The organism is Paenarthrobacter sp. PH39-S1 (genome assembly GCF_030063245.1).
In the GTDB taxonomy this organism is placed as follows: Bacteria; Actinomycetota; Actinomycetes; order Actinomycetales; family Micrococcaceae; genus Arthrobacter_M.
This window is the reverse complement of sequence record NZ_JASISR010000022.1, coordinates 1-85,898: the sequence shown is the minus strand read 5'-3', so window position 1 is coordinate 85,898 and position 85,898 is coordinate 1. Positions and strand designations below refer to the sequence as shown.

Below are 85,898 nucleotides of genomic sequence, written 5' to 3'. Positions count from 1 at the left end.
CTATTACAACACGCGGCGCCGTCATTCAGCTAACGGCTATTTGACACCGCTCGAATATGAGTTAGGCTATAAATCAATTCACGAACTCGCGGCTTAATCTCGAGTCCACAAAAGCGGGAACACTCCACACCATGATGACCCTCGCCCGGGAAATCCGAACCAACACCAGCTACGCCCGCGCCAGCCAAGAAGCACACACCCTCATCAGGTCAGCACTGAACACCAGCGGCGACATCGACACCACAACTCCCGGCTTCCTCACCATCCGGCTAAACCCGCTCCCCACCGCACGGGCAACCAAAGCCATCGGAGAGCTGCGCGACCACCTCACCACCACCGAAACCCGCTATCCGGGCACCGACCTGATCCTGCGCTACACCATCAAAAACACCAAACAGGCAAACAAAAACTAAATCACCGTCAGGAGCCCTGGGCCTTAGGGCAAGCAGTGGCAAGCGTCTGGGCCGGGGGCCCTTCGGCTTGGGGATCTGGACCAGGAAGTTGCACGACACGATGGCCCTGGGGATGCCGGCGGCGAGTCTTTTCTGCGATCGCTTTTGCAACTACCCAGCCGAAGGAGAGCTCTGACGCGGTGATGGGGCGTCGCGGCGCTTCGGTTTCCTGCAAAGATATGGACCGCCTATGGTCGAGTGGGATCTTTTCCCACACGGCCGTCATATCTGTCTAAAGGTTGAGGACGATCTTCGGGCTGTGCGCCCGTGAAACGCAGATCATCATGGTCTCATTGGCGGCACGTTCTTCCGCCGTCAACACGGAGTCGCGGTGATCAGGTTCTCCTTCCAAGACTTCCGTCTCGCAGGTGCCACATACTCCCTCGCTGCAGGACCAATCAACGTTTACGCCAGACTCTCTAAGAACCTTCAGGCACGAGACCCCTGCGGGAATCTGGTGATTCGTCCCAGATTTGGCGAGAAGCACTTCGAAAGGCAATTCGGTTCTTCCCGGAGCGACGGTCGCCGCGGCGAATCGTTCGCAGTGGAACGTCCACCGTCCCGATTCCTGAGACATCGTGTCCAAGACGTCCAGCAAGGGTCCCGGACCGCATGCGTAAACATGCTCGCTTGTCCCGAGAGTGGAGGTGATACCAGCCAAATCGATCATGCCCTGTTCGTCATCGCAATGCAGGATCACGTGTTGTGCCGGCAGCTTAGAAATCTCTTCCAACAGGGCCAGACGTTCACGGTTTCGGGCCAGATAATAGAGCTTCCAGGGAACCCCTTGACGCTCGGCCTGCTTCACCATGGGCAGTATCGGTGTTATGCCGATTCCTCCGGCAATAAATATGTAGGACTCGGCCGGTTCCATCTGGAAATGGTTGCGTGCCCCGCGCACTTGCAGGACGACGCCCTCGAGAAGCTGGTCGTGCACTCGCTGGGATCCTCCACGTGACTTCGGATCCTTCAGCACTCCGATCCGCCAGGCAGTGCGGTCTTCAACTGGCCCCCACAAGGAGTACTGCCGCGAAAGCGGGTCGCCGTTGACATCCTTTCCAAGGAAGACATCGATGTGGGAACCCGGTTCCCATGCGGGAAACAATTCCCCGTCGTCGCGGCGCAGTGTCAGGGCTACGATGTCTTCCCCCACGAAGCGCCGATCAGATATCCGCACGTCGAAGATTTCCTCGTGGTCAACTGCTGGCAGTTGCGGAATTTCGGCCAGCCTAGTCATAGCGCCAGTCCTTCCGAGCGTGCCCCAGCAGTAGCCAGTTGAGACGCACCGGCGGACAAGACATCCAAGAAAGCCTCCATCCAGGTGTCAAGATCCTGCGGCAAGCGCGAGGTAACCATATTACCGTCAACAACAACGGGCTGGTCGATCCACGTCGCCCCGGCGCCCTCGACTTCCGGTCGAATAGACGGCGCACTTGTGAGAGTACGGCCGCCGAGAAGCCCCGCCGTCAGGGCCACCCACGCTCCATGGCAAATCATCCCGACCGGTTTCCCTACCTGATCCATCCGGGTCAGGAAAGCCAACGCGTCATTGCTGCGCCGAACTATGTCCGGGGCGAAACCTCCTGGAACGATCACGGCGTCGAAGTCGTCCGCGGAAAGCTCGCTAAAGGAGGCCTGCGCAGCAAACTGACTTAACCCGCCCTTGCCCTTGGCTGGACGGCGGTCCGGCGTTGCCACAACTACTCGTTGTACCTGTCCGAGCAAGCGGTAGTAAGGAAAAATTAGTTCCGACTCTTCGAAGAAGTCGGCAGTCAATATAGCGACCTTGGCGGTTTTGGGTTCCATGGGTGCGTCCCTTCGATGATCACATATACATATGGTTCATTGTTCTGTGTAAGAGAACAGTTTGTCAATGAAAATATTTTGGTCGGCTGCCTCCTGCCACCGTTTGGTCGGCGCTGGCGGCAATAATCCGATACTTTTTGGTCCCTCCTCGTACGCATGGCTGGGTAAAAAGTGTTCGATTGGGAGGAACAACTGCACACTAAGCTGATGACATGGACATCACCCTGACGCAACTGAGGTATTTCACTGAGACGGCCGCTCGGCTATCCATGACCGGTGCGGCCGAGAACCTGCACACTACCCAGTCCGCCGTGTCCACGGCCATCGCCAAACTTGAACGCCGTATCGGACAGTCACTCTTTATTCGCCATCATGCCAAGGGGCTGCAGCTCACGCCCACTGGTGAACTATTCCTGATGAAAGCGCGAGGGATTCTAGAACAGCTCGAAGAAGCGGTTGAAACCGCTCAGCGGGAACAACGCACAATCCGTGGTCGGGTCCGTTTTGCCTGCTATCGAACCTTGACCCCATTTCTGCTTCCCGGCATCTTGGCCCGGCTTCGCAACGACTATCCTGCACTGGACGTTGATGTCATCGAGACCGACGCGAAGGGGTGCATCGAGGCCCTGCTCCAGGGGCGGGCCGATCTGGCACTCATGTATGACATGGGAGGCATACCCGAATCGGTCACCACCTTGGCCGTGAGCAGCATTCGCCCCTATGTCGCGCTGCCGCTCACTCACCCTCTGGCAGGGCGGGCTGCGGTGTCGCTGAGGGAGATGAACGGATTCCCCTTCATCCTTCTTGACCTGCCCAACACCCCTGAACTGATGAACTCCATCTGGAAGACCGCGAACTTACAACCGGAGGTCACATTCCGTTCCGCAGACTTCGAAACCGTACGCACCTTCGTTGCTAACGGCCACGGTTATGCCATTCTGCACCAACGCCCGCGGCACACGCTTACCTACGATGGCGCGGAGGTGGCCACCGTGGAAATAATCGATGACGTGCCGCTACTTCCCGTTGTGCTGGCAGCACTGTCCACGACACGCCAAACGGCGCGCGCCCAAGCCATTATCGCGGCGGTTCAACAACAGATCGCCACCATACCCGGCATGAGCTAAATCGTTTTAACGACGGCCAGCAGGGTCGCTACCGTCGCTACATCGTGAAATACGATGCAGTGGAACTCGAGATTCAATTAGACAGATAGTGACGGACGGCACAAAGTTTATCTAGCAACCTCCCCAACACTCCGGATCCGTTTCCCGTGGATAATCAGGTAGATTCTGGCCCTGTGGACCAAATTTACCGTCTCCCTCGTAGACGAAGTCACCACCGGATGTCCAAGGAAACCAGATATCTTCGTCCAGGAGGCACCGTGAATACAACGCCGTCAGAAGTAGAAGTTTCTCAAAAAAGCTTACGCAAAAGCGTCGCCGCCGGCTCCATCGGTGTTCTAGTCCATTGGTTCGATTGGGCGATCTACGCCTACCTCGCCGGAACCATAGCTTTCGTCTTCTTCCCGCAGCAAGACAAGACGGCCGCCCTACTGGCCGTCTTCGCGGTTTTTGCGATCTCGTTTGGCGTTCGCCCCATAGGCGCCCTTATCTTCGGCGCTCTCGGAGACCGGCTGGGCCGCAAGAGGACTCTCTCCGTGGTCATCCTGGCCATGGCAGCATCGACGCTGATGCTCGGTCTATTGCCCAGCTACAACACCATCGGCATCTGGGCCCCAGTCCTCCTGATTTTGGCCCGCATGGTCCAAGGCCTCGCTGCTGGCGGCGAGTTTGGTAGCGCTGCGGCCTTCTTGGCCGAATATTCTCCTACAAAACGGCGCGGTTTCGGTGTGAGCTGGATTGAAGTAGGCAGCCTCCTCGGCTTTTTGCTTGCTTCGCTTACGGTGGTGCTGCTCAATACCCTCTTGACGACGGATTCGCTGCACGCTTGGGGATGGCGCATTCCCTTTATCTTGACCGCACCCCTAGGCGTCATCGGCTTCTATATCCGCAATAAGATCGAAGACACTCCCGAATTCCGCTCCCTCGCCGAGTTGGAGAGCATCTCGAAAAGTCCCATCAAAGAGGTGTTTACGCGGAACTGGAAACAGCTCTTGCAGACCAGCGGTATCGAGATCATGATGCAGGTGGCGTTCTACATCGTCCTCGTCTATCTGCTCACGTACCAAGAGGAAGTTCTCGGATGGACAGCCTCAAGTGCAGCGCTGCTCTCGACGGTAGCCTCTATCACCGCAATAATACTCGTTCCGATATTCGGTTCCATGTCCGACCGCTACGGGCGCAAGCCGCTGCTAATCGGTTCGGCTGCCCTGCTGGTGATCTTCTCGTACCCGTTGTTCGCCATCATGCAGTCCGGCACACCGTGGGCAGGCATGGTGAGCACCGTGGGCCTCGGCATCATCCTGGCTATCATCCTCGGTGTGCACGCGGTGACCGCCGCGGAACTATTTCCCACCCGGACCAGGCAGTCAGGCCTGTCCATTGCCTACAGCGTTGTTGCCGCGATCTTTGCCGGCACTGTGCCTTACGTCCTCACCTGGGGCATCGCCGCCACAGGCAACACCATGCTTCCCGCCATCTACCTCATCCTCATAGGTGTCGTTGGTCTGGGAACCATGATGACGATCAAGGAGACCAAAGGCATCGACTTGCTCCGCGACGATATCGCGGCTGCAGAGGCCATGAAAGCATCATCAATCAATGTCAAGAAACCCCTTCTCCCCGTCGACAACGGCTAGATTCTGTTCCACCGTCCGGCTGCCAGCACCACCTTGCCTGAGCAAGCGGGTTGTTGGCAGCTGAGGCAGTGGCAAAATGGTGCCTCAGCGACCAGAGCAACATGACAGTGCCACGGATAATCTCGTCTTCTCCACTCGCGCGCTCTGAAGGTAAATCCCGACAACGGCAACGGGAACCGAAGGCGCATCAACACAGTGGTCGCCACAGTGGTGGCGGCTTTTTGAAAGCCTGCAATGCACAAGGCAGCAGACGACCCCGGCATTGTCAGATAGAAATCGAGAGGAACACGCAATGTCAATAGATTACCGTGTAAACAACAAAGCCTTCGTCCATCGGCCCTCTCTAGAACGGGTAGCCGATGTCCCGGACCGCATTTGGGAATCGGGCTCGATGGGTTGCGGACACTTTGGGAGAATCACTAGTTCTCCATGGGAGGGCCTTTACCTCGAAGACGACCAATGCACAGAATCTTGCTGCTGGGAAGAACTAGGGGTGGTATGCGGCGAGCTTGACCGCTTCCTGGCCAACCTCACACCTGACGAACTAACGAAAAAGGACCTCAAGCCGTGTAAGTCCATTTCGCAACGACGTGCACTCGTCGATACGACGAGCTTCCATGCAAGTGACGGGAGAAATTGATAGCCGTTCTCGGCGTCGACTGCATATTAAACGCGGAGGGTGTCCCGCCCACGTGCCATCAGCTCAGAAAAGAATGCCGCGGCCGGCCCTATCGTCTCTCCGACATCAATCAGTAAATACGGTTTGAAGGGATTCTCAGTCTCCTTGAGCGCACCGGACGGGGCACCACCAGTTCGGACAGGACCTGCGGATCGTTCTCGTCGTTGCCAATGAGCACAGAACCAATCCGATGCAAACCGGCGCCGCCCACGGTTCCCCTGGGTGGGCACGGCTAGTTCGGTTAACACGTCCGTCTTTGACTCGCCGGTGTGCAAGGTCATCTTTGACTCGCCGGTGTGCAAGGTCATCGCTCCTGCGCATGGCCAAGCCCAGCAGATATCCGTCCATGATGCTAGTGGTGTGTCTCCAAAATAGCTTATGACTTGTGGATTAAGCTGGGAACATGTAGAACCCAGCTCCCGCATTGACCCTCACCGACGCCCAGCACCAGGTCTTGGAGGCCCTGTCCAAGTCTCGGCTTGCTTCACATCGCGAGGTGCAGCGGGCGCAGGTTCTCCTGATGGCTGCCGAGGGCCTGGCACACTAACGAGTGGATCTCCCGGGTGGTGGGTGTAAGCCCGGCGACGGTGCGGGCTTGGCGTGCTCGGTTCGTAACGCGATAGTTTTCTGCATGGATGAGAAGACCTCGATCCAGGCTCTTGACCGTTCCCAACCGTCCCTGCCGATGGTCAGGGGTCGGGCCGAGACCGTAACGCATGACTACAAGCGCAACGGAACCACCACGCTCTTCGCGGCCTTGGAGGTCGCCACGGGAAAGGTCCTGGGATCCTACGTGCCCAAGCACCGGCACGATGAATTCCTGGGGTTTCTAAAAACCATCGAGAAGGAGGTCCCCAAGGGCCTTCAAATCCACCTCATAGTGGACAACTATGCGACCCATAAGCATTCGAACGTGAGAGCATGGCTGGAGAAGAACCCGCGGTTTCACCTGCATTTCACCCCAACCTCCTCCTCTTGGCTGAACCTGGTGGAGCGCTGGTTCAGGGACCTCACGGAGAGGGCACTGCGCCGCGGGGTCTTCCACTCGGTGCCGGATTTAATCGAGAAAATCGAAGCCTACATCCGCGTCAACAACGAGAACCCCACGCCGCTGATTTGGACAGCGACCGCCGACTCCATCATCGAAAAAGTCCGCCGCGGACGCGTAGCCCTCCAAGCCACAAAACAAAACTGAGTCACTACACTAGCAGTGGTCCCGGTCGTGGCGGCGGAATTATGCGGGCGGCGGAAGCGGACGCCTGCAGATTCCGTTTCGGCCACCGGCACACTAACGTGACGGACTATGGGCTCGGATCATTACTTCAGCGCGCAGCCGGCAGGACCGGAAAAACGGCGGTCACTTCAGGTGATTCTGGCCGGTGAACAACGCCATCTGAGCACGACGGCGGGCATCTTCAGCCCGGACGGCGTGGACAAGGGGACGACGATTCTCCTGCAAAATGCACCAGCGCCCGCAGAGAGCGGAAATCTTCTCGACATCGGCTCCGGCTGGGGACCGATGGCCCTGACCCTGGCCCTGCGCTCGCCGGCAGCCCGGGTCTATGCCGTGGACGTCAATGAACGCTGCATCGCCCTGACCAACGAAAACGCTACATCGCTGGGGCTGAACAATGTCACCGCGAGCCTGCCGGAGGAGGTGGATCCGGCGGTCACGTTCCAGACCATCTGGTCCAATCCCCCCATCAGGGTGGGCAAGGACGAGCTGCATTCGCTGCTGCGCATGTGGCTGCCGCGGCTTGCTCCCGGAGGTGCCGCGTATCTGGTGGTGCAGAAAAATCTTGGTGCGGACTCGCTGCAGCGCTGGATTAGCACCGATCTCTGCGCCAAGTTTCCCGCACTTGGCCTGGGCGTCAGCCGCTTCAGCACCTCTAAAACCTTTCGGATCCTGCAGGTTGTCCGCGCCGAAACCCCATCCTGAGCGCCGAGAAGCACCAGCCCACGGGAAACAGGCGACGGGCGCTAGGCCAGCACACCTGTTGCGACAATAACGGCCGGTCCGCTCAACTCCACATGTTCGCTGCCGTCGGCCGCAGGAAGGAACCGCACGCCAAGGTCACCGCCGGGCACACTGACGCGCCAGACGTCGGGCGCGGTCTTTCCAGCCCAAAACCGGGTTGCTGCCGCCGCGGCGCAGGCACCCGTTCCGCAGGACAGGGTCTCCCCCACACCCCGCTCGTGCACCCGCATGGTGATCATGCCCAGGCCATCGACGACCAGCGGGTCCGCCGGCACGGCAAATTCCACATTCGTTCCGTCCGCCGGTGCTGGATCAACCTCCGGTGCCCGGGACAGATCCGTGGCCGCCAGGTCCCCCACGTGGGCCAGAGCGACGACAGTGTGCGGATTGCCCATGCTCACCGAGAGCGCGGGTCGTGCCACGTCCAAGCCCCCGGCGGTCACCAGCGAATCCATGCCGCGCTCCTCCGCGGATCCACGGTGGATGAATTCCCACGGCCCCATATCAACGGCATAACCGCCATCCGTGCGCAGCACCTTCCTGCTGCCGGCCCGGGTGCCGATCGTCAGCGTCGCGCCAATGGGCAGGCAAATCAGCTCCCTGGAGAGCAGGAACTGCACGAAAACACGGACGCCGTTGCCGCACATTTCGGAGATTGAGCCGTCCGCGTTGCGATAGTCCATAAACCATTCGGCATCAGGGGCGTCCGCCAGCACGGCCCGCCCCTCCGGAAGCTCCCGGGAGCGCAGCGCCCGGATTAAACCGTCGGCCCCAACCCCGCGGTGCCGGTCGCAAAGCGCGACGACGTCGGCGTCGGCAATGTCGCGGGCGCCCTCGGGATCCGCGAGAAGAATAAAGTCGTTGCCGGTGCCATGACCCTTGGCGAAAGTGAGGCCGGCGAGGCCGGCCGATGCGCCGGTGGCCATCGGTTCAGTCGTCATTTCTTAACCCTACGTCAGGAGCTCGGGAACGGTCGCAAGGCAACCCAGTGCTGCGTTCAGCAGATCCGGGCGGTCCCAGTCGAACCAGTGGATCCGCGGATCAGCGCGGAACCAGGTAAACTGCCGGCGGGCAAACTGCCGGGTAGCCACCACTGTCTGCCCGCTGGCCTGCGCCACCGTTGATTCGCCGTCGAGCACCTGCAGGAACTGCTGGTAACCCAAAGCGTGGGAAGCGGTCTTCCCCTGGCGGAGCCCCTCGCGGTCCAGCGCCGCTACCTCTGCGGCCAAACCCGCAGCCACCATGCCGGCCACGCGCTCCTCAAGCCTGCGGTGCAGGGCGGGACGATCCACGGCCAGACCGATCTGAACGGCCGGTTGGAAATACTCCCGCTGAGGCATGAAGGAACTGAAGGGCCGCCCGGTGAGCTCATGGACCTCCAGCGCCCGGACCACCCGCCGGCCATCGCCGATCCGCTCGGCCGAGACCGGATCCACCGCCCGCAGCCGCTCCAGCAGCGCACCAAATCCCTGTTCGGACAGCTCGGCCTCGAGCCTGCGCCTGATATAGGCGTCGATACCGGGGAACTCCAGCACGTCAAGTGCGGCGCGGACATACAGCCCGGAGCCACCCACCAGGACAGGGACCCTGTCGCGTCGGCGGATATCCGCGATGGCGTCACGGGCCAGGCGCTGAAAATCCGCCACGTTGGCCTCGTCCCGGACCTGCAGAATATCCAGCAGATGATGCGGCACCCCCCGCCGCTCGGCGGCCGGCATTTTGGCCGTGCCAATGTCCATGCCGCGGTATAACTGCATCGCGTCCGCATTGATAATCTCGCCGTCCAGCGCCAGCGCGAGTGCCACTGCCAGCTCCGATTTACCCGACCCGGTAGGGCCGACGACGGCGACGACCGGGGCGGGAGCCGGGGGCTCCTCGGCCCGCCGGGGAAGGGCCCGGGAAGAATCCGCCGCGGTTCCTCGCTTCGTCACTGCCGTCACCGCGGATGCCGATGGCCGGCAATGCGGGCGGCTGGTCTCCACTCAACGCCGGGCGGCATTGGTCGACCTCCTCGAGCAAGCAGCGCTGGCGGAGCACCGGGCATTGGCAGCGCCGGCGGAGCAACGCAAGCAAGCAGCGCTGACGGAGCACCGGGCGCTGGCATTGTCAGCGGACCGGCAGTGCGGGCATGCCGAGGGAAACGGCCTTCCGCGCACCGCCGACGGTTTTCGGGGCATCAGAGGGCGCACCGCACGAGTCGGCCTGTGAGCGGTCCCAGGCGTCACCGGCGCTGGAGCGGCGCACGCTGTAGCCGTGTGCCCTGTCGGTGGGATCCGCCACAAGGTGAAAGGCCGCCGCCGACGTGATGGTCACCGTGACCAGATCGCCGGGGCGTGGCGTACCGGCACCTTCCGGGACGCTGAAGTGGACCAGCCGCTGATCCTGGGCCCGACCGGAGAGCCGTCGGGTCTCCGCGGCTTTGCGCCCCGATTGGGCGGTCACCATGACTTCCACGGTACGTCCGATTTGACGCGCATTTTCCTCCGCGGCGATCCTGTCCTGCAGCGCGGTGAGGCGCTCAAAACGTTCCTGAACCACAGCCTTGGGCAGCTGGCCTGGCAGGTCCGCGGCCGGGGTGCCGGGACGTTTGGAGTATTGGAAGGTGAAGGCCGTGGCGAATCGGGACTTCTCCACCACATCGAGTGTGGCCTGGAAATCCTCCTCTGTCTCGCCTGGGAAACCGACAATGATATCGGTGGAAATCGCCGCGTCCGGCATCCGCTCACGGACCCTGTCGAGTATGCCCAGGAATTTCGTGGACCGATAGGAGCGGCGCATGTCCTTGAGGACCTTATCTGAACCCGACTGCAGCGGCATGTGCAGTTGCGGCATGACATTGGGGGTCTCCGCCATCGCGTCGATGACGTCGTCGGTGAACGCAGCAGGGTGCGGACTGGTGAAACGGACCCGCTCCAGGCCATTGATACTGCCGCACGCCCGCAGCAGTTTACTGAAGGCCTGCCGGTCACCGAATTCGACGCCATAGGAGTTCACGTTCTGGCCCAGCAAGGTGACCTCAATGGCGCCGTCGTCCACCAATGCCTGAATTTCCGCCAGAATCTCCCCTGGACGGCGGTCCCGTTCCTTGCCGCGCAGGGCCGGGACTATGCAGAACGTGCAGGTGTTGTTGCAGCCGACTGAGATGGAGACCCAGCCGGAATAGACCGAATCACGCTTCGCGGGCAAGGTGGAGGGGAATACTTCCAAGGATTCCAGGATTTCCAGTTGGGCGTCCTGATTGTGCCGCGCCCGCTGTAACAGCGCGGGCAGCGAACCGACATTGTGCGTGCCGAAGACGACGTCTACCCACGGGGCGCGCCGGAGTATCGTCTCCCGATCCTTTTGCGCCAGGCAGCCCCCCACGGCGATCTGCATTCCCGGGTGCGCCTTCTTGACCGGCGCCAGCATGCCCAGGCTTCCGTAGAGCTTGTTGTCCGCATTCTCACGCACAGCGCAGGTGTTAAAGACGACGACGTCGGCGTAGTTTTCGAAATGGCCGTCGGCGGGTCCGCCCTCGGCCTGGACCAGACCAGTGGCTTCCAGCAGGCCCGCCATCCGCTCGGAGTCGTGGACGTTCATCTGGCAGCCGAAGGTCCGCACCTGGTAAGTGCGCTGAGGCTCCCCGTGTCCGCCATCCGAACGAGGGGCTGATGCTGGTGCTGTGGCGGAGGGTTCAACGCCGGAAATGGTCAGGCTCACCCCTCCAGCTTAAGACCTGCATCCCGCGGGACGTTAACCGGCCCACGGCACAGCGGACCGATCAGTACCAGTTCTGGGCCACCTCATGGGCCCATGCTCCACAAGGCGAACCGTACCTGTCCCGGATGTACCCGAGCCCCCAATTGATCTGGGTCCGGTAATTGGTCAACCAGTCGCTGCCGGACTCGGCGTATTTGCTGGGCAGCAGCGCCTGCGCAATCCCATAGGCTCCGCTGGACCTGTTCGTGGCGTTGGTCTGCCAACTGGACTCGCGGATCCACAACTGCACCAGGCAGGTGAGCTGGTCCTGGCCCCAGCCGTATGCTCCCAGCCGGCTGGAGGCATAGGCCTGGGCTCCTGCCGGGTCGTTAACGCCATTCCCGGGAACATTCGGCAGCAGCACGCTGACGGGGATGTAGCCGCTGCCGTAATCGGTGCTGACGGGCGCAGGGATCGCAGGAGCGGCGGCGGAGACCGCTGCCCCGGAGTTCGCCCCAGCCTGCTGGGCCGCGGCCTGCTGGGCCGCGGCGTGCTGCCGCGCCTGCTCCACGGCGGCCAGCCGCTTGGCCTCCTGGGCAGCCGCGTAAGCGGCCAGGGCAGTCTGGCCCTGACGGTACTGGTCTTCCGTGGCAACGGTGGAATCCTTCAACGAGGCCAGCTGTGCAACCAATACGCCGCTTTGCTGTTTCTGCCGGGCCACCTGGGTCTCCACCGCTGTCTGGGCGCCAGCGGCTGCGTTCAATTTTTGTTCGGCGTCCCCGGCGAGGCGCGCCCGCTCGGCCCGGGCGACCTGCTCTTGATCTGCCAGCGCCTTGGCCGTACCCTGTGCGGCGGTGGACTTGTTGTACATGGTCGTGGCCCGATCGGTCACGATTCCCAGCACGTCCAGGCGCTGCAGACCGTCCTTGGATCCGAGCGCGTCCAACGAGGCGAACAAACCAATGCTCGAACCGCCTGACTTGTAGCTCTGCGCGGCCAGTGCTCCGGCCTCTTTCTTGTACTGGGTCACCAGTGCATCGGCCTTCTGCGCCTGCGCGGCGAACAGATCCACCTTGGCGCTGGCCGAGTCCAGGTCTGATTTAGCTACTGCATAGTGCCCTCCGGCCTCGACCGCCGCATTGCCCAGCTGATCTGCCTGCGTCTGTAGTCCGTCAAGCAGGGAGTTGATCCTGCCGACCTCGGCACTCTTGGAGGCTTCGTCCTGTTTCGCCGTCTGGACGTCCTGCCAGCTCGGGAAACCGCTCGGAGGTGCCGAATCGTCGGCGCTTACCGGGGCCGCCAGCGCGGCGGGCAGCACCAAGGTACAGGCCAACACCGCGGCGGCACCCAAGACTTTAAATCTAGTTCCGAAGGTGTCCATAGGTCGCCAGCATATCCGGTGTCGCGGCGTTCTGGGGTCGCGCCCCCTACGGGGAGCCCGGGTCAGTCCATTAACTGCCGCACAAAAGCGCTCATCTCGGCATCGACTATTCGGAAGGCCACGGACGGCGGATAACCCTTACGCGCCAACATACTGACGAGGCGGCGGGTATATTTATCCCGCTCGGTGCGGTCCGAAACCGCCAGACCGGCGCGAAGTTTCCGGCGCACGAGCGCCACGGCCGCCTGGCTCTCATCGTCATCGGTGATTTGTTCCAAAGCCTCGGCGGCCCGCTTGTCGGAAATGCCCTTTTCCGAGAGCTCACGCTTAAGAGCGCCACGCGCCAGCGATCGGGTCTGCGCCCGGCTGCGGACCCACATCCGCGCAAATTCGGCATCATCCACCAGCCGGACCTCTTCAAATCGGTCCAGCACGGCATCGGCGACATCTTCCGGTATGTTGCGTTCCGCGAGTTTTTTGGCCAGCTGTAATCTGCTTTTGGCCGAACCCGTCAGCTGCCGCAGCACGACGGCGCGTGCCACGGCGGCAGGGTCCGCGTACGGATCCAGTTCCGGTGCCGGTCGTTCACCGCTCATTCGGCCAACCTGCCTAGAATCCGTCCACGGCCTTGAGTTTGGGTTCCGTCTCCTCGGCGGCCGCGGGCTTGACCCCCACCCCGAGCTTCTCCTTGATCAGACGCTCAAGTTCCTCGGTCAACTCCGGGTTGTCCCGCAGGAACCGGCGCGAGTTTTCCATGCCCTGACCTAACTGATCGCCATCATAGGTGAACCACGACCCGGACTTCTTGATGATGCCGTGTTCCACGCCCATGTCGATGATGCCTCCCTCGCGGGAAATGCCTTGGCCGTAGATAATGTCGAATTCCGCAATCTTGAATGGCGGAGCCATCTTGTTCTTGACGATCTTGGCCTTCGTGCGGTTGCCGACCGCGTCGGATCCTTCCTTCAACGTCTGGATCCGGCGGACGTCGATGCGGATCGAGGCGTAGAATTTCAGCGCCTTGCCACCGGTGGTCGTCTCCGGGCTGCCAAAGAACACGCCGATTTTTTCACGCAACTGGTTGATGAAGATGGCCGTGGTCTTGGTCTGGCTGAGCCGGCCCGTGATCTTGCGCAGGGCCTGGCTCATCAGGCGCGCCTGCAGTCCCACGTGGCTATCGCCCATGTCACCTTCTATTTCGGCCCGCGGAACCAGCGCAGCCACGGAGTCGATAACCACAATGTCCAGCGACCCGGAGCCGATCAGCATGTCCATGATTTCAAGGGCCTGCTCGCCGGTGTCCGGCTGCGACACGAGCAGCGCATCGACGTCGACACCCAGCTTCGCTGCATAGTCCGGGTCCAAAGCATGTTCGGCGTCAATGAACGCGGCGATCCCGCCGAGCTTCTGTGCATTCGCCACAGCATGAAGGGCCACCGTCGTCTTCCCCGAAGATTCAGGACCGTAGATCTCCACCACGCGGCCACGGGGAAGGCCGCCGATGCCGAGGGCTACATCCAAGGCGATGGAACCGGTCGGGATGGTCTCGATCGGAACGCGGACTTCGTCTCCCAGGCGCATGATCGAGCCTTTGCCAAACTGCTTATCGATCTGGGCAAGGGCTGCTTGCAGTGCTTTTTCACGGTCTGCGGGAGCTGCCATGATTCACCTCGGTCTTTCATCTGTGCCATTTCTGGTCTTGCCATATCCGGTCTGCGGGCCACGCCCGCTACGAGCGGGCGACAACGGGTTTCCGGTATTAAGTTAGGGCTGGAACAAAACAATGTGCCGGTGCAGTCGTGCTGGTCCAGCCCACCGACATCTACGACGCTAGTCCAGCCCACCGACATTTTCAGGATGAAGCCCCGGGGTGTGGACAAGGTCGCGAAAATCAGCCATCAGGACGGTTGACAGCCTTTACTATCTCTTCACATACCATCGTATCGGCACCCGAACGGATATTCGAAGAGGCACGCCGGGGTCATTTCACGGGAACGTCCCTGCCCAGGCGTCGCTCAATGGGAACGTCCTGCATATCGCAGACGGCAAGCCAGACCGCGCGCGGCTCGATTCCGGCCTGCAGGGCCTGCTGGGCGCTGCGGCCGCCAGCCGCGGCCAGCATGAGGTCGCGGGCCAGGACCCGGGAGTAGCCTGCACCGAATTCATCGTCCATCAACCGCCAAAAATCACTTATCCGCACCTCTAGAGTCTCTCACGGCCAGGGGGCCCTAGAATGAAGAAATGACTGCCCAAGCCCCAGACGGCCGCATCGGTTCCAGCGGTAGCGGTTCTACCCGCGCCGACCCTCCCGGAAGCACGCAGAATGAATACGCCCCGGGACTTCCCGCGTCGGATTCAGCAGGAGAAGACGCCGTTGACGCCGTCGAGCTTCAACTCAGCCTGCTATGGCGGCGCGCCCGGGCGATGTCGCTCAATCTTTCCCGCAGCGTCCATCCGGAACTGGAACCTGCAGCCTACGGTCTGCTCACCATTCTGAGCCGTGACGGTGCCATGCGTCTGACAGAGCTCGCCTCATGCATCGGGGTCGGCAAGCCGTCGGTCAGCCGCCAGGTCGCCTTTTTGGAATCGGTCGGCCTCGTCCGCAAGGAAGCGGACCCACTGGACGGACGGGCCCAATTGATTCTGCTGACCGACAAGGGTGCCGAACAAATGCGCACGGTGCACGCGGCCCGAAAGGAAGCCTTTCGCAGGCGCCTGCAGCACTGGTCACGACCGGAACTGCTCGATTTGGCCACCCTGATGGCTAAGCTCAATGAGGACTATGCACGGGACCTTCACCTGCGCGGGCCCAAGGAATCGGAGACCCCCCGCTAACGGTCACCCCCGCACCAATGATCGGGCCGCTCGTGTGCCGAACCGGAATTTAGGGCACCCATTAGCCTGCCCTGCCAGCCTGCCTGCGCGGCCCGGGTCGGACGGGACAGGCGCGCAACTGGTCTCCGAGGCCATCCGATTGCGGACGCAGATGAGGCCCGCCACCAGCGGTGACAGGCCCCGACCGCGAAAGATCCCGGCGTAGAGACCTAGAAAGCGTTAGACAAGAGGTCCTTGCTCAGTTCGTCGGAGATTTCCTCGCCCAGATCCCGGCCATAGCGTGCCGAGAACTCCTGCGGGACGGTATCCGGCACCGAGACGCCCTCTGCGACGGCCAGCCTGTCGCTGACCTCCCGGAGCATCAGGGAAAGCGGAACGTCGAGAGCCGAACAGATCGAGGACAGCAGCTCCGAGGAGGCTTCCTTCTGACCCCGTTCAACTTCGCTGAGATAGCCCAGCGAGACACGGGCGTTATGTGAGACTTCGCGGAGGGTACGGCCCTGGCGCTGACGAACGTCGCGCAAAACGTCACCAATTTCATGGCGTAAAACCACCATTTTGCGCTCCTTCTGCTCGTGCTTAGCCGCTGCCAAACCCACATCACGCCAGCGCACTACGCCGTTTACGGATACGGGTTGCTTCACCATCTGTATCGCCTTACTCCCTCTTTGTTCGGTACCGGCTCTTGGGGTTCCCGGGCCGCTGTCGACGGGCTGATCATCCTATCCTAGGATAGGACCACCCCGCCCGCCTTCAATATCACTAACTATCCGGTCACGGATTTTGTTCCCGGACCTGCGACACCACTTGCTGCAACAAGGAGAGGGCCTCGTCGCACGCCTGCTGGCGGACGGCCGATCGTATGCCAGCGAAATGATACTCGTAGGCCTGGGCCACACCGTCGAGTGCTATGCCAATATAAACACTGCCCACTGACTTTCCGCCGTGCGGCTCCGGCCCAGCCACCCCGGTCGTGGAAACCCCGACCCTGGACCCGGCGACCCTGCAGGCGCCCAGTGCCATCTCGCGTGCGACTTCCGGATCCACCGCCCCGGTGCTCTCCAGCAGTTCCGCGTTGACGCCGAGAATGGAGCTCTTCAGCACATTCTGGTAAGCGATGATGCCGCCCTGCAGCATCGCGGAAGCGCCCGGAACCTCGACAAGCGCGGCGGCGACCATACCCCCGGTCAGCGATTCTGCCGTCGCAACCGTCAATCCGGTTGCCGTGGCGTCGGCCACGATCCGGGGAAGATCCAAAATAATCACGGGTGTCCTGCCTTCGCTGCCGTCCGTAACCGAACGGCCTGAACAATATAATCGGCGCCGGTGACGAGAGTGACCGCCAGCGCAAGGAGCATGAAAATGAGAGCGGCCGTGCCCAACCACGGCGCGATGCCACCCAGCGGCAGCAGATACAGGAAAATGGCCGCGGTCTGCAGCACCGTCTTGAGCTTGCCGCCGCGGGAAGCCGGAATGACGCCATAGCGGATCACCACGAACCGCAGCGCGGTGATACCGACTTCACGCACCAGCATCAGGATGGTGATCCACCAGGGGAGTTCGTTGAGGGCGGACAAAATGATCAGCGCCGAGCCGATCAGCAGCTTGTCCGCAATTGGATCGGCGATCTTGCCGAAATTCGTGACCTGACCCCGCTTGCGGGCGATGTCGCCGTCCAGCTTGTCCGTGTAAATCGCGACGGCGAACGCCAGCACGGCAGCCCAGCGCCAGATATCCTCCGTGCTGTGGTCGGCAATCATGAACCAGATAAAAAACGGCACCAGAACAATGCGTAACATCGTCAGGACGTTGGGTAAGTTCCAAAGCTGCGCAGCAGGCACGGTCGATTCGTTCACAGACCAAGGCTACCCGCCGGGGGCCACGAGAAGTCACTGACCAGCTCAGCGGCCTGTCAGTGACCAGGCGTCCGTGCCGCCGTCGTCGTCTTCTCCGGGAACGTCCGCACCGTCGTAATACTCCACGGCCTGCGTGCGGGCGGCCAGATCATCGGCCACCAGGTCAGCGCCGTAGCCGTGGTTCGCATTCGCGTTGTCCGCCAGCGCCGCGGTGCCTGCGCTGACCGGAGCCTGCACTGGCCCGTCATCCCCGCGCAGGGCCGCGAGGGTGGCCGCCAGATCATCCGGCTTCACGAGCACGTCGCGGGCCTTGGAACCCTCGGACGGCCCCACCACTCCCCTGGATTCCAGCAGGTCCATCAGCCGGCCGGCCTTGGCGAAGCCGACGCGGAGCTTGCGCTGGAGCATCGAGGTCGAGCCGAACTGCGTGGTCACCACCAGCTCGGTGGCCTGCAGCAGCACGTCAAGATCGTCGCCGATGTCGTCATCGATCTGCTTCTTCGGTGCCTCCATGGCAACATCCTCGCGGTAGACCGCGGTCAGCTGGCCCTTCACGTGCTCCACCACCTGGTGGATCTCGGATTCGGTCACCCAGGCACCCTGCACGCGGATTGCCTTGGAGGCGCCCATCGGCAGGAATAGCGCGTCTCCTTGGCCGATCAGCTTCTCCGCGCCCGGCTGGTCGAGCACAACCCGGGAGTCCGTCACCGAGGACGTGGCAAACGCCATCCTGGACGGCACGTTGGCCTTGATCAGGCCGGTGACCACATCCACTGACGGGCGCTGGGTGGCCAGCACGAGGTGGATGCCGGCGGCGCGGGCCAGTTGGGTGATGCGCACAATCGAGTCTTCAACATCGCGCGGCGCCACCATCATCAGATCCGCGAGCTCATCCACAATCACCAGCAGGTATGGATACGGCTTGACCACGCGCTTGGAATCGACCGGCGGGTGCACCTTTCCGGCCCGGACGGCCTTGTTGAAGTCGTCGATGTGCTTGAAGCCGTAGTTGGAGAGGTCGTCGTAGCGGGTGTCCATTTCGCGGACCACCCACTGCAGCGCCTCGGCCGCCTTCTTCGGGTTGGTGATGATCGGCGTGATCAGGTGCGGAACGCCCTCGTACGCGGTCAGTTCCACCCGCTTGGGGTCCACCATCACCATCCGCACCTCATCCGGAGTGGCGCGCATCAGGATGGACGTGATCATCGAGTTCACAAACGAGGACTTACCGGCTCCGGTCGCCCCAGCCACCAGCAGGTGCGGCATTTTGGCCAGGTTGGCCACCACGAATCCGCCCTCCACATCCTTACCCACTCCCATCACCATCGGGTGGTCGTTGCGGCGCGCATTCTGGCTGCGCAGCACGTCCCCCAGCGACACCGTCTCACGGTCCGTATTGGGAATCTCGATGCCAATGGCGGACTTCCCGGGGATGGGCGAGAGGATGCGCACGTCGGCGCTGGCAACGGCGTAGGAAATGTTCTTGGAGAGCTGGGTGACCCGCTCCACCTTGGTGCCGGAGCCGAGCTCGATTTCATAGCGCGTCACGGTCGGTCCACGGGAGAACCCGGTCACCTGTGCGTCGACGTTGAACTGGGTCAGGGTATCCGTCAAAGCGGCGACGACGGCGTCATTGGCTTCGGAGCGTTCCTTCGGCGGGGTGCCGGGAGCCAGTAGTTCAGCGGCGGGCAGCGTGTAGGTCACGTCACCGGCCAACGAGAGCTGTTCCGTCCGCTGCGGAATCGGCGGTTGCTGCTGCGGAACACGGGAGAGGACCGGAACCGTCGGAACAGCGGACGCGGCTACCGGTACGACGGAAATTGCCTCCGTGGCAGGGGCGGTGTCGGTGTTCGTGGGAAGTCCCTGCCGGGCCTTGATTTTGTCGGCTGCGATTTCGGCCTGAGTGGGCCGCCGGACGCCGGGCGCCACCGCAGGAACGGATTGTGCCGAAGGCATGGGCCGGGCAGCGGCCGCGGCACCGTCCGCGGATTCCACATCGGCATCCACGAGTGCGCGTTCGAAGGCCTCATCGCCGACGTAGCCATCCAGGAGGGCATCGTGCTCATGGTCCCGCTTGCGGCCGAACAGCCCCTTGCCCTTCTTCCGACGGGCCGGGGCCTCGGCCTTCACGCCGGACTCGGGGGCGTCCCGTTCGTAGAGATAGCTCTGGTCATGACCATCGCCCTCGCCTGACTCGTCCGGGTACTGTCCCATCAGGGCCTCGTACAGCGACCGCAGCCGCGACGGGACGGACCGGAACGGCGTGGCGGTAAGGATCAGCACGCTGATAAACGCCATGACGGACCAGAAGGCCACAGCCAGCCAGATGTTCAGGCCCGCTATCAAACCGCCGGCCAGAAATCCCAGCATGCCGCCGGCCTCCTGCAACGGCTCGAACCCACCATTGAGCTGTGGCATGCCCGCGGCCACATGCGCCAGGGAGGTGCCGGCCAGGGTCAGCAGGCTGAAGCCGATGGCCACCCGGTTGTTGCCGCGCACATCGGCGGGCGTACGGAAGACGCGGACCGCAAAGATCAGCAGCATCGGCGGCAGGACGACGGCGAACCAGCCGAAGGTGCCGCCCAGAACGCCATGCACCCCGTCCACGAAGCCCCCGGTGAGTCCCCACCACTCAAAGGTGGCGATGAAAACCGCCAGCAGCACGAAAAACAGTCCACTGCCGTCGCGGCGTTCCTCCGCCGGGAGCGAACTCAGGTCGTGCCCCATCCGCCGCATTATGCCGCCGAGCAGATGCCCCACTCCCTGCCAGCACGCGGCGATCATCCGTACCGGCCAGACCGGCCGTGCTATCGATTCGGGCTCCGGCTGTTTGGCGCGCGACGAAGCGGGCCGTGCTGCCGTCTTCGGGGATCGCCCGGCGGTACCGCCCGTGCGACTGGCGGATGGGCGGGCGGGAGTAGTACGTGTCGCCATATCGGCCATATTACCTGTGAAAAACCTGAATTCCGGGGATTTCGCGGGGCCCGGGACCGGTGCCTTCCATGCCGCGAAGGGGCCGGAATGCACAAACGCCAGCGATCCCCGCTCGCGAGGCCGAGATTCCCGCCCCATAAGTGGGGATCACTGGCATTTGTGGACTTGGGCTCCTACGCCTCGAGAACCACCGGGATGATCATCGGCTTGCGGCGGAGCCGGCGGTTGACCCAGGAACCGACGATCCGGCGCATCACCTGCTGGAGCTGATAGGTAGTGTGGTCCTTGCTGGCCGTCACAGCCTCTTCCAGGCCCTGCTCGATCCGCGGCTTAATCTCATCGAAGACGGAATCGTCCTCCGCTACACCGCGGGCATGGATCTCCGGCCCCGAGACAATCTTGCCGGTGCTGCGGTTGACCACCACAACGATCGAGATGAAGCCCTCCTCGCCCAGAATCCGGCGGTCCTTCAGATCGGCGTCGGTGACCTCGCCGACGCTGGACCCGTCAACGTAGACGAAGCCGCACTCCACCTGCCCGACGATCTTGGCCTCGCCGCCGCGCAGATCCACCACGGTGCCGTCGTCGGCCAGCAGGATATTCCCGGCCGGGACACCCGTTGCCTCGGCCAGCTTGCCGTTGGCGATGAGATGCCGGGTTTCCCCGTGCACCGGCATGACGTTCCGCGGCCGCAGGATGTTGTAGCAGTAGAGCAGCTCGCCGGCGGCGGCGTGGCCGGATACGTGGACCTTAGCGGTGCCCTTATGGATTACCTCGGCACCGAGCTTGAGCAGACCGTTGATCACGCGGAAGACGGCGTTCTCGTTTCCAGGGATCAGCGAGGAGGCCAGGATCACCGTGTCGCCCTTCCCGACAACGATCTTATGGTCGCCGCTGGCCATCCGGGACAGGGCCGCCATCGGCTCACCCTGGGACCCGGTGGACATCAGCACCACCTTATTGTCCGGCAGGTTGCCGATGTTCTTCAGATCGACGACGACGTTCTCGGGAACGTGGAGATAGTCCAGTTTCGCGGCGATCGCCATGTTGCGGACCATCGAGCGGCCTACGAAGGCTACCTTGCGCCCGTGCAACACGGCAGCATCGAGGACCTGCTGGACGCGGTGCACATGGGAGGAGAAGCTGGCCACGATGATGCGCTTTTGGGCCTGGCCGAACAACCGGTCCAGGGTGGGACCGATCTCCAGCTCCCCGGTTGTGAAATCGGGAACGTCAGCGTTGGTGGAGTCGGACATCAGCAGGTCGACGCCCTCTTCGCCGAGTCGGGCAAAGTGGCGCAGATCGGTGATTCGGCCATCCAGCGGCAGTTGGTCCATCTTGAAATCTCCGGTATGCAGCACATTCCCACCCGCGGTGCGGATAAAAACGGCCAGTGCATCCGGAATGGAGTGGTTCACAGCAACGAATTCACACTCGAAGGGACCGAAACGCTCAACGCCGCCCTCGGCGACTGTCAGTGTGTACGGCTTGATCCGGTGTTCCTGCAGTTTTGCCTCGATCAGCGCCAGCGTGAGCTGGGACCCAACGACGGGAATGTCCTCGCGCAGCCGCAGCAGGTACGGGACCGCACCGATGTGATCCTCGTGCCCGTGCGTCAGGACAATGGCGACGACGTCTTCGAGCCTGTTCTCGATGTAGGAGAAGTCCGGCAGAATCAGATCCACGCCCGGCTGGGTCTCCTCCGGGAACAGCACGCCGCAGTCGACGACGAGCAGTTTTCCGGCGATTTCGAAGACGGCCATATTGCGGCCGATCTCCCCCAACCCGCCCAGCGGCACAATCCGCAGCGTAGCGGCAGGAAGGTCCGGCGGCGTCCTTAGCCCAGGAAATGCTGTTTGAGCCGATGCCGCAGAACTCGATGCCGTTGGAGTCAATGTCAGAAGTCCATTCCAGCTTCCGCGAGGTCGGCCTTGATGGCGTCGATCTCTGCCTGGCCGGGCTCCACCAGGGGAAGTCGGACCACCGAACTGGACAGGACACCCTGCCACTTAAGAATCTGCTTGGTCGAGACGGCACCCTGGACATGGGTCATCACGGCACGGATCACCGGATCCAGCTCAAAATGCACGGCGCGGGCCGTGGCGAAATCGCCGGCAAGCGCGGCGTCGACCAGGGCACGGAACTTTTTCGTGGCAACGTGTGCGGAGACGCTGACCAGTCCGACGGCGCCGGCGGCCATCCACGGCAGGGTCAGTCCGTCGTCGCCCGAGTAAACGTGAAGATCCGTGTTGGCCAGGACCCGGGTGGTGGCGGAAAAATCGGCCTTGGCGTCCTTGAGCGCGAGGATCCGCGGGTGGTCCGCCAGCCGGATCAGGGTTTCCGTGGCAATGGGGACGCCGCTGCGGCCGGGAATGTCGTACAGCATCACGGGAAGGTCCGTCGAGTCCGCCACGGCCTCGAAATGCGCCTGAATTCCGGCCTGGCTGGGCTTGTTGTAATAGGGCGTGACCAGCAGCAGCCCGTCCACCCCCAACGCGGCGGCACGCTGGGAAAGGCTGATCGAGTGGCGCGTGTCGTTAGTGCCGGTCCCGGCGATCACCTTGGCACGGCCGCCGACGGCGCCCACGACGACCTCGAACATGCCGAGGTTTTCCTCATCCGTCAACGTAGACGTCTCGCCGGTTGTCCCGGTCACCACCAGTCCGTCACACCCGTCGTCGACCAGCCTATTGGCCAGTTTTGCGGTTTGATCGAAGTCCACGTCGCCGTCCGCGGTAAAGGGGGTAACCATCGCGGTTACCAGCGTGCCGAAGGGATATTTGTGCATGTCAGACTCAGCCATGGCTAAAACGTTACCCGCTTGCGCACGGTTTGGAGCAACGGTCCCTCCACAGGGGTCCGCGGCGGGCTATTGTGACGACGACGGCGCAAACCGGTCTGTAAGCCTACACTGAGACCGTGGACCAGACTCCGGGACTCGTTGCACGGCATCGATCGCTGCAGGCAAAGGCAGCGAACGTCCTGACGAACAGCCTGCTCCGGGACGCTGGACGGGCGGCCGAGCAGTTCCGGCGGTTTGCCACGGTCACCGTGCTGGGCGCCGCGGGGGCGGCGGCTTCGGTGGCTGCCGTCGCCTTCCTGTTCCGGGTAGAGGGCCTGATCGTCTGCCGCACCATGGGAAGCCCGCTGGGCGATGTCGCCCCGATGGCGGATAAGACCTACCGCAAAAAACTCGGCAACCCGTTTAAGGACACGGCACACCGGCTGCGCGCGATGGGGGCGGAGGTCGTCGTCGGAACCTGCCCCGATTTGGGCGCGCTCCCGGCGATACCGCAGCGCTGCGCAGTTTCGGCGGACGCGCCTCGCGCCGGTTGGCGGCGGCCCAGGCCAAGGGAGAATCGGCCGCAGGCGGATGTCCAATATTGCTCGGACGAGTGGTCCGGCCCATGTTCTTGGGCCGGCCGCAGGAGATGTTTGCCGAAGACCGTTTCCATCCCTCCAACCTGGGCTACCGGCGCTCGGCGAAGGCGCTGCTGCCGGCCCTGCTGGAGGCTCTCGACCGCCCGGGCGTGGCCGGTGACCGCGTTGGCGCTGACCGCGGGGTCGACAGCCCGGAGGGCGCTGGCGGTGGCCCGGATTAACTCGGCCGAACTGTGCGCAGTTTCGCCGTTGCGGCATCTTCCCGCACACAAAAGATGCAGCCCGCACGTTTTCCATCCACTTCAGCGATGGCAGCGACGACCTCCCTGCGTTGGCCCGGCGCCACTGTTGAGGAGGTCCGAGATCTGACGGGTGGAACGCCCGTCCAACCCCCGGAAATGTTACCTGCTTTAGTCAGATAAATAGACGTACCGCAGTCACCGCTTTTCGGCCGGAGGTGAGACGATCAGAGGATGCCAGCACTTGCCCAGCGGCTTCCCGGGATCGACGCCGCCAGAGGAATCGCCCTGCTGGGTATGGTGGCCACGCATATCCTCCCGCTGATGGGTGCCGGCGCTGAGCCAACCCCGGTGGGGCTGCTCGTTTCCGGGCGGGCGGCCGCGCTCTTTGCCGTGCTGGCGGGGATCGGACTGGCGCTTTCCACCGGAAAGCAGACACCGCGTCAGGGCAGGACTCTTCGTGCCGGTCAGCGCTCCGTGGGCGCCCGGGCGCTGGTGTTGCTCGCCGCCGGCCTGACGCTCGGGATGGTGCACGTCAACGTTGCCGTCATTCTGGTGCAGTATGCCGCGCTGTTCCTGTGCATCCTGCCGTTTTTGGGCCTGCGGCTGCCCGCGTTGGCCGCGTGGGCAGGTGGCTGGATTCTCCTCTCCCCCGTTGCCGGTTATCTGCTGCGCCCGCTGCTGGCAGAGCATCTGGCGCCGCACGGGCTCGGCCGGCTGGCTGGCGGCAGCGCCAGCTGGGATTCGCTGCAGCAGCCCGGGCTCCTGCTCGCCGATATTTTCGTCACCGGGTACTACCCGGTGCTTCAATGGATCAGCTATCTTCTGGTGGGGCTGGTCCTGGGCCGGCTGGCGCTGCACCGCGCAGGCGTCCAACTGGCCCTCCTAGCTGCCGGCGCCCTGGTCGCCTTCGCCGCCCGGAACATTGGTTCTTTTTTCCTTGACTATCTGGGCGGTCTGGACGCCCTGCTGCAGACCCCCGCGGCTGCGCGCGGGCCGTTGCGCAGCCTGTTGCAGGTGGATCTTGCCTGGGTGGACCAGAGCGGTTCCTGGTGGTGGCTGGCCACGGCAGCCCCGCACTCCGGCACCACACTGGATCTGATCCAGACCAGCGCCGTGGCGGCCGCCGTCGTCGGGCTCTGCCTGCTGCTGACGCGACTTCACCCGCGCATCCTGCTGCCACTGTCCGGCGCCGGGGTCATGACCTTGACGTTGTATTGTGCCCATGTCTTGACGCTCAGCCGGCTGCTGGAGCTGTGGCCCACCACTGGCCGGCCGCCCGGATGGACCACGGAGCAGCTGTTCGGCGCGCAGGCCGTGGCAGTGCTGCTGACCGGTACTGTCTTTGCCCTGCTGCAATGGCGCGGGCCGCTGGAACTCACGGCCCACGCGGCAGACGCGCTGGCCGCGGGCAGGAGCCGCTCCGGACGTGATACCATCCGTGCCAAGGCCCGCTAGGGCAGCCCCTTCCCCGTTACCTTCCCGCCTCAGCCCTTGCGGCCTCAGAGTGTGCGGCGGGAGGGACGGGGCTGGGGTGTGGCGGGAGGGTCCGGACCGGAGGTCTGTTGGCCGGGCCGCGGACTGGGGTTAGGCCGCGGCGCTGCGGAATATGCTGATGGCGTCCCGCATGGTCTTCCGCGCGCGTGTCCTGTCTCCGGACGCATCATATGCGCAGGACAGCCGGAACCAGGAACGCCAGTCGCCCGGAGCCGCTTCCGCTTCGAGGCGGTACTTTTCAAACTCAGTGTCGGCCGCAGCCCGGACGATGCGTCCGCCCGGGGTCCGCGGCAGCTCGTCCACCGGAAGTCCGCCCTCGGACTCCAGAATTTTGGCCATCCGCTCCATCCGCGACCCAAACATCAGCTCACGGATCAGGGCCCAGGCTCCCACAACGGGCAACACCAGGTACGCCGCACCGAGGCCCTTGGAGGTCAGGTCCGGGTCTGCCAGCAGCAGGAAGGCCCGCTGAACCGTCACCACCAGGTAAAAGACCAGCAGCAGGCAAATCAGGCCCACCCAGATTTTGGTTTTCGACATGTCTAGGCCTCCAGATTCAGATAGCCGTCGAGTCCGACCGTCAGCCCCGGACGAGATGCCACCGTCCGGACGCCGATCAGCACGCCCGGCATGAACGAGGCCTGATTGAACGAATCGTGCCTGATGGTCAGCTGCTCACCGAAGCGTCCAAGGAGCACCTCCTGGTGCGCCGTGAGGCCCGCCAGCCGCACGCTGTGCACCGGGATACCCTCCACGCTGGCTCCGCGCGCGCCGTCGAGCTGGGTCTGCGTCGCGTCCGGTGCCGGCGCCACCCCGGCCTCGGCCCGGGCGGCGGCGATCAGCTGCGCCGTGCGGACGGCCGTCCCGGACGGTGCGTCGACCTTGCGTGGATGGTGCAGCTCGATGATTTCCACCGAGTCAAAATACTTGGCCGCCCTGGCCGCAAAGCTGCTCGCCAGCACGGAACCGACGGCGAAGTTCGGCGCGATCAGCACTCCGATCTGCGGGTGTTCGGCCAGCAGCGGGCGCAGCGCGCCCAGCTTTTCATCCGTCCAGCCTGTGGTTCCGACGACGGCGTGCATGCCGTGTTCGACGGCGAACCTGACGTTCGTCTCGGTGGCGTCCGGAACGCTCAGATCGATGATGATCTGCGCCCCGGCGGACACCAGCGAATCGAGCGGATCATTGCGGCCCAACGAGGCAACCAGTTCCAGGTCCGGCGCGTCCGTCACCGCCATGACAGCCTCGCGGCCCATCCGGCCGCAGGCCCCCAGCACGGCCACCCGCACCGTTCCCGCGGCCGGCTCGTCGCTGTGGGTTCTGCGCCCAGTCGCCTGTTCATTCATGCTGCCAAGTTTACCGGGGCGCGGCTGAGGATCCTGCACCTACCCATTCCACCGAACCGTCCGCGAAGAACTGTTCCTTCCAGATCGGCACCTCATCCTTAATCCGATCCACCAGTGCGGCGCAGATGCTGAAGGCCAACTGCCGGTGCGCGGTGGCGACGGCGCAGACCAGCGCGGCATCGCCGATCCGCAACGGCCCAATCCGGTGCGCTGCCCAGATCCGGATGTTGGACCCGACAGCGTCGAGCTCGGACCCATGCGCCCGCAGGACGTCGTCCACCACCTCGGCAAGCACGCGTTCGGCGCTGGGATGCGCCGAGTAGCCCAGTTCCAGTACGTCCTTGCCGCCGTCGTGATTGCGCACCACGCCGCTGAAGCTGACCACGGCTCCGCAGCCCGGCGCCTCCACCGCGGCAACGGCCACGTCAACGAAAATGGGCTCAGCGCTGAGCTGTGCGGCGAGAATCTCAATGCTCATGGCTGCCCTCCAGCTGATCGCAAATATGCCTGAGCAGCGGCGCCAGCACCGCCAGCCCGTCCCGGATGCCACCGGCGGAGCCAGGCAGATTCAGTACAAACGTCCGCCCGCTCACTCCAGCGTAACCCCGGCTCAGCGCCGCCGTCGGCGTTTTCGCCGCCCCGGCCGCACGGATAGCCTCCATGATCCCGGGAATTTCGCGTTCCAACAGCGGATGCGTCATTTCCGGGGTCAGATCATCGGTGCTCAGTCCGGTGCCGCCACTGGTGATAATGACCGCAGGGTGCCGGTTAAGCAGGCTCTGCAGCGCATCATGGACATCCTCGCCGTCCGGCACAACGTGCGTCTGGAACACCTCAAACCCCTGCTCCGCCAACCAGCCGCTGATCACCGGTGCGCTGGTGTCCGGATAGATTCCAGACGCCGCGCGGGTGGAGGCAATGACGATCCCGGCCGTCCGCCGGGGGCCGCCGTTCACAGCGTCCAGTCCCCGCTCTTGCCACCGCTTTTCGCAAGCACCTTGATATCCGTAATGACGGCGTGCTTGTCCACCGCCTTGATCATGTCGTAAACACTCAACGCGGCAACACCGGCTGCGGTCAGCGCCTCCATTTCCACTCCTGTCACGGAGCGCGTCTTGACCATCGCGTGCACGGTCACGCTGGTGGCGGCGAGCTCGAAGTCCACCGTGACCTTACTGATCGGCAGCGGATGGCAGAGCGGAATCAACTCCGGCGTTTTTTTCGCTGCCATAATTCCGGCCACGCGGGCCACGGCCAGCGCGTCGCCCTTGGGCAGATCGCCGGCACCGAGCAGCGCCATGACCTGCGCCGTCGTCGTCACCACGGCCTGCGCGGTGGCCTGCCGTGTGGTCTCGTCTTTGGCGGAGACGTCCACCATCTGCGCGCTGCCGTCCGCGCGCAGGTGGGTCAGTACGGCGTCCTGCGTGGCCACGGACGGAATCTGCGGATTACTCATAACAGCCATACTTCCACTTCTGCGCCCACGGCGAGTGCCGTGACGTCCGCCGGGACCTGGATCAGCGCGTTGGAGTCCGCGAGCGCGCCGATCAGGTGCGACGACGGTCCCCCCTCCGGCCGCACGGTGGCTCCGGCGGGTGCGCCGGCGGGTTCAAAGACCGCCCGACGGATCTGGTGCTTGCCTGCGGGCGAAGTCAACGCCTCGGTCAACACCGCGGTGACCCTGGGCCGCGGCTGCGGGGAACCGGTGAGCTCCGTCAACGCGGGCCGGAGGAACATTTCAAAGGACACGACGCCGCTGACCGGGTTCCCGGGAAAACCCAGAAATGGGACACCGTCAAAGGTGCCCAGCGCCTGCGGTCCGCCCGGCTGCATGGCGACGGAGAGGAAATCAATATCCTCCCCGCTGAGCGCCTGCTTGACCACTTCGTAGGCGCCGGCGCTGATGCCGCCGGTGGTCACGATGGCATCGATCCGTCCGCCGGCCACATGTCCGCGGAGGATCCGCAGCAGGGTTTGGGGATCATCGGGGACCAGCCCCGCGGTCACCACTTCGGCTCCGGCTTCGAGCAGACAGGCGTGCAGCAGCATCGAATTGGCATCGAAGATCTTCCCCGCCGGCAGCCCGCCGCCGGGGCCCACACTGCCTGGCAGCACCACCTCATCGCCGGTGGCCGCCAGCAGCACGCGGGGCCTGCGCCGCACTGCCAGTTCGGTCAGCCCCAAGCCCGCGGCCACGCCGAGATGGCGGGCGGTCAGCCTGGTTCCTGCAGTGATGACCCGCCCGCCGCGGCGGATGTCGCTGCCGGCATGACGGACAAACGTGCCGGTTTCGGTGGCCGGCAGGGTGACCATGGACTGGGCCGGCGGGCTGGTCGTAGTGGAATAGGGGCGCGGCCCAGACGAGGTGGGATGGGGCGGCGGGCCGGCCGGGGCGGACACGGGCGGGGCGGACACGGGCGGGGCGGGAAAAACCGGGGGGTCGGCGCGTTCCACCGGGACGACGGCGTCGGCACCGTCGGGTAGCATGGCGCCGGTCATGATCGGCGCGGCAAAGCCACGCTGCAGGGCGGCAGGAACGGAGCCGGCGGGAATGGCCGCGGCAATCTTCAGCCGGGCCCGCGCGGCGAGATCGGCAGCACTGACGGCAAACCCATCCATCTGCGAGTTGGCGAACGGCGGCAAATCGATCCCCGCATCCACGTGCTGGGCCGCCACACGTCCCAGCGCCTCGATCAGTGGCACCCTCCCGCCGTCGTCGAACTTTCCGGCCCAGGCGGCACCCAACAGGGTACGCACCGCCTGCTGATGCTCGGCAACAGTTCTGCGCATGGCATTCCTTCCGCTGATGACTTCCTCATTGGCATGATGCCAGACATAGTGGTTCGGCGCGCAACGGTCTTGCCCATGTGGGCTGCCGTCCGCCCCTGCCATGGTTCGGGCCGTCGGGGACGGGACAAAGCAGCCGTTCCGTTGCAGCCGTTTAAGTCGCAGCCGTTTTAGCTGCGGCTAATAGCCGGTTTCGGCAACCCGTTTGAGCCCGGCAAGATCCGCCGCCACGGCCTCGACATCACGGGCAAAGTCCTCCTCGCTCATTCCCGGCCTCCGGCGGATGGTGAAGACCACCTCACACGTTCCCCCGTCCGCGATCACTCGCATCGGATTGTAAATGGTCTCCCCGGACGGAAGGGTGACCTCGTGGTCGAGCACACCGTAGGGATTTTGCCCGGTGAAATTGATGCGGACCTGCCCCATCGGTGAATCCGCTAACCAGTGATCGTCCACCCGTTCCACCGGACTTCCGGTGAGCCCGGCGGCCCACTGCGGCAGGTGGATCGGGTCCGAGGCGTAGGCGTAAACCTCCGCGGCCGGGCGTTCGATGGCGGTTGAGATGTGTCTTGACGCCGGTTTCATTGCTGCTCCATTTCGTACCTGCCTCAGTTTCACTACTACCTCAGATCCGCTGCTACCTCAGATCCGCTGCCTCATCAGATCCGCAGCTTCAGCAGTGTCAGGGCTGCCACCGTTTCAGGGCTGCATCTGATCTACGGGGCGTCCGGCGGCTGCCAGGCTGGATCACGTCCGAACCATCCAGCCAGCCGGTCCTGGACGGGAGCTCCATCGGGCACCGAAACCTCCGGGCCGAAGGCCTTGTCCGCACCGCGAAAGGCTGGCTGCAGCATCCGCTGCCCCCAGGCCAGGGCGTACGCGGCCACCTCCGGATCCAGATGGCTGCCCTGGCCAGTAGCCCGGGCAAGATCCCACGCGTGCACACTCAATTCGGTGATCTGCTGGTCAGCGCGGTCAATCAAAGGGGCTAGGCGGCCGCCCGGCCCCGCAACCTCGACGTCCCGGTCGGCCTCACGCCAGGTGCTCAGCAGCCGCTGTGCGCGCTCCTGGTAATCAACCGACCAGGCATTCCCCAGAGCCTGCGGCGGTTCCGCCCAGTCGGGCGTTTCCCCGCGGGCCGCAACGGTGAAATTGTGCAGATCCTGCCCCACCACGTGCTGCAGCAGGCGGCCCACGTCCCAGTTGCCGCACGGCGTGGGCAGCGATGTCTGGCCTGGTTCCACGCCGGAGACAATGCGGCCGGTCTGTAGCACCGCACGTTCGAGCAACATCAGGGTGTCCTCCGAGACTATCGTCATAGCTGTTCCTTTCAGCGCGTCCAAGGTGATGGCTGGCTGGATTCTACTCCTGCCGGCAATCCGCCATCCCTGCAATCCGCAACCCCGGCAATCTGAGCTGACCGTTAGGAGAGCCGGTGCGACCGTCAGAAGCAGCGAGGCCGCGGTCAAGGCGCTGCCATGCAGCCCCGAGCCAGCGGCTCTGATCTGGCATCAGCGATCAGCCAGCGATGGCCCCTCGTTGCAGATCCGCTTCTGAGGGAATAATGTGGCAGTCATGACGCAAATACGGATCGCCGACGCCGCACGGTTTCTGAGCGTCAGTGACGATACCGTGCGGCGGTGGATTGAAAACGGCACGCTCTCCGGGGCCAAAGATGATTCCGGGCTGGCCGTGGTGGACGGACTGGAGTTGGCCGGGCTGGCCCGGAAGCAGTCGGTCCTGCCCGACGATCCGGCGCAGGTGAGCAGCTCGGCGAGGAACAGATTCGTGGGGCTGGTGACACACGTTGTGACCGACACCGTCATGGCCCAGGTTGAGCTGCAGTGCGGACCGCACCGGATGGTCTCGCTGATGAGCAGCGAAGCGGTCAGGGAGCTGGGGTTGGAACCTGGATCGGTGGCGACCGCCGTCGTCAAGGCTACCAACGTGATCGTCGAAACCCCGCAGCGCAAGGCCGCCCTGTGAAACAACCGCCCCGACTCCGGGGCTGCGCGAGGGTTATGACCGGACTGCTCTGCACCGTTCTGCTCTGCCTGGGCCTCGCCGCCTGCGGGTCCGCAGCTGCGGGTAACCGCCCGGATTCACCCGCCGCCGGCACCGCAGACACGGAAACTCTCTCAGGCACCCTGACGGTGTTTGCCGCCGCTTCGCTGAAGGCGACGTTCACCGACCTGGCAAACACATTTGAAAAGGACCACCCGGGAACCAAAATCCAGCTGAGTTTCGCGGGCTCCTCCGATCTGGTCACGCAGATCACCGAGGGCGCGCCGGCGGATGTCTTTGCTTCCGCGGACACCACGAACATGGCCCGGCTGTCCGATGCCTCCCTGCTGGAGGGCGCTTCATTGGACTTTGCCAGCAATGCCCTGACCATCGCGGTCCCGCCGTCGAACCCCGCGTCCATCGCCAGCTTCGCAGATCTGGCCCGCCCCGGCGTCAAAGTTGTCATTTGCTCGCCGCAGGTGCCCTGCGGCGCTGCGGCGGCGAAAATCGAACAGGCAACGGGCACCACCCTGAAGCCGGTCAGCGAAGAATCCGCCGTCACGGATGTACTCGGAAAAGTGAGCTCCGGGGAGGCCGATGCCGGGCTGGTTTACGTCACCGATGTGAAGGGGGCCGGCGGAAAAGTCACCCCGATCGGCTTTCCGGAGTCCGGCACCGCCGTCAACACCTATCCCATCGCCACCGTTGCCGGCAGCATACACTGGCAGCTGGCCAAGGCCTTTATTGACATGGTGACCGGTGCGGCGGGGCAGAAAGTCCTGGCCGACGCCGGCTTTGGAAAGCCCTGACCGGGCACAGGGGGAGGACTCGACGGTGTCGTCCCCCCGCGCGGGCCGGCTACGACGGCGGATACTCGGCGGTTCCGCTCTCGGTCTGGCTCGTCGCCGCCGTCGGCACGCTCTTTATTCTGCTGCCGCTGGCGGCGATGACGGCGCGGGTCAACTGGGCGCAGTTCATCCCGCTGGTGACGTCAGAGCCTTCGCTGGCGGCGCTCGGCCTGAGCCTGCGCACGTCCGCGGCCAGCACAGTACTGTGCGCCCTGCTGGGCGTTCCGTTGGCGCTGGTGCTGGCCCGCAGCCGGTTCCCGGGACAGCGGCTCCTGCGTTCGCTGGTGCTGCTGCCGCTGGTGCTCCCTCCGGTGGTGGGCGGAATTGCGCTGCTGTACACGTTCGGCCGGCGCGGACTGATCGGTTCGTCCCTGAGCGTGCTGGGAATACAGATTGCTTTTTCGACGACGGCGGTCGTCCTGGCGCAGACTTTTGTCGCCCTGCCGTTCCTGGTCGTGAGCCTCGAAGGCTCACTGCGCACGGCGGGGCACCGGTATGAAGCCGCCGCGGCGACGCTGGGAGCCAAACCGGGGATCGTCCTGCGCCGCATCACACTCCCCTTGGTCCTGCCGGGCCTGGTCTCCGGGGCCGTGCTGTCGTTCGCGCGCAGTCTCGGTGAATTCGGGGCAACTCTGACCTTTGCCGGAAGCCTGGAGGGCGTCACCCGCACCCTTCCGCTGGAGATCTATCTGCAGCGCGAAACCGATCCCGATACGGCCGTCGCCCTGTCGCTGGTGCTGGTGTTCATCGCCGTCGCGGTGGTCGGCATCTCCTTCCGCCGCACCGCGCCGCGTCTGCCCGCGGCCATGATGAAGCCGTGACATTCACCATCTCGGCCGGTGTGGCCGCAAGGGCGCTCGAGGTTTCCCTGCGCGTGGACGACGGCGAAACAGTTGCCGTCCTGGGCCCCAATGGTTCCGGTAAATCCACCCTGCTCGCCGTCATCGCGGGCCTGCTCCGGCCCAGTTCCGGACGCGCCGAACTGGACGGGCGGGTACTGTTCGACTACGGCAGAACCGTGGCCGACGACGGCAGGCCCCATGGTGGTGGCGCAGCGGGCCGGAGCGCCGGAGCAGCAGGGCCATCCGCGCCGTTCCAGCGCACGGCAGCGCAATGGGTTCCGCCATACGACCGGAAGATCGCCCTGCTGGCGCAGGAGCCGCTGCTTTTCCCGCATCTGAGCGTGCTTGAAAATGTGGCCTTCGGCCCCCGGTCGGCAGGGGCCGGCAGGGCCGACGCCCGGCAGACTGCACGGCATTGGCTGGTCGAGGTGGAGGCTCTGGAGCTGGCGTCCCGGCGTCCGGGCGAGCTTTCCGGAGGCCAGGCGCAGCGGATCGCCCTCGCCCGCGCCCTCGCAGCGGAGCCGGACCTCTTACTTCTGGACGAGCCGATGGCCGCACTGGACATCGCGGTGGCGCCGTTGCTGCGCAAGTTGCTCAAACGCGTACTCGCTGGCCGGCGCTCGATTATTGTCACCCATGACGTGGTGGATGCCCTCGTGCTGGCGGATCGGGTCGTTGTGCTCGAGGGCGGCAAAATCGTCGAGGAAGGGCCGACAAGGCGTGTCCTGGAACGGCCGCAGAGCCGCTTTGCCGCCGGCCTGGCCGGGCTGAATCAGGTCACCGGAACCGTCACCGGCCACGGGATCATCACCGCTTCCGGGATGAGCATCACCGGGCCGCCCGACGGTGCCGCAGTCCTTGGCGAGGCTGGCGTCGCCGTCTTCCGCCCGTCCGACGTCTCGGTGTTCCGCGACCCTGTCCACGGCAGCCCGCGCAACGCCTTTGAGGTCAGCATCAGCGATCTGGAACCACATGGGGATCAGATCCGGATCCGGGCCGGCGGCCTCGCGGCCGACGTGACCTTGTCCGCCGCCGCGGAGCTTGATCTCACCGCCGGGAGCGTCGTATATTTCGTGGTCAAGTCTGCCGCTGTCCGTGTATTCCCGGCCAAGGTTTTCCCGGTCAAGGCACATTAGGGCCGGTCAGCCCGCGGGTGCCGGGCCGATCAGCTCGTGTGCACGGTGATTGTGTGATAACCGGTGGCCCCGTCCGGCACCACCTGGGCCACCTGATCGGTCTGCGGCTGGCCGGCGCCGTCGAATGCCCTGACCTGCAGCTCATGCTGGCCGGCACCCGGACTCAGCCGGATCGTCCACTGCACCCATGTGTCCTTCGAAATGCCACCGCCCAGCACCGCGTCCTGCCACTCCCCCTGATCAACGCGAACCTGAACCTTCGAAATGCCCTTCTGCGGGGCCCACGCGACACCACCGACGGCCACCGTGTCCGTCTTCAGCGAAGTGCCATCGCGCGGAGTGTCGATCCTGGACTCCGTTTTAATGGGTCCGTGATCCGACCAGCCGCGCGTGGACCAATAGCCTTTCTCGTCCGAAAACCTCGTGACCGTCAGACTGGTGACCCACTTGGTGGCGGAAACAAAACCATACAGCCCCGGCACGACCAGCCGCGCTGGAAAACCATGTTCCTGCGGCAGCGGCTGGCCATTCATGCCGACGGCGATGACCGCGTTACGCGCATCCGTCATGGCCTCCAGCGGCGTGCCGGCCGTGAAACCGTCCGTGCTGCGCGAGAGGACCATGTCCGCGCCGGGCTGAACGCCGGCCAGCGCCAGCAGCTCACGCACCGGCCAGCCCAGCCATTTCGCATTCCCCACCAAGTCGCCGCCAACCTCGTTGGACACGCAGGCGAGAGTGGTGTAATTCTCCATCAGCGGCTTCGCCAGCAGTGTCTTCAAATCGATTTCCACCTCGTGGTCAACCATGCCGTTGACCGTCAGCGTCCAGCTGTCCGGGTTCACGGAGGGGACGACCAGCGCGGTGTCGATCCGGTAAAAGTCGGCGTTGGGTGTCACCAAGGGGGCAATGCCGGGAAGCGCCAGCGCCGCACCGGCGGGAAGCGGTGGCACGGCCGTAACGGGCCCTGGAAGTACGAGATTGGCCCGCGCCTGGGCTATGCCGATCGCGGTGGAGCGCACCACTGTGGCGGCGAAGCCGGCGACCACGGCCACGGCCGCGCCGACGCCTATCGACGTGAGGAACTTGCGCCGCCCTGGGGCCGATGAACCGGCGGCGGCTGTCGAACCCGGCAGCGCATCGCGCGGCATCCATTCCAGCAGCCGGTTTCGGAAGGCCGTGAGGAAGACGACCGCCAGCCCGGCCGCGACCAGCGGCGGTGCGATGGCCGCCGTCGTGCTCTGCGCGCGGGTGAGCACGGCAACGACGCCGATGATGCCAAAAACGGCGAAACCGGCCAGGCCGGTGAACTTGCGGCGGAGCTCAACGATTCCGCCCAGCACGGCCAGCGCCGCGATGACCAGGCACATGGCCAGCAGGAACGCGAGCTTGTCCGAGGTGCCGAACAGCGAAATGGCCCAGTCCTTCACCCCAGGCAGCATCGCATCGATCGCCACCCCACCGACGGCGGTGATCGGCGAGAGGGACGGGCTGACGGCCGCGGCGGTCAGCTCGCCAGCGGCCACGCCCAGGGCCCCGGCGACCAGGCCGCAGGCCCCGGCCCACCGCGTCAGCCGCCGCCGCTCGGTGCGGCCCGTCCGGCCGGTGTCTCCCAAACCCCCGGTGCCGGAGGGGCCGCCCGGGGTTCCGCGGCCACCGCCGTCGCCCGGTCCGCCCGCATCTCCCGGCAGCCCGCCGTGTCCGGTTAGCCCGGATCTGGTGCGGATGCTCATGATGGATCTCCTTGGCTGACTGTTGCAATGTAGTCGTCCGCACCCATTTCCAGGCCCATGATCCGGTCGCCCTCCGTACCCGGCGCGTCCCCGGCCACAAGAATGCGGCGGTTGCGCACCCCGGCGGGTCCGGCGGAAAACTGCGGACTGTTCACCCTCCCAGCATAGGTTCGCCCCACCCCTTCGGCAGCGGTGCAGGGGCCCGGATGCGCATTTGTCCCCGTTCCGTAAGGATTTCGCCGGGCCGGAACGGTGGCCATGCTCCTACCGTCAAAGGGTGAAGGAAAAGCCCCTGATCAATGAAGTCCCCGTGTCCTGTGCGGTGCCGCGGCCCGAGACATGTCCGCAGGAATGCCCGGGTACCCCGTTCGCGGACGACGTCCGGGACCTGACCCGCTCCCTTGATCCGCTGGAGGATTCCATATGGGCGCACAGGCAGCCCGGACCACCGTCAAACCTCCGCGCCGGCTTTTTGGCCAGGGCCGCGAGGAACCGTATGCCCGAGGGCTACGCCACGGTGCCAGAACCCTGGTCCCGGCCGGATGCTCATTGCGGCTGCCGGTTGGATCCGGAAGCCATGGGCGTAGATACCTGTGAGATGGCGGTAGTGCACGCCCGCGCCCGCGGTGCCGTGGCGCTCAAGCGTTCCATTTTGACCCACTGCCGCAGGAAGGCCGGTGGGGATCGGCCCTGCTGCTGGACGGGAACATCGGCATCGGCGGCAATACCGCCGCCCTGCTCGCCGGGCTGGCGCAGCTGCTGGTGGATGCTACGGGCCACGTCAGCGAGGCGTTTCCACGGTATGGCCCGTACCGGCGTGGTGGTGGACTGTGCTGACCGGCCTGGCCGTCGGGGCAGTGCAGTCTCCGGGGTGGCCCGCTTCTCCGGCGCCGCGACGGCCAAGGGCGCCGACCCATTCGGGCACACCGCCGGCCTTATGGGCCGGCGGTCAGGAGTGGGGCGAGTTCGTCAAGGGTGCTGATGGTGAAGTCGGGTGGTGTGAAATATGCGGGGTAGGGGGTGCCGGTACGGTTGATCCATGCTGTGCGCAGGCCGGCATGCGCGGCGCCATGGATGTCCCAGGGGTGGACGGCGGTGAGCAGCATGCGGGCCGTTTCCAACCCGCAGCTTTGTGCGGCGTAGTCGTAAGCGCCACGGAGCGGTTTCCAGCCGGGGCCGTCCTCGACGGAGAGCAGCTTTTCGAAGTCACCCAGGATGCCGGCGTCGCTGAGCAGCTTTTCTGCCACACGGGTCGAACCGTTGGTGAGGGTAGTCAACCGGAATCCGGCGGCCTTAAGGGCGCGGACCCCTCCTGCTGCGTCCGGATGAAGGGTCAGGGCTGCGAAGCCTTCCATGATGTGGTCGACGGCTTCGTCGATGGTGCGGTTCAACGGCAGGCCCGTCAGTGTTACGCGCAGTGATTCGGCGCCTATCACGGCGAACTTTTCACCGCCGCCGGCGGCAGCCAGGGCGAAACCGTCCCGCAGGAGTCCTGCGAACCACACTTTGGCCAGCAACGCCGGGGCTCCGGTCTGAGCGAACCGGTCCCCCATGGGCGACATGTCCGAGAGGGTTTCATTGACATCAAAAACAATCACGGCTACTGGATCGTTCATGAACGGCTCCATAATCTGTTCGGGTGGGAGAATCTGTATTCAGCCGGCTGTCCGGATCACATGCTGCCGCGGCCACGGAGTGGCACGCCATGACATCCCAGGCTCCAATTCTTTCTCACGTCCGGCGCCGGTCCCTTCGCTCCAGACTGCGGCGGCGAGTCTGCACTGTCAAGCCTACCCAGATGCCCGGGTGTCGGGCGCCGAAGACTATGGACTTGCCCCGGGGCTGCCAAGGATCGATAAAGGGCGTCCACCGGCACCGTCCGACAATATTCCCCGACGCGCCCCTTCGGGTCGGTTTGGTACGCATATCGTAAGGATTACCTCCTTCCCCGCCCGGCGCCGCGCTGATGGAATGGACGTATGCGAAGGTTACTTGGTTGGCTGCTGCGGAAGATCTTCGGGTGGCTGCAGGGCAGTTTCACTTCAACGCTGCATTCCCCGCGGACGGCCGTGGTGGTGGGCCGGTTACTCGGAGTAGCCTTTGTGACCTGCTTTTTCACCGGGTTGTACTCCCACTTCCTGCAGGACCCGTTACCGTGGCAACCGGTGCTGGCCAGACCGACCTGGCTCTACCGTCTCAGCCAGGGCACGCATGTGGTCACCGGTGTTGCCTGCATTCCGCTCCTGCTGGCCAAGTTGTGGACGGTCTATCCGAAGCTCTTCAGCTGGCCGGTGATCACCGGGGTCAAGAGCGCGGTCGAGAGGGCATCGATTGCGCTCTTCGTCGCCAGCTCCGTGCTCGAACTCGGAATGGGTCTGCTTAACGTTTATAAATGGTATCCGTGGCCGTTCAGTTTCCGCGAGGTGCACTTCTGGTTGGCCTGGATTATCGTTGGGTCGCTGGTCATCCACATCGGGGTGAAACTGCCCCTGATCCACGCACACTGGCGGGCCTCCCGTCCCGCCACGGCCGTCGAGCACGAAGTGCTGACCTCGCGCCGCGGCTTCGTGGGCGCGATTGTCGCCGCGGCGGCGGTTCTGACCGTGACCACCGTCGGGCAGGCGATACCTGCCCTGGGCCCCGTCGATCTGTTCGCGCCGCGCCGCCCGGGGGAAGGCCCCGCCGCACTGCCGGTGAACCGGACGGCCGCGGAGGCGAAGATCCACGCACCCGCCACGGACCCCGCATGGGCCCTGAAGGTCATCAATAAGGACCTCACGCGCATGTTCACCCTGGCCGAGCTCCGTGCGATGCCGCAAACCGAGGTGGTTCTGCCGATCGCCTGTGTTGAGGGTTGGAGCCAAAACGCGCGCTGGGGCGGTGTCCGCGTCCGGGAGCTTCTGGCCATGGTGGGGGCCGATCCCCGGCAAGCGGCCGAGGTCCGTTCCCTGGAAACCGAGGGCGCCTACACCGGGGCCCAGGTACCGCGCGAGTACGCGTGGGATGAGCTGACCCTCATTGCCCTGGACGTCAATGGTCAGCCCCTGGACCTTGAACACGGCTACCCGGCACGCCTGATCGCCCCCAACCGACCCGGTGTGCTGCAGACAAAGTGGCTATCCAGTCTGGAGGTACGGTAGGGATGACCGATTTGAGAAAGTCCCGGATCCTCCTCATAGTCCTTGGCCTCCTGCCCCTGGCCTGGGGCATCTACGGGATTGCGACGAAGGTGCCGCCGGGCCAGATCGTGGGGATCGTAGTGTGGCTGGCCGGCAGCGTGATCCTTCATGACGGTCTATTCGTACCGGCTCTGCTCATCATGGGAGCACTCACGGTATTTCTTGCCCGGAAACTCTCACGGGCCGGAAGGTACCTGATCCGTCTGGCCCTCATCATCGGCGGGGTCGTCCTGCTCGTTGTACTGCCACTGATCTATACGGCGCCCCGCACCGGAACGCCCACCGCGTTGACCCTGCCCTACACGCTGAATTTGCTGGGGTTCCTCCTGGGCCTTGCCGCCGCGACCACCGCCGGTGTCGTGATCGCCGAACGCCGGCAACACAAGCGAAACACCTCGCCGAAACGGCGACGGCTTCCCCCGTGGGTTGAGAGGGCTTGATCGTTTCGAGCGCCGCCTTTTCCTGCTCAAGGTTCCGGCGTAGTCCAGAGAGCGGTGTTCCATGGTCAGGGCGGCGGCTCATGGGAACATCGCCGTGACCATGGGGGGCGCCGCAGGTGCACGCATCCTGGCCGACATCCGCAGCGTGATTGCGGATGTCGGGTGGCTTCTGGTGCCTCCGGCACCCCGTCCAGACCTTACGAAATCCGAACGGTGGGCCGTTCCGGCTCCCACTGACGGCCGTGACGGTGCAGGATCGGTATGTGAGTGAAACACCGGATGGGCCGGGTGGCGGCAGCTCGGCGCTGCGTCAGTGGCTGCTCCCGCTGGCCCTGCTCTTCGGGCTGGCCGCCGTCATCGTCTGGACCGTAACCCAGGACGCCGGGGCGGAATGGGTTTCTCCGGTCGGCACCCTGGCAGCGTGGGCCGTCTTTGTTCCCGCCGCGGTGGCGGTCCGCCGGATTCCCGCCCGCCGTGCGGCCGCCGTCGTCGTCCTCGGATCTCTGCTGCTCGGTGGTGCGGCCATATCCGCAGCTCCGGCCACGAGCAACGACGCGGCCCGGTATGCCTGGGACGGGATTGTCCAGACGTCGGGCGTTTCCCCGTACCGTTACGTTCCCGCCGATGCGGCGCTGCAACGGCTGCGGCCCGGGTGGCTGTTCCAGCCGGGGGCCGCTGACGGCAGTTGTACGGCAAAGCTGTTCCCCAGCGGAACGGAGGCCACCACGGCCGTTCCCGGCGGCACGCCGCTGTGCACAGCGATCAACCGGCCGCATGTGCCCACCATCTACCCCGCCTTGGCGGAGATTTATTTCCTGGCCGTCCGGCTGCTTCCGGGCGTCGGGGCAGGCCTGCTGGCGTTCCAGCTGGCGGGCTTCGCCCTCAGCCTCGCCGTGACCGTCCTGCTGCTGGGCTTCCTGCGCCGCACCGGCCGGCCCCTGCAGCAGGCGGTCTGGTGGGCCTGGTCTCCGCTGGTGCTCTTCGAGGCCATCAACAACGCGCACGTGGACGTTCTCGGGGCCGCGCTGCTCACGGCCGCAGTCCTGCTGCTGGTGCGCGGCCGGGCGCTGGCTTCCGGTGCGGCCTTCGGTGCCGCAGTCGCCGCGAAGCTGATCCCCGCGATCGCTGCACCGGCGCTGCTGTACCGGCGGCCGCTGCGCTTTGTGCTGGCGGCGATGGCCTCGTTCAGCGTGCTTTACCTGCCGTATCTGCTGGCCAGCGGCTGGGCCGTGATCGGCTTCCTGCCGGGTTACCTGACCGAGGAGGGCTACCGAAGCAAGGACAGTCCGCGCTTCACGCTGCTGCGGCTGGTCCTGCCGCAGAGTTGGGCCGTGCCGGCGGGCGTTCTGCTGCTGGCGGCGCTGGCCGTGTACGTCTGGCGCCGGGTGGATCCGGAACAGCCGTGGGACAAGCAGGTGCTGATGATCGGCGGCACGCTCCTGATCGCCAGCCCCAGCTACCCCTGGTATGCGCTTGTGCTCCTGCCCTTCGTCGTGCTGAGCCGGCGCTATGAATTCCTCATTATTCCCCCGGTGCTGGCGATGATGTATTTCACCGGGGCCCAGTCCTATGGGCAACTCGTGGCGAGGCTGGGACTGGTTGCCGCCGTCGTCGTTATTGCCGGAACCAAGTGGTATCGCAGTCGGCAGGCCGCGCGGCAGGCGGCGGTCGGTGCTGCGGAAGAAGCCGGTCCACGCGGATCTTCGTCGGCTCCACAATGAACACGGTACACAGCCAGCGGACCAGCACGACGACGGCTGCCTCACCTTTTCGGCAACCAACGATGAACCCGCCCGGCCACGGAATCCTGCCCACGCGTCAGGCGATCCAGCGCCAAGGTGGTGCCCGCACGGTCCGGGTGGCGTAGCGTTGGGGTATGAGTGTTGACCATGTCCACGCAACGAAAGAACCCGTACATTTGGGTATGCCCCCGGTCACGGCTACTGCCGAGGCTGTGGACCTGACCGCAAAGCCGCTCGGTCAGGGCGGACTGTTGGACAGGTACGGACGCCGGGCGACTGACATGCGCCTTTCCCTGACCGACAAATGCAACCTGCGCTGCAGCTACTGCATGCCCGCCGAGGGCCTGGCCTGGCTGTCCAAGAACCAGGTCATGACCGCGGAGGAGATCCTGCGGATAGTGCGCATCGGGGTGGACCGGCTCGGTGTCCGTGAACTGCGGCTGACCGGTGGCGAACCGCTCGTCCGGGCGGACCTGGTGGCCATCATCGCCGGGCTACGCCAGGCCCATCCCCAGCTGCCGATCTCCCTGACCACCAATGGTGTGGGTCTGGCGAAGAAGGCGCAGGCCCTCAAAGACGCCGGGCTGACCAGGATCAACATTTCGCTGGATTCGCTGCATCCGGAGACCTTTGCCCAGCTGACCCGCCGGCCCTTCCTGGATCAGGTGCTGGCCGGCGTGGAGGCTGCCGCCGCGGCCGGGTTAGGGTCCATCAAGATCAATGCCGTGCTGATGCGCGGCATCAACGACCAGGGCGCCGCCGAACTGCTGGGATGGGCGCTGGCAGGTGGCTATGAACTGCGCTTCATCGAACAGATGCCCCTGGACGCGGACCACGGCTGGACCCGGGCGAACATGATCACGGCCGCGGAAATCCGGCAGCTGCTGGCCGCGGAATTCGATCTTTCCCCGGACCCGCGCGAGCGTGACGGCGCGCCGGCGGAGCGCTTTGAGGTGCGCCGGCACGGCTCCGCGGAGCTGCTGGGCACGGTCGGCATCATCGCCTCGGTCACGGAGCCCTTCTGCTCGGACTGCAAGCGGACCCGGATCACGGCGGAGGGCAAGGTGATGAGCTGCCTGTTCTCGCGCGTCGAGGTGGATCTGCTGGACCTGCTGCGCGCCGGTGAGGCGGCGGCCGACGACGACGCCATCGCGGTCCGCTGGAAAGAAGCCATGTGGGCCAAGCCGAAGGCGCACGGTATGGACCACGTGGGCCTTGGCGCGGCCGGTTTTGTGCAGCCGGACCGCAGCATGAGCGCGATCGGCGGATAGATGCTGATCCGCTATTTTGCGGCGGCCCAGGCCGCCACCGGTATGAACGAAGAGACGCTTCTGCACGCCGGGCCGATCAGCATCAATGATTTACGGGAACAGCTCACCGCGCTGCATCCGGTTTCCGCGTCGGAGCATACGCCGCCCTTGGGTGAACTGCTGAAGCGGTGCAGTTTTCTGCGTAATGAGGTCGTGCTCCGGGACCTCGCCGCCGACCTGGACCCGGAGGACGTCGTAGATGTTCTGCCGCCCTTCGCCGGCGGCTAACCGCTTTTCGGCATACGGTTCTGCGCACCGCTCGCGGCTTGGGCTGCGCACGATGCAACCCTGCGAACCGTGACGGGCTAACTCTGCGCCGCTTTCCCCGGCGCCGGTGGCCGACCAAGGGAGCCCTCGCGAACGAGCGGTCAGCGGACCCTCGCGAACGCGAGGTCAGAGGCCGAAGGTCTCGGATTCCTCGAAGGGGCCGACGACGGTGATGGTGCGGGGCCCGGCGGCGAGTTCGCGCGCCAGCGTCCGGACTTGCTCCGCCGTCACCATGCCAACGCGGGAGAGCGTCTCGTCGATGTCCAGGAATTCCCCGGAGACCAGCTCCGAGCGGCCCAGCCGGGACATCCGCGAGCCGGTGTCCTCCAGCGCGAGCACAATACCGCCGGAGAGCTGCCCGATGGCCTTGGTCAGTTCGTCGTCGGTGATCCCGTCAGCGGCCAGTTTTTCCAATTCAGTGGTCAGCAGCCCGATCACCTGGCCGACCTTCTGCGGGGCACAGCCGGCGTACATGCCGAAGTATCCTGCGTCGGCGTAGCCGGAGGCAAAAGAGTACGTGGAGTAGACGAGGCCGCGCTTTTCGCGGATTTCCTGAAACAGCCGGGACGACATTCCGCCGCCCAGCACGGCGTTGAGGACGCTCATCTCAAACCGGCGCTCGTCGTTGGCGACGATGCTCGGGCAGCCGAGAATGATATTGGCCTGTTCGACCTGGCGCTTGATCACGTGCAGCCCGGCGGTCCCGGAAATGGCCACCGGCTCGCTGGACCGGCGCGGAGTGGGGGCGGCGTCGTCGTCCATCTCCCAACCGGCCGCGCGCAGTGCCGTCAGCACCTGACCGCAGACCTCGTCATGATCCAGCCCGCCCGCGGCGGTAATGACCAGCTCATCGGGACGGTAGTAGCGCTGGTAATGCGCCCAGACGGACTCGCGGGAAACGGCGCGGATCGCGTCCGGGGTGCCGCCGATCGGACGGCCGAGGGCGTGGCCTCCGAGCACCGCGGCAACAAAGTTCTCGTGCGCAACGTCCGTCGGATCATCGCTGTCCATGGCGATTTCCTCAAGGATAACGTCGCGCTCCTGCTCGAGCTCGGCGGGATCGAGGACTGCGCCCGTGATCATGTCCGCGATGACGTCGATGGCCATCGGCAGATTCGAATCAAGAACCCTCGCGTAGTAACAGGTGCTTTCCTTGGCGGTCGCGGCGTTGGACTCTCCGCCCACCTCGTCAAACGCCGAGGCAATTTCCAGCGCCGTGCGGCGCCGGGTGCCCTTGAACAGCAGGTGTTCAAGGAAGTGGGTCGAGCCGTGTTGGCCCTCGGCTTCATCCCGAGAGCCAACACCGACCCAAAACCCTATTGTCGCGCTCCGCTGGGCGGGCATGGATTCGGTCAGAACCCGCACTCCCCCGGGCAGGACGGAACGGCGCACGACGGCGCCGCCCGTCTCGCCCGAGATCACTGCGGAATCCTGCCCGGCGGTGCCGGCAGCCGACGTCAGCGGCAATAGGGTGTAGGCCATGAACTACTCAGCAACGCTTTCTGCCGTGACGGAAGCGTCCTCGGCCACGACGGGCGAGAGGGAGAGCTTTCCGCGGTCATCGATCTTGGTGATTTCCACCTGGATCTTCTGGCCGACGCTGACGACGTCATCGACGTTATCCACGCGCTTGCCGCCCGCGAGCTGGCGCAGCTCGGAGATGTGCAGCAGGCCGTCCTTGCCCGGTGTCAGGGAAATGAATGCACCGAAGGTCGTCGTCTTGACGACGGTCCCCAGGTAACGCTCGCCGATTTCCGGGATCTGCGGGTTCGCGATGGCATTGATCGCAGAACGTGCGGCATCGGCGGAGGGGCCGTTGGTCGCGCCGATGTAGACGGTGCCGTCATCCTCGATGGAGATGTCGGCGCCGGTGTCCTCCTGGATCTGGTTGATCATCTTGCCCTTCGGCCCAATGACCTCGCCGATCTTGTCAACCGGGATCTTGACCGCGATGACGCGGGGCGCGAACTCGGAGAGCTCGTCCGGAACATCGATGGCCGCGTTCAGCACGCCGAGGATGTGCAGGCGTGCTTCGCGGGCCTGCTTCAGGGCCGCGCTGAGCACCGATGCCGGAATACCGTCCAGCTTGGTGTCCAGCTGGATCGCGGTGACGAACTCACTCGTTCCGGCAACCTTGAAGTCCATGTCGCCGAAAGCATCTTCGGCACCCAGAATGTCGGTCATCGCCGCGTAGCGGGTCTGTCCGTCAACCTGGTCGGACACCAGTCCCATGGCGATGCCGGCAACCGGCGCCTTCAGCGGCACACCGGCGTTGAGCAGGGACAGCGTGGAGGCGCAGACCGAACCCATCGAGGTGGAGCCGTTGGAGCTGAGGGCTTCGGAGACCTGGCGGATCGCGTACGGGAATTCCTCGCGCGAGGGCAACACCGGAATCAGGGCCCGCTCGGCGAGGGCACCGTGACCGATTTCGCGGCGCTTCGGGGAACCGACGCGGCCCGTCTCACCGGTGGAGTACGGCGGGAAGTTGTAGTTGTGCATGTAGCGCTTGCGCGTGACCGGAGACAGCGAGTCGATCTGCTGTTCCATCTTGAGCATGTTCAAGGTGGTGACGCCCAGGATCTGCGTTTCGCCGCGCTCGAAGATCGCCGAACCGTGCACACGCGGCAGAACCTCGACCTCGGCGGTGAGCTGGCGGATGTCGGTCAGGCCGCGGCCGTCGATGCGGATCTGGTCCTTGAGGATGCGCTGGCGGACAACCTGCTTGGTGACGGAACGGAAAGCAGCGGAGAGCTCCTTTTCGCGTCCCTCAAACTGTCCGGCGAGGGAGCTGACAACCTGGTCCTTGAGTGCATCCGAGGCGTTGTCGCGGTCCTGCTTGTCCGCAATCTGGAACACCTCGGTCAGCTTCGCGGCCGCGGCGGTCTCGACCGCTGCAAACACGTCGTCCTGGTAGTCCAGGAAAACCGGGAAATCGGCGGTCGGCTTGGCGGCGCGTGCCGCCAGGTCGGCCTGCGCTGCACAAAGTGCCTTGATGAACGGCTTCGCCGCTTCCAGACCCTCCGAAACGATGTCCTCGGTCGGCGCAGTGGCTCCCTCTTCCTTGATCAGCTTCCAGGAGTTGTCCGTGGCTTCGGCCTCGACCATCATGATCGCGACGTCGCCGTCCGCGGTGACCTTACCGGCTACCACCATGTTGAACACGGCGTTTTCCAGCTCCGAGTGCTTCGGGAAAGCAATCCACTCAGAGCCCTGCTCATTGTTGACCAGAGCAACGCGGACGCCGCCGATCGGGCCCGAGAAGGGCAGCCCGGAGAGCTGCGTGGACATTGAGGAGGCGTTAATGGCGACGACGTCGTACAGCACGTCGGGGTTGATCGCCAGCACGGTGACCACGATCTGGACCTCGTTGCGCAGGCCCTTCACGAAGGCCGGGCGCAGCGGACGGTCCATCAGGCGGCAGGCCAGGATCGCCTCCGTCGAGGGGCGGCCTTCACGGCGGAAGAAGCTGCCCGGGATGCGGCCGGCGGCGTACATGCGTTCCTCGACGTCGACCGTCAGCGGGAAGAAGTCGAAGCCTTCGCGCGGGTGCTTGCCGGCAGTCGTGGCGGAGAGCAATGCGGTGTCTTCGTCGATGTAAACCATCGCGGCACCGGCGGCCTGCTGCGCGAGCCGGCCGGTCTCGAAGCGGATAACGCGCTTGCCGTAGCGGCCGTTGTCAATAACGGCTTCTGAATACTGAATTTCGGGACCCTCCATAGAGAGTCACCTCCGTTTCTTTGCGTGTGCGGCAGGAGGCAACCAACATCATCCCCAAGCCCACCCGTCTTTAGCTGTGGGACCTGTACAACACCCGGTCTTCGATCGAGATCCACGGGCGCCTGCCGTCAATAGGCCGTCTGTTCCCGGAGATCACTACCGAGGACCGCGAATGCGCGACGCCGGTTGGCTCCTGATTAAGTTAGTTCTCGAATTACTGACCAATTGCCGGGTCAGTACCGGCGATGTTGCTGGTACACTACCGCGGAGGCGGCCCTTCCGGACTGGAAGGGCCGCCTCACGGTGCTGCTAGCGGCGCAGGCCGAGACGCTCGATCAGCGTACGGTAGCGGGTGATGTCGGTGTCGTGCAGGTACGTCAGCAAACGACGACGGCGGCCGACCAGGCCCATCAGACCACGACGCGTGTGGTGATCATGCTTGTGCGCCTTAAGGTGCTCGGTCAGATCGAGGATGCGCTTGGAGAGCATCGCAACCTGGACCTCCGGCGAGCCGGTGTCGCCCTCGCTGGTGGCGTAAGCCTTCATGATTTCTTGCTTTACAGCGGCTTCTAATGCCACGGTTACTCCTTGGATTGTGCCGTGATGCCCGGTGCAGCACTGCGCTGCCGGGTACTGCCTGAGGCGGATCGGACTCGCTACGTTGCGGTAAGCGAAGCCGCCCGATCAGGACGGAATCCAGCCGCCACGGACTGCAGCCGGATTCAACCTTTCCAGTTTACTCTGCGCGGGTTGACTCTGTCGAAGTGGCGTGCGGCAAGCCGCAGTTCTTCCGACCTGCCGACCAGAATCTGCCGGCCTTCAGGCCAGAATCTGACGGGCCTGGTCCACATCCAGGTGCATTTGGTCCACCAGCGCCGCGGGACCGGTGTACGCGACCATGCCTCGGAGCCTGGTCACAAACTCAACGACGACGACCTGGCCGTAGAGGTCAAACGCCTCCACCGGTTCGTTCGGCCGGTCGATCACATAGGCTTCGACCTGCCGGCTCACACCCACAAAGGTGGGATTCGAGCCGATCGAGATCGCTGCCGGCCGGCGCACTCCGTCCGCGTCCGTCAGCCAGCCTGCGTACACGCCGTCGGCCGGAATGTAGCCGACGGCGTTGTCAGAGAGGTTCGCCGTCGGAAAGCCCAAGGCGCGGCCGCGGGCCGCGCCGTGGACCACCTCACCGCGCATATGGTGCGGACGCCCCAGCACCTCGGCGGCGGTGTCCACGTCGCCCCTGGCCAGCGCCTCGCGCACCCACGTCGAGGAGCAGCGCCGGTCCGATCCGAACTCGTTCACCACGACGACGTCGAAACCCAGGTCCTTGCCCAGCTCCTGCATGGTACCAAGGTCCCCGGAATTGCCCCGGCCGAAGCGCACATCGTGGCCGATTACCACAGCGGCGGCACCGAGCGTGTCGACAAACACCGACCGGACGAATTCTTCCGGAGTCTGCGAGGCGAGCGCCAGTGTATACGGCATTACCAGGACCGCGTCCAAGCCGCAGGCGGCCATTGTCGTCAGCCGGTCGGCCAGCCCCATCAGCTGCTCCGGAGCAGTGTCCGGGCGGTGCACCTTCGCTGGATGCGGATCAAAGGTAATCGCCACGGCCTTGGCCCCACGGTCGTGCGCGGTGGCCACCAACGCGGAGAGCACATGCTGGTGCCCGCGATGCACCCCGTCGAAGTTCCCCAGCGTCACCACCGATGGTCCGTATCCAACGGGAACCTCGTGAAGACCGTTCCAGAAGTGCACCATCACCCTCGTCCTTTTGCCGCGCGCGGGCGCCCGGCGTCGTTACTGACCGACCCGCTTGGGGGCCGAAAACCTCTCTAAGGTTACCCGCATGCGGGGCCGGTCCCGCCCGGGCGCCCGCTGCCCGGACCATCGACGCCGCAGGTCCGGCACCAGTGCCGCGGTGGGCGCATGCCGCCACTGACGGGGGGGGGTAACGGGGGCGTGCCGCCACCGCAGAAGGCGCGTGCCGCCCCCGCACGGGCACTCGGCGCGGTGGTTGACCGGCAGGCCCGCGGCTACGGCGCCACCGCACCGTCCCACGGAGTCCTCGGGTGCCGCTGATCCGCGGCGGCCAGGGTGAGGATCCAGGCGTCTGCGGGTGTTCCACGGTCGTCGGTGAAGCCGCGCAGCTGCGCTTCCAGCTGGAACCCCAGTTTCCAGGCCAGTTTGCGGCTCGCCCAGTTCGGCACCAGCGCGCGCCAGTAGAGGTACTGGAGATTCAGACCGGTGAAGGCGTAGTCGATCAACAGCCGCGCTGCCCCCTCGGCCGCTCCGCTGCCCCGAGCCTGCGAAGCCATGTTGATGCCGAGCTCGGCCGTACCTGGCCGGAAGCCGTGCAGGTCGATGGTGCCCAGCAGTGTGTCCATGCCCGTGTCGGTAACCGCGAAGGTGTGCGTCTCCCCGCTGGCCCAGCCCCGCGGTACAACATCGTGGATAAAGGTCAGTGCATCGGCTAGACCATAGTCCAAGGGCACCGTAGTCCAGCGGATCGCCTCCGGATCCCGGCAATTCGCGACAAGCTGCTCCTCATCCGAGCTCCGGAGCGACCGCAGTGTCACAAAAGCGTCGGTGAGTACCGGCACGACCGCTGCCGGGGCCGGAAATTCCGGAAGACGGCCTCGCCCGGAACCGTGGTCCTGTGCCGTCAGCGTGAAAATCCACCCGTCCGCAGGCTGGCCGCCGGCGCTGCCATACCCCCGAACGGTGCCTTCCAGCGTGAATCCAGCGCGCTCGGCCAGACGTCTGCTCGCCATGTTGCCGACGCCGGCGTGCCAGTGCAGGACGTCCAGGCCCAGTGTGTCGAAGGCGTAGCCGGTGATCAGCCGGACCGCGTACAGCGCCAGGCCCCTGCCTCGAGCCGACGGAGCGAGCTTGATGCCCAGTGCGGCGCTGCCGTCACGCACATTATGCAGCGCCGTTGTCCCGGCGAACGCGCCGCTGCTCTCGGCAACGGCGAAACGCAGGGTATGGCCACTGGCCCAATTCTCCGGGATGATTCCGGTGATCGCGGCCAAGGCCTGCGCAGTGGTCATTTCCGGATCCGAATTGGCCCAGCGGACATTGTCCGCATCCCGGTTCAGTGCCGCATAGTCGCCGGCATCGGCGGTCCGGAACGCGCGCAGCCGTACGACGCCGTCGTCAAGCTCGGGAACGCCCGCACTCATGCGGTTTGCGCCGGTGCCCGGTGACGGTACAGCCAGATCAGGCCCAGAATGGGCAACAACAGCGGAACAAATCCGTAGCCGCGGCCGAACAGGCTCCAGACGGTCTCCTGTGGGAACACCCGGGCATCAAAGAGACTCAGTGCTCCCACGACCAGCACCCCGAGCAGTTCCACACCAACCGCCACCGCGGCCGCACGGAACCAGAATGCCCCCTTTTTGGCCAGCGAAACGGTGGCAGCAATGTAGACCAGGCCGGCAAAGGCGGAGAGCAGGTAGGCCACCGGCGCTTCGGAGAACTTGCTCGCGATCTGGAAGCCGGCACGTGCGCTGGCGGCAAGTGCGAAAATACCGTAGACGGCGATCAAGAGCCGGCCCGCACCGGTTGACTTGCTGTCCTGCGTCCTGGGCGCCGGAGTGCTGTTAATGGTCATAGCTATGTCCCTAGCGCTAGTGTTGCCATGCCGTACCAAATCTGCGCCATTCGGGCCATCATCACCACGATGGTCAGTCCCACCGCCGCCAGCACGTAATTACTCCAAAAGGCGCGGTCCAGAATGGCCCAATAGAATCCCGCGACCGGCAACGAAATGGCCGTAATCAGGTAGGCCCAGAATTCCCATGCCGCCCCGGCTGGCTGCACGCCGGTGGCGGTCCTGACGATTGAGGCCACCAGATAGCTCAGCAGAAACAGTTCAACCGCCACCACGGACAGCAGCGTTACATCGTTGGGCCCCTTCTTCAGCAACGCGGCCACCACACAAATTAACGAGGAGATGAGCCCGACCACGAGCGAAGCAATAAACCAGCCGTCCACTGTCACGCCTTAGGCTCCCAGATCAGGGCTGAAAACGAGGACGGGCCTGGCATAGCTTCCGGCGTCCGCCAGCAGGGCCACCAGAGCGCCGTCCGGCCCAAACGCGGCGGCGGGCTTCTCCGCGGTGTGGGGTCCGTCCCCGCTGCACACAATCCGCCGGCCGAAGGAGAGCTCGGAAGCTTCCTCGTCGGTCAGTTCACGCACCGGCATCAGTGCCCGGGCGGCCCCGGCCAGGTCAAGGATCTGCACCTCGCCCCCTGACTGCACACCGTCCTCGAGCTGTTCCAGAGTCCTGGCCTGGTCGACGGAATAGGGTCCCACGCGGGTGCGGCGCAGCGCGGTAAGATGGCCCCCGACCCCCAACCCGGCGCCAAGATCCCGGGCCAGCGCCCGGATGTAGGTTCCCGACGAGCACTCTACCGTGACGTCAAGATCGGTCAACTGCCCGCCGTCTCCGGTCCCGGCAACTGGCGCTGCCGGGACCCTGCGGATGCCATTTATTTCAAAGGTGTGGACCGTAACCGGACGGGACGCCAGGATCACTTCTTCGCCGGAGCGGACCCGGGCATAGGCGCGCTCGCCATTGACCTTGATGGCGCTGACGCTGCTGGGAACCTGCGAAATTTCCCCGGTCAGTGCCCCGACCGAGGCGCGGATAGCCGCATCGGTGAGCGCCGCCGTCGTCCTTGTGGCGGTGACCTCGCCCTCGGCGTCGTCCGTCACGGTACTGCGGCCAAGCCGAATCGTGGCCTCGTAGGTTTTGCCGGTCCCGACGATGTACGTCAGCAGACGGGTGGCCTTGTTGATACCGACAACCAGCACGCCGGTGGCCATCGGATCCAGGGTTCCGGCATGGCCGACCTTGCGGGTTCCGGTCAGGCGCCGCAGCCGGGCGACGACGTCGTGGCTGGTGAAGCCGGGCGGTTTATCCACGATGATCAGTCCAGAATGCACGCTCTCCAGTATATGTGGAGCCCCTGGGAAGTCCTGCCCGAGGCGGCTGGCGCCTGTGCTGGACGGTCAGTGCTGGACGGTCAGTGCTGGACGGTCAGTGCTGGACGGTCAGTGCTGGACGGTCAGCACGTTCGAGGTGGCCAACACCGAACCGTCCCGGTGCAGCGCCTGAACCGCGACCTTGGCCGCCACTGCCACCGCCGCGGACGTTTCAAATCCGCGGCGCGGCACGGTCCCCGCCTCGGTAAGCGATTCCTTGCTGGACCCGGTCATAAACCGCCACGCCGCGGTTTCCGTGGCACCGTTCCAGCTGGCGTAGACCTGCATCGTGGAGCCGTTGCCGGTTAGAACAGCGGCATCGGGAAGCGTGGTCGGGCTTGCTGTCCAGGGGCAGCGGTAGGTCCGGTAGGACGCATTGCCCAAGCCAGTGGTTTCGAACAATGCCCTGCCATCCGGGGTGAATTCGGTGGCGGCGGGGTCCGATCCCCAACCAACGAGGACATGCCCGTCGTCGAGAATCTGGACATTTCCCTGCGAATTGCCACGATGGCCGGCATGGCTGAACTCCTGTTGCAGTGACACCGTCCGCGCCGCTTCGTTGACGCTGAGCAGCAACCCGCGCGAGGCGCCGGTATTCCCGGCGGAATAGTGGTTGTCGAAAAGGCTAATCAGGGTGCCGGACCGGTGCCGGGCGTCGTGCTGCCAGGCGAATGCTGCGTCCGAGGCCACCGCGAAGTCGCTGAGCTTCCCGCCCAACCGCCAACGGATGGCCCCGTCCGCGCGGTTGAGCAGATAGAGCGTGTGCGTGTGCCGTGAGGAGACGAGCAAGGCATCGCCTGCGTCATCGACAGAATTGAGATGGAACGGATCGAACGCCCTGGCTTCGGTGGAACCATCGGCGCTGGCGTTGTCGTCCGCCGGCAACTTGTAGGTATCCGCAATATCGATATGGTCGGCGGCGCTCCAGTCGAAAAGCATCTCGCCGGATCTGACGTTGATTTCCTGGACATGACAGTCGTAGATGAACCCCTTGGTCGGACCGCCGACGGGCCGCAGATCATGGGGAACCGTCGGGTACGAGATCATCAGCGCGGTGCCGGCCGCGGTGAGGCTGAATTCGTGCAGGTCCGCTTTCAACCCGTTGCCGGCATTGACTTGGGCGACCATCGTGTAGCTTGTGTCCAGAATGGTGCCGGTGCCCTGCCCATGTCCGCCGATTCCGGTCCCGGTCCAATACGTCAGCACCGGCCGGCCCTCGAACGTTTGAACCCGCAGGTCGGTCACGCCGGCGCCGGTCGGCTCCATCCACACAGGTTCGGCATGGCTGTCCAAAATCAGACCATTGGAGCCGTGTCCCATCGGACCGGCAAAAATCAGCCCGGCGGCGGTCGGCGAAGTGGCCCAGCTTGTGACCCGCGGGGTGGTCAGGTGTGTACTGACGAAGGTCCGGTCCGGCAGCGCGGGCGGCGCTGCGGCAACAGAGCTGGACGACGCCGACGGCCTGGGACCCGCCGATGCGCCAGGATGCGCGGCGGTGCGAGTCAAAGCGCCGGAGATCGCATCGTGGCTGGCATAGGTGGCAGCAGCAACCGCTCCCACCCCGGCCAGCCCGGCGCCGATCAGGAACCCGCGGCGGCTGAGAGCTCCCCGCACCCAGGTCCTTCGGTCGACGCCGCGGTTGGCTTCGTCCTCATCCTGGATAGGTTCCATATTCAATAATATGGACCGGGATCTGCAGGTCACCGGCACGTACGCTGATACTCTGCTGTGAGCCCTCAGCATCCCCACGGGTCGGATTTCACAGCGGCAGTCGTGCTTTTAACGCGGAAGCCCGCCGGCACGCACCCTGTCAGGCGGTGCGGGCGGGGCCTGCGCCGGTTTATTCCTCGTCGTCGTCCCGCTGGTCCAGATCGGATTCGTCATCCTTCTTGTACGGATCCGCGTCCCCGGCGAAGGCAGCACCCTGGGCGATCGCGGCGACTTCAGCATCGCGTGCCTTGGCCGTCCGAAGCAGATCCTCCAGGTGGCTGGCGTTAACCGGAATTTCGTCCGCCACAAATTCCAGCGTGGGAGTCAGCCGGACCGTAACGTTCCGGCCCACTTCCTGCCGAAGCACGCCGCGGGCCTTTTCCAGCCCCACCTTCGCATCGGTCTGCGCGGTTTCGTCGCCGAGCACCGTGTAGTAGACCGTCGCATGCTGAAGGTCATTGGTCACCCGGGCATCGGTCACCGTGATGCCCTCGACCCGGGGATCCTTGACCCGCTTGCGCAGCCCCTCGGCGATAATAACCTTTATCCGTTGCGCCAACTTAGCAGCGCGTGCCGAATCGGCCATAAAACTACTCCTCAATAAGGTGAGGTGCGCAAAATGGGGGTGATTTGGCTTTGCGGCCCCATTTTGCGCACCTCAGATGTCGGTGTTAGGCGCGCGGCTTCTCGCGCATCTCGAACGTCTCGATGATGTCCTCGGCCTGCAGGTCGTTGAATGACCCGAGTCCGATACCGCACTCGAAACCATCCCGGACCTCGGTCGCGTCGTCCTTGAAACGCTTGAGCGAATCGACGGTGAGGTTTTCCCCAATAACCTTGCCGGCGCGCAGCACTCGTGCCTTGGAGTTCCGACGAATGCTACCGGATCGAACGATGGAACCGGCGATGTTTCCGAACTTGGACGAACGGAAGATCTCGCGGATCTCCGCCGTACCAAGCTGGACTTCCTCGTACTCCGGCTTGAGCATGCCCTTCAGCGCCAGCTCAATGTCATCGATCGCGCCATAGATGACCGAGTAGAAGCGCATGTCAACGCCTTCACGGTCCGCAAGATCGGCAACACGCTCTGCCGGTTTGACGTTGAAGCCGATGATGATCGCATTGTCCACGGTGGCCAGGTTGACGTCGTTCTGCGTGATGGCACCAACGCCGCGGTGGATAACCCGCAGCTGGACACCCTCACCGACGTCGATCTTGAGCAGCGAATCCTCCAGCGCCTCAACGGCACCGGACACGTCCCCCTTGAGGATGAGGTTGAGCGTGTCAACCTTGCCCGCTGCGACTGCCTGATCGAAGTCTTCAAGGCTGATGCGCTTGCGGCGCTTGGCCAGGGCAGCGTTACGGTCCGCCGCTTCACGCTTCTCGGCGATCTGACGAGCCGTACGCTCATCCCCGGTAACGAAGAACGTGTCACCTGCACGCGGAACATTGGACAGACCCAGTACCTGTACCGGGCGCGACGGGCCCGCCTCCGTGATGATTCCGCCGTCCTCATCGAACATGGCCCGCACACGGCCGTGCGCCGTACCGGCCACGATCGTATCGCCGACGTGCAGCGTTCCGGACTGGACCAGCACCGTGGCTACGGCACCCCGGCCCTTGTCCAGGTTCGCTTCGATCGCGATACCGCGGGCGTCCTTGTTCGGATTGGCACGCATGTCCAAAGCCGCATCCGCCGTCAGCAGGACCGCTTCGAGCAGCTCGTTGATGTTCAGGTTCTGGCGGGCCGAGACGTCGACGAACATGGTGTCGCCGCCGTATTCCTCAGGAACCAGACCGTATTCGGTCAGCTGCCCACGGATTTTCTCCGGGTTGGCGCCTTCCTTATCGATCTTGTTAACCGCGACGACGATCGGCACGTTTGCTGCCTGGGCGTGATTGAGCGCTTCGACCGTCTGCGGCATGACGCCGTCGTCGGCTGCGACCACCAGGATAGCGATATCGGTGACCTTGGCACCACGGGCACGCATAGCGGTGAACGCTTCGTGGCCCGGAGTATCAATGAACGTGATACGGCGATCGGTGCCCTCGTGCTCGTGCTCAATCTGGTAGGCACCGATGTGCTGGGTGATGCCACCGTGCTCATCGGCCACAACGTCCGAGTTGCGGATGGCATCCAACAGACGCGTCTTACCATGGTCGACGTGGCCCATGACGGTGACGACCGGCGGCCGCACCTCGAGGTCCTCGTCACCCTCGGCCTCAAGTTCGGCCTCGAAGTCGATGTCGAAGTTGCTGAGCAGCTCGCGCTCCTCGTCCTCCGGCGATACGACCTGGAGCTTGTAGCCCAACTCGGTGCCGAGCAGGGCAAAGGTGTCCTCGTCGAGCGACTGGGTCGCGGTAGCCATCTCACCGAGGTGGAAGAGTACCGTCACCAGCGCTGCCGGGTTCGCCTCGATCTTGTCGGCGAAGTCCGTAATCGAGGAGCCTCGGCGCAGACGAACAATCGTGTTGCCGTCGCCGCGGGGTACGCTCACGCCACCCAGCGACGGAGCACTCATCTGCTCCAGTTCCTGCCGCTTCGCCCGCTTCGACTTGCGCTGCTTGCCGCGTCCGGCGCCTCCCTTACCGAAGGCGCCCTGGGTCCCGCCGCGTCCACGGCCGCCCTTGCCGAAACCGCCGCCGGCCGGTGCTCCGGTGCCACCTCCGGCACCCGGCGCACCAGTTCCCGGTGCACCCGGACGTCCACGGCCGGCTCCGCCGGGGCGATCGTTGCCGCGGCCCGGTGCTGCCGGACGCTCGGTGCGGTTAGGCATCATGCCCGGAGTGGGGCGCGCGCCGCCGGGGCCCGAACCGCCAGGACGCGGTGCCCCCGGACGAGGTCCGCCAGCACCAGCCGCGGGACGGGGTCCGCCTGCGCCGGCTGGGGGCCTTGTCCCTGCATGAGCGCCGCCTGTTCCAGCCTCAGCGGAGCGGGGTCCGCCCGTACGCGGCATGCCCTGGGACGGAGCAAAAGGATTGTTTCCCGGACGGGGGCCGGCGGCGCCGGGACGCGCGCTCCGCTCGCCCTCACCACGGTCGGGACGTGAACCGGATCGGGGCATGCCCTGCGACGGCGCGAACGGGTTGTTGCCTGGACGCGGGCCGCCGGGGCGCCCTGCCGTCGCAGGACGCGACGGGGCCGGTGCAGGAGCCGGGCGTGCTCCCGGCTTGGCCGCAGTGGACGATGCTGCAGCCGCTGCTGCCGGAGCCCTCTGAGCTACGGGAGCCGGAGCTACGGGAGCGGTAGCCGCCGGAGCGGTCTGGGCTACGGGAGCGGTAGCCGCCGGAGCGGTCTGGGCTACGGGAGCGGTAGCCGCCGGAGCCGTCTGGGCTACGGGAGCCGTAGCCGCAGGAGCTGAAGGTGCTGCCGCCGGAGCCGGAGCCACGGGAGCTGCCGGAGCCGGAGCTGAGGACGCGGGGCCGGCCGGAGCCGGCGTTGTCCTAGCGGAAGGAGCCGGAGCGGCTGCCGGAACCGGAGTTGCCTGAGCGGCCGGAGCCGGAGCAGCGGCCGGGGCAGTTGAGGAGCCGTTGGAAGTCCCGGCACCGGAAGGTGCAGCGGGGAATGCGTCGCGAAGCTTCTTCACGACGGGCGCCTCGATGGTGGAGGAGGCAGAGCGAACAAACTCGCCCAGTTCCTGAAGCTTGGTGACAGCTTCCTTCGAGGTAATGCCGAGCTCTTTTGCAAGCTCGTGTACGCGGGCCTTGGCCACATTTCTCCTGTCTCGGCCCGCACCGGACAGGTACGAGCCTTTAATTCTTAATTCGACGCTCCATGGCGGAACGTACGGTTTCAGAGCATAAAAATACGCTCATCGTTTGGCACTCATCGCTGGGTACTCATCGGGTTTCCATCAGTTTTCTGACCCGCTTCCAGGTTGGACATTTGTTCAGTTCGGTCATAGTGCTACCCTCCGGTCAGTCCTGCGATGTGGCTTAGGACGGACGAGTTGTCGGCGACACCCGGCAGGGCGCGGCCGATGGCACGTCGTTTGAGAGCCAGCTCAAGGCATTCCCGGGTGGGGTGCAACCAGGCACCCCGACCGGATAGACGATGGTGAGGATCGGCTACCGCACTGATCACACCGTCGGCAGTCATTCCACGCACCATCCGCAACAACCGTGACTGGGCATCACGACGGCGGCAACCCACACAGGTGCGCAACGGTACCGCAGGCGCTTGAAACACTGTTTCCGCTTCAAACACTTCTGTTGCCTCAGGTGGGAGTCGACGGTCGCTGGACCCGGTCTATTACATTCTAGCGCGTCGGGAACGGCGTGCCTAAACGCTGCCCGAGCCTGAGGCGCCATTTATGACGGCGTTTACCGTCCGCGACGCCGGAATTTCCAGCTCACTGCCGGGGAACGGCGTCATTGTGGCCACAGTCCGCATCACGGGAGAATTAACCGGCTGCGGGAACCGCCGCATCCGAGATGATGTCGATCCGCCAGCCGGTCAGCTTGGCAGCCAAGCGGGCGTTCTGCCCTTCCTTGCCGATGGCCAGCGACAGCTGGTAATCGGGGACGACTACGCGTGCGGACCGGGCATCCGCATCGGTGATCGTAACGGAAATCACCTTTGATGGAGACAGCGAGTGGGCAATGAAAGTGGCGGGATCGTCACTGAAATCAACGATGTCGATCTTCTCGTCGTTGAGCTCGGTCATCACCGCGCGCACGCGGGACCCCATCTCGCCGATGCATGCTCCCTTGGCGTTGATGCCCGGCTGGTGCGCCATGACCGCGATCTTGGTGCGGTGCCCGGCCTCCCTGGCCAGCGCGACGATCTCCACGGACTTGTCCGCAATTTCCGGCACTTCCAGTTCGAACAGTTTCCGGACCAGGCCCGGGTGCGAGCGGGAGAGCGTGATCGAGGGACCTTTGAGCCCGCGGTGCACATCGATGACGTATGCCCGGACGCGGTTCCCGTGTTTGTACTGCTCGCCGGGGACCTGCTCCGTGGGAGGCAGCAGAGCCTCCACCGAGCCCAGGTTCACCTGAATCATCTTCGGGTTGTGTCCCTGCTGGATCTGCCCGGAAACGAGTTCGCCTTCCTTGCCGCGGAATTCGCCCAGGACGTTGTCATCCTCGACATCGCGAAGCCGCTGCAGGATGATCTGGCGTGCCGTACTGGCCGCGATCCGGCCAAATCCGGCGGGCGTGTCGTCGAACTCACCAATCGCGGCGCCATCTTCGTCAAGCTCTGCGGCCCAAATGGTTACATGCCCGTTCTTGCGATCCAGCTCCGCCCTGGCCGTCGCCACCGCTCCTGGCGATTTATGATAAGCCACCAGCAGTGCCTGTTCGATCGTCGGGATCAGCAGATCCAGGGGGATCTCGCGCTCACGCTCCAACAACCTCAGCGCGCTCATATCGATATCCATGTCAGCTATCCTCTCCGTCGACCGCGCCTGCGGCCGGATCAAAATTCTCGTTCAGCCCGGCATCCTCGGACACACCTTCATCCGCGTGACTGAATTCAACTTCAACCGTGCCGCGGCGAATTCGGCCGAAACTGATGCGTTCGGGTTCACCCTGCTTGGGTTTCATGCCCTTCTTAACCGGCAGCTCTGGGCGGATCGTGACGCCGTCATCGTCGACCGCCAGCAGCCGTCCGGTCAGGTTCTCCCCCTGCATCACGTTGATCCTGACCATCCGACCACGAGCGCGGCGCCAGTGCCGGGGCTCCGTCAACGGACGGCTCACACCGGGCGACGAGACTTCCAGATCGAACGGGCGGCCGTCGTCGTGGGGGTCCGCGTCCAGCACATCGGAGAGCTCACGGGAAATTTCCGCAATGATATCCAGACCAACGCCGCCGCTGAGGTCCTGTTCAAGGTCGACGACGACGCTGACGGTACGGTGGGCGCCGGCCAGGTGGACGCTGACGTCTTCAAGGTAGAGTCGGTGAGCCTTAACGGCGGGGTTCAGCAGGCGAAATAACCGCTTGGCTTCCGTAGCCGTGGCAAGAGTTGTGTCGTGAGGCGCATTATGAGCGGTGGGCCGATCCGGCTGGGTCATGAGTTTGCCGCCTCCCGTTAGATGATGTTGTAGCCCATATCCTACCGAGTTTCGAGCCGATCGGGTGAACCGGCACCGGCCGTTGCACGCCCTTCCAGCGGGCGTTCGAGCGCGTTGTGTGCGCGCGGAGCAAGCGGCGTGAGATCATCAGTCATTGTGAATGACTCCTGCTCCGCCAGCGACGACGGCGACCGCCGGCGAGGCACCAATTTGTCCGGAACCGCGCGCGGTATCCGCCGCACGGAACCCCATAGGGCGACCACGCCTGCCACCCCTCCGGCAGAGTTTTTTACCGCAGCCGATGTGGAAGCCGGCAGCGCGGCAGGGACCGATGCGACGCCTCGGTCCGTGCCGGATCCGGCGGCATACGTCCGTGGGACAGCCGCCGCGGAGACCAACATCACCCCGGCTGCCGTTGCATCATCCGGGCCGGATCATGAAACGACTACCTCGCCGGAGCCCGGAGCGGACCTTGCGGCCAAAGCAGCCGGAGAGCCGGAGCCCGGAGCGGACCCTGCGGCCAAAGCAGCCGGAGAGCCGGAGCCCGCACCTCACCCGGGACCGGAGCCCGCGGCGGTGCCCGGGACTCCAGGCCCCACCGGTGCCGCGCACGCAGGCACCGGAATCGACGCCCTAAGCCGGCAAGCGGCGTCGGGGTCAGAACACGGCCTGGGCCCGTCCGGAAGCGGCCGGGGGCGCGGTACCGTGCGCGCGGGGGCCGGTGTCGTTCGCCGGCTGCTGCTTCTCCTGGTGGCCGCCGCCCTGGTCCTAAGTCTGGGAACTGTAGTTGCCAGCATGAGGGAGCCGGAACCTGCCGGGCCATCCGCTACCGAGCTCGCCCGACAGGATGCCCTATCCAGTGCCAGCGTTCTCGCGGGTTCGGTGGCCGCTCTGCAGGCTGCGGCACCCGCGCCCGCCATTGCCGCGCAGCTCCAGGCCGCCGACACGATGCTGCATGGCTACATGACTGCGCTGTCCGTTCCCGGGTCCGGCATACCGACCGAGGGAGCGGCATCTGCTTCCGGCTCCGCGGGCCGGGCAACGGAACCGGCAGGCATCGGAGAACTGATCGACGGCCTGGCAGCGAACAGCACCGCGTCCCTAACCGCCGCCGGGACGGCAGACGGGACCGTGGCCCGGGTGCTGGCGTCCGGCGGGGCCGCCACCCTGATGCAGGCCCGGGCCTTAGCCGCTGCCGCCGCGCTGCCGGTACCGAATTCCCCGTACCTCGCCTCCGGCAGCGTTTCTCCCGGCTCCGCCGCCGGAACAAACGGTGCGTCCAACGGTGCGTCCAACGGTGCGTCCGGCTCCCCATCCGGCGGCTCGGCGGCGTCAGGTCTGGCCGCCGCCTCGTCCGTTCCATGCGCGGGTCAGCGGTCACCGGCCGCGGGGATCAATGACGGACAGGCGCTTTTGGCGGCCACGACCGCGGAGCAGAAGGCCATCTATGCCTACCAGGTTGCCGGCACCCGGCTGACGGATCCGGCGTCCAGCTTGGCCGTCAGGATTCTGTCCGCGCACGAGGCGTCGCTGCGCGCTTTGCAGGATCTGCTCGCTGCCAAGTGCCTTGCAGTGCCTGCGGTGGAGCCCGGGTATGCTCTGGCTCCTGGATTCACCGCCCAGCCGGCGGCCGCTTTGGCGGGGTTGGAGGATCAGCTCGGACTTCTCTACGGGGAACTCATTGCGCTCAGCGGCCCGACTGACACAAGCCCTCCTGCCGCTATCCGGTCCGTGGCCATCACTGGCCTGATTAACACGGCGCAGCACCGGTTGCTCTGGGCAGCGCCCGACCGGCCCCTGCCCGGGCTTGACCTTCCCGCCGACGACGGCAGCACGGGCACGGGCGCCCCAGGCTCGGCAGCACCCTCGGCCGCCAGCGTGGGGTGACCAACGGAAAACCACGGATATCACGGGTCACAACGGATCACCACGGATCGCTAAGGAAGCTCCGCGAGAGTCACACCGGTGCCGGCCGATCTGCGGCACCTTCCGGAAGTCCGCATTGGCCCCCAGTGCACGGAGCTCCGGATAGGTCGTCAGGGCACCCTTTCCTTGCTGGCGGTACCGGGACTCACGTGGTTTGCTGATGGAATGAGCGAAGCGCCGGAACTCTCCGTACACAACAATGAACCGCATCGAGGAGACGTTGCCCAGCGGCTGAATTGGCTGCGCGCCGGGGTGCTCGGCGCCAACGACGGCATCGTTTCCGTGGCCGCCATCGTCGTCGGAGTCGCCGGTGTCACGACCAGCACGGGGCCGATCCTGACTGCGGGCATGGCCGGACTGGTGGGCGGTGCCGTATCCATGGCGCTGGGGGAATATGTTTCCGTCAGCAGCCAAAGTGACAGCCAACGCGACCTCATCGCGAAGGAACGCCGGGAGTTGGCGGAGGAACCCGAGGAGGAGCTCGCCGAGCTCGCCTCCATGTATCAGGCCAAGGGCCTCAGCGCCGGCACAGCCCAACAGGTTGCTGAGGAACTAACGGCCCACGACGCGCTGGCGGCGCATCTGTCCGTCGAGCTGAACATCAACGCGGAAGACGTCGTCAGCCCGTGGCATGCAGCCCTGGCCTCCGGAATATCATTCACCATCGGCGCCATCCTCCCGTTGCTCGCCATACTGCTGCCGCCGGAGGCCTGGCGGGTGCCTGTCACCTTCGTAGCCGTGCTTGTTGCCCTGGGGGCGACCGGTTGGCTTGGTGCCAACATCGGCGGCGGCTCGCGCCCGCGCGCTGCGGTGCGTGTCGTCGTCGGCGGTGCCTTGGCTCTGGCAGCAACCTACCTGATCGGGAATCTGCTCGGCGCCAGCGGGGTCGTCGGCTAATCCTTCCCGCCGCCAGCGGCCACAGAACGGCCGTGCGGCAGTAGGCTATGGATTGTGGCCGCCGTCGTACCGATCCCCGCCGACCTGCAAAGGCGTTACGGAAACAGCAGCGCCCGGCGTGCGTGGCTGGCCAGCGTCCCCGTACTGATTGAAAACTCCTTGCAGCGCTGGAATCTCGTAGTGGACCTGCCCGCGGGACGGGAACCCTGGAACGGCGGAACCGGCATCGTGGTCCCGGTCAGGGCCGGGGACGGGACAAGGGCAGTTCTGAAGGTTGCGTATCCTTCCGAGGAGACCCGGCTGGAGCCGCTGGCGCTGCGGCTTTGGAGCGGACACGGGGCCGTGCGGTTGCTGGAAGACGATCCCGCGGACTGTGCCATGGTCCTGGAGCGACTGGACGCCGGACGTTCCCTGCAGGGCGTTGACATCGATCCAGCCATTGAGGTCTGGGGCCGCATTGTCCGGCAGCTTTCCGTGCCTCAGGACGCTCAGCCCGGCTGGCCCGAGCTCCCCCACATCGCAGATACGGCCGAACGCTGGAGCGACGATCTCCCGGCCGACTGGGACGAACTGGGCCGTCCTTTCGAGCGCTGGCTGCTGGAGGCCGCTCTGGAGGTCTGCCAGACACGGGGGGCAGTGGGCAGGCGGTCATCGCGCGACGTTCTGGTGCATTCCGATCTGCACTTCATGAACATCCTCGGCAGGCCTTCGGATGAAAGCTATGCCGCCATCGATCCGCAGCCCACCGTGGGTGAGGCCGAATTCGCGGTGGCACCGTGCCTGTGGAACCGGATTCCGGACCTGTCCCGGGCAGATCCGCAGGCGGCGCTGCGCGAACGCTGCGCGGATCTGTGTGCTGCCGCCGGGCTGGACTACGAAGTCGCCCGACAATGGACCATTGCGCGCGAGGTGGACAACGCGCTGTGGTATTTTTCCGGAGGCGCCCACCAGGGAGACGCGGTGCGCTCCCTCTGGGTGGCCAGCACGCTGGCCGGAAAAACGCTCGCCGGGCTGCCTGCCGCGCATGAGCTCAAGACCCTGTAGACCGGTTCCGACAGGTGGTCCTAGCCGTTATGGGCAAGGTTTTCATTCCATACGTCATAGCCCAGCTTAATAATCAGGGCACCCACCACGACCAGGAAGACAACCCGGATGAAGCCGCTGCCCTGCTTCACCGCTGTCCTGGCCCCCAAATAGCCGCCGGCCATGTTTGCCGCTCCCAGCAGCAGGCCCACGCCCCACAACAGCGAACCATGCGGGAGGAAGAACAGCAGGGCTCCGGCGTTGGTGGCCATGTTGACGATCTTGGCCTTCGCGCTGGCCTCCAAAAACGCATAGCCCATCAGGGTCACCAGGGCGATGATCAGGAATGAACCGGTGCCGGGGCCAATTAGTCCGTCGTAAAAACCGATCACGGCGCCAATGACGCCCGCGAGTACATAGTGCCGATGCCCGGTATGCCTCAGCGCGGTCAGCTCGCCCACATTCGGCTTAAGCGCGGTGAAGATGGCCACCGCAATCAGCGCCGCTACGATGATGGGTTTGAACACGGACTGCGGCAAGTTGGCGGCCAGCACCGCCCCGCCGAAGCTCCCACCCAAGGCCACCACCGCCATCGGGATGGCCGTCTTGAGGTCCGGGCCCACCCGCCGGTAATACGTGACAGCGCTGGTGGTGGTCCCGAAGATGGAGCCCATTTTGTTCGTCGCCAGCGCCTGCACGGGGGTTATCCCCGGAATCATCAGCATGACGGGAAGCTGGATCAGGCCGCCGCCCCCGACGACGGCGTCAACCCAGCCGGCGGCGAAGCCGGCCACGACCACCACAATGATCGTGGCCAGCTGGATGTTCTCAAATCCAGAGATCAACGCCGCGCCGCGTCAAGCACATACTGGACCGCCGCACCGACGGCTACGTTGTCCGCCACACCTGTAGCGCGGTTTTTTATTTCGACGACGCCGTCCACCAGTCCGCGGCCCACAGCCAGAATCGTGGGGACGCCGATCAGCTCGGCATCGCCGAACTTCACGCCCGGCGAGACCTTCGGACGATCATCGTAGATGACCTCCAGCCCCGCTGCTTCCAGCTCTTCGGCCAAGGTCTGCGCGGCGGCAAAGATTTCCTCTCCCCGCCCGACGGCCACCACGTGGACGTCCGCCGGCGCGACCGACCTCGGCCAGACGAGGCCCTTGTCGTCGTGGTTCGATTCGGCCAGCGCTGCCACGGCCCGCGTCACGCCCACGCCGTAGGATCCCATCGTGACCACGGCGAGCTTGCCGTTGCGGTCCAACACCCTCAGGTCCAGCGCCTGCGCGTATTTCCGGCCCAATTGGAAAATATGCCCCATCTCTATCCCACGCGCAGCCTCCAGCGGCCCGGAGCCATCTGGAGCCTCGTCGCCCGCGCGGACCTCCACCGCCTCGATGGTGCCATCCCAACCGAAGTCCCGGCCGGCCACCAACCCGAACACGTGCTTTCCGGCCTCATTGGCACCGGTGATCCAGGACGTTCCCGCGGCGACGCGGGGGTCCACCAGGTACAGCAGTTTGGTGGTCCCTTCGGCGCCCAGCACCGCAGCGTCCAGGCTCAGTCCCGGCCCGATGTAGCCCTTGACCAGCAGGGCATGTTTTTTGAGATCTTCTTCGCCGGCGGCCTCGACGCCGATCTCACCCGCGGTGGGAAGGTATACCCCGATGTTGGCCTCGATGCGCTTCAGGTCCACCGCCCGGTCACCGGGCAGGCCGACGACGACGAGCTGCCGTTCTCCGGTGGGCAGGTCGACGGCCAGCACGACGTTTTTCAGCGTGTCCGCCGCGGTCCATGGTCCGGAATAGCGCGGGGCAATGGCATTGGCGGCATCCACCAGGGTCGCGATGGTGGGCGTCTGCGGTGTATCGCGCACCACGGCGGCAGGGGCGCCGCTGAAATCGATGTCCCTCGGAGCAACGGTGGTAACCGCTTCAACGTTGGCCGCGTAGCCGCCGGCCGAACGCACAAAGGTATCCTCACCGATAGCGGTCGGATGCAGGAACTCTTCGCTCTTGGACCCGCCCATGGCACCGGCTGTGGCCGCGACCGGAACAATGTCCAGGCCTAGCCGTTCGAAGATCCGCAGGTAGGCACTCCGGTGGGCCTGATAGCTTGCTTCCAGGCCGTCGTCGTCAATGTCGAAGGAATACGAATCCTTCATGATGAACTCCCGCCCGCGCAGCAGACCCGCCCGCGGACGCGCCTCATCGCGGTACTTGTTCTGGATCTGGTAAATGCTCAGCGGCAGATCCTTGTAGGAGCTGTACAGATCCTTGACCAGCAGAGTGAACATTTCTTCATGCGTAGGCGCCAGCAGGTAATCGGCACCCTTACGGTCTTTCAGCCGGAAAATGCCGTCACCATATTCGGTCCACCGATTGGTGACCTCGTAGGGCTCCTTGGGCAGCAACGCCGGGAAATGCACCTCCTGCGCGCCGATGGACGCCATTTCCTCGCGGATGATCTCCTCCACCTTGCGCAGCACGCGCAGACCAAGCGGCAGCCACGTGTAGATGCCGGGGGCAGCACGGCGGATGTAGCCGGCACGCAGGAGCAGCTTGTGGCTGGCCACCTCGGCTTCGGCGGGGTCCTCGCGCAACGTGCGAAGGAACAGGGTAGAAAGGCGAAGGACCACGGGGGATTCCGTTTCTTGAGCAGTTGGGGCCTGACAAAGTTACAAAGGCCTGTACTAATCTACCGTCCGGGGCACCGTGAGGCACTTTGACGCCGCCGTCCACGATGAACGGCCGCCGCAGAGGTGTCCCGGATTGATCAGGATGCTGGACAGACGCGTTCCGCAGGCCTAGCTTTAATTCATCGCCTGATGAATTAGCCCGGAATGCCTTTTGGAGGCCGCCATGTCCCACCTTGCCCTCCCCCATGACAATGCCCCGTCGGCGCCATCGGTCCCCGGCGTGGAAGTCCGCGGGTTGTCTGTGCGGCGGGCGAAAGCCACCGTCCTGGCCGGGCTCAACTTCAGCATCCCCTCCGGCCGCATCACCGGGCTGCTGGGCCCCTCGGGCAGCGGGAAAACCACGCTGATGCGGGCCATCGTCGGCGTCCAGCGCATCACGTCGGGAACAGTCCGGGTGATGGACAAGGACGCCGGCGACCCGGAGCTGCGGCGTGACGTCGGCTACGTGACCCAGGCGCCAAGTGTCTACCGTGATCTCAGCGTCGAGGACAATGTCCGCTACTTCGGCGCCATGCACCGCCGCAACCGCGCCCAAGTGAGGGAGGCGATCGACGCCGTCGGGTTGACTGACCTCGCACGAGGCCGGACGGCGGACCTGTCCGGCGGACAGTTCAGCCGGGTTTCGCTGGCGTGTGCACTGGTCTCCACGCCCCGGCTGCTGATTCTGGATGAACCGACCGTCGGGCTGGATCCGGTGCTGCGGGCAGAGCTTTGGGAGCGTTTCGCCCGGCTCGCCGCGGGCGGCACCACACTGATCATTTCCAGCCATGTCATGGAGGAAGCAAGCCACTGCGACACCTTACTGCTGTTGCGTGACGGCAAGCTGCTGGCCCAGCTCACACCGGACGAACTGCGCTCCCGTGGCGCATCGGATGATCTTGAACTGGCTTTCCTGCATCTGATCCGGGCGGACATCGCAGCCCAGGGCGGCGCGGCATGAACCCGCGGATGATGGGCGCCACCGCTGCCCGCGTGCTCCGTCAGCTCCGCGGTGACCCGCGCAGCATCGCCCTGATTCTGGTGGTTCCCGCCGTGCTGTTGACGTTTGTCTATTACTTGTTCGAAAACGAAACAATGCCGCCCGGCATCCCGCGCACCTTCGACCGGGTGGGGTTGATGATGCTGGCCATTTTCCCCTTCGTGGTGATGTTCCTGGTGACCTCCATCACTATGCTGCGCGAGCGCACGTCGGGCACTCTGGAACGCCTGCTGACGACGCCTATCCACAAGGCGGACCTGCTTTTCGGCTACGCACTGGCGTTCTCCATGATGGCGGCGCTGCAATCTCTGGTGGCCACCGCCGTCGCCTATTGGGTGTTTGGTCTGGACATCAAGGGCAATCCCGGTCTGGTCGTCCTGGTGGCCGTGCTGAACTCCGTGCTCGGCGTGGCCCTGGGGTTGCTCTGCTCGGCGTTTGCCAGGACGGAATTCCAGGCCGTTCAATTCATGCCGGTGGTGGTCATTCCCCAGATTCTGCTCTGCGGACTGTTCGTGGCGCGGGATCAAATGAACAGCGTGTTGGAGGCCGTTTCGAATGTGCTCCCGTTGAGTTATTCCGTGGACGCGCTGCAGGAAATCGCAGGGCACTCCACGTCCACGGCGGCCATGTGGGCGGATGTGCTGGTGATGATCGGGTTCGTCCTGGCGGTGCTTTTGCTGGCATCACCGACGCTGCGCAGACAGACGCCATGAGCGCCGGCCTGCCACGGCGGGGGCGGCGGAGCGGCACCGAAAACACGCGCGCAGTGATCCTTTCCAGCGCCCGGAAGCTGTTCGCCGAGCTCGGATACGATGCGACCAGCCTGCGCGGAATCGCCCGTGATGCCGGGGTCGATTCCGCGATGGTGCATCACTATTTTCAGGACAAGGATGGACTCTTTGCCGCCTGCATTGAACTCCCCGCAGATCCGCGCACGGTCCTGGCCGGCGTCGCTCACACCGCGCCGGAAGTCCGCGGGGAAGCCCTTCTGCACGCTGTCCTTGGCCTCTGGGACTCACCCGCGCAACCTGCCTTGATTGCGCTGATGCGCGGAGCCGTGAGCTCCTCATCCCGGGCCGCCCTGCTGCGCGAAGTCCTGATCAAACGAATTGTCGCACTGCTGTTGGCCGATTTGCCCGGCGATGCCGCTGCGCATCGGTTGCGCGGATCCCTCGTGGCGAGTCAGCTGATCGGCCTGATGATCAGCCGCTACTTCCTGAAGCTGGAACCGCTGGCCACCGCGGATCATGACGACGTCGTCGCCCTGTTGGGTCCTACCGTCCAGCGCTACCTCACCGCTCCCCTGCCGTAGCTCACGTTCGTTGTCGGGGAACGGCGCATGCGGACGGCGGCTTGTCGGAACGACGACAAATCGCCCCGCTCATTCGGCTCATCGAGCGGCTGCTCATCGTAGGCGGCGTAGCCGCGTCCACCTCGTCGTCGCGGTGGCGAACGAGCAACGCAACGAGAGGCGCGTCGATGAAAAACGGCCCCATCGCGGGCATTTCAGAAGTCGGGGGAAGGGTGCAGGGCGTTCAGGGTGTCATCTGCCCAGCTGAGCCAGGCCGTCTCGAAGCTGATGCCAGCCTGCAGGACCGCGCGTTGCAGGGCCGCGTCGGGTCCACCATCAGGTCCGACGCTAAGTCCACCGCTGGGCCCCACGCCTGGTCCGCAGCTGCGTCCGTCCGGGGCGGCTGTGGACTCCCGGTGCGGTGGAAACGTCGTAAAATCATGGGCTTCTACCGCCTGATATAGGGACAGCTGTTGTTGATGCAGCCCCCGGTGCCGTGCCAGTTCCGCGCGCAGGCTTCCATCCCGCACGGTTCCATCGTGCGTCATTCCTGCCTGCAATACGGCCGCCGCCCGAAGCCTTACCAGCAGGGCGTCCCGGACAGGCTGCGGATCCTGCTGCAGCCCGGTCCAGCGCTGAAGCTCCGCCGCTCCAGCCGGGAGGACCGCGTAATCGCGTTTTCGCCCCCTGGTAGCTTCACGCGCAGCGGACCGGATCAGACCACGCTCCTCCAGCCGCGCCAGCTCGCGATAGATCTGCTGATGGGTGGCCTGCCAGAAGTAGCCAATCGACTTGTCGAAGCGCCGTGCCAGCTCGGCCCCTGAGCCGGGTCTTTCCAGCAGGGACGTGAGAATTGCATGCGGAAGCGACATGGTTAGAGGACGGCTGCCAGCCGGGTGCCCTGGCTGATCGCACGTTTGGCGTCGAGTTCCGCGGCCACGTCGGCCCCGCCGATCAGGTGCACCGAAGCACGGCTCCCGGCCTGCCCTGCCGGTCCTCCCTGCGCGGAGAGTGCCGCTAGTTCTGCCAACTCCACCTGCAGTTCCCGGCGCGGATCCTGCCCGGTGCACACAATCACCGTATCCACGGCGAGAACCTGCATGGCGCCGTCGATGCTCAGGTGCAGTCCGTCGTCGTCAATCCGGTGATACGTCACGCCGGGAATCATCGTCACGCGCCTGGCCTTCAGCTCGGTCCGGTGGATCCAGCCGGTCGTTTTGCCGAGCCCTGCACCGATTTTTCCGGCCTTGCGCTGCAGCAGGTAGACCTCGCGGGCCGTCGATGGGCGCTGGGCCGGCCGGATCCCGCCACGATCGGCGTAGTCCGGATCGATGCCCCATTCGCGGTAAAACTTCTCCGGGACCAAGGTGGCGCTCTCGCCGTCGGCCGTAATGTACTCCGCCACATCGAAGCCGATGCCGCCAGCGCCGAGAATTGCGACCCTGGCCCCGACCACCTTCCCGTCCCGGACCACTTCCGGATAGGTCAACACACTGGGATGGTCCAGCCCCTTGATCTGAGGCATTCGCGGTGTGACCCCGGTGGCCAAAACGATCTCATCGAAGCCGCCGGCTGCCAGCTCGACGGCCCCGACTCGCGTGTTCAACCGGACCTCCACCCCGAGCAGCTGGAGCTGGCGGCCGAAGTAGCGGATGGTTTCATAAAACTCCTCCTTGCCGGGAATCCGCTTGGCAATGTTGAACTGGCCGCCGATCTCGCCGTCCGCCTCAAACAGCGTCACCGCATGACCGCGCTCGGCCGCCGTTGCCGCAAAGCTCAGACCTGCGGGGCCGGCGCCGACAACGGCGATCCGCTTAGCCGACGGCGCCGGGGTGACAACGATCTCCGTCTCGTGGCAGGCCCGGGGGTTGACCAGGCAGGAGCTGGTCTTGCCAACGAAGGTGTGATCCAGGCAGGCCTGGTTGCAGGCAATACAGGTATTGATTTCATCCGCGGCCCCACGGGAGGCCTTCAGGACAAAAGCCGGGTCGGCCAGCAGCGGCCTGGCCATCGACACCATGTCCGCAAATCCGTTGGCCAGCAGCTCCTCGGCCACCTCCGGTGTATTGATCCGATTAGTGGTGACCAGCGGGATGGACACCGAGCCCATCAGTTTCTTGGTCACCCAGGCAAAACCGGCCCGGGGCACGGACGTGGCCACCGTGGGGATGCGCGCCTCATGCCAGCCGATTCCGGTATTGATCATGGTGGCACCCGCCGCCTCTATCGCCTGCGCGAGTGTGGTCACCTCCGCGAGCGTGGACCCGCCCTCCACCAGATCCAGCATGGACAGCCGGTAAATGATGATGAAATCCGGGCCCACCCGTTCGCGGGTGCGGCGCACAATTTCCAGCGGGAAACGAATCCGGTTTTCGTACGGACCTCCCCAGGCGTCGTGGCGTTCGTTGGTGCGCGAGACGATGAACTCATTGATCAGGTAGCCTTCTGAACCCATGATTTCCACGCCGTCATAGCCGGCCTGCTGGGCCAGTGCTGCGGCGTTCACGAAGTCCTCGATGGTCTGCTCCACCTCCTGGGAGGAAAGTGGACGCGGAACCAGCGGGCTGATCGGCGCCTGCACGGCGCTCGGGGCCACCGGTTCCGGTTGCGCCGAATACCGTCCGAAATGCAGCAGTTGCAGCGCGATCCTGCCGCCATTGGCGTGTACGGCCTCGGTGACAAGCCGGTGTTGCTCCGCCTCGGCCTCGGTGCTCAGCTTCGCTCCGCCGGCGGCCGGGCGCCCCTGCTCGTTAGGGGAAATGCCGCCGGTGACCATTAAGGCGACGCCGCCGCGGGCCCGCTCGGCATAAAACGCCGCCATCCGTTCAAAGCCGTGGGGCAGCTCCTCCAACCCCACGTGCATGGAACCCATCAGCACCCGGTTCGGCAAGGTCATGAAACCCAGATCCAGCGGCTTCATCAAATGAGGATAGTTCGTCACGGATGCAACTCCTTAAGGCAACTAGTTGCATAAAGACTACGGCAGCCCCGGAGCGGGGACCAGCCGCCGGTCAACCGCTAGTGTGGCCGCTGAAGTTCCTGCAGGAGACGTTCAAGCGGTCGGCCCACAGCCAGCAGCAGCAGCGACCACAAAACGATTCCCCGGATTGTCACCGCGACGGCAAAAGCCAGAATCAGCAGGATCGTGGTGATCACGTAGGGCCGCAACGACGGGGCCGCTGATTGCCGGGTGCATGCAGGTCCGCAGAGCGGACCACAATGACCTGCTGCAGCAAGATGGCTGCGCTGGTGAAGACCAAAGTTCCGATATACACCGCGTACGTGGCCAGGTCACGCCGATCGCCCGAGCCCAGCAGCTCGGTGGGAAACGGCAGGAACACGATGGTCAGCAGCCAGAGCAGATTCGCCCACAGCAACGGGACGTTGTAGTCAATCACCTGTTCATACAGCCGGTGGTGCACGAGCCAAAAGTTTCCGATCCCGGCGAAACGCCCTCCGGGACGCGGTGCCGCCGTTGCTCGTCAAAGCCACGCATGGCTTCGGCAAGGTCCTCACTGGGCAAAAAGGCGCAGTTCCAGGCAGCCACGTAGTCCAATCCGGCTTGTACTTCCCGGCCGTGGCCGAAATTGAGGACTTCCTTCACGCCCTGCACAGCCAGTGGTGGGTTGGCTGCAACGGCCGCCGCCAACTCGCGCCCCCGCCAATGCACCAGCCATCCACCGCGGCAATCACCGGCTTGACGATTTCTGCACCGATGCCACGGCCTGCTGCAGCCTTCCGATTGTCCGTTGGAATTCCGCCCGCTGGCCGGCATTTCTCCCGTTTCCGTTCCTGAGGGCGGCGAAGTCCGGGCCCATCGCATTACCCCTGCCGGGACCGGCTATCTGCACCTCCGCGACGGTGCCGTCGACAACAACCGCAGGGATTTCAGCGAGCGGAATTGGTCCCCGGTGTCCCCGTCGAACGCCCTGCCAACCTCGGCTGCTGCCATTGGTCCTCCTCCTGCAGAGGTTCCGCCCTTGTGCTGCCTGGAACAATCTAAAACAATACGGTCGCGAACGTCCCCACCTGCCGGAAGCCCACCCGTTCGTAAGTGGCGCGGGCGCGGACGTTGTAATCGTTAACGTAGAGGGTGGCCAGCGGTGCGTGGCACTGAGCCAGCCGGACGACGGCGGCCATGTAGCCGGCGCTGAGGCCACGACCGCGGTACTCGGGATTAAGCCACACCCCCTGGATCTGGGTGGCTGCTGAGGAAACCGCGCCGAGATCGGCCTTAAAGATGACTTCGCCGTTGCCGTTGAGATGGCTGAGGGAGTACCCCTGCCGGATCAGTGCCGCGATGCGGCGGCGGTAGTGCTCCTCGCCGCCCAGAAACGGCGAATACCCCACCTCCTCTTCAAACATGGCGGCAGCCGCGGGCAGGATCGCTGCGAAATCTTCTTCGCGGCTGGGCACCAGCCCGGGTTCACCCGCCAGTCCCGGTTCGGCTGCCATGACCAGGAGCGGCTGATCGGCTCTGATTTCCGCGGCCTTCGCGCCCGCACACTCCAACTCGGCATAGATCCCCAGCACGGCTTCGGCGGGGCCGAAAATCGAGGCAATATTCCGCTGCGAGGAAGCCAGCCACTGGCCGAAGAACCGGGCCTGCACCGCCGTCGCCTGGACAGGGACCACGTTGGCACCGATCCAGCAGGCGCCCGTGAGTGCGCCGTCGTCCTCAAAATAACCGAGCACCACGGTACCAAGCCCCGCCGGGACGGCGCTCCCCGCCGTCTCCAGCTGGGACGCCATAAAAACATTGGCCACCGGGTCAAGCCCAACCAGTCTGCCGAGCGCGTCTGTGTCCTGATGGACCAGGGCCCGCACCGCACCGGCAGGAGATCCGCCGTTACGAGACGCTAACCACGGGACCACCCTTGACAGCATCTTCGCCATCGGTGTCCCCCATCTGTTCTGCGATCTTCATCGCCTCTTCAATGAGTGTCTCAACAATCTGGTCCTCGGGAACAGTTTTAATGACTTTCCCCTTCACAAAAATCTGGCCCTTGCCGTTTCCGGAAGCTACCCCCAGGTCCGCCTCACGGGCCTCGCCGGGCCCATTGACCACACACCCCATGACGGCAACGCGCAGTGGAATCTCCATCCCTTCGAGCCCGGCGGTTACCTGCTCGGCCAGAGTGTAGACGTCCACCTGGGCACGGCCGCAGGACGGGCAGGAGACGATTTCGAGTTTGCGGGGGCGCAGATTGAGCGACTGCAGGATCTGGTTGCCTACCTTGATTTCCTCCACTGGCGGGGCGGACAGGGAAACGCGGATGGTATCGCCGATTCCCTTGGCGAGCAGCGCACCGAAGGCGGTGGCGGACTTGATGGTGCCCTGGAAGGCAGGGCCGGCCTCCGTTACACCCAGATGCAGCGGCCAATCGCCGCGCTCGGCCAGCAGTTCGTAAGCCCGCACCATAATCACTGGATCATTGTGCTTGACGGAGATCTTAAAATCGTGGAAGTCATGCTCCTCGAACAAAGATGCTTCCCAGACGGCTGATTCGACCAGTGCCTCGGGTGTGGCCTTCCCGTACTTCTCCATCAGGCGCGGATCGAGGGATCCGGCGTTGACGCCGATCCGGATGGAGGTGCCATGGTCCTTGGCGGCCTGGGCAATCTCCTTGATCTGGTCATCGAACTTGCGGATGTTTCCTGGATTCACGCGCACCGCGGCGCAGCCGGCATCGATGGCGGCGAAAACGTACTTCGGCTGGAAGTGGATGTCCGCGATGACCGGAATCTGGGACTTCCTGGCGATGATCGGCAGAGCCTCGGCGTCATCGGCGGAGGGGCAGGCGACCCGGACAATGTCACAGCCGGACGCCGTCAGCTCGGCGATTTGCTGGAGAGTGGCGTTGATGTCCGTAGTGGGGGTCGTGGTCATCGACTGCACGCTGATGGGCGAATCCGAGCCAACGCCGACTGAACCGACCCTGATCTGCCGCGTCTTACGCCGGGGGGCAAGGACGGGTGGTGGTGCTTCCGGCATTCCGAGGCTGACCGAGGTCAAAATGTACTCCTTGTGGTTCTACGTGAACCTATTGGTTCGATATGAACCCAGTGCCGCCCGGGCTTGACGGCGGCGGTTCAGTTCAATTGTAGGCTTCGTGGCCCGACCGCAGCACGGGATCCAGGTAACTACAAGCTGGTGCTCAACAAACCCATCATGGGGTTCCATTCGGTGACCTTCAGCCCAGCGATTCCGCCGGCAATATTGAACGGGTCATCGGTCAGCAGGCGGTTTAGCGTGTCCTCAGTGTCGGTCTTGAAGATCAGCAATGCACCGGTGCCGTCGACGAAGGGGCCTGTTGCCAGCACCCGCCCGTCTTCCACCAGAGAGGCCAACCACGCACGATGGGCCGGCCGGTGCTTGTCACGCACGTCCGCCGAGTCGGGGCTGTAAACATATTCCACTGCAAAAGCGCTCATGAAGCCAGCTTATCCGCCCACGCCGCCGACTTGAGCACCGCTGCCATTGAAACACCGCACCGGGCCGGCCGGGGCGGCATGAATCAACCGCCGATCATCCGCCCAGCAGAAGCCATTTGGCCAGTGTCGCCACCGCAGCGGCCCACAGCATGGAGCTGAGCGTGCCTATGATGAACCGTTCACTGGCGGCCGGGCTCTGTTTAAGCTCCGGAAAACGGCCGAGTCCTTTGATGGCGACAATGTAGGCAATGGCCACCGGTTGTTCGGCGAGGATGGCAATGACGACAGCAGCCCGCTCCAGCAGCCCGATCACGAGGCCTCCGCGCAGCACGCCCGGCGGAGGGCGGTCGACGGAGAGCCGGTCGCCCCGCGCGGCAGGGGGACGGGGATCGCCACCGGCCGGTGCATCGGCCAGACCCTCGTCTCCGGGGGCATCTGCTTCGTGGTGCTCGGTCTGGGTGCCGTCGGCTTCTTGGCCGTCCGCGGCCCGGGCACGCCGCTCCTGGGCATCCGCTTCCTGTGCCAGCCGGAGCATTCCGGTGGTGACCGGCCATCCGAGGCCGACCGCGGTCAGAACGGTCAGCACGATCCATAGCGCCTGCATTCCGCTACCCGCTCTCTCGGTAAAAGGTTCGCTGACCGGCATCCCGTCCCGGTCGTCTACAGCCTAACGTCAGCCCCTGACAGGAATGCCGGACGTCCGTAATGCCGGACGTCCGTAATGCCGGACGTCCGTAACGCCGGAAGTCCGTAACGCCGGAAGTCAGGATTACCGAAGTCCGGAAGGCAGGACGGTGTCAGAGAGTATCGGAGACAAGGTTCAGCAGCACGGCGGCCGCCGCCCGACCCGCATGCTCTTCCTGCCAGCCGGAGCGCAACACCGCTTTGCTGACGGCCTGCGGGCTGATTCCGAGCCGTTCCGCGACGGCGGCCTGACCGCCCCGCACTCCGGGCTGAAGCAGATCGAGAATGCGCCATTCGGCTTCCGTCCGCCCTCTGACAAGCCGGCCGGTCAGGACCAGGACAGCTTCGGCCGAGGCCGCCAACTGCTGCGGATCGGCGCGGCGGAAACCGGCCTGGACAGCGTCGGCCGAGTCGAGACCGGGCTCGGAGGAACCTGATTTATGCGACGCGGCTCCGCCTCCGCTCCATTGCACGGACAAGGGTACGCGCTCCCCGGTTTTCTTGGCCCGCTCCACCGCGGCGCGCGCGGCCACGAACGCCGGTCCACTGGCCTCCCGTGGGCTGGGGGGCAACGGAAAGTCCACGGGTCCCACGCCAATCCCGATGTACCACTGCCCGGTGCGGAGCGCGCGCATGACTACCTCAACAATTGAGCCGGGATCCGTCAACACGCCCTGTACCTCGTCACCCACCGAGCGCTCGAACGCCAGCTTGGCGGGGATGTCCCGAAGCATCTCCAGCAAACCGGGAACCAAATCGGGGCCTCGTCGGCTGGCACGCTGGTCCATCGTCAAGACAAACATAAATCAATCATATGCAGATGATTTTAACAAATCAATCTTCAATGGCTGATAAGTGAACATCAACCTTCGCCCCCGGGCCAAGGGACCCGCCAGCCGGCCCCCTAACCCACTAACTGCCTTGGAACTCAGCCATGGCCCACTCCTGCTGTCGATTGAGCGCGGGAAGTCGAGGTTTGGCTGGCTGATGAATCTGAAGAGTGGAGTCCGCTCTGCAGGCGCCCGGGATGCTCAGCAGCTGGTGAAATCCATGTGGGGCGGCCAACGCGGTAAATCGACGGGTCCAAGATCAACCGAAGATATTAATCGGCTTGACGATATCGGCATACATGAGCAGTGCGCCCATCACCAGCAGCAGCGACGCCACCACATAGGTCAGCGGCAGGAGTTTCGCGATGTCGAAGGCGCCGGGATCCCTCCGCCCGAAAAGCTTCGCCACCCGCCTGCGGGCCGCCTCGTACAGCGCACCGGCCACGTGGCCGCCGTCGAGCGGCAGCAACGGAATCAGGTTGAACACACACAAGGCCAGGTTCACCCCGGCAAGCAAACCGACCAGCGTGGCAATCCGGGCGCTCAACGGAACCTGCTCCATCGCCGCCACCTCACCGGCCACCCGGCCCACGCCCACCATCGAAATGGGTCCGTTCGGATCGCGCGGCTCACTGCTGAAGGCCGCCTTCGCCACGCCCACCAGGCGCTGTGGCAGATTCAGCACCACCCCGGAGATCTTGACCATGCTGTCCCCCACCGAGGGAAGCACCGCGCTGGGCGGCTGGGCCACCATCGCTGTGGTGGGTCCCACGCCGATGAACCCGACCTGCTGGGTCACGGCCTGGCCCTTGTCGTCGAGCACGACGGCGCCGCTAGCGTCCGTCACCGGCCGCGCGGTCAGCACCGGAGTGATGGTCAGCGTGAGCTCCCCGCCGTCGCGCAGCACTGTAATCGGGACATCCCTGCCGGCAGATGCCCGGATCCACGACGTCATGTCGGACCAACCGGTCACCGTCCTGCCGTCGAAGGAGGTGATCACGTCACCGGGTTTCAGTCCGGCAGCCGCCGCGGGCGTCTTGTCGCACGTGCTCAGATCGGTCGGCGCCGGCTTCCCATACGCCACCTGACAGGCGTTGACGTCGGCCAGCGTCGTCGTCGCCTGCGGAGTACCGAAGCCCATCAGCAGCACAGCTGTCAGCACCACACCGATCAGCAGGTTCATAAATGGTCCGCCAAGCATGATGACGATCTTTTTCCAGACCGGCAGCTTATAGAACATCCGGTTTTCGTCGCCGGGGCCTACGTCCTCATGAGCAATGCTGCGGGCCTCCGTGGCAAGCGTCTGGAACATTCCGGTGCTGGAGGGCCGGACGCTGCCGTCGCCGGGATTTGGCGGGTACATGCCGATCATGGCCACATAGCCCCCTGCCGGAATGGCCTTAAACCCGTATTCCGTCTCGCCCTTCTTCTTGGACCACAGCGTGGGTCCGAAGCCGATCATGTATTTAGTGACGCGGACTTTGAAGAGCTTGGCGGGCACAAGATGTCCCACTTCGTGCAGCGCTATGGACACGGCAACGCCCACGGCCACGAAGATGACGCCCAGGATGAAGAGCAAAACTGTCACAATAATCTTTCCGGCTCGCCTATCGGCTGATGAGAGCTAAACGCTCGATGCTGCGGGTCCGTGCCCACTGCTCAGCATCCAGCACGGATTCGAGCGTGAGCTGCGAATGCGCTGAATGCTCGCTGAGGACCTCCTCAATAGTGTCGACAATATTGAGGAAACCGATCCGTCCGGCATGGAAGGCATGCACGGCTTCCTCATTCGCGGCGTTGTAAACGGCGGGGAACGTGCTGGCCCTCTGCGCGGCGTCCTTGGCAAGGTCAACGGCCGGGAACGCCGCCGCATCCAATGGTTCAAACGTCCAACTGGCCGCCTTGGTCCAGTCGCAGGACTTCGCCGCCCCCGGGACCCGGTCCGGCCAGCCCAGCCCCAGCGCGATCGGCAGCCGCATATCCGGCGGCGAGCATTGCGCGATCGTGGAACCGTCCGTGAACTGCACCATCGAGTGCACCACTGACTGCGGATGCACGACGACGTCGATCCGGTTCAGCGGGATGTCAAAAAGCAGATGCGCCTCAATCAGTTCAAGACCCTTGTTCACCAGCGTGGCCGAGTTGGTGGTCACCATCGGACCCATCGCCCAGGTCGGATGCTTGAGCGCCTGAGCCGGCGTGACCTGCGCCAGCTGTTCCCGTCCCATACCACGGAACGGACCGCCGGAGGCAGTGAGGATCAGCCGGTCCACCTCCGCGGCACTGCCCGACCGCAGGCACTGCGCCAGCGCGGAGTGTTCCGAATCCACCGGCACCAGTTGCCCGGGTCCGGCTGCGTCCTTGACCAGCTGGCCGCCCACGATCAGCGATTCCTTGTTGGCCAGGGCCAGCAGCGCACCGGATTTCAGCGCCGCAAGAGTCGGCGCCAGCCCGATCGACCCGGTGATGCCGTTAAGCACGACGACGGCGCCGACCTGAGCATGTCCGGTACCGGCGGCGCGGCCGCCGGCTTCCCGCCGGTCCGAGGTGTCCTTCCAGCCGGCAATCCTGGTCGAGGCGTCGGCGCCAACAAGGATCTGAGGATGATAGCAGCGCACCCCTGCCGCATCGGCGACGCCGTCGAGCATCTCTTTAAAGCCGCTGGCATTCCCGGCGGCGATCCCCACCGCCTGCGGCCGGAAACGCACGGCCTGCCGCGCCAGCAGTTCCTGATTTGTCCCGCCCGCGCTGAGCGCCAGAACCTCAAAGCGCGGGCTCCCGTCGTCCTGCCGGGCAGCGTCGATGACGTCCAATGCCTGCGTGCCGATGGAACCCGTCGAGCCCAGAAGAATAATCTGCCGCGTTGCGGTGCCTTGTGGTTCCCGATGATTCTGCATCTTTCCAGTATCCCAGCAGGGGCTGACACTACAAGCCGCAGCGCCCGTACTGCCGCGGGGGCCATCGTATAACGCGGTGGACCTGCGCTTGGGCCCGTGCTTGGGCCCTCGTCATCCATGCCGGGTCAGGATCCCACCGGGGAGAGCGCACCGACGAGTCCGAACAGGTTCTTGGGGTCCTCCGGGTTTGCGACCAGGTCGATGTCCGCATAGAAGTCCGTACCTTCGACGGCATCCCGGGCATAGCGCAGGGCGGAAAAGTCTTCTATGGCGAAGCCTACGGAGTCAAAGATGGTGATCTGAGCGGTGGATGTGCGCCCCGGCGCCTGATTGCCGAGGACCTGCCAGAATTCGGTCACCGCAAAATCAGCGGGCATCTGCTGGATCTCACCTTCCACACGTGTCTGTGGAGCATACTCAACAAAAACGTCGCCGAGGCCCAAGACCGTGGAGTCCAGCTCTGTCTTTCCAGGACAATCGCCCCCAATGGCGTTGATATGGACACCCGGAACCACGAGGTCGGCGGTGAGGATGGTGGCCTCGGTCTTGTCGGCGGTGCAGGTGGTAATGACGTCGGCGCCCAGTACTGCATCTGCAGCCGAGGAGGCGATGGTGACGTCGAAGCCCAGCGGGACCAGGTTGCGGACCAGTTTGGTCATGGCAGCGGGGTCTGTGTCCCAGATTCTCAGACTGCTGATGCCCAGGGCAGCCCGGAACGCCAGAGCCTGGAATTCAGACTGGCTGCCGGTTCCGATCATTGCCATGAGGCGCGCATCCGGGCGGGCGAGTTTCCTGGCCACCATGGCGGACGTCGCCGCGGTACGCAAAGCAGTCAGGACCGTCATTTCGGCCAGAAACGTGGGGTAGCCATTGTGGACGTTGGCCAGGACGCCGAAGGCTGTGACCGTCTGAAACCCGCGGGACGGATTGGACGGATGTCCGTTCACATATTTGAACCCGTAGGTTTCGTGGTCGCTCGTTGGCATGAGTTCAATGACACCGTACGGAGTGTGGCTGGCCACGCGGGGAGTCTTATCGAAGCGTTCCCAGCGGCGGTAATCGTCCTCGAGGTAGCCGATCATCTCGGCGATGATGGCCTCCGGCCCACGGGCGGCGACCCAGCGCACCATGTTGTGAACGTCGACAAAGCGCGTCATTTCCAATCCTCTTTCTGTTGATGATCTCGCTTGCTTCAACCTTAGGGTTCGTCAGTATGCAACATCAATTGCCAGATAGTGCGACTTTTATTGAGGGGATGCGCACAATGTACCGGCGTCAGATACATTGTGTATATGGCTGCACTTACTGATCTTGATCGCCAGCTCCTCTCCGCGCTGCGGGAGGACGGGAGGGCATCCGTGGCAAGCCTCGCCCGAAGACTCGGAGTAGCGCGGGCCACCGTCAATAGCAGACTCGATCGCCTTCTCTCCTCTGGAATCATCGTGGGTTTTTCCGCCAGAGTGCGTGACGAGCTGGATCCGCTGGCGATAAAGGCCATTGCCCTTATTGCGGTCGAGGGCAGGACAACGGACCGGGTCATTCGCCAGCTTCGCGGGATCCCCGAAATCCGAACGCTGCACACCACGAACGGCGGTTGGGATCTTGTCGCCGAACTGCGCACCGAAAGCCTCCGCGACTTTGATCAGGTGCTCGGGAGGATCCGCGGTATCGAGGGCGTCGTCAACAGCGAGACAAGTCTGCTCCTGAGCTCCGTCCTGCGGTAAGCCCATGCGGCGGAGGTCACAGCGGGACCTTTTCGCCGATGGCCGCCGTTGCCGGTGTCACGGCTGGCCAGACCGTTCCAGCAGCCGATCAGCTTGGCGACGTCGTCGATCTGCAGTTCCATGTTGGAATCCGCCAGCTGGTCCTGGAAGCTGGAGACCACCTGGGTTTCATCCACGCCCAGGACCAGGACCTTGTAGTCGGTGAGGAGCTTCTTGGTGACCGCCTCGCCGAAACCGATCCGGTAAAACACCGGTCCGTACAGCTCCTCGTCATCCATGGAGCACAGGATCGCGTCACGTTCCCGGGCTGCATTTTTGGTGTCGTCGTTGAACAGCCGCGGCGTGGCCGTCATGTAGATGCGCCTGGCCCCGGCGATGATGGCGTTGTCGTGGACCTTGACGAAGTGCGATTCCTCGGTGCCGGCCAGGGTGGCGCCGGTGGTGCGGTGGGCCTCGTCGCAGATGATCAGGTCAAAGTCCGGCAGGCCCTCACGCTGCGCCTGCGCGACGGCGTCAATGGACTGATAGGTGGAGAACACCACCGTCATGCCCTCATCGAGGGTTTTCTTTCCCATGGCTTCGAGCAGCGTTTTGCCGTCCGTGGTGGCGGGGATCTGCAGATCGTGGAGGGCGACGTCGGTCAGGTCCGAGTTCTTCTGCCGCCCCACCTTGATATCCGAGCACACCGCGTACGCGTGCATCGGCAGCTCGGTCTCATCCGACCACTCCTTCAGCGACTGGGACATCAGCGCCAGCGACGGAACCAGGAACAGGATCCTGGCATGGCCCTCCTGTTCCGCAACGCGTTCGGCGATCTTCAGGGAGGTAAAGGTTTTGCCGGTGCCGCAGGCCATGATCAGCTTGCCGCGGTCATTATCGAGGAAGCCCTTCATCGCGGCATTGACCGCCTCATGCTGATGCGTGCGCAGCTGCTTCTTCTCATGCAGCCGGGGAGCCTTGGACGGATCCGTCAACTCATACGTGGACCAGTCAATGTTCGAATTCCGGAAGTCGCTCAGGCCGATGCGCTGGATCGGCAGGTGCTGCTTGTCCAGCATCTCCTCGGCGTTGGGCGACCAGTTCGCTCCCGTGGTGTCCACGATCAGCCGGTGGCTAAACGGAGTTTTGCCCGACGCCGAAATGAACGAATCGATATCGTGCTTCTGGATCTTGTGGCCCTCGGCATAGAACTTGCACTGGATCGCCGTGACACCGCGGTCCTCACGCTCGGCCACCAGGTCAATCCCGGTATCGGGTTTGCCGTTGCGCCCCGGCCAGTCCCGCCACAACCAGACCTTTTGGTACTGCGGTGACTGGACGCCGTCGTGCCCTAGATACTGCTCGACGAGCAGCTCAAAGTAGCTGCCCTTCATCCGCTCCGAATCCGCCAGGTCACGGTATGAACCCAGCAGGGAATCGAACGTCGTCGCCACAAATGCTCCAAGGGATAGAAATCAAGCCAAGAGGACCATGATCCCACGGCCAGACCAGCATATCTTTCATGCACTCTGAACGATATGATGGAACGTATGAAACGGCGGAACAATGTTGTTGGGGGGGGCATGGATGGCGGCGTCAACACGACGGAGAAGAGTGCCGGCGCACCAACGGGCGTCGGCACGGAATCTGCTAAGGCTCAGGAACGATTATTTGACGCGTGGCTGAATATGCAACGAAGCGTGGATTCCCTCGGTCCGGCGCTCGCCGCCCTCAAACCCGCTACGTCTGCGCAGTTGGCCAGAAGCGCCCAAGCCGCTGAGAATGCCTGGCGAAGGATGGAAGACGAGTTTGGACTCCTCACCAGCACGCAGGTGGCCGTCCTTCTTGGCTCGCGGTCGGCGGGCCGGAGTTTCGCCTCGGAACAGCACCGTGCGGGGCACCTTCTTCGCATCCGGCGCCGGAACGCCTACCTGTATCCCGGGTTTCAGTTCGATCGGAGGGCCGGCAAAGTCCTCGACGTCATCGCTGTGCTCGTGCGGCTGGCCCGCGCATCTCACTGGAGCGAGGAAGACCTGGCCCTGTGGTTTGTCTCGCCGACGTCCTATTTCGAGGACGAAGGCAGGCCCGTGGATCATTTGGATCACCCGCATGCCCTGACGGAAGCAGCCGAGGCGAAATTCACCGTCGAATGGTGACTCCGGAGCCACCGCATCCGTTTCGGCCTGAAATCGAAGTCCTTAGCTTTGGCACCGAGCTTTACCGCGTGTTGAGCAATAGACGGAAGGGAAATGAATTCAATCCGGGTCACGGACGAGGGTCACGGTTCGCTTTTTTTGGAACCCCCGGGAAAGTTCCAGTGCTTTACGCCGCCGCAACCGAAGATGCTGCAGTGTCCGAAAGGCTGCTTCACGACGTTCCGTTTTCGGGAGGTCGATTGCTCTCTTCGGATTATGCGGACAAGGTCGCTGTGAAACTTGCACTCCGGCGGGAGCTGCGCTTGGCATCCTTTCTTGGCACCGGCCTGCGGACCCTGGGCATTGAGGCGAAGAACCTCACGGACACGGGCGCCTGGCGTTACCCTGACACGGTGCAGTGGGCCGCGGCAGCTCACCGTGCGGGCCTGGATGGGGCCGTGTGGATGAGCCGGCGCTGTAACAGCGAGCGAGCATATGTACTTTTCGGCGACAGGGTCACGGCCGACGACCTGGAGATCCAGCCGGATTATGTCCGTGTTTTTGGCGCCGGAACCGACCTTGACTGGCTGATCGATTTCTGCGCCCGGTTTCGGGTGGACGTCCTCCCGCCACTGTGAACCGACTGATTCGGGCACCCTGCCGCCGGCACGCGCTCACGCGCTTTCGAAGAGTGGGGGCCGATGCAACCGGCGCAGAGTTAGCGCCGAACGCTGCGCAGGAGTGCTCCCTGCGCAGGTGCTACGCCGCGCGGTGCGCAGAACGCACCGCCTATACCCCCAGGCAGTACTCCCCCAGCCCGTTGAGCCGTATGGCCCTCAGCCCGTCGTAGCGGCTCAGGGAATCGAGCAGATCGCCGCCGAAATGGTCCTGAAAATCATCGCGGGCACCCTCCGGATCGGTGTACCGCAGGTCGAAAAGTCCAAGGGTTCCGGCGTACTCAAACAAAACCGCCAACACATACCGACCCTGGAGCAGCTCCCATTTGTGTATGTTTTCGTAGCCGAAGCTGCTGTATTCGGATCCTCAAGGTAGAGCCTGAATAGTCCGCGCGCACTCCGATGCACGGCCGGATCCAGGCCCAGCCGGCCCAACGGCGCTGAGCGCGTTGGCCGAGCGCTGCCCTTTGATCGCGTCAACGCGGCTGAGCTCGTCAATGACGCCGCGGCGGATCCACGCCTGCCAGAGCGCCTTGATGACGGCGCGGTTCCTTCTTCAGCGCGGCGCGTCCCTTGGCGGTCAGCTCCAGCTTAGAACCGACGACGATGGCGAGCCCGCCTGCCTGCCTGCCTGCCTGCAGCAGCAGCGGTTAGGCGTAGGCAGAGATGGCCTCATCGATGTGAAGTCCGCCCCCGGAAGGGAATCGGCGACCAGCTGGACGGTGGCAGCCGAAGGGCGCCGGGTCTTCTGGCTGCATTTGAGCCTTCGGGATTCGGCAAGACGCAGCACAGCGTGCAGTTGCGCGGCTGCGCGGGAGGCGGTTTCCAGTTCGATCACGTTCTCCTCCTGAGTGGGCATCCCATCATCGTATCGAGCAGCGTTCCCTTGAGCAGCGTTCCCGCTGCCGCGCCTGCCGCACCGTTACCGCCGTCGTCGTCCACCGCCGTCGCCCCGCCTCCCGACATTCCGACGCGCTGCCGCCTGCCCACCCCACGCCACGTACCCGACGCCATAAGGGGTAACCTGGGAGCACACATGAATGTGGAGGTGTGCGTTGGTGGGGGAACGTCCGGAACCGTGGTCCGCAGCAGAGGTGACGGCCACCGTAGCCAGCTATTTCGGCATGCTCCAATCTGAACTGGCCGGCCAACGCTACGTGAAAAGTGCCGCGCGCCGGGCCCTGCTTCCGCTGCTGAACAACCGCACCGAGAGCGCCGTCGAATTCAAATACCAGAACATCTCCGCAGTGCTCATGGAGTCCGGCCTGCGCCCCATCCGGGGCTACAAGCCAGCCGTCAACTACCAAGGATCCCTGGCCGGGGAGGTTGCCCTTCAGGTGAACGACAACAGTGTCTTGGAAGCCATGATCCAAGCGGCCAACCGCCAAGCCAGGCCGGGATCTGTTGACCTTTCACTGGAACCCGGGTCCGCCCCGGCCGTTGTCCTTCCCGACCGCAGGCCCGGCCCCGGGCGAGCTGGATTCCCGGATTATGCCGGCGTCGAGGCGCGGAACCGGAGCCTGGGACTGGCCGGGGAATGCGCGGTTGTCGAGTTGGAACACCGTCGCCTGCACGCACTGGGCAAGTCGCCGCTGGCCGAACGGATCGAGCACGTTTCCCAAACCCAAGGAGACGGATTGGGTTACGATATTTTGTCATTCGAGCCCAGCGGAAAGGAACGGCTCATCGAGGTCAAAACGACGCGGGCACGTGTTGAGACCCCATTTTATGTAAGCAGAAACGAACTCGCGGCCTCCAACGAGCACTCGGAGCTGTACCACCTGGTCAGACTCTTCGACTTCGACCAGCATCCCGGCTGGTATCAGCTTGATGGGTCGTTGAGTCAAAGCTGCGCGCTGGAGGCCCAGAGTTACCTGGCCGTCCCGGCGTAGACCGACCCGGTTGCTGGCTGACTGCATCTTCCGCTGGTAATGGCCATGGACTTATTCATGGTACCGACAATGGACTTAGTCGGACGTAGTTGAGTAAAACTTCGTCATGGGCGTCACTGTCAACATCCACGAAGCAAAAACGAACTTGTCGCGTCTGACCCGGATCCGCGAGTAGTGGCTTTTTGAGGCCGGAATTCTGGCGGGGGCGTGAATTTCGGCAACTTTTGGGTCCGGGCATGACAAAAGCCCGGTTGTCGTGTCGGGTGGGCGGAGGCTC

The 85,898-nt window shown here is 64.6% G+C and carries 83 protein-coding genes and 1 pseudogene; 27 read left to right on the top strand and 57 right to left on the bottom strand.

What is annotated here, in order from left to right:
- Positions 1–131: 131 nt before the first annotated feature.
- Complete coding sequence (locus tag QMG52_RS14820) at positions 132–413, top strand: hypothetical protein (RefSeq protein ID WP_283561167.1); 282 nt, start codon at positions 132–134, stop codon at positions 411–413.
- Positions 414–684: 271 nt separating this feature from the next.
- Here QMG52_RS14820 and QMG52_RS14815 read toward each other — a convergent pair whose 3' ends face one another.
- Both QMG52_RS14815 and QMG52_RS14810 read right to left on the bottom strand, forming a co-directional pair.
- Positions 685–1,689 carry a PDR/VanB family oxidoreductase gene (locus QMG52_RS14815; RefSeq protein WP_283561166.1) on the bottom strand — a complete coding sequence of 335 codons (1,005 nt, stop codon included), beginning with the start codon at positions 1,687–1,689 and terminating at the stop codon, positions 685–687.
- A complete protein-coding gene (locus tag QMG52_RS14810; RefSeq protein WP_283561165.1) occupies positions 1,686–2,258 on the bottom strand; it encodes a type 1 glutamine amidotransferase domain-containing protein in 573 nt (190 codons plus the stop codon). Before QMG52_RS14810 ends, QMG52_RS14815 begins: the two co-directional genes overlap by 4 nt.
- 212 nt (positions 2,259–2,470) lie before the next feature.
- Between QMG52_RS14810 and QMG52_RS14805 the strand changes: the two genes are divergently transcribed.
- From QMG52_RS14805 to QMG52_RS14790, 4 genes and pseudogenes are all read left to right on the top strand, one after another.
- Positions 2,471–3,385 carry a LysR substrate-binding domain-containing protein gene (locus tag QMG52_RS14805; RefSeq protein WP_283561164.1) on the top strand — a complete coding sequence of 305 codons (915 nt, stop codon included), beginning with the start codon at positions 2,471–2,473 and terminating at the stop codon, positions 3,383–3,385.
- 257 nt (positions 3,386–3,642) lie between these two features.
- Positions 3,643–5,019 carry an MFS transporter gene (locus QMG52_RS14800; protein WP_283561163.1) on the top strand — a complete coding sequence of 459 codons (1,377 nt, stop codon included), beginning with the start codon at positions 3,643–3,645 and terminating at the stop codon, positions 5,017–5,019.
- Positions 5,020–6,122: 1,103 nt separating this feature from the next.
- A pseudogene (locus tag QMG52_RS14795) lies at positions 6,123–6,893 on the top strand (IS630 family transposase).
- Positions 6,894–7,001: 108 nt separating this feature from the next.
- Positions 7,002–7,637 (top strand): class I SAM-dependent methyltransferase, encoded by a 636-nt coding sequence (locus QMG52_RS14790; RefSeq protein ID WP_283561162.1) that lies wholly within the window; start codon positions 7,002–7,004, stop codon positions 7,635–7,637.
- A 41-nt stretch (positions 7,638–7,678) separates the two neighbouring features.
- On the opposite strand, the gene dapF is transcribed toward QMG52_RS14790, so the two are convergent.
- From dapF to QMG52_RS14755, 7 genes are all read right to left on the bottom strand, one after another.
- Entirely contained in the window at positions 7,679–8,617 is a 939-nt protein-coding gene (gene dapF / locus QMG52_RS14785) for a diaminopimelate epimerase (RefSeq protein WP_283561161.1), read from the bottom strand.
- 9 nt (positions 8,618–8,626) lie between these two features.
- A complete protein-coding gene (gene miaA / locus QMG52_RS14780) occupies positions 8,627–9,607 on the bottom strand; it encodes a tRNA (adenosine(37)-N6)-dimethylallyltransferase MiaA (RefSeq protein ID WP_283561160.1) in 981 nt (326 codons plus the stop codon).
- 175 nt (positions 9,608–9,782) lie between these two features.
- Complete coding sequence (miaB, locus tag QMG52_RS14775; protein ID WP_502920538.1) at positions 9,783–11,375, bottom strand: tRNA (N6-isopentenyl adenosine(37)-C2)-methylthiotransferase MiaB; 1,593 nt, start codon at positions 11,373–11,375, stop codon at positions 9,783–9,785.
- Between the two features lie 61 nt (positions 11,376–11,436).
- Entirely contained in the window at positions 11,437–12,735 is a 1,299-nt protein-coding gene (locus tag QMG52_RS14770; protein ID WP_283561159.1) for a coiled-coil domain-containing protein, read from the bottom strand.
- 62 nt (positions 12,736–12,797) lie between these two features.
- Complete coding sequence (locus tag QMG52_RS14765; protein WP_283561158.1) at positions 12,798–13,331, bottom strand: regulatory protein RecX; 534 nt, start codon at positions 13,329–13,331, stop codon at positions 12,798–12,800.
- Between the two features lie 13 nt (positions 13,332–13,344).
- The gene (gene recA, locus QMG52_RS14760; protein ID WP_283561157.1) at positions 13,345–14,397 is read right to left on the bottom strand and encodes a recombinase RecA; all 1,053 of its coding nucleotides are present in this window, start codon (positions 14,395–14,397) and stop codon (positions 13,345–13,347) included.
- A gap of 319 nt (positions 14,398–14,716) precedes the next feature.
- The gene (locus QMG52_RS14755) at positions 14,717–14,935 is read right to left on the bottom strand and encodes a DUF3046 domain-containing protein (RefSeq protein ID WP_283561156.1); all 219 of its coding nucleotides are present in this window, start codon (positions 14,933–14,935) and stop codon (positions 14,717–14,719) included.
- Between the two features lie 41 nt (positions 14,936–14,976).
- On the opposite strand from QMG52_RS14755, the gene QMG52_RS14750 reads away from it, so the two are divergent.
- A complete protein-coding gene (locus tag QMG52_RS14750) occupies positions 14,977–15,570 on the top strand; it encodes a MarR family winged helix-turn-helix transcriptional regulator (RefSeq protein ID WP_283561154.1) in 594 nt (197 codons plus the stop codon).
- Positions 15,571–15,779: 209 nt separating this feature from the next.
- Here the strand turns inward: QMG52_RS14750 and QMG52_RS14745 are convergent, their stop codons facing one another.
- The 6 genes from QMG52_RS14745 to dapA all read right to left on the bottom strand — a co-directional run bounded on the left by QMG52_RS14745 (position 15,780) and on the right by dapA (position 23,163).
- Positions 15,780–16,217, bottom strand: coding sequence for a helix-turn-helix domain-containing protein (locus QMG52_RS14745; RefSeq protein ID WP_283561153.1), 438 nt, complete (start codon positions 16,215–16,217; stop codon positions 15,780–15,782).
- Between the two features lie 127 nt (positions 16,218–16,344).
- Positions 16,345–16,836 (bottom strand): CinA family protein, encoded by a 492-nt coding sequence (locus QMG52_RS14740; RefSeq protein ID WP_283561152.1) that lies wholly within the window; start codon positions 16,834–16,836, stop codon positions 16,345–16,347.
- On the bottom strand, positions 16,833–17,426 hold the full coding sequence (pgsA, locus tag QMG52_RS14735; RefSeq protein WP_283561150.1) for a CDP-diacylglycerol--glycerol-3-phosphate 3-phosphatidyltransferase: 594 nt from the start codon (positions 17,424–17,426) through the stop codon (positions 16,833–16,835). The genes QMG52_RS14740 and pgsA overlap by 4 nt, the downstream gene beginning before the upstream one ends.
- A gap of 45 nt (positions 17,427–17,471) precedes the next feature.
- Positions 17,472–20,360 (bottom strand): FtsK/SpoIIIE family DNA translocase, encoded by a 2,889-nt coding sequence (locus QMG52_RS14730; RefSeq protein ID WP_283561149.1) that lies wholly within the window; start codon positions 20,358–20,360, stop codon positions 17,472–17,474.
- Positions 20,361–20,533: 173 nt separating this feature from the next.
- A complete protein-coding gene (locus QMG52_RS14725; protein ID WP_502920537.1) occupies positions 20,534–22,255 on the bottom strand; it encodes a ribonuclease J in 1,722 nt (573 codons plus the stop codon).
- A gap of 2 nt (positions 22,256–22,257) precedes the next feature.
- Positions 22,258–23,163 carry a 4-hydroxy-tetrahydrodipicolinate synthase gene (dapA, locus tag QMG52_RS14720; RefSeq protein WP_283561148.1) on the bottom strand — a complete coding sequence of 302 codons (906 nt, stop codon included), beginning with the start codon at positions 23,161–23,163 and terminating at the stop codon, positions 22,258–22,260.
- 604 nt (positions 23,164–23,767) lie between these two features.
- Here dapA and QMG52_RS14715 point away from each other — a divergent pair.
- Positions 23,768–23,962: a hypothetical protein gene (locus QMG52_RS14715; protein WP_283561146.1), complete on the top strand. Its 195-nt coding sequence runs from the start codon at positions 23,768–23,770 to the stop codon at positions 23,960–23,962.
- Between the two features lie 252 nt (positions 23,963–24,214).
- Positions 24,215–25,438 (top strand): heparan-alpha-glucosaminide N-acetyltransferase domain-containing protein, encoded by a 1,224-nt coding sequence (locus tag QMG52_RS14710; RefSeq protein WP_283561145.1) that lies wholly within the window; start codon positions 24,215–24,217, stop codon positions 25,436–25,438.
- 129 nt (positions 25,439–25,567) lie between these two features.
- On the opposite strand, the gene QMG52_RS14705 is transcribed toward QMG52_RS14710, so the two are convergent.
- From QMG52_RS14705 to QMG52_RS14670, 8 genes are all read right to left on the bottom strand, one after another.
- Entirely contained in the window at positions 25,568–26,017 is a 450-nt protein-coding gene (locus tag QMG52_RS14705) for a hypothetical protein (RefSeq protein WP_283561144.1), read from the bottom strand.
- A gap of 2 nt (positions 26,018–26,019) precedes the next feature.
- Entirely contained in the window at positions 26,020–26,823 is an 804-nt protein-coding gene (dapB, locus tag QMG52_RS14700; RefSeq protein ID WP_283561143.1) for a 4-hydroxy-tetrahydrodipicolinate reductase, read from the bottom strand.
- Between the two features lie 10 nt (positions 26,824–26,833).
- Entirely contained in the window at positions 26,834–27,301 is a 468-nt protein-coding gene (locus QMG52_RS14695; RefSeq protein WP_283561141.1) for a molybdenum cofactor biosynthesis protein MoaE, read from the bottom strand.
- Entirely contained in the window at positions 27,291–27,788 is a 498-nt protein-coding gene (locus tag QMG52_RS14690; protein WP_502920540.1) for a MogA/MoaB family molybdenum cofactor biosynthesis protein, read from the bottom strand. Before QMG52_RS14690 ends, QMG52_RS14695 begins: the two co-directional genes overlap by 11 nt.
- Positions 27,776–28,279, bottom strand: coding sequence for a cyclic pyranopterin monophosphate synthase MoaC (gene moaC, locus QMG52_RS14685; RefSeq protein ID WP_502920536.1), 504 nt, complete (start codon positions 28,277–28,279; stop codon positions 27,776–27,778). Before moaC ends, QMG52_RS14690 begins: the two co-directional genes overlap by 13 nt.
- Positions 28,276–29,613 (bottom strand): molybdopterin molybdotransferase MoeA, encoded by a 1,338-nt coding sequence (locus QMG52_RS14680; protein WP_283561138.1) that lies wholly within the window; start codon positions 29,611–29,613, stop codon positions 28,276–28,278. Before QMG52_RS14680 ends, moaC begins: the two co-directional genes overlap by 4 nt.
- Before the next feature lie 177 nt (positions 29,614–29,790).
- Positions 29,791–30,195 (bottom strand): SRPBCC family protein, encoded by a 405-nt coding sequence (locus tag QMG52_RS14675; RefSeq protein WP_283561137.1) that lies wholly within the window; start codon positions 30,193–30,195, stop codon positions 29,791–29,793.
- A gap of 131 nt (positions 30,196–30,326) precedes the next feature.
- Complete coding sequence (locus tag QMG52_RS14670; protein ID WP_283561136.1) at positions 30,327–30,929, bottom strand: TIGR03086 family metal-binding protein; 603 nt, start codon at positions 30,927–30,929, stop codon at positions 30,327–30,329.
- Between the two features lie 256 nt (positions 30,930–31,185).
- Between QMG52_RS14670 and QMG52_RS14665 the strand changes: the two genes are divergently transcribed.
- From QMG52_RS14665 to QMG52_RS14650, 4 genes are read left to right on the top strand one after another with little or no spacing between them, the layout of a single operon-like run.
- Complete coding sequence (locus QMG52_RS14665) at positions 31,186–31,596, top strand: TOBE domain-containing protein (protein ID WP_283561135.1); 411 nt, start codon at positions 31,186–31,188, stop codon at positions 31,594–31,596.
- A 35-nt stretch (positions 31,597–31,631) separates the two neighbouring features.
- Positions 31,632–32,423 carry a molybdate ABC transporter substrate-binding protein gene (gene modA, locus QMG52_RS14660; RefSeq protein WP_283561134.1) on the top strand — a complete coding sequence of 264 codons (792 nt, stop codon included), beginning with the start codon at positions 31,632–31,634 and terminating at the stop codon, positions 32,421–32,423.
- The gene (locus tag QMG52_RS14655; protein ID WP_502920539.1) at positions 32,420–33,283 is read left to right on the top strand and encodes an ABC transporter permease; all 864 of its coding nucleotides are present in this window, start codon (positions 32,420–32,422) and stop codon (positions 33,281–33,283) included. The genes modA and QMG52_RS14655 overlap by 4 nt, the downstream gene beginning before the upstream one ends.
- Entirely contained in the window at positions 33,280–34,440 is a 1,161-nt protein-coding gene (locus tag QMG52_RS14650; RefSeq protein ID WP_283561132.1) for a sulfate/molybdate ABC transporter ATP-binding protein, read from the top strand. The genes QMG52_RS14655 and QMG52_RS14650 overlap by 4 nt, the downstream gene beginning before the upstream one ends.
- A gap of 29 nt (positions 34,441–34,469) precedes the next feature.
- On the opposite strand, the gene QMG52_RS14645 is transcribed toward QMG52_RS14650, so the two are convergent.
- The 4 genes from QMG52_RS14645 to QMG52_RS14630 form a co-directional block, all read right to left on the bottom strand.
- A complete protein-coding gene (locus tag QMG52_RS14645; protein ID WP_283561131.1) occupies positions 34,470–36,170 on the bottom strand; it encodes a molybdopterin-dependent oxidoreductase in 1,701 nt (566 codons plus the stop codon).
- Positions 36,167–36,325: a hypothetical protein gene (locus QMG52_RS14640; RefSeq protein WP_283561130.1), complete on the bottom strand. Its 159-nt coding sequence runs from the start codon at positions 36,323–36,325 to the stop codon at positions 36,167–36,169. The genes QMG52_RS14645 and QMG52_RS14640 overlap by 4 nt, the downstream gene beginning before the upstream one ends.
- Before the next feature lie 391 nt (positions 36,326–36,716).
- Complete coding sequence (locus QMG52_RS14635) at positions 36,717–37,073, bottom strand: hypothetical protein (protein WP_283561129.1); 357 nt, start codon at positions 37,071–37,073, stop codon at positions 36,717–36,719.
- A 32-nt stretch (positions 37,074–37,105) separates the two neighbouring features.
- Positions 37,106–37,786, bottom strand: coding sequence for a haloacid dehalogenase type II (locus QMG52_RS14630; RefSeq protein WP_283561128.1), 681 nt, complete (start codon positions 37,784–37,786; stop codon positions 37,106–37,108).
- A 363-nt stretch (positions 37,787–38,149) separates the two neighbouring features.
- Between QMG52_RS14630 and QMG52_RS14625 the strand changes: the two genes are divergently transcribed.
- The 5 genes from QMG52_RS14625 to QMG52_RS14605 all read left to right on the top strand — a co-directional run bounded on the left by QMG52_RS14625 (position 38,150) and on the right by QMG52_RS14605 (position 43,069).
- A complete protein-coding gene (locus QMG52_RS14625; RefSeq protein WP_283561127.1) occupies positions 38,150–39,310 on the top strand; it encodes a molybdopterin-dependent oxidoreductase in 1,161 nt (386 codons plus the stop codon).
- A gap of 2 nt (positions 39,311–39,312) precedes the next feature.
- Entirely contained in the window at positions 39,313–39,789 is a 477-nt protein-coding gene (locus QMG52_RS14620; protein WP_283561126.1) for a hypothetical protein, read from the top strand.
- A gap of 263 nt (positions 39,790–40,052) precedes the next feature.
- Positions 40,053–41,510, top strand: coding sequence for a glycosyltransferase 87 family protein (locus QMG52_RS14615; protein ID WP_283561125.1), 1,458 nt, complete (start codon positions 40,053–40,055; stop codon positions 41,508–41,510).
- A 155-nt stretch (positions 41,511–41,665) separates the two neighbouring features.
- Positions 41,666–42,802: a GTP 3',8-cyclase MoaA gene (gene moaA / locus QMG52_RS14610; protein ID WP_283561124.1), complete on the top strand. Its 1,137-nt coding sequence runs from the start codon at positions 41,666–41,668 to the stop codon at positions 42,800–42,802.
- Positions 42,803–43,069: a MoaD/ThiS family protein gene (locus tag QMG52_RS14605; RefSeq protein WP_283561123.1), complete on the top strand. Its 267-nt coding sequence runs from the start codon at positions 42,803–42,805 to the stop codon at positions 43,067–43,069. It begins immediately after the preceding gene.
- A gap of 165 nt (positions 43,070–43,234) precedes the next feature.
- Here the strand turns inward: QMG52_RS14605 and QMG52_RS14600 are convergent, their stop codons facing one another.
- The 14 genes from QMG52_RS14600 to rimP all read right to left on the bottom strand — a co-directional run bounded on the left by QMG52_RS14600 (position 43,235) and on the right by rimP (position 59,551).
- The gene (locus tag QMG52_RS14600) at positions 43,235–44,590 is read right to left on the bottom strand and encodes a M16 family metallopeptidase (RefSeq protein ID WP_283561122.1); all 1,356 of its coding nucleotides are present in this window, start codon (positions 44,588–44,590) and stop codon (positions 43,235–43,237) included.
- Positions 44,591–44,593: 3 nt separating this feature from the next.
- Entirely contained in the window at positions 44,594–46,825 is a 2,232-nt protein-coding gene (locus tag QMG52_RS14595) for a polyribonucleotide nucleotidyltransferase (RefSeq protein WP_283561121.1), read from the bottom strand.
- Between the two features lie 309 nt (positions 46,826–47,134).
- Complete coding sequence (gene rpsO, locus QMG52_RS14590) at positions 47,135–47,404, bottom strand: 30S ribosomal protein S15 (protein ID WP_283561120.1); 270 nt, start codon at positions 47,402–47,404, stop codon at positions 47,135–47,137.
- A 240-nt stretch (positions 47,405–47,644) separates the two neighbouring features.
- A complete protein-coding gene (locus QMG52_RS14585) occupies positions 47,645–48,589 on the bottom strand; it encodes a bifunctional riboflavin kinase/FAD synthetase (protein WP_283561119.1) in 945 nt (314 codons plus the stop codon).
- A 275-nt stretch (positions 48,590–48,864) separates the two neighbouring features.
- Complete coding sequence (locus tag QMG52_RS14580; protein WP_283561118.1) at positions 48,865–50,013, bottom strand: GNAT family N-acetyltransferase; 1,149 nt, start codon at positions 50,011–50,013, stop codon at positions 48,865–48,867.
- The gene (locus QMG52_RS14575; RefSeq protein WP_283561117.1) at positions 50,010–50,444 is read right to left on the bottom strand and encodes a hypothetical protein; all 435 of its coding nucleotides are present in this window, start codon (positions 50,442–50,444) and stop codon (positions 50,010–50,012) included. Before QMG52_RS14575 ends, QMG52_RS14580 begins: the two co-directional genes overlap by 4 nt.
- Positions 50,445–50,446: 2 nt before the next feature.
- Positions 50,447–50,827 (bottom strand): hypothetical protein, encoded by a 381-nt coding sequence (locus QMG52_RS14570; RefSeq protein ID WP_283561116.1) that lies wholly within the window; start codon positions 50,825–50,827, stop codon positions 50,447–50,449.
- Between the two features lie 9 nt (positions 50,828–50,836).
- Positions 50,837–51,781, bottom strand: coding sequence for a tRNA pseudouridine(55) synthase TruB (gene truB / locus QMG52_RS14565; RefSeq protein ID WP_283561115.1), 945 nt, complete (start codon positions 51,779–51,781; stop codon positions 50,837–50,839).
- A gap of 108 nt (positions 51,782–51,889) precedes the next feature.
- Positions 51,890–53,491 carry an arylsulfotransferase family protein gene (locus tag QMG52_RS14560; RefSeq protein WP_283561114.1) on the bottom strand — a complete coding sequence of 534 codons (1,602 nt, stop codon included), beginning with the start codon at positions 53,489–53,491 and terminating at the stop codon, positions 51,890–51,892.
- Positions 53,492–53,660: 169 nt separating this feature from the next.
- On the bottom strand, positions 53,661–54,116 hold the full coding sequence (gene rbfA / locus QMG52_RS14555) for a 30S ribosome-binding factor RbfA (protein ID WP_283561113.1): 456 nt from the start codon (positions 54,114–54,116) through the stop codon (positions 53,661–53,663).
- 85 nt (positions 54,117–54,201) lie between these two features.
- The gene (gene infB, locus QMG52_RS14550; protein ID WP_283561112.1) at positions 54,202–57,243 is read right to left on the bottom strand and encodes a translation initiation factor IF-2; all 3,042 of its coding nucleotides are present in this window, start codon (positions 57,241–57,243) and stop codon (positions 54,202–54,204) included.
- Between the two features lie 194 nt (positions 57,244–57,437).
- Entirely contained in the window at positions 57,438–57,683 is a 246-nt protein-coding gene (locus QMG52_RS14545; protein WP_283561171.1) for a YlxR family protein, read from the bottom strand.
- Between the two features lie 250 nt (positions 57,684–57,933).
- Positions 57,934–58,914 carry a transcription termination factor NusA gene (nusA, locus tag QMG52_RS14540; protein ID WP_283561111.1) on the bottom strand — a complete coding sequence of 327 codons (981 nt, stop codon included), beginning with the start codon at positions 58,912–58,914 and terminating at the stop codon, positions 57,934–57,936.
- A gap of 1 nt (position 58,915) precedes the next feature.
- A complete protein-coding gene (rimP, locus tag QMG52_RS14535; RefSeq protein WP_283561110.1) occupies positions 58,916–59,551 on the bottom strand; it encodes a ribosome maturation factor RimP in 636 nt (211 codons plus the stop codon).
- Between the two features lie 138 nt (positions 59,552–59,689).
- Between rimP and QMG52_RS14530 the strand changes: the two genes are divergently transcribed.
- The 3 genes from QMG52_RS14530 to QMG52_RS14520 all read left to right on the top strand — a co-directional run bounded on the left by QMG52_RS14530 (position 59,690) and on the right by QMG52_RS14520 (position 63,418).
- The gene (locus QMG52_RS14530) at positions 59,690–61,438 is read left to right on the top strand and encodes a DUF4439 domain-containing protein (protein ID WP_283561109.1); all 1,749 of its coding nucleotides are present in this window, start codon (positions 59,690–59,692) and stop codon (positions 61,436–61,438) included.
- A 204-nt stretch (positions 61,439–61,642) separates the two neighbouring features.
- Entirely contained in the window at positions 61,643–62,374 is a 732-nt protein-coding gene (locus QMG52_RS14525) for a VIT1/CCC1 transporter family protein (RefSeq protein WP_283561108.1), read from the top strand.
- 54 nt (positions 62,375–62,428) lie between these two features.
- On the top strand, positions 62,429–63,418 hold the full coding sequence (locus QMG52_RS14520) for an aminoglycoside phosphotransferase family protein (protein WP_283561107.1): 990 nt from the start codon (positions 62,429–62,431) through the stop codon (positions 63,416–63,418).
- A 20-nt stretch (positions 63,419–63,438) separates the two neighbouring features.
- Here the strand turns inward: QMG52_RS14520 and QMG52_RS14515 are convergent, their stop codons facing one another.
- Together QMG52_RS14515 and QMG52_RS14510 are read right to left on the bottom strand one after the other, a co-directional pair.
- On the bottom strand, positions 63,439–64,242 hold the full coding sequence (locus tag QMG52_RS14515; RefSeq protein ID WP_283561106.1) for a sulfite exporter TauE/SafE family protein: 804 nt from the start codon (positions 64,240–64,242) through the stop codon (positions 63,439–63,441).
- The gene (locus QMG52_RS14510) at positions 64,239–66,038 is read right to left on the bottom strand and encodes a proline--tRNA ligase (RefSeq protein ID WP_283561105.1); all 1,800 of its coding nucleotides are present in this window, start codon (positions 66,036–66,038) and stop codon (positions 64,239–64,241) included. Before QMG52_RS14510 ends, QMG52_RS14515 begins: the two co-directional genes overlap by 4 nt.
- Positions 66,039–66,261: 223 nt before the next feature.
- On the opposite strand from QMG52_RS14510, the gene QMG52_RS14505 reads away from it, so the two are divergent.
- Genes QMG52_RS14505 through QMG52_RS14495 form a run of 3 tightly spaced genes read left to right on the top strand, consistent with a single transcriptional unit; the run spans position 66,262 to position 68,389 of the window.
- Positions 66,262–67,038 (top strand): ABC transporter ATP-binding protein, encoded by a 777-nt coding sequence (locus QMG52_RS14505; protein ID WP_283561104.1) that lies wholly within the window; start codon positions 66,262–66,264, stop codon positions 67,036–67,038.
- Positions 67,035–67,790 (top strand): ABC transporter permease, encoded by a 756-nt coding sequence (locus tag QMG52_RS14500; protein ID WP_283561103.1) that lies wholly within the window; start codon positions 67,035–67,037, stop codon positions 67,788–67,790. Before QMG52_RS14505 ends, QMG52_RS14500 begins: the two co-directional genes overlap by 4 nt.
- Positions 67,787–68,389 (top strand): TetR/AcrR family transcriptional regulator, encoded by a 603-nt coding sequence (locus tag QMG52_RS14495; RefSeq protein ID WP_283561102.1) that lies wholly within the window; start codon positions 67,787–67,789, stop codon positions 68,387–68,389. Before QMG52_RS14500 ends, QMG52_RS14495 begins: the two co-directional genes overlap by 4 nt.
- Positions 68,390–68,583: 194 nt before the next feature.
- On the opposite strand, the gene QMG52_RS14490 is transcribed toward QMG52_RS14495, so the two are convergent.
- From QMG52_RS14490 to ocd, 12 genes are all read right to left on the bottom strand, one after another.
- Positions 68,584–69,240, bottom strand: a complete 657-nt coding sequence (locus QMG52_RS14490; RefSeq protein WP_283561101.1) for a PadR family transcriptional regulator — start codon at positions 69,238–69,240, stop codon at positions 68,584–68,586.
- A gap of 2 nt (positions 69,241–69,242) precedes the next feature.
- Positions 69,243–71,309 carry an oxidoreductase gene (locus QMG52_RS14485; RefSeq protein WP_283561100.1) on the bottom strand — a complete coding sequence of 689 codons (2,067 nt, stop codon included), beginning with the start codon at positions 71,307–71,309 and terminating at the stop codon, positions 69,243–69,245.
- A gap of 77 nt (positions 71,310–71,386) precedes the next feature.
- Positions 71,387–71,524 (bottom strand): hypothetical protein, encoded by a 138-nt coding sequence (locus QMG52_RS14480; protein WP_283561099.1) that lies wholly within the window; start codon positions 71,522–71,524, stop codon positions 71,387–71,389.
- Positions 71,521–71,808, bottom strand: coding sequence for a TMEM175 family protein (locus tag QMG52_RS14475; RefSeq protein ID WP_283561170.1), 288 nt, complete (start codon positions 71,806–71,808; stop codon positions 71,521–71,523). The genes QMG52_RS14480 and QMG52_RS14475 overlap by 4 nt, the downstream gene beginning before the upstream one ends.
- A 559-nt stretch (positions 71,809–72,367) precedes the next feature.
- Positions 72,368–73,264, bottom strand: coding sequence for a GNAT family N-acetyltransferase (locus QMG52_RS14470; protein ID WP_349361731.1), 897 nt, complete (start codon positions 73,262–73,264; stop codon positions 72,368–72,370).
- Entirely contained in the window at positions 73,218–74,384 is a 1,167-nt protein-coding gene (gene ispG / locus QMG52_RS14465; protein WP_283561098.1) for a flavodoxin-dependent (E)-4-hydroxy-3-methylbut-2-enyl-diphosphate synthase, read from the bottom strand. Before ispG ends, QMG52_RS14470 begins: the two co-directional genes overlap by 47 nt.
- A 128-nt stretch (positions 74,385–74,512) precedes the next feature.
- Complete coding sequence (locus tag QMG52_RS14460) at positions 74,513–74,803, bottom strand: YciI family protein (protein ID WP_283561097.1); 291 nt, start codon at positions 74,801–74,803, stop codon at positions 74,513–74,515.
- 94 nt (positions 74,804–74,897) lie between these two features.
- Positions 74,898–75,407, bottom strand: coding sequence for a hypothetical protein (locus QMG52_RS14455; RefSeq protein WP_283561096.1), 510 nt, complete (start codon positions 75,405–75,407; stop codon positions 74,898–74,900).
- 193 nt (positions 75,408–75,600) lie between these two features.
- Positions 75,601–76,290: a MarR family transcriptional regulator gene (locus QMG52_RS14450; protein ID WP_283561095.1), complete on the bottom strand. Its 690-nt coding sequence runs from the start codon at positions 76,288–76,290 to the stop codon at positions 75,601–75,603.
- A gap of 286 nt (positions 76,291–76,576) precedes the next feature.
- A complete protein-coding gene (locus tag QMG52_RS14445; protein ID WP_283561168.1) occupies positions 76,577–77,908 on the bottom strand; it encodes a M50 family metallopeptidase in 1,332 nt (443 codons plus the stop codon).
- A 16-nt stretch (positions 77,909–77,924) separates the two neighbouring features.
- A complete protein-coding gene (dxr, locus tag QMG52_RS14440) occupies positions 77,925–79,214 on the bottom strand; it encodes a 1-deoxy-D-xylulose-5-phosphate reductoisomerase (RefSeq protein ID WP_283561094.1) in 1,290 nt (429 codons plus the stop codon).
- Between the two features lie 125 nt (positions 79,215–79,339).
- Entirely contained in the window at positions 79,340–80,371 is a 1,032-nt protein-coding gene (gene ocd, locus QMG52_RS14435) for an ornithine cyclodeaminase (protein WP_283561093.1), read from the bottom strand.
- Between the two features lie 135 nt (positions 80,372–80,506).
- On the opposite strand from ocd, the gene QMG52_RS14430 reads away from it, so the two are divergent.
- Complete coding sequence (locus QMG52_RS14430; RefSeq protein WP_283561092.1) at positions 80,507–80,938, top strand: Lrp/AsnC family transcriptional regulator; 432 nt, start codon at positions 80,507–80,509, stop codon at positions 80,936–80,938.
- Here the strand turns inward: QMG52_RS14430 and QMG52_RS14425 are convergent.
- Positions 80,857–82,371 (bottom strand): restriction endonuclease, encoded by a 1,515-nt coding sequence (locus QMG52_RS14425; RefSeq protein ID WP_283561091.1) that lies wholly within the window; start codon positions 82,369–82,371, stop codon positions 80,857–80,859. The genes QMG52_RS14430 and QMG52_RS14425 overlap by 82 nt on opposite strands.
- A gap of 96 nt (positions 82,372–82,467) precedes the next feature.
- Between QMG52_RS14425 and QMG52_RS14420 the strand changes: the two genes are divergently transcribed.
- Together QMG52_RS14420 and QMG52_RS14415 are read left to right on the top strand one after the other, a co-directional pair.
- Positions 82,468–83,073 (top strand): hypothetical protein, encoded by a 606-nt coding sequence (locus tag QMG52_RS14420; RefSeq protein WP_283561090.1) that lies wholly within the window; start codon positions 82,468–82,470, stop codon positions 83,071–83,073.
- Entirely contained in the window at positions 83,067–83,690 is a 624-nt protein-coding gene (locus QMG52_RS14415) for an RES family NAD+ phosphorylase (RefSeq protein WP_283561089.1), read from the top strand. The genes QMG52_RS14420 and QMG52_RS14415 overlap by 7 nt, the downstream gene beginning before the upstream one ends.
- A gap of 151 nt (positions 83,691–83,841) precedes the next feature.
- Here QMG52_RS14415 and QMG52_RS14410 read toward each other — a convergent pair whose 3' ends face one another.
- Complete coding sequence (locus tag QMG52_RS14410; RefSeq protein ID WP_283561088.1) at positions 83,842–84,030, bottom strand: hypothetical protein; 189 nt, start codon at positions 84,028–84,030, stop codon at positions 83,842–83,844.
- A gap of 757 nt (positions 84,031–84,787) precedes the next feature.
- Here QMG52_RS14410 and QMG52_RS14405 point away from each other — a divergent pair.
- Positions 84,788–85,621, top strand: coding sequence for a protein NO VEIN domain-containing protein (locus tag QMG52_RS14405; RefSeq protein ID WP_283561087.1), 834 nt, complete (start codon positions 84,788–84,790; stop codon positions 85,619–85,621).
- Positions 85,622–85,898 lie beyond the last annotated feature (277 nt).

Coding starts and splice junctions, on each gene's coding strand:
- QMG52_RS14820 (WP_283561167.1), top strand. CDS start 132: ATGATGACCCTCGCCCGGGAAATCCGAACCAACACCAGCTACGCCCGC.
- QMG52_RS14815 (WP_283561166.1), bottom strand. CDS start 1,689: ATGACTAGGCTGGCCGAAATTCCGCAACTGCCAGCAGTTGACCACGAG.
- QMG52_RS14810 (WP_283561165.1), bottom strand. CDS start 2,258: ATGGAACCCAAAACCGCCAAGGTCGCTATATTGACTGCCGACTTCTTC.
- QMG52_RS14805 (WP_283561164.1), top strand. CDS start 2,471: ATGGACATCACCCTGACGCAACTGAGGTATTTCACTGAGACGGCCGCT.
- QMG52_RS14790 (WP_283561162.1), top strand. CDS start 7,002: ATGGGCTCGGATCATTACTTCAGCGCGCAGCCGGCAGGACCGGAAAAA.
- dapF (WP_283561161.1), bottom strand. CDS start 8,617: ATGACGACTGAACCGATGGCCACCGGCGCATCGGCCGGCCTCGCCGGC.
- QMG52_RS14770 (WP_283561159.1), bottom strand. CDS start 12,735: ATGGACACCTTCGGAACTAGATTTAAAGTCTTGGGTGCCGCCGCGGTG.
- QMG52_RS14765 (WP_283561158.1), bottom strand. CDS start 13,331: ATGAGCGGTGAACGACCGGCACCGGAACTGGATCCGTACGCGGACCCT.
- recA (WP_283561157.1), bottom strand. CDS start 14,397: ATGGCAGCTCCCGCAGACCGTGAAAAAGCACTGCAAGCAGCCCTTGCC.
- QMG52_RS14750 (WP_283561154.1), top strand. CDS start 14,977: ATGACTGCCCAAGCCCCAGACGGCCGCATCGGTTCCAGCGGTAGCGGT.
- QMG52_RS14745 (WP_283561153.1), bottom strand. CDS start 16,217: ATGGTGAAGCAACCCGTATCCGTAAACGGCGTAGTGCGCTGGCGTGAT.
- QMG52_RS14730 (WP_283561149.1), bottom strand. CDS start 20,360: ATGGCGACACGTACTACTCCCGCCCGCCCATCCGCCAGTCGCACGGGC.
- dapA (WP_283561148.1), bottom strand. CDS start 23,163: ATGGCTGAGTCTGACATGCACAAATATCCCTTCGGCACGCTGGTAACC.
- QMG52_RS14715 (WP_283561146.1), top strand. CDS start 23,768: ATGTTCTTGGGCCGGCCGCAGGAGATGTTTGCCGAAGACCGTTTCCAT.
- QMG52_RS14710 (WP_283561145.1), top strand. CDS start 24,215: ATGCCAGCACTTGCCCAGCGGCTTCCCGGGATCGACGCCGCCAGAGGA.
- QMG52_RS14705 (WP_283561144.1), bottom strand. CDS start 26,017: ATGTCGAAAACCAAAATCTGGGTGGGCCTGATTTGCCTGCTGCTGGTC.
- dapB (WP_283561143.1), bottom strand. CDS start 26,823: ATGAATGAACAGGCGACTGGGCGCAGAACCCACAGCGACGAGCCGGCC.
- QMG52_RS14695 (WP_283561141.1), bottom strand. CDS start 27,301: ATGAGCATTGAGATTCTCGCCGCACAGCTCAGCGCTGAGCCCATTTTC.
- moaC (WP_502920536.1), bottom strand. CDS start 28,279: ATGAGTAATCCGCAGATTCCGTCCGTGGCCACGCAGGACGCCGTACTG.
- QMG52_RS14680 (WP_283561138.1), bottom strand. CDS start 29,613: ATGCGCAGAACTGTTGCCGAGCATCAGCAGGCGGTGCGTACCCTGTTG.
- QMG52_RS14675 (WP_283561137.1), bottom strand. CDS start 30,195: ATGAAACCGGCGTCAAGACACATCTCAACCGCCATCGAACGCCCGGCC.
- QMG52_RS14670 (WP_283561136.1), bottom strand. CDS start 30,929: ATGACGATAGTCTCGGAGGACACCCTGATGTTGCTCGAACGTGCGGTG.
- QMG52_RS14665 (WP_283561135.1), top strand. CDS start 31,186: ATGACGCAAATACGGATCGCCGACGCCGCACGGTTTCTGAGCGTCAGT.
- modA (WP_283561134.1), top strand. CDS start 31,632: ATGACCGGACTGCTCTGCACCGTTCTGCTCTGCCTGGGCCTCGCCGCC.
- QMG52_RS14645 (WP_283561131.1), bottom strand. CDS start 36,170: ATGAGCATCCGCACCAGATCCGGGCTAACCGGACACGGCGGGCTGCCG.
- QMG52_RS14630 (WP_283561128.1), bottom strand. CDS start 37,786: ATGAACGATCCAGTAGCCGTGATTGTTTTTGATGTCAATGAAACCCTC.
- QMG52_RS14625 (WP_283561127.1), top strand. CDS start 38,150: ATGCGAAGGTTACTTGGTTGGCTGCTGCGGAAGATCTTCGGGTGGCTG.
- QMG52_RS14620 (WP_283561126.1), top strand. CDS start 39,313: ATGACCGATTTGAGAAAGTCCCGGATCCTCCTCATAGTCCTTGGCCTC.
- moaA (WP_283561124.1), top strand. CDS start 41,666: ATGAGTGTTGACCATGTCCACGCAACGAAAGAACCCGTACATTTGGGT.
- QMG52_RS14605 (WP_283561123.1), top strand. CDS start 42,803: ATGCTGATCCGCTATTTTGCGGCGGCCCAGGCCGCCACCGGTATGAAC.
- QMG52_RS14600 (WP_283561122.1), bottom strand. CDS start 44,590: ATGGCCTACACCCTATTGCCGCTGACGTCGGCTGCCGGCACCGCCGGG.
- QMG52_RS14595 (WP_283561121.1), bottom strand. CDS start 46,825: ATGGAGGGTCCCGAAATTCAGTATTCAGAAGCCGTTATTGACAACGGC.
- QMG52_RS14585 (WP_283561119.1), bottom strand. CDS start 48,589: ATGGTGCACTTCTGGAACGGTCTTCACGAGGTTCCCGTTGGATACGGA.
- QMG52_RS14580 (WP_283561118.1), bottom strand. CDS start 50,013: ATGAGTGCGGGCGTTCCCGAGCTTGACGACGGCGTCGTACGGCTGCGC.
- QMG52_RS14575 (WP_283561117.1), bottom strand. CDS start 50,444: ATGACCATTAACAGCACTCCGGCGCCCAGGACGCAGGACAGCAAGTCA.
- QMG52_RS14560 (WP_283561114.1), bottom strand. CDS start 53,491: ATGGAACCTATCCAGGATGAGGACGAAGCCAACCGCGGCGTCGACCGA.
- rbfA (WP_283561113.1), bottom strand. CDS start 54,116: ATGGCCGATTCGGCACGCGCTGCTAAGTTGGCGCAACGGATAAAGGTT.
- nusA (WP_283561111.1), bottom strand. CDS start 58,914: ATGGATATCGATATGAGCGCGCTGAGGTTGTTGGAGCGTGAGCGCGAG.
- rimP (WP_283561110.1), bottom strand. CDS start 59,551: ATGACCCAGCCGGATCGGCCCACCGCTCATAATGCGCCTCACGACACA.
- QMG52_RS14525 (WP_283561108.1), top strand. CDS start 61,643: ATGAGCGAAGCGCCGGAACTCTCCGTACACAACAATGAACCGCATCGA.
- QMG52_RS14505 (WP_283561104.1), top strand. CDS start 66,262: ATGTCCCACCTTGCCCTCCCCCATGACAATGCCCCGTCGGCGCCATCG.
- QMG52_RS14500 (WP_283561103.1), top strand. CDS start 67,035: ATGAACCCGCGGATGATGGGCGCCACCGCTGCCCGCGTGCTCCGTCAG.
- QMG52_RS14495 (WP_283561102.1), top strand. CDS start 67,787: ATGAGCGCCGGCCTGCCACGGCGGGGGCGGCGGAGCGGCACCGAAAAC.
- QMG52_RS14490 (WP_283561101.1), bottom strand. CDS start 69,240: ATGTCGCTTCCGCATGCAATTCTCACGTCCCTGCTGGAAAGACCCGGC.
- QMG52_RS14470 (WP_349361731.1), bottom strand. CDS start 73,264: ATGGCGAAGATGCTGTCAAGGGTGGTCCCGTGGTTAGCGTCTCGTAAC.
- QMG52_RS14460 (WP_283561097.1), bottom strand. CDS start 74,803: ATGAGCGCTTTTGCAGTGGAATATGTTTACAGCCCCGACTCGGCGGAC.
- QMG52_RS14455 (WP_283561096.1), bottom strand. CDS start 75,407: ATGCAGGCGCTATGGATCGTGCTGACCGTTCTGACCGCGGTCGGCCTC.
- QMG52_RS14450 (WP_283561095.1), bottom strand. CDS start 76,290: ATGTTTGTCTTGACGATGGACCAGCGTGCCAGCCGACGAGGCCCCGAT.
- dxr (WP_283561094.1), bottom strand. CDS start 79,214: ATGCAGAATCATCGGGAACCACAAGGCACCGCAACGCGGCAGATTATT.
- ocd (WP_283561093.1), bottom strand. CDS start 80,371: ATGACGCGCTTTGTCGACGTTCACAACATGGTGCGCTGGGTCGCCGCC.
- QMG52_RS14430 (WP_283561092.1), top strand. CDS start 80,507: ATGGCTGCACTTACTGATCTTGATCGCCAGCTCCTCTCCGCGCTGCGG.
- QMG52_RS14420 (WP_283561090.1), top strand. CDS start 82,468: ATGAAACGGCGGAACAATGTTGTTGGGGGGGGCATGGATGGCGGCGTC.
- QMG52_RS14415 (WP_283561089.1), top strand. CDS start 83,067: ATGGTGACTCCGGAGCCACCGCATCCGTTTCGGCCTGAAATCGAAGTC.